The organism is Arthrobacter pasteuri (genome assembly GCF_054510955.1).
In genome coordinates, this window is the sequence record NZ_JBTNDO010000001.1 from 112,177 (window position 1) to 227,004 (window position 114,828).

Consider the following 114,828-nt stretch of genomic DNA (forward strand, 5'->3'; position numbering starts at 1 on the left):
CGCCCGGACCATAGTCACCACAGCCCGCGAGACCAGCCCAGAGGCGTGGGTGCTCGCCGAACACGGACACGACGCCGGCCCGGACCTCCAAGGCTGTGGCTGGCACGGCACCATGGACTACGCGGGATTCACCCGGCCCGTCTGGACCTGGCTGGGCGGTGCCGAAACCTCCACCCGCCCGTTCTTCGGCCAGCCAGCGGCGTCACCGGTCCTCAGTGGCATCGACGTCGTCACCGGGATGCGCGAAGTGCACGCCGTGATGCCATGGCGGGCCCAGGCTGCATCCACACTCCACCTCGACTCCCACGACCTGCCACGGTTCCGTACAGCGACCGGCGGTGACGGCTCCGGGAACATCTCCGAGCGGGGCCGCGAGAAACACCTGGTAGGGCTTGCGCTGCAACTCACGATGCCCGGCGTCCCGTCGATCTTCGCTGGTGACGAAATCGGCCTCACCGGAGTCGACGGCGAGCACTCACGCACGCCCTTCCCCTGGCACCGCCGCGAAGAGTGGGACGGGCAAACCCTGAACGCCTACCAGGCCCTGATCGCACTGCGACACCAGCACGTCGCGCTACGCCACGGGGGTCTGCGCTGGGTGCACATCGGCGACGACTCGATGACGTACTTGCGCGAGCACGCAGACGAACGCATCCTCGTGCACGCCGCCCGCGCGGACCACCCACCCGTGACCCTGCCCCTGAAGGCCCTCGGCGTCGAATCGGTAGACCACCTGATTCCCCTCCTCGGGGAACCCGCCACCTCGGTCGACGCCGGCACCGTGCAGCTGCCAGCCGACGGCCCGGCAGCCCACATCTACCGGCTTCCCACGGCGCCCTGACAACAGAAGGACGATCTTCATGTCAACGGAAAAGATAAGCGAAAAACCACGGACCTGCCCGCAATGCGGACGGCCCCTGCATGACGAACCCATCGTTATCGATCACGCGCTGCGCATAGGACTGGCATGCAACCAACACGGCGTCGCGTCCATCGCCGAGCCCCTCATCCCGTAATCGCTCATCTACCACCCGTGCTCCACCATCAAAGGACGTGTTCCCCAATTGACCACCAAAAAAGCGCTCCAGAAGCGAACACGAAAGCGGTGCTCCAGAAACCGCCCCGACCCCCGAGCACTCCTTGTATGTTCCGTAGGTAATTGTGCGACAGCTCGGTAACTCATCCCTGAGCGTTTCTACGCTTGGTTTCGGCGCAGGCCATATCGACACCACCGACCTGAATGAGAAGGACTCGCAGGACCTGCTCGATACAGCCCTTGGGCTGGGCATCAACTTCTTCGATACAGCCCGGGGCTATGGCGCCTCCGAAGAACGACTGGGACGATGGCTGCCCCCGCACCGCGACCGCGTCGTCCTCTCCACGAAGGTCGGCTACGACGTCCCAGGACACCAGGACTGGACCGCCGGAGCCGTCACAGGCGGCATCGATCGTGCCCTGAAAGTACTCAACACCGATGTGATCGATGTCGTCTTCCTACACTCCTGCCCCCTGCCTGTCCTTCAGCAGGGAGAGGTCATCGACGCTCTGCTCGCCTCCCGCGACGCCGGAAAAATCCGGGTCCCAGGCTACAGCGGCGAAAACGCTGAACTAGCATGGGCCGCGGACGCCGGAGTCTTCGGTGTCCTTCAAACCTCGGTGAATCTGGCAGATCAACACTCACTGAGGCACACGCTTCCCCGCGCCCGGGAACACCATCTCGGAGTGATCGCCAAACGCCCCCTGGTAAATGCCGCGTGGCGCCACACACATCGCCCTACAGGAATCTACGGGGAAACCTATTGGGATCGCCTCCAACACATGGGCCTTCACCCCACCGACGGTGACTGGGCCGGAACCGCCCTACGATTTTCGGCATTTGCCCCCGCAGTCAGTACCGCCATCGTCGGCACATCCAACACACGCAATCTCGCAGCCGCAGCCGCCGCAATCAACAAAGGTCCACTGCCTGCCTCCGAGCGTGAACGATGGGAACAAGCCTTCGCCCCCCACGACGGGGAATGGGCAGGAGAAATTTAGAACCCACACCCGCCCAGCCAGCCTCCCGGGGTCCGAGAACCACCGAACCAGCGCTTCGACGACCCTCCAAACGTCCCTCAACAATCCCCCCACCGCGAGATAGACCATGTGGGATAACCAGTCCCTAGGCCATACCAGGTTGAAGCTCCCGGCCCGGTTTTCCATGCCACTCCTAGCGTCGACTGCTCCCCACGTCTGTCTCCCAACCAACCTCACCATCACGAAACACCACGCCCTCTTATAAGTCGGGGTAGCAAGACACAGGAGGAGCAGTAACGACGGGGGAGCGGCAGTGTCTCGACCGAGTGTCTTGTATCCCAAGGGATGCAAGACGAATGACTTCATCTCACCAATTCTTAAACACGCCGTCGTGTGAGATGGTCCGCGACGAGCTGACTAAGTAGGACAGGGCCTCCTCGGTGGTACCGGGAAACTGGGGCAGTGGGCATAAGGTCCTGACTGCCCTAGAAAGTTGCGCTTTATGGGATATTTCCTCAGCCCGGCTCGTCGCGGTCTGCGTCAACAGGATCGGGGTTAGGGCTGCGTCTGTTCGTGCATGAGTTGGTGCCGGACCATGTGACGGGTGCGTCCTTGAGGAGTTCAGCGAACAAATCGATCTTCTCTTCGAACAGGATTTCGTAGTCGGCGAGGTCGTAGCCGAAGAGGGGGAAGGGGCGTGCAGTAGATGAAGGGGCTGGTGAAGCCTTGCGGCCAGGCGTGCGGCTGCCAGGACCGCGCGGTCGCTCTCGGGAGACCCGCCCACGGCGGCGAGGATGATCTCGTGGGTGGGCTGGTCGTTGCGGACGATCATGATGGCGCAGGAGGCGCTGGCCGCCAGGTGCAGGCTGACGGATTTTACGAGGAGGCCTGCGAAACCACCCAGCCCGCGGGTGCCGGTGACAAGCAGGGATGCGTTTGCCGAAAGTCTGGTCAGGGTCTCTGCTGGGAAGCCGGTGAGAAGGCGTTTGCTGGCTTCGATGTCGGGTGCTGTGGTGAAGGCGAGCTCAAGGCCTTCGGTGGCTATTGTTTCCGCGTGGTGTTGCAGTCCGCTGTCCTTGACGCCTGTTACCGGGCCAGGTTGTTCGTGAGCAGCGGCCACACCGAGCAGTGCACGATGATCAGGGGGTGTCCGGTCACGGAGGCGTGCCGGGCTGCCCAGCGCACTGCCAGCTGGGATCCCTCCGACCCGTCGAATCCGACGATGATGGGTTTTGCTGGGGTGCTGGTGGTGTTCATGCTGGTACTCCTATGCCGGGTGGCTGCAGCGCCCATGTGAGATTTCACGTGCCGCGTCCGATAAGAGCCAGGTACCCCACTGTGCACCCTGCCTGTTCGAATCACAGCAGGCCAGCCGTCCATGCCCCGGTCATCGGCGGGGTCCGGGGTCGAGTGGAACAGGGCCACATCGTTGGCGCCGGTCGGCCGGTGCTGAAATGGAAGGGGCACCCGCAGCAGCGGGTGCCCCTTCCATTTCAGAGGACTACGTGGACATGGGACCGAAGGTCGCGTCGATGTCGGCCATCTCCATGTCGGCCGTGGCCTGGATCAGCTGAAGCAGATCGGGATCCAGTCCGGGTGCGAACTCCTCCAGCCGCTCGGGTGCGATCTGGGACGGCACGCCCTCGGGGGCCTGTTCACTGGCGTCGAGGGTGGTCCCGTCGTTCGAGGGCGACAGGCCCTGGTAAATCTTGCCGGCCTCGGACTGTCCCTTGAGGTCGAAAGTGTACTGCTTGCTCTGCAGACCGAGGTCCAGGAGCTTCTTGACCTCCGGGAACTGCTCGGCGTTGGTCTTCGGAATCGGCAGCAGCGACTTCCAGTTCACGCCGAGCGTCTCGAGGGCCTTGGCGTAACCGTTCTCGTGCGCCTGGTCGCGGACGATCAGATAGGAGATCGTGGAGCGTGCTGTTTTGTTGTCCGTCATCTCGTACATGCGGCACTTCTGCAGTCGGCCTGTGGCCTCGAGCATCAGGTTGTACAGGAGGTCCAGGGGCAGGTTGCCGGAGTTGTAGACGTAACTGCCGCTCCATGGGTTGCCCGCGGAGTCAACGGGCAGGGCGCCCTGCGCCCCAACGAGGTAATGGTGGATATTTCCCTGCGACAGGGCGAGGTTCAGAGGGATCGCTCCGCCGGCACCGGGGGTGTCCAGTGGGTCGTCACGCTTGCCCTGGTAGCGCGGCGAGCCGTCGAGGAGGCGGGAGATGGTGGTGCCGATGAGTTCGACGTGGCTGATTTCCTCGGTGCCGATTCCCTGGATCAGGTCGCGGTAAGGTTTGGCGGCGGCGCCGCGGAAGTTCATGCTCTGGAACAGGTACTGCATCATGGTGCGCATCTCGCCGAACTGACCGCCGAGGCCTTCCTGCAGGGCGTTGGCAGCGGCGGGATCCGGCTCGTCGGGAATGATCTCGTTGATGAGCTGCTGGACGTGGAAGAACATGGAACCTCCTCATAACAGACGGCAAGAAGGTAAGCCGCCTTACTTTCACCCTTTCACTGCCTACCCGTGCACCACAAGGGCAGAGCAGCAAATCACTGCGAAACCCACCCTGACGGGAGAGGACGGTCTGAAGACGAGTGCATCGCTGGTAGGACCTCTTAGGAACGGTCGTTCGTTGAGCGACGTCCTTAGACGAGGGGCGCAATGATGAGTTCCAGATGATTGGTTTCGCCCGCCGCTGGCGTTGAGGAGATCCCCGCAGCTGGCCGGGTTGAGGTGAAGGGCGGACACCCACTTGAGGATCCAGTGAGTGAATCCCACAGGATGGCGCTCCAGCGACGCTAAACCGTCAGTCTGGGACTTTGCGCGCGGTGACTGTTGAGGAGGAGTTCGCCGAGTTTACGGACCCGCCCGGGCGAGGTGTAACCGGTGCCGAGGGCGGCGACGACGGAACCCTGCAGCAAGATCATCCAGCACTCAGCGAAGTCCTTCGCGTCGGTCAGATGCATGAGTCCAGCTACCTCTTGGACCTGATCGCGCATCTCCTGAAGGTATCCCGCGCTGGCGGTGCCGACGATATCACCAGGACCTGCCTCGACCAGCGCGCGTATGTAGGGACAGCCGGTGAAGTCCTCGTCCTGGAACCACTCGTCGAAGATGTCGAAGATTGCTAGCAGACGCTGCTCCGGGCCCGAACCTCGTCGTTCAGCCTCGGCTGTCAAGTGGCCGATGGTGAAGATGCTGCGGCGGCGCTCAAGAAAGGCGAGGATGAGGTCGTTCTTCGATGCGAAGTTGCTGTAGAAGGACGCTTTCGCCACTCCGGCGGCCAAGATAATCTCGTTGACGCCCACTGCGTTGACGCCCCTGCTCAAGAACAGGCGGTAGGACGCATCCAGTAAGCGCTCCCGTGCGCTGATACGTGGTGTCGCGTTCGAATCATCCATGCGTCCTCCTGAATCGGGTACCCAGATCTGCCAGCATATCCAAAGCAGACAGACCGGTATGCCTACTTTACGAAGGCGTGCACCGAGGATTCACAGGGCTCTCGAGTAGAGCTGCCGGTGGGTGGCCTGAGAGGAGGCCCGTCATCCTCTCCATGGGCGTAGTGGACGCCTGGCTGGCGGATTCGGGTGAACCGTAGTCTTCATCGATGGAGCAACCTTTGCGGCGGCACCCTTTGGTTCCGGTGACGGGATGGTGGGCGGGAACGTACGATCGCTTATGCACCCGGAACCTGCTGTTGAAATCGAGCGGAAGTTTGACGTCGCGGAGGACACCGCCCTTCCACCGTTGCACCAGGTTTTCGGGGTCGATCGCGTGGACCAACCGGTCGAGCACCAACTGAGAGCCGAATACTACGACACCGGCGACCTGCGTCTGGCGGCTCGACGCATCACGTTGCGCCGCCGCACCGGCGGTAAGGACGCCGGCTGGCACTTGAAACTTCCGGCCGGCCCGGAAGAACGACACGAATACCATGAGCCGTTGGGCAAGAAGGCAGACGGGATTCCGGAGGCGCTGCTGCGACTGGTGCGCGTCCATACCAGGGACACGGCACTGATGCCGGTTGCTCGCCTGAAGACCCGACGACTCGTCCACCGTCTCCGCGACACAGACGGCGAGGTGTTGGCTGACTTCACGGATGACCAGGTGCAGGCGGAGGCTTTCGTCCCGGAGAAGGCCGCTCGTCGCTGGCGGGAGTGGGAGGTCGAACTCGTCAACGGGTCCAGGGACCTGCTTGACGCCGTGCAGGGTGCCTTTGCCGCGACCGGTGTCCACCCCGCCGAGCACGCCTCCAAGCTCGCGCGCGCCCTCGGAACCGCTCTGCCGGCCGGTCCTGGAAAGGCTGTGGAACCAACGCCGGCAGGACCCGCCGGCGACGTCCTGTTGGTCTACCTCACCGAGCAACTTGCCGCACTGGTGCATGAGGATCCCCACGTAAGGCTCGACAAGCACGACGCGGTGCACCGGATGAGGGTCGCGACCCGACGTGCACGCTCAGTGCTGGCCACCTACCGGACACTTCTGACGGACACCACGGCAGCGAGCCTTCTGCGGGATGAGCTGAAGTGGCTTGCCGGTGTCCTCGGGCAGGCGCGGGATGCCGAAGTGATGCACCAACGCCTCAAGGACATGCTGGCGGACGAACCATCCGACCTCGTCATGGGGCCCGTCGCCCGCAGGATCGACCTCGAACTCGGCAGCACCTATCGGGACGCCCACACCCACGTACTGGAAGCGCTGGACGGGGAACGTTACTTCCGCTTGCTGGACACGCTCGAGTCCCTCCTGGCCGCTCCGAGACTGACACCCCTTGGTCATAAGCGCGCCAAAGATGTGATTCCTGAGCTCATCAACCGTGACATCACACGCCTCCAGGCAGCAGTGCGCGAAGCCCGAAGGCATCCCGCCGGCATCGGAGACCACCCGGCCCTGCACGAGGTACGCAAAGACGGCAAACGCCTACGGTATGCCGCCGAAGCAGCCCTACCCATCAAACCCAAGAAAGCCGCCGCCCTCAGGGACGCCGCCCACGGTATCCAAAAGATTCTCGGAGACCACCAGGACAGCATCGTCACCCGTACCCTGCTGCGCCGGCTCGGCGCCACAGCCTTCGAGCAAGGCGAAAACGGATTCAGCTACGGACGACTCCACGCCCTGGAGCAATCAGCAGCGCTGGACGCCGAGAACCAGTTCCACCACGAATGGAGGAACTTCCCCACCCCGCTCCTCACGCACTAACGACTGCGGCCGCCCACCGACTCGCCTGTTCAGGGTCGGTAGGCCGTCGTCTCCCGGTGCGAGGTACCGGGAAAAACCTCATGTACCAGCCAGCGGTAGCTTCGACACGGGCAGCGCTACACGCACCGTAGCGTCGGCCACTTCTCGTCGTGAGAGCCAGCCCGGGATCTGGCACCCTGGTGAAACCAAGAAATGCAGGAAATCGGATGAGCTGGAAATAGGGTCTTCGGGAGGAGTATTCATGCAGCCTTCATCCCCTACACGCCGAGCTCAGCCTGGTCGTTAGAGGACCGAGCCTACGATCGGCACCATGAACGCGATCGCCGCACTGGATCCAGTGCATTCCTTGTCCATTCTCTCTGCTCATAGCCCCCTGCGTGAGCGTCAGATCCTCATGTTGCAGCAGGCGTTCTACAACGCGCGCGTTATCACCCTGCATGAGCGACTGACAGTCATCGGATGGTGTACTGGTCGGCCGGTCACCTCATTGCATGAAGTACGCCAAAGCGAATTACGACCGATCATCGCCCATGTGCGGAGCATGGGCGAGCGGTCTCAGGAAGCGGCTGGGCACTGACCAGGTGAAGCATCACGCCTGCCGGCCGTCCTCGCGCCGGTGAGTTCCAGGTGTCGGGGAAACGATGAAAGCGGGGACGATGCGTTGGTTGGCTGAGGGAATGACACCACCTTCAGACACCACCCTTCAACGGGTGACTGATCGACATGCCACAACAACGCCAGGACATCAACGTCCTGGAGCCGGCAACCGGCGAAGACATCGATCCCGGGCAAGCAAGCTGGCAGGATCCCTTTGGCCGGCAAACCTGCTTCCCCCGGGGTTGATCATCTTGTGGAACTAGTGGAGGTGACCAGCTGAGGCAGGGGTTGCACGGAGTCCGATGCTTTGAGGAGCCGCCGGCTGGTTGTCGCATCCTGGTTGTATGCCTGATCAGAGACAGGTCTTCAGGGTTTCGTCGTCGAATTTCGGTAATCGCGGCAATGTTTCAGTGTCAGTAGGACATGCGGTAGCCGAGCCTGCGGACTGTCCGATAGGTGAGGGCAGGTGGGAGGCGGTGTGAGCCCGCCTTTAGGTGTGGCTCCTACAGCATCCCTCGCCGAGGCCCTGCGCGCGGTGGAGCCCGACCTCGAACCCGTCCCCGCCGAGCTCCTCGCCTTCCTCTCCGCCCCGGACGGACTGAACCGGGCCGAGCGGGTCTTTTACAAGGGCCTCGCCGGCGCCGGGGCGCTGATGGTCCCCCCGTCCGTGGCCCCCCTCGCCGGGGTACCCGGCCGCGGCGACCGCTCGCCCGCGGCCCGCCTCCGCTTGCAGCGCACCCGCGTGCAGCTACGGACCTTCCAGCTGGCCCTCGGACCGCACAGCCCCTCCGCGGACGCGGCACGCTACCGGCTCGGTCTCGCCGGCCCCCCGGACTGGCTCGGCTGAGCCTCGGTCACATCCGGACCCCCTCCAGCCGGGCTTCCTGCAGGTGTTCTCAGCGGCGGCGAAACCGATGCTGTCAGCAATCCTTCAACGGGCTTTTTCATGGTGTGTTCTTCGTATCTGCTGCCCCTTCTGTTGAGGGCTGAGAGGTGGGGTCGGGTCCTGACTTGGTGGCAGGATTTTTCTTCAGCCGGTATCCAAGCACTGCGCCCGCTGCTAGCAGCGCACTTCCTATACGGACCAGGGCATCCGCCCACCACGTCTCAACCTGAACGTCCGCTGCAATCCCTGCCGCGAACATCAACCCACCACTGACGGTAATGACTAGTAGCCGCCGTCTTACTTTTCGCCGCCCGGCGGCATCGAGTCGGACCGGGGCGTCCCGTTCTTTGTGATCTTCCCGGTCGAAGAGCATGAAGGGTAGCGAAGCGAAGAGGTTCGCGAACATCGTTTGCAGGATTAGTGGCCACCACGAATCGTCTTTCGTGGACAGTTGGCCAATGAGGAAGATCAGAAGTCCAACGACGAGTATCGCCAAGAATGAGGCGCTCATGACCCGTTTCCGGTCGAGCACCAGAACGATCGACTCTCCTTTGGAGCGGCCCCGGATCAGCCAAAGCCCACCCAACGCTAGCGCCAACCCCCAGGCGAAGAAGAACCATAGGGTCAGGGCATCCTTGCCGGTCATCGAGATCGCGTGGGTGAAGCTTGCAGATACGCACAACAGGCCCAGGCCGAGGGCGAAGCAGCCAGAAACAATACGGAACGGCGCTCCGTTGGGTTTCTCGTTCCTAGGCGATGAGCCCTCGACCATGTTGATGACCGCCTGTCGTCATAGTTCTTCCACCGTATGGGTCAGGGTTCAGGACCTGTGCAGATCTACCCATCCATGGCTTTTCTGGTCGCAGATACAGGCGTAATCACGTCGGCGTTGCTCCAACAAAGCCTTGCATCAGGGCGTATTATGCAATCTCCAACCGCATTACCGCACCTGATCCAGCTCACGGAGCATGGTGTCAGGGTCGGCGACGTCGAAAAAGCTGATGCCTTGTTCCTGGCCGACGTTGAAGAAGTCCATGCCGGTGTTTTGATAGGCGGCACGGCGGCTACCACCGAAGATGAAGCTGGCATGCCTGCCGTCACGGGAACGATCGGTTCGAACGGCAGCATCCTGGACCCTTGTGTCGGAGAATGACCGTTCGCTCGTCGAGACGATCGCCTGGGTATCGGTGAGTCCGTACACGGTGCGAGATTTCTGCCGTGCCTTGTAAATGAAGCGGCCGAAGATAAAGTACAGCCCGAAAAGCACGAAGGGAACGCCCCAAAGGGCGAAGAATGCGGGCTGGTCGCTGGTGAGTACCTGGACTTCCCAGAAGATGGCAAACCCTCCCCACATGAGGCTGAAGGGAACAAGGTACGCGTCGGCAGGTGTGAAACGCACCTTCGGGTCGGGTCTACCTGCCCAGCGTAGCTGTTCGCCCGGCCGCAGGGCCGGCTGGAGCCTGCTCCATTCATCATTCATGGGCTGAAGCCTTTCATTCGGATGACCCCTTCGTGCAACAACGGCGATCAGAGCACTGGTAGGAGGGTCACTCGCGTTTTTGCTGCAGGTTCCGCCCGCCGTCGCAGGGCTTCACTCATGCCGTGCACGGGCCGGGTAGGACATCCTTGCAGGTGCCCACCCGGCGCCATGACTTCCCGCTACTTTGCGCGATGCGGCGGTGCTGCTGCCCTGATGCGTTAGCCGAGGAACCTGAGGACGGTGAGGATCAAGCCTATGACGCCGAAAATAGTGCAGATGTAGCCGAGCACTTTTCCTGCTGTTGCGCGTTCTCCCAGACGTTCGGCTTTGTTGGCCTGCATGATGGCCAGCGGGCCCAGAATGATGCCCAGGAGGAACAGGCCGACAATGCCGAGCACCAGGCTGGTTGTCTTGGCCTTGCTGGCTTCAGGCGAGATGCCCCTGATGCCCTGCGTGTCGTGGTATGGCTGCTGAGTCAAAGTAGTCCCCTTAGGTAGCAAACATGAAGTAGAGCAGGTAATGGGGAAAAGATACGAGCTATCTGCACGGCTACGGAATATGTCCCCTTGCGCGAGTGTACCGACGCATTACCCGCAAACCGTTCAAGCGCGCGACGATCTACGTAAAGCATGTAAGGACCTAGGTACACAGCATGTAGCTCTAGGTACGCAATGCAGGTCTAGCGGCGGCCTCCTCAATGGAGCACCGTACTCATACCCGAGACCAATGTCATTGAAATAGGAACACCAAGAATCTTCATCGTGCATATCCCCGTGCCACCAATCCGCGCACGCTGGGCCATCGGTTTGCGGGCAGCTGACGCTGAGTGATTTCGAGCGGTCGTTCATCGGAGACTCGTGGTTAGCTGATCCCATGACCGAGCCGCAGGTACTACCTAGCGGGACAACCGCTCAATGACGACACATTCTCCCAATCCGATTGATGCTTTCGACCACAACCTGAGGTTCACCCAGACATGGGGCTAACGATGTCGAAGTAGAAGGAGACTGGCATTCGAATCATTGTGAACGTAGTCGGAGGGCTGCTCGCGGCCGCCGCAATCCTCAGTCTCGTCCTAGGTCGCTGGGACATACTGATCGGTGTCACACTCGGGTTGGTAACAGTCGTTGCCGCGGACCTTTTCGCCTGCCGCAGCAATCAGACCGACGAACCAAGGAAGTGGCCGGACCTGTCCCACATCGATGACACCGGTCGAACGACGTGCTACTACGACCATGAAGACACGTTATCGGCATCAGGCGCCGGGGATAATGAGCGGGGCCTTCAATCTGACCTAGTCGAGAACGATGGCGAGGGTAATCGTCCAAGATAGGAGCGGAGCCTCCTACTTGTGCACCAGAACCCACCGCACACTTTGTGCGCAGTCGATGCGATCCTGGAACCAGAACTGCTCAACGTCAGCCAGGTGTTGCACCAACCCGGACACCGTTGTCAGCGAGGGCACGAGCCGCTTAGCGCCGTCGGCATCGCTGAGGCCACTGGCCTTCATCACTACAGTGGCTCGGAAGTAATCCAGAAAGCCGGTCGAAGTTTCCCGCTCTCCGGCTGCCGTCGGCGGATCACTCCGGGTGTCGTTTCCCATCTGCTCAACCTAGTCGAGGGGGTCGAGTTGCTGCATAGGCGCGCCCGACCCCACTAACCGAGACCTGCAGACCGGCCCGAAGAAGAGGCCCACCTACGGATCCGCATACGGGCAGTAGGTGTGGGCACTCATCCACAGGCGAGGCATAGGGTGCAGTCATGGCTGAAATGGCACCTCAATCTCTCGACCCTGATCCCAGTGTGATCCTGAGCTTGATCAATAAGGTAGTCGGTGGACGGTGGCCTGAGGATCCGAACCAGTCCGATGCGTACTTCGAAGCCATTGATTGCGTGCCGGGGCCGTTGCTCGAGCACCAGGATGACTCGGCGGACTCATCTGGCGGTTCACTCCTCATGCCAGGGGTTCCGATGAAGGGTGGCTCCTGGGCGGCGCTGGCAGGCAAGCTGCACTTCCTTGGTTTCTTCTTCTATCCAGGCATACAGGGTTCCCAAGTACTCGCCGGTCCCGCGTTCGACATCGTGCGGGACCGCCTCACCGACGTCTTCGGAAAAGCTGCTGACGAAACAAACCAGAGCGAGGGAAACCGGTCGGCGTTGTGGGAAGTGAACGGGACGTCCATCGAGCTCTACGCTCATGTCACTCTCGCGCCGGTGCTGCAGCTCGGGCTAAGCCATCGAGAACTCACCCTCCTGCACGAGAAGCCGATCATCGAAAAGCGCGGCTACTGACCCGCAAGCCGATGGCCAAGTGGTCTCTACAAATCCCGACGATAGATGCCCAGGCTCAGTTGTTGTGCGTAGAGGCATTTCAGGCTTGGATCAGTTCATGTACCCCACACGGATCAACACGGACGCCATGCCGGTCAACCTTGCGCTTTTGATCACAGGGATAGGCGTAGTCGTGATCGTTCTGGTCATAGTTGGGGCATCAGTCGTTGATCGCGTCGATCAGGCCAAAGATCGGCGGTCAAGGAAGTAGCACGATCGACGATCCTCCGCCGGGCGCCATGGATTTCAGTGCCTCGATTGTTCGGACCATCCGGACCTCTCTTACATCGTCGGTCCAAGCATAAAAGTGCCAGTTAGAGCCGCTTTGCAAGCATTAGCAGCGCCCGTAAGCCGTATGGCAATCGCTAAAACCAAGGGCCGGCTGCGCGGTAAGCAGCCCAAGCTGCCGACCATTCAACGCGAACATTTGTTCTACCTGATTGATGCCGGCGAGCACACGCGGGGAGAAATCGCCGGACTCCTCGGTGTCTCCCGAACCACTGTGTACCGCGTGCTGCAACGACGAACCGGGACCATCCGCCGTGAGGGCCTTGTGACGGGTTCGCGGGTACCTGACAGGAGGATGCAACGCTCGTGATGTGTTCACCGCGCTAGTCGGGGCCCAGGGCGTCGCCCACAGCGAGGTGCTGCAGGCGCGTGGCATCGGCGAGCACATCGAGGCGCGTGATCTTTCCGTCCACGATCGTGAACGCCATGATGGACACGACCCGTCCATTCAGTACCGCGGCCACGCCGGGACACCGGTCGATCAGGACGGGCAGCGAGTGAGCAGCCAACCGTGCTGACAGGACGGCCGGCTCCGTGATGGCCTGCGCGCCCTCAATGACGTGACTGCTCGCGCCGTAGTCGGCGCGCAGCACGGCGTCCTCATCGAGCAGGCGGAGCAGCGCCGTGATGTCGCCGTGTTGGGCCGCTACCAGCCAGGCTCCGACGAGTTCGCGCGTGCCGCCCGATGGAGGCTGGACCGTGGCGTGGGCACCCCTGACGCGCCGCCGGCCACGGGAGGCAAGCTGGCGGACAGCGGCTTCCGACCGGTCGAGCACCTCGGCGATCTCCTCGAACGGACACCGGAAGACATCGTGCAGGACGAACGCCACCCGCTCGGCCGGACTGAGGGTGTCGAGGACGATGAGGAGTGCCGCGCTCACCTCGTCGCTGCGCTCGGCCTCCATAGCCGGGTCGCCGGCCGGTGCGACCGGCTCGTCCCGCCACGGCTCGACCTGCCAGGCGCGTTCGCATGTGCGGCGGGGTGCCCGCAGCAGGTCGAGGCTCACCCGGGAGACAACTGTCGTCAGCCAGGCATCGAGATTCTCGATCGTGTCCGCGTCGGCGCGCTCCAGGCGCAGCCACGTCTCCTGCACCACGTCCTCGGCATCGGCGCCCGATGAAAGCAGCCGGCTGGCGATCGCCACCAGTCGCGGCCGGGCGCTCCCGAAGCGCCGAGCGAGAATTTCCTGATCGGTCATGTCACATCCTCGCGGTGTGAATCGTCACCCTACCGACGAGACACGAAGCCTCGCCGGAACACAGACAAGGGAGTCGGACCATGAATACACCCATCCTCGTGACCGGAGGCACCGGCACCATCGGCAGTCGGGTCGTCCCGATCCTGAGAGCTGCGGGCATGGATGTCCGCGTCCTCAGCCGTCACCCGCGTCCCGACGAGTCCGGTATCGAACACGTCGAAGGCGACACGGTCGCCGGCGCCGGCCTCCAACCGGCGCTCGACGGGGTGCACACGGTGCTGCATCTCGCCGGCAGCGCCAAGGGGGAGGACATAGCGGCGCGCAACCTGGTGACGCGGCCAGGTCGGCCGGGACGGGTCACCTCATCCTGATCTCGGTGGTCGGCGCGGAAGGATGCCGATCGGGTACTTCCGCGCCAAGGCGTCATCCGAGCGGGCTTTCGCGGAGTCGGGCGTTCCGTGGACGATGGTGCGCGCCGCGCAACTGCACGGCTTCGTCCTCCCCGTGGTGAAGGGTCTCGCCCGCATGCCGCTGACCCCGGCACCGCGTGGCCTGCGCTTCGAGCCGGTGCACGTCGACGAGGTCGCCGCCCGCCTGGCCGAGCTCGCCCTCGCGGAACCAGCCGGCCGTGTGGCCGATATCGTCGGACCGGACGTACTCGACATCGTCCAACTGCTCGCCGGTTACTCGGACTTCTTCGGCCACCGTCACCCGAAGCTGCCCATCCGTATACCCGGAGCGATCGGCCGCGCCTACCGGGCCGGCGCGAATCTCGCCGGCCCCGGGGCGCAGCGCGGAGTGCGCAGCTGGGTGGAGTTCCTCGCCGAACAGGGCGGAGCAGCGCGAACAGCGTGATCAAGGAGCAGAGGAATCCGGAACAGCGCGCCTTCGAGGTGCCCATGCACCGGGCAGGACGACGACGGCGCCGCCGGAGCGCCCGCTCCAGCGGCGTATCATGAAGGGTCAGCTTTTTTCTACCTTTAGGGGCAAGTCGTGTCCACCGTTGAAGACAATTCGGCAACCACAGCGCAGACCGGCGGCAACCGGGTCAAGCGTGGGATGGCCGAGATGCTCAAGGGCGGCGTCATCATGGATGTCGTCACCGCTGAGCAGGCCCGCATCGCCGAGGACGCCGGTGCGGTAGCAGTCATGGCGCTCGAGCGGGTTCCCGCGGACATTCGCGCCCAGGGCGGCGTGTCCCGCATGAGCGATCCCGACATGATCGACAGCATCATCGAGGCCGTGTCCATCCCGGTGATGGCGAAGGCGCGCATCGGGCACTTCGTGGAGGCGCAGGTCTTGCAGTCCCTCGGCGTGGACTACATCGACGAGTCCGAGGTCCTCACGCCCGCGGACTTCACCAACCACATCGACAAGTGGAAGTTCACGGTTCCCTTCGTCTGCGGTGCGACCAACCTGGGGGAGGCGCTGCGCCGCATCAATGAGGGCGCCGCGATGATCCGTTCCAAGGGCGAGGCCGGCACCGGGGACGTCTCGAACGCCACGATGCACATGCGCAAGATCCGCTCGGAGCTCAACCGCCTGTCCTCCATGGCCGAGGACGAGCTATACGTGGCGGCGAAGGAACTGCAGGCACCCTACGAGCTCGTCAAGGAGGTTGCCTCCGCGGGCCGCCTTCCCGTGGTCCTGTTCACCGCCGGCGGCATCGCGACCCCCGCGGACGCAGCCATGATGATGCAGCTCGGCGCGGACGGCGTGTTCGTCGGCTCGGGCATCTTCAAGTCCGGCAACCCGGCCGAGCGCGCCCATGCAATCGTCCAGGCGACCACGTTCCACGACGATCCCGACATGATCGCCAAGGTTTCCCGCGGCCTGGGCGAGGCCATGGTCGGCATCAACGTGGACGAGATCCCGCAGCCGCACCGCCTCGCAGAGCGCGGCTGGTAACAGCCACGCGAGCGTCGGAAGGACCGCAGCTACCAGGCTGCGGTCCTTCCTTTTGTCCGGCCGCGGGTGCTATCTCCTGAAGGGAACGGCCACGTCGCACACCTCCGCCTCGGGGTGCGCCGCGTCGAACGGGGCGAAGTAGATCTCCCGCGGTGGAAGCGACGGCGTCAGCCCCTCACGCGCCAGCCACGCGTACACGGTGTCGTAGGCCTGCAGGATCTGCGGGTACCGTACCTGCGCCTGGGTGATGCGGGTGAAGGCTTCCTCGCCGGCGGGCTCGACGAGGAGCTCGGCGGCTCCGCCCACGTCGTCAGGAATGACGCCGTCCCTGACCGGGATCCCGTTCTCCACGACGCCGTCCGTATCGTCGTTGACGGGGCTCCGGTAGATGGTCGTCAGTGGTCCTGCCCACCCGCCGAGCCGCTCGGCCACTGGCATGAGTCGGGCGCACGACGACTGGATGAAGTCCGGGATCTCCTCCGGACTCACCCGTCGCTTCTCCGTCACATAGGTCCTGGCATCGCAGGCTCGCGTCTTCACATTCATGAGCTGATCCTTCCCCTGGGCGAGTTGCGACATCACGTAGGACGCGAGGTGCCGCTGTGCGAGCACGGTCGCTTCGACGCCGGCCCAGTACGCGGCGACGAGGTCCGCGCGTTCGCCGTCGTCCGCCGCCAGGACACGGGCAACCGTGTCGAGGGGCATGTCGAGTCCGCGGAGCAGGATGATCAGGCGCGCATCGGCGACCTGTTCGTCGGCGTAGTACCTGTAGCCGTTCCGCGCGTCGACGTGCGCGGGCGGGAGCAACCCGCTCTCGGCATACAGGCGCAGGGCCTTACTGCTCAGGCGCGTCCTGCGACTGAAGGTTCCACTGCTCATTCGCGGCACTGCTGCCTCCTGGATGCCTGCGTGGCGGTCGTGCCACATTCCGACCTTCCGCCCGGCCCCAGGGGCAGGGTCAAAAAATCCGATCCTTGTGCCCGGTTGCACCGTCCCCACGGCGGCCCGGTCAGAGCTGCAGGGAGTAGGTCCTGCCGCGCCCCAGCAGTGCGAACCCTCGGCGGGAGAAGAACGGGTACCCCTCGGGCGTGGCCTGGACGCAGAGGTCGACGGCCCCGGCGTCGCCCGCCGCACGCGCCGTCGCGCTCAGCAGTGCCGTCCCCAGCCCGCGCCGCTGGTGGTCGGGGAGGACTTCGAGGTGGTGGATCCCGCCGAGTTGCCGGAGTCCGGCCACCCCGTGGGGGTAGAAGGAGTACGCGGCACCCGTGACGGCACCTCCCCGCTCCTCCCTCGTCACGGCGTGCCACGCCTGCGGGGGCTGGGAGCGGGCGACGCGCAGTTCCTGCTCCAGTGGTCCCGAGTAGTCGGGCACCTCGGTGGTGAGGACGGCGGCGTCGTCGGAGGACCGCACCACGGCCGCGACGGGGGCCGCCATCCACCACGGCTGCCAGCTCGGGCTGAACCCGAGGGGGCCGAGCTCGGCGGCGTCCACGGCGCCGTTCAGCCAGACCCGGACGGTGGAGGCGCGCAGCCGCACGCCCTCGGCCAGCGCGGGCTTCACGGCCTCCGCCCTGACGGCGTCGGGGAACATCATCAGAAGTTCGCGTCGTGCGGGCAGCCACACCCACGTGGTGCCGTGCGTCGAGAAGGTCTTCCCTCCCGTCGCCGAGGCCAGCGCGGTGAACCAGGCCGTGTGCAGCCGCTGGCTCTGGGCAATGGTCACCATGCGGGTGCGCCGCCCGCGACGCCGCTCACGCCAGGCCGCGGCGGACGAGGAGGGGATGCAGGTCAGCGTCCCGTCCGCGGAACGCGCGGAAAGCCTCCAGCGGGTCGATGCTGTTGCCCCTCGACAGCAGTTCCCGACGGAAGTGCTCCCCGTTCCCGCGCGTCAGGCCCCCGGAGGACTTGAACCATTCGACGGTGTCCGCATCGAGCATCTCGCTCCAGATGTAGGCGTAGTAGGAAGCCGCGTACCCGCCGGCGAAGATGTGCTTGAAGTAGGACGTGCGGTACCTCGGAGGCACAGGGGCGAAGTCGACCCCGGCATCGGCGAGCGCCGCGGCCTCGAAGGCGAGGGGGTCCTCGACGACCGTGCCGGAGGGGATCGAGTGCCAGGCCAGGTCCAGCAGCGTTGCCCCGAGGTAGGCGGTGGTCTCGAAGCCCTCGCCCCAGGCTCCTGCCGCGTGGATGCGGTCGATCACTTCCCGGGGGAGCGCCTCGCCGGTCTCGTGGTGCCGAGCGTAGTTGGCGACGATTTCCGGCCAGAGGATCCACATCTCATTGACCTGCGACGGGTACTCGACGAAGTCCCGGGGGACGGACGTACCCGCGAACAGTGGATAGGTGACATCGGAGAAGAGCCCGTGCAGGGCGTGTCCGAACTCGTGGAACGCGGTCACCACCTCGTCGTACGAGAGCAGCGTCGGCTCGCCGGCGCCGGGCCTCGAGATGTTGAGGTTGTTGATGACGACGGCGCGCGTCCCGTCGAGGCGGGACTGGTCCACGAAGGAGTTCATCCAGGCTCCGCCGCTCTTGGTGTCGCGGGTGTAGTAGTCGCCGAGGAACAGGCCGAGTCCTGAGCCGTCCTCGTTGAAGACCTCCCACACGCGCACGTCGGGGTGGTAGCCCACCAGGTCCGGACGCTCGGTGAAGGTCAGCCCGTACAGCCGGTTGGCGGCGTAGAACACGCCGTCGTTGATCACGCGTTCGAGCTCGAAGTAGGGGCGCAGCGCATCCAGGTCGACGTCGAACCTCGCCTTCCGGACCTTCCCCGCGTAGTAGGCCCAGTCCCAGGGCTCGATCGGGTGGCCCGCCTCGGCCTCCAGCTCGGCGGCCTCGGCCCGCGCATTGCGGACGGCCGGAGCGGCGAGTTCCCGCATCCGGTCCAGGATCGCCTCCAGCGACGGCGCCGTCTGGTTGTCCGTTGCGGCTGCGGCGTGCGTGTCGAAGCCGAGGAGTGCGGCGCGCTCCGCACGGAGGGTGGCCATGCGTGTGGCGATAACGAGGGTGTCGGCGTCGTTGCCGCGTGCACCGCGCTCGACGGACGCCTCGTGCAGCCGGCGTCGGACATCCCTGTTGGTGAGCGACTCCAGGGCCGGCTGTGCGGTCGGCAGGATGAGCGTCAGGAGGTACTTGCCCTCGTGGCCCGCCTCGGCGGCCGCCGAGGCGGCAGCGGAGATGGCATCGGCGGACAGGCCGTCGAGGTCGTCGGCGGAGTCGAGCAGGAGCGCCGAATCGTTCGTGTCCTTCAGCAGTTTCTGTGAGAACTCGGTGCTGAGCGCCGACAGCTGGGAGTTGAGGCCGCGGAGGGTGGCCTGGGCGTCGTCGTCGAGCTCGGCTCCTGCCCGCACGAAGCTGCGGACGTACTCCTCGACCAGGCGCGCGGATTCCCCGTCGAGCCCGTCGACCGGTACCTTCCGGAGGCGCTCGAACAGCGCGCGGTTGAGCTTGATGTTGTCCTCGTGCTCGGCGATGCGGGGAGCGACCTGCTGCTCGAGTTCCTGGATCGCGTCTGTCGCATGGCTGGAGGAGTTGCTGAAGAACACACGCGAGACCCGGTCGAGTGTCCTGCCGGCACGTTCGAGCGCGACGAGCGTGTTCTCGAAGGTGGGGGCCTCGTCGGAGTCCGTGATCCGGTCGATCTCAGCCAGGTGCTCGGCGAAACCGGCGTCGAAGGCGGGCAGGTAGTGCTCGTCCCGGATGGAGGAGAAGGGTGGCAGCTGGTAGTCGAGGGTGCTGGGCTCGAGGAAAGGGTTGCTCATGGGAACTAACTTTTGCACGATGTCCTCCCTCGATGCACTACCCCGGAGTTGATTCGGCAGCGGCCCGTCAGGGGATGACGGCGGCCACCGCACTGATCTCGATGAGGGCGCCCGGGACGCCGAGCCCGGCCACCAGGGCCGCTGTGACGAGTGCGGGTTCGTCCGACGCGAGGTCCCGCGCGATCGCTCCGTACCCGGCCGCAAGGTCGGCTCCGTCCACGAACAGCACCGTCCACTGCACGACGTCGTCGAGGGTCGCACCGGCGGCGGCGAGGGCGGTCCTGACGTTGTCCAGCGCGTGCGCGGCCTGGACGGCGACGTCCCCTTCACCACGGAGCGAGCCGTCGGGGCCGACGGAGTTCTGGCCGCCCACGTAGATCGTGGTCGCGCCGGCCGGCACGATCGCGACGTGGCTGAAGGCCGGACTGCGGACGAGTCCCTCAGGGCGCAGGCGTCGAACGGACATGGTTCACGATGATACAGACCCTCGCCGCACACCATGGCACAGGCGACCTGCTGTGTCGGCGCCTGGCGGCGCAGGCGACGCGCCTACCGGGGCCTCGCGGCCGCGTGCTCCCGGGCCAGCTCCGCGAGGGAGTCGTCCACGCCGTCGTCCTCGAACGCACCGAACTTCCGTTCCGCCGCGGTGCGCAGCAGGAAATCGGCGATGGCGGGGTTCTTGGGCAGCAGGGAGCCGTGGAGGTAGCTCCCCACGATGTTCCTGTAGCGGGCGCCCTCGTGGTGCTCCTCGGCGTTGTTCCCCGCGCCCTTGAGGACGGTCGCCAGGGGCCTGAGCCCGTCGCCGAGGAAGGTCTGGCCGCTGTGGTTCTCGTAGCCGTGGATCTCACCGAACTCGTCGCTCCGGGCGACGACGTTCCCGATCAGCCTCTCGGCGCCACCCCGCGTCTCCAGGTCCAGGACCCCGATGCCCGGGATGACCGTGCCGTCCTGGGTTCGGAAGAAGTTGCCGAAGAGCTGGTACAGCCCGCAGATGAGGAGCATCGGGGTGCCGTCCTCGGCGAGCCTGCGCAGCGTGGGGGCGATGGCCTGGAGGTCGTCCTGGATCACCACCTGACCGCTGTCCTGACCACCGCCACCGACGATCAGGTCGACGTCGTCCGGGAACGCGTCCCCCGCGTTGTGCTCGAGGATCTCGGCACCGTAACCGCGCCACGCGAGGCGCTGCTTCAGGACCAGGACGTTCCCGTAGTCGCCGTAGATGTTCATCTCCCGCGGATACAGCTGCAGGATGCGGAGGGACCCCTTGGACGGGTCGGCGGGCGCCTTCGTCAGGGCGCCGGCGGATGGGGCGTCGCTCATCAGGAAACGACCTCGACCTTCGTGATCTTGGAGAGTTCGCGGCGCACCGCGAGCATGGCGGTATAGGTGCAGAAGATGCGCTTGGGCCGTCCGTCGGATCCGCGGATGAACTGCCGGAGCGCCTCGGTGATGTCGGGTTCGACGGCGCCCACGCGGACGTCGTCGTACTTCAGCCTCAGTGCCATGTCGTAGGCGCGGACACCGCTGACCACGGCCACCCCGCCGAGGCCGAGGGAATCGAAGTCGACGTCCCACAGCCAGGACATGTCCCGTCCGTCCGCGTAATTGTCATTGATGGCGATCATCGTCGCGCACCCTGCAGGGTCGAAGGACTTCAGGCCCAGCCGGAATCCGCTCGGGTTCTTCACGAGGACCAGTTCGAGGGCCTGGCCGTCGACGACGAGGCTCTCGCCACGGCCGAACGCGGGCTCCACAGCGGCCAGCGACGAGAACAGCCTGCCGTTGTCCGCCGTACCGCCGAGGACGGCGCGGGCCGCTGCCAGGGCCGCCGCCGCGTTGAAGATGTTGTAGACGCCGCGCAGGCGGAGATCAGTGCGCGTGGTCGTGCCCTCCACCTCGAACTCCGCCGAGTTGCCGTCGACCGATCGAAGGACGACGTCGGCCGGCAGGGCGGAGGCGGGAGCGGTGCCCGCGGCGCCGCGCAGTTCGTCGTCGTTCGGGAACGTGCTGCGGAGGGACGCGTCAAGGCCGAAGTAGACGACTCCGGCCGCTGTAACGGACGACGCCAGGCCTGCGACGCGGGGGTCCTCGCGGTTGAGGACCACCGTGCCCGTGGTGGCCAGCGCGATGCGCTCGAGCAGGCGGGTCGTGGCGTCGATCTCGCCGAACCGGTCGAGCTGGTCACGCAGGACGTTCAGGAGGAGCGCGTACCGCGGTGGCACGAGCTTCACGAAGTGCACCGCGTGTGCCTCGTCGAGTTCGAGGACGGCGACGTCGGCCTTCAAGCGCCCGCGCCAGTCGACCTCGCCGAGCAGCGCAGCGGCGACGCCGCGCGTGAAGTTGCTGCCGGTCCGGTTCGTGAAGACGCTCAGGCCCTGGCCCTCGAGCAGTTCCACGACCATCTTGGTGGTCGTCGTCTTGCCGTTCGTCCCACTCACGACGACGACGCCGTAGGGGAGTTTCGAGAGCGCGCGTCCCATGAAGCCGGGGTCGAGGCGCTCGACCACGAGACCGGGGAACGCGGAGCCGCCGCCGCGCAGGCGGGAGGCGATGCGCACGGCCTTGCCGACGAGGACTGGAAGGGGATTCATGCCTACAAATTATCGCAACCACGCCGACCTTTCCGGGACGCGGGGCGGGAGGCGCTGCTCACGCCTGCCCCGACGGCGCCGGGAACCGGGGGAGGGCGACCTAGAATTGAGGGATGACTTCCCCGTCCTTCTCGGCCCCCCTGCCCACGTCCGGGTCCACGTCCGGGTCGGCGTCCGGCGCCGCCTCCTTCCCGGCCCGCGAGGCCGGCGAGATTGCCACCGCCCCTGAGACCGCCGGTGCGACCACCTCCCGTAGCCGCGACGTCGTCGTCGGCGTGCTCGCGGTCCAGGGCGACGTGCGTGAACACATCGCGACGATCGAGTCCCTCGGCGGGCGCGCCGTGCCCGTCCGGCGGCCGTCGGAACTCGCTGCGATCGACGGCCTGATCATCCCGGGCGGCGAGTCGACCACGATCGACAAGCTGACCCGCACCTTCGGGCTGGCGGAGCCGCTGCGCGACCTCATCGCAGGCGGGCTGGCGGTGTACGGCTCCTGCGCCGGCATGATCCTGCTCTCCGACGTCATCGCGGATCCGTCGACGGACAGGCTCGGCAATCCGCAGCAGACGCTCGGCGGCCTCGACATGGTGGTGCGGCGCAACGCCTTCGGGCGCCAGCGCGAGTCCTTCGAGGCGGACCTGGCCTTTCGGGGACTTGCCGCCACCGGCAGCGTCGCGGGCGAGGACCCCGTGCGGGCCGTCTTCATCCGCGCACCCTGGGTGGAGAAGGTGGGCGACGGCGTTCAGGTGCTGGCACAGGTTCCTGCCGCCGAGACCCCCCAGGCGGGCCCTCCGGCGGCTAAAGAGCACGGAGCGGAAGCCGACTTGGCGCCGGTCGCTAGAATTGTGGCAGTGCGTTCAGGGAACCTGCTGGCCACGAGTTTCCACCCGGAAGTGACGGGTGAGCGGCGGGTCCACGAACTGTTTATTCGGATGATCAGAGGAGAAGCGTAAGCATGTCGGGGCACTCTAAGTGGGCAACAACCAAGCACAAGAAGGCCGCGATCGACGCCAAGCGCGCGAAGTCCTTCGCGAAGCTGATCAAGAACATCGAGGTCGCAGCGCGCGCCGGAGGCGCCGACATCGCCGGTAACCCCGGCCTGGAACTGGCCGTCTCGAAGGCGAAGAAGACCTCCGTCCCCATCGACAACATCAACCGCGCCGTGAAGCGCGGGGCGGGCCTGCTCGGCGAGGCCGTCGACTACCAGACGATCATGTACGAGGCCCGCGGTCCCCAGGGCTCCGCCCTGCTGATCGAGTGCCTGACGGACAACAAGAACCGTGCCGCCTCCGAGGTGCGCGTCGGCATCACGCGCAACGGCGGAAGCATCGCCGATCCCGGGTCGGTGGCATACCTGTTTGCACGCAAGGGCGTCGTCACCCTGCCGAAGAACGGCCTCACCGAGGACGAGCTGCTCATGGCCGTGCTCGACGCGGGCGCGGACGAGGTCAAGGAGTCCGACGACAGCTTCGAGATCATCTCGGAGCCGCAGGACGTCCGCGCCGTGGTCGCTGCGCTCGAGGAGGCCGGGATCGAGTACGAGACCGACGAGATCGAGTTCGTGCCGTCCATGCAGGTGGACCTGGATGCCGACGGCGGCCGGAAGTTCCTCAAGCTGGTGGACGCCCTGGAGGAGCTCGACGATGTCCAGAACGTCTACTCCAACGCCAACCTCTCGGACGACGTGCTGGCCGAGCTCGAGAACGACGACTGACATCGCACCGCTCGACAGTGCAGGGAGGGTAGCGCCGTGACCTACCGGGTCATGGGCGTGGACCCCGGCCTGACACGCTGCGGCCTCGCGGTCGTCGACATCGAGCCGAACCGGCGCTCCACGCTCGTCGCGGTCGGCGTGATCGGCACGGAGGCGGGCCGGAGCCTCGACGAGCGGCTCCTGGTCATCTCGGAGGCCGTCGACCTGTGGCTGGACCTGCATCAACCGCAGGCCCTCGCCGTCGAGCGCGTGTTCAGCGGAACCAACATCAGCACCGTCATGGGTACCGCGCAGGCGTCCGGGGTCGTCATCGTGGCCGCCGCGCGCCGGGGCATCCCGGTGGCCCTCCACACGCCCACCGAGGTGAAGGCCGCCGTCACCGGCAACGGGCAGGCGGACAAGGTGGCCGTCACGAAGATGGTCACGAAGATCCTCCGGCTCGAGACGGCGCCTCGGCCCGCCGACGCCGCCGACGCCCTGGCGCTCGCGATCACGCATGCCTGGCGCAGGGGAGTAGGGCTCCAGGGCGCTGCTGCGGCCGGGGGCAGCGTGACTCCCGCACAGCGCATCTGGGCCGAGGCGGAGGCACGGGCGCGTCGACGCTAGCGCCGTTCCCGGTGTGGCTCCTCGCGTCCGGGCCGGGACGCCGGTACGGTTAGCCATTAGAACGTATGTTCGACACGGGCCCCGGCCCGCCGTCCCCGTCCCGCAAGTGCCTTGGAGCTCTTCATGATCAGTTCCCTGCGCGGAACAGTGACCCACGTGGGCCTGCACTCCGCCGTCATCGACGTCAACGGCTTCGGCATGCAGGTGCAGGCCACGCCGCAGACCCTCGCCGCGCTCCGCGTGGGCGAGCAGGCCACCATCGCCACCGCGATGATCGTCCGCGAGGATTCCATGACGCTCTTCGGTTTCGAGGACGCGGACCAGCGCGAGGTCTTCGAGACCCTCCTCGCGGTCAGTGGCGTCGGACCCCGCCTCGCCCTCGCCGTGCTGGCGGTGCACGCGCCGGATGCCATCCGGGTGGCCGCCTCCTCCGGGGATGACAAGGCCTTCAGCAAGGTGCCCGGCATCGGACCCAAGGGTGCACGCCGCATCGTGCTCGAACTCGCCGGGAAGCTGGTCCCCCTGGAGTCGGCACCGGGCGTTCCGAAGCAGACCTGGCAGGGCCAGGTGCTCACCGCCATGATGGGCCTCGGCTGGTCCGAGAGGGACGCCGGGGCGGCCATCGACGCAGCCGTCGCCGACGCGCCCGAGGTCGCCGCGACGGGTGATGTGGGCCAGATCCTGAAGCTCACGCTGCGCCGCCTCGGGCAGGACGGCGCGCGAAGCTCGGCGCGGGCGAAGGTCGGGTCATGACGGATCCGCATCCCCAGGACGCACCGCTCGTCGCGCCGGCCGCCGATCCCGAGGACCGGGCGATCGAGGCGGCACTGCGGCCGAAGAACCTCGACGACTTCGTGGGGCAGAAGCGCGTCCGGCGCCAGCTGTCGCTCGTCCTCGAAGCCTCGCGACTGCGCGGACGCAGCGCCGACCACGTCCTCCTGTCAGGGCCCCCCGGTCTCGGCAAGACGACGCTCGCCATGATCATCGCGGCGGAGATGAACGCACCGCTGCGCATCTCGTCCGGTCCCGCGATCCAGCACGCCGGCGACCTCGCCGCGATCCTCTCGTCCCTGACCGACGGGGAGGTGCTCTTCCTCGACGAGATCCACCGCATGTCGCGGCCGGCCGAGGAGATGCTCTACATGGCGATGGAGGATCTCCGGGTGGACATCATCGTCGGCAAGGGGCCCGGTGCCACGGCCATCCCGCTGGAACTGCCGCCCTTCACTCTCGTGGGCGCCACCACGCGTGCGGGGCTGCTGCCCGGCCCGCTCCGGGACCGCTTCGGCTTCACCGGGCACCTCGAGTTCTACTCGACAGAGGAACTCGAGCTGGTGCTCCGGCGGTCGGCGATGCTCATGGACATGAAGGTGAACTCGGCGGCCTTCGCCGAGATCGCCGGCCGCTCGAGGGGCACGCCCCGTATCGCCAACCGGCTGCTGCGGCGGGTCCGGGACTGGGCGCTCGTGCACGGCATCGACCTGATCGACGCGCGGTCGGCAAGCGCGGCGCTCGACATGTACGAGGTGGATGCGCGGGGACTCGACCGGCTGGACCGCTCCGTCCTCACCGCCCTCATCACCAAGTTCAACGGAGGTCCCGTAGGCCTCTCGACGCTGGCGATCGCCGTGGGGGAGGAGCCCGAGACGGTCGAGACCGTCGCCGAGCCCTACCTGGTCCGGGAGGGCATGCTCGGACGGACGCCGCGGGGCAGGATCGCGACGGCGTCCGCCTGGAAGCACCTCGGCCTCGAGATGCCCGAGACCGTCGCGGCGGCGATGCCGGAGGACCTGTTCTCGGTGACGCCGGACGATCTGCTCGGCAGCGAATCGGGACTTGACAGCTGGGCACAGCCGGACTCCTGACGCGGGATCGCCCAGCTTTCCCCTTTACACTGGAATCTGCAAATGTGTGCCGGGGCACAGTCCTGCCGCCCACACCCAGTCCCAGGAACGGAAATCCAGTGCTCGCACATGTAGTTGCCCAGACCGCCTCCGGAGATGCTCCTCCCTTCGACATCTTCTCCCTCCTCCTGCCGCTGGCGCTGGCATTCCTGATCTTCACCATGTTCCGTCGGCAGCGGAAGACGCAGCAGCAGGTGAAGGAGATGCGCACGCACATGGAGCCGGGTACGGAGGTCATGACGCAGTTCGGGCTCTTCGGCACGATCGTCTCGATCGACCACGAGAACAACAAGGCAGTCCTCGAACTGTCTCCCGGCAACTTCGCCACCGTGCACACGCAGGCCCTCTCCAAGGTCGTCCAGCAGGAGCCTGCCGTCGCCGACGACGCCCGCGAGGATGCGCCGGCCACTACGCCGGCGGTCGAGGACACGTCCTCGTTCGACGCAGTAGACCGCACCCCGTCCACCGGTTCCACCGCCGCAGGGACCTCGGAAACCTCGGGTACCGCCTCGGGCGTCGAGACGCCGGAGGAGACCCTCGAGCGGCTCAACAGGCAGTCCGCCCAGGAAACCCGCGACGCGCGGGATCCACGCGACCCCAGAGCGACCCCAGACAACTAGCCTTTCCAAGGCGCCGGTCCTCGCACCGCGCCTGCCAGGATCACCGCGGCGCACGAGCCGCGCCATGAAATAAGGACACCCACCATGCCTCGTACCGGTCCCGGGACGGCAGCCAAGCGGACACTAGTCTGGCTGGGCGCATTGACAGCACTGCTCGCAATCCTGCTGGGAGCGGGTTCCTACTGGAGCACCGCGAGCTGGAGCCCCCGACTGGCCCTCGACCTCGAGGGCGGGACCCAGATGATCCTCGCCCCCCGCGTCCAGGGCGGCAGCGAGATCACTCCCGAACAGCTCGACCAGGCGGTGGAAATCATCCGGCAGCGCGTGGACGGCTCCGGCGTCGCCGAGGCCGAGATCAACACGCAGTCCGGCCAGAACGTCATCGTGTCCCTCCCGGGCACACCGGAGCCCGAGACCCGGGACCTGATTCAGGCCTCGGCCCAGATGGAGTTCCGGCCGGTCCTCGCGGGTGGCCCCGGCCAGGCGCCCGCGGCGGAGACGCCGACGCCCGACGACCAGCTTCCCAAGCCGGCGGCGGAGCCGCAGGACGCCAGCGACCCGAACTGGATCACGCCCGAGCTCTACAAGCAGTTCGAGGCCCTGGACTGCCTCGATCCGGCGGCCCTCGAGCCCGCCGAGGAAGCCGCTCCGGCCGATCAGCCCATGGTCGCGTGCGAACCCGACACGCAGGGCAAGTACATCCTCGGTCCCGTCGAGGTCCCGGGCACCGACATCTCCACCGCGAGCTACGGGCTGCAGCGCAGCGCGCAGGGCCAGGCGCTCAACACCTGGGCCGTGAACATCGACTTCAACGACGAGGGCACCGAGACCTTCCGCGAAGTGACCGAGCGCCTCTACGCGATAGGCACCGGTGACCCGCGCAACCAGTTCGCCATCGTGCTGGACGGCCGGATCGTCTCGGCGCCGACCACCAACGCGGTCATCGCGGACGGCAATCCCCAGATCAGCGGAAACTTCACGGAGGAATCCGCCGCGGCCCTGTCCGAGCAGCTCAAGTACGGTGCTCTGCCCATCAGCTTCGAGATCCAGAGCGAGCAGCAGATCTCCGCGACCCTGGGAGCGGACCAGCTCCGACTCGGGCTCATCGCGGGTCTCATCGGGCTGCTGCTGGTCGCCGTGTACTCCATGTTCCAGTACCGCCTACTGGGCCTCGTGACGATTGCCTCGCTGGTCGTCGCGGGTGTCCTGACCTACCTCGCGATCTGCATCCTCGGCTGGACGGAGAACTACCGGCTGTCGCTTGCCGGCGTCGCGGGCCTCATCGTCGCCATCGGCCAGACGGCGGACTCCTTCATCGTCTACTTCGAACGCATCCGTGACGAACTGCGCGAGGGCCGCGGCCTCATCTCGGCCGTCGAGAACGGCTGGCGCCGTGCCAAGCGCACCGTGCTCGCCTCGAAGGCAGTGAACCTGCTCGCGGCGCTGGTGCTCTACTTCGTCGCCGTCGGCAACGTCCGCGGCTTTGCCTTCACGCTCGGCCTCACGGCGATCGCCGACCTCGTCGTCGTCTTCCTCTTCACCCACCCGGTCCTCCGCTTGCTGGCCAGGACGAAGTTCTTCGGCGAAGGCCACCCGTGGTCCGGCCTCGACCCGAGCCGACTGGGCGGGATCCCGCTCTACCGCGGAGCGGGACGACTGCGGAATCCCGTTGAGAAGCCCGTCGAGAAGCCCGTCGTCATCACCCGGACCAAGAACAAGGGTGCCTCGGCGGAAGCCAAGCGGCGTATGACCATCGCCGAGCGCCGCCGCGCGGAGCAGCAGAAGGCCCTCGCGGGCCGCACCGGTTCTTCCCAGAAAGAGACCAACGAATGAGCCGCACGAGCTTCGCCACCTTCGGCAACGAGCTGTACTCGGGGAAGCGCTCCTACCCCTTCGTCGCCAAGCGGAACCTCTGGTTCCTCATCGCCGCACTCGCCATCCTCGTCTCGATCGTCATCCCGGTGGTGAAGGGCGGCTTCAACCTCGGCATCGACTTCCGCGGGGGGTCCGAGTTCACCGTCTCCGCGACCGGGAACACGGACACCGCCATCGGTGAAGCGGCCGTGACCGATGTCGTCCCCGACGCCGTCCCGCGCGTCACCAACATCGCCGCGGACACCATGCGGGTGCAGACCGAGCGGCTGACGGACGACGAGACGCTCAGCGTCCGTGACAACCTCATCAGTGGCTACGGAGTGGGCGAGGACCAGGTGACCTCGAGCTTCGTCGGTCCGACCTGGGGCGAGGACGTCAGCCGCCAGGCCCTGATCGGCTTCGGTGTGTTCGTCCTGCTCGCCGCGATCCTGATGGCCATCTACTTCCGCACCTGGAAGATGGCCCTCGCCGCGATGGCCGCGCTCGTGGTGGTCATGGTCGTGACCGCGGGGCTGTACTCGCTCAGCAACTTCGAGGTGACGCCCTCGGCGATCATCGGCTTCCTGACGATCCTCAGCTACGCCCTGTACGACACCGTCGTGGTGTTCGACAAGATCCGGGAGAACACGGCGGACGGGGCCACCTCCACCCGGCGTACCTTCGCCGAGCAGGTCAACCTCGCGGTCAACCAGACGCTCGTCCGGTCGATCAACACCTCGGTGGTGGCGATCCTGCCGGTCGCCTCGATCCTCTTCATCGGCTCGTTCCTGCTGGGCGCCGGCACGCTGCAGGACCTCTCCCTGGCCCTGTTCATCGGCATCATCCTCGGCACGCTGGGCACGATCTTCATTGCAGCACCGCTGTACGCGGCACTGCGGCTCAACGAGCCGGACCTGAAGACGCAGGAGAAGAAGGTCCTGGATCGTCGTGCACTCGAGGCAGTGTCTTCGGGGGCGCACCCCGCGCGCTAGCACTCCGCGCACCGGACCAGGGCGCTTGCAGACGCCGCAGCCGCAGGATACCCACGGGGATCCTGCGGCTGTTGCCGTTCGAAGCGCGGCTAGACTTGGAGAGGTCGCGTTACCTGTGGCATCTTGAATCCTTCCGGATCCGAGATCGAGATTGAGGGACTTGAATGGCTGAAGCGGTGAATCCCGCAGTGCGGCCCGACGACGGGGGTGCTGCGGCGCCAGGAGCTCCTGGTCCGATCGCCACGGATGGCCCGCGCCCGGGTCCGGCCCGTGGGCTCGTGCAGCCGGACCCCCCGGGATCGGCCCCGTCCGCGGCGAGCGCCGACCAGGTGGCGCCCGGACGGCGCGGCCGCACCCGGGCGCGCATCGCCCGGCTGACCGGTCGCGGATCCTCCGGTTATTCGCCGGTCCTCGAGCCGCTCCTGCGGACGGTGCGCGCGAACAACCCGAAGGAAGACCTCGACCTCATCCAGCGCGCCTACCTCGTCGCCGAGCGCAGCCACGAGGGCCAGACGCGCAAGAGCGGTGACCCCTACATCACCCACCCGGTGGCCGTGGCCACGATCCTCGCCGAACTGGGCATGACCGGCACCACGCTCGCCGCGGCACTCCTGCACGACACCGTCGAGGACACGTCCTACACGCTCGAGGAGCTCAAGCGGGACTTCGGCCCCGAGGTCGCCATGCTGGTCGACGGCGTCACCAAGCTGGACAAGGTGTCCTTCGGGGACGCGGCCCAGGCCGAGACCGTGCGCAAGATGGTCGTCGCCATGGCCAAGGACATCCGCGTCCTCGTCATCAAGCTCGCCGACCGCCTGCACAACGCCCGCACCTGGCGCTTCGTCTCGCCTGCCTCCTCGGCCAAGAAGGCGCGGGAGACCCTCGAGATCTTCGCCCCGCTCGCGCACCGCCTGGGCATGAACACCATCAAGTGGGAGCTCGAGGACCTGTCCTTCGCGGCGCTCCACCCGAAGGTGTACGAGGAGATCGTACGGATGGTGGGGGACCGGACGCCGGAGCGTGAGAAGCACCTCAGCCTCGTCCGCAACCAGATCGAGGAAGACCTGCGCGCCGTGAAGATCAAGGCGACGATCACGGGCCGGCCGAAGCACTACTACTCCATCTACCAGAAGATGATCGTGCGGGGTAAGGACTTCGACGACATCCATGACCTGATGGGCGTCCGTGTCCTGGTGGACAGTGTGCGTGACTGCTACGCCACCCTCGGCTCGCTGCATTCGCGGTGGAACCCCCTGCCCGGGCGGTTCAAGGACTACATCGCCATGCCGAAGTTCAACATGTACCAGTCGCTGCACACTACGGTGATCGGCCCGGGTGGCAAGCCCGTGGAAATCCAGATCCGGACGCACGACATGCACCGCCGCGCCGAGTACGGCGTTGCGGCCCACTGGAAGTACAAGAACGGCAGCAGGCAGCTCGAGGCCTCCGACAGCGGGGACATGGGCTGGCTGCGGAGCCTCGTGGACTGGCAGCAGGAGACCTCCGATCCCGACGAGTTCCTCGACTCGCTGCGGTTCGAGATCAATGCGCGCGAGGTCTTTGTCTTCACGCCCAAGGGCGAGGTGATGGCGCTGCCAGCCGGTTCGACGCCGGTCGACTTCGCCTACGCCGTGCACACCGAGGTCGGCCACAGGACCATCGGTGCGCGGGTGAACGGCAAGCTCGTGCCGCTCAACAGCGAGCTCAACCACGGCGACTGGGTGGAGATCTTCACCTCGAAGGCCGAAGGCGCGGGTCCCAGCCAGGACTGGCAGGGCTTCGTCAAGAGCCCGCGGGCCAGGAACAAGATCCGCCAGTGGTTCACGAAGGAGCGCCGCGAGGAGGCGATCGACAAGGGCAAGGAGCTGCTGACGCGCGCGATGCGCAAGCAGAACCTCCCGCTGCAGCGCATGATGACGCACAGTGCCCTGTTGACGGTCGCGCAGGAACTCCGGCACCAGGACATCTCTGCGCTCTATGCTGCCGTCGGTGACGGCCATACGTCGGCGCAGAACGTCATCGAGCACCTCGTTGCGCTGATGGGCGGCCACGAGGGCGCCGAGGAGAACATCGCCGAGACCGCGGTGGCCACGCAGCCGCGCCGCCCCAAGTTCTCGGACTCCGGTGTCACGGTCCGCGGCGTCGGCGACGTCTGGGTGAAGCTCGCCCGCTGCTGCACCCCGGTGCCGCCGGACCCGATCATCGGTTTCGTCACGAGGGGCTCCGGCGTCTCGGTTCACCGCAGCGACTGCCGCAACGTGCAGGAACTGCGCGACCAGCCTGACCGCATCGTGCCCGTCGACTGGGCACCGACCCAGTCGAGCGTGTTCCTCGTGGAGATCCAGGTCGAGGCCCTCGACCGCAAGAGCCTGCTCTCGGACGTCACGAGCGTGCTCGCCGAGAACCACGTGAACATCCTGGCCGCCAACGTGAACACGTCGTCGGACCGGGTCGCCATGTCACGGTTCGCGTTCGAGATGGGCGACCCGAAGTACCTCAACCACATCCTGAGCGCCGTCCGCCGCATCGACGGCGTGTTCGACGTCTACCGCACCACGGGCTCCCAGCGCCGACCCTGACGCGTCGGGTCATCTCCGTCCGGCCCCCGGACCCTGGGCAGCGCGCAGCCTCGTCAGGGCACGCGTCTTGCCCGGCACGCGTGCCGTGGCGAGAAGTGCTGCCTCCACGAGCCGTAACGGGCAGTCGAGCTCCCGGGCCCTGCCGATGGCGCTGAGGATCCGGACGGCATCACAGTCCTCCCCGTGGACGGCGATGTCCACGGCCGTGCGCAGCGGCGTGGTCACGGACACACCTCCCACCCTGTTGACGTCGAAGGGGCCGAGCGCCACCTGGTGCAGGACCGCGGGAGTGAAGGGCGGCAGCGCCGTGGTGCGACGGCGGTGGTCCGACACGAGGCTGATCAGAGCCGGCGGGGGCGCGCACCCGTAGATCCAGGCGGCGCACGTACGGCCCAGAGCCACCCGCGGGCGGAGGGAGTGCGGTACGCAGCGTGCTGCCGCCTGGGACCGCGTTGCCGGGTCCTCCCGGAAGTCGCTGCGGAGGTAGGAGTCCCCGATGACGAGGCGCACGAGTCCTTCGAGCCTCATGGCCTGCAACTCCGCCGAGGTGAAGATGTCACCGGCGTGGAGGAGGGCACCCCCGGTCGAGGTCACGGGAGCGCCGTCCGCGCCCCTGAGACGCTCGGGCGGTGCGGCGCTGTCCAGGGGAGGCATGGCTCCAGCATCGCACCGCGCTGCGCACGCAAAAGCCCTCCGGCACCGATGTGGACAACGGTGCTGGAGGGCTTTTGGAACCGGCGCGGGCCGGGCGCTAGGAGAAGTCCTGGGCCGACTTCTGCAGCATCTCGAGCCACTGCTCACGTGCCGCCAGAGCTTCCCGGGCGGACGCGATCTTCTTGGCGTTGCCTGCCCGTTCGGCGTCGGCGAGGTCCTCCTTGAGCTGGGCGATCGTCGCCTCGAGCTGGCTCAGCGCGCTGTTGGTGCGGGCCTTCGTCTCGGGGTTCGTCTTCTTCCAGTGGTCGTCGTCGGCGGCCTTCACAGCATCCTCGACCTGCCGCAGGCCGGCGTCGATGCGGCCCATGTCGGCGCGCGGCACCTTGCCCGCCTCGTCCCAGCGGTCACGGATGGACTGCAGGGCCTTCTTGGCGGCAGCGAGGTCGCGGATCGGCAGGATCTGCTGGGCCTCCTTGAGCAGGGCTTCCTTCACCGTGAGGTTGCCGGCGTATTCCTCGTCCACGGCTTCATTGGCGGACTTGCGGGCCTCGAAGAAGCGGTCCTGGGCGGCCCGGAAGCGGGCCCAGAGGGCGTCGTCGTCCTTGCGGCTTGCGCGCTTCGACGCCTTCCACTCGTCCATGAGGTGCCGGTACTCGGCCGCCGTCTGGCCCCAGTCGGTGGAGGTGGAGAGCTGTTCCGCGCGCTTGATGAGCGCTTCCTTGGCCTGCTTCGCCTCCGCGTTGTCGCTGTCCAGCTGCGAGAAGTAGGCGCGCCGGTGCCGGTCGAAGACGGTGCGTGCGGACCGGAACCGCTTCCACAGCGCGTCCTCGGTGCCGCGGCCGAGCCTCGGTCCGTTCTTCTGCGCCGCCTTCCACAGTTCGAACAGCTCGTTCATGCGGGTGCTGCTGGCCTTCCACTGCACGGTGGAGGGATCCCGGCCTGCGAGTTCCTCGGCCTCGGCGACGATCGCCTCACGGGCCGCGAGCTCCTTGGCCTTCAGCTCGTCCTGTACCGCGCGTTCCGCCTTCTCGAGGCCGCTGATGTCGCCGAGGAGGGCGTCGATCCGCGCCTCGAGGGCGACGACGTCGCCGACCATCTTCCGTTCGCCGACCTGGGCGCGCAGGTGCTTGGCCGTCTTCGCCATGTCCGACGACGGGGCCTTGGCCTGCACGCGCTGCTCGAGCAGTGCCACCTGGCTGACGACGTCGTCGTACTTGCGCACGAAGTAGGCGAGGGCCTCCTCGCGGGTCGCATCCGGGTACTGTCCCACCGGGTGCTCGGCGCCGTCGACCAGCAGGAAGACGTGCCCGTCGTCCTCGACGCGGGCGAACCTGCCGGCCTCCTCGAGGGAGGTGCTGTGCGCCAGGGGCGCGGCGACCGGCTGGGCGGCCTTCTTCAGCGGTCGGGGCGCCATCGCTGTGGGCAGGGGCGGGCGGGGAGCGGCAAGACCGGGCGACGGCGTGCTCAGCGGAACGGGCTCGGGGGCCAGGGGGACCGACGCCGCGGGTGCGTCCGCTGCTGCGGTTGCTCCCGCTGCTTCGGTCGCATCGCTTGCACTGGGTTCTTCGCCGGCGCCGGCCGGAGCGACAGCCGGTTCCGCCGGCTCGGCAGCGGCTTCCTGGGCGGGGGAGTGCGCACCGGTGCCGCGTTCTGAGGCGTCGACCTCGGTCGGTGCGGAGGCTTCAGCCTCGGCCGTGCCGGCTGCGTCTGCCGTGGCCGCGTCGGTTTCCTCGGAGTCGCTGGACATCGCCGCCTCGGGCCCGTCCTGCGGGGCGGCGGCTGCGGTCACGTCGTCCGTGTCGGCGCTCGTGCCGGTGTCGGTGTCGGTACCGGTGCCCGTCGACGCGTCCGCTGACGTGGAGTTGCCGGCGCCATCGCCTGCCACTGTGTCCTGCTGTGCGTCCTGGCCGATGGTCGTTTCGTCGGATTGCTGACTGTGTGTCACCGCTAGAAGTCTTTCGCTCGTCGGATGGCCGTGAGCAACGCCGGGGCCATTTCATGCAGGGTCTGGAGATTGCCCTGAGGTTACTTTACCCACTGGGTCGGAATCCGGGTTCCGGTGCGGGGGCGCCCTTCCCGCTGGACGTGCAGGTTACAGCCGCTCGTCCGCTGCTCCCTGCACTTCCCGCTCTCCCCGTTTTCCCGGGAACCAGCCGCGACACCTAGGATTGAGGCCGCAGAACGGACCGCTTCGCTGCAGGGAAGCGGGAACCGGCAACCCCGCGCAGGAGGAGAACCACCCCATGGCCCGCAAGGCATCACTGTCCGGCTTTCCCGAATGGCTTCCGGAGGAGCGCCTGATCGAGCTCCACGTTCTCGAGGTGCTGCAGCGGACGTTCGAGTTGCACGGCTTCTCCAGCATCGAGACGCGGGCGGTCGAGACGGTGGACCACCTGCTCCGGAAGGGTGAGATCGACAAGGAGGTGTACGCGGTGTCCCGCCTCCAGGCCGACGAGGCATCCGCTTCCGAGAGCGGCCTCGCCCTCCACTACGACCTGACGGTGCCCTTCGCCCGCTACGTCGTCGAGAACGCCGGTCACCTCGCCTTCCCCTTCCGCAGGTTCCAGATCCAGAAGTGCTGGCGCGGGGAGCGCCCCCAGGAGGGCCGAGCCCGCGAATTCACCCAGGCGGACATCGACGTCGTGGGGGACGGTGTGCTGCCGTTCCGGTACGACGTCGAACTCGCCCTCGCCGTGGTCGAGGCCCTCGGTGCCCTCCCCATCCCGGACTTCACACTGCGCGTCAACAACCGGAAGCTCGCGGAGGGGTTCTACCGCGGCATCGGGCTCGAGGACACGGCCGCCGTCCTGCGGAGCATTGACAAGCTCGAGAAGATCGGCGCGGAAAAGGTGGGCACGCTGCTGCGGGACGAGGTCGGCGCGGACGATGACCAGGTGCGCCTCGCACTCGAGCTCGCCGGCATCCGCACGTCCGACACCTCGTTCGTCGAGCGCGTCCGCGCCCTCGGCGTGACGAACGACCTCCTCGACGAAGGCCTCGAGGAACTCCGTCAGGTCGTGGGCGAGGCGTCACGACGGGCGCCGGGCCGGGTGGTGGCGGACCTCAGCATCGCCCGCGGGCTCGACTACTACACGGGAACCGTCTACGAGACGGTGCTCAACGGGCACGAGGGACTCGGGTCGATCTGCTCCGGCGGCCGCTACGACTCCCTGGCCCGCAAGGGCAACCGCACGTTCCCCGGCGTCGGGCTGTCCATCGGCGTCACGCGGATCGTCTCCCGGATCCTGAGCCAGGGGTTCGCCACGGTCTCGCGGTCCGTCCCCACCGCGGTCCTCGTGACACTCGCCGACGACGATTCCTGGTCGCAGGCGCAGGACGTCGCGGCGGCGCTGCGGAGCCGCGGGATCTCCGCCGAGGTGGCAGCGGGCGCCGAGAAGTTCGGGAAGCAGATCAAGTTCGCGGACCGCCGCGGCATCCCCTTCGTGTGGTTCACATCGCCCGACGGCTCGCACGAGGTGAAGGACATCCGGTCCGGGGACCAGGTCGCGGCGGACCCTGCAGCCTGGACGCCTCCCGCCGAGGACCTCCGGCCCGTGGTCGCGACCGCCTGACGTTTCGCCTGCCCGACGTCGTCCTGATGGCCCGACGTCGTCTCGTCCGCATGACGTCGGGCGGGAACCCGGCCGGCGCAGCGCAGCCGGCTGAACCCGGCCGCGGGCAGCAAGGCCCGCTGCTCAGGCCGCCCTGCGCCGCGCCAGGACGACGGCCCGGACGATGAGGCCGACCGCGAGCACCCCCACCATGGTGAGCACCGACGTGGCCGGCAGGGTGAAGGCCAGGACGAGGCAACCGGCTGCGCCGACGGCGTTCAGCCAGCGCGGGGAGTACCACTGCCTCTCGGTGAGGGTGAAGGCCGCGATGTTCGCGATCGCGTAGTACAGCAGCACGCCGAAGCTCGAGAAGCCGACCACGGTCAGCACGTCGGTGGCCAGCAGGAGGACCACGACGACGACGGCCGTCACGACATCCGCGACCCACGGCACGGAGTACCGTGAGGAGATCCGCGACAGCACCCGTGGCAGGTCTCCGCCGCGGGCCATCGCAAGGCTCGTCCTGCCGACTCCGGCGATGAGCGCGAGCAGGGCGCCCAGGCTCGCGAGGGCAGCCGCGAGGGTGATGACCGCACTGCCGACACCGGCGGCTCCGCTGGACGTGGCTGCGTCGAAGACCTCCCGCAGTGGGGCAGTGGTTCCGGCAAGCCGGGCCGGTCCGAAGGCGTGCAGGAGGGACAGCGCCAGCAGCAGGTACAGCAGCAGCGTGAAGCCGAGGGCTCCGAAGATCGCCGCCGGGATGTTCCTGCGCGGTTCGCGGACCTCCTCGCCCATCGTCGCGATGCGCGCATACCCGGCGAAGGCGAAGAACAGCAGGCCCGCCGCCTGCAGGACCCCTACCGCCCCTGCCGAACCGGCGGCGGCCGGGCCGGAGACCGCGGGGGAGGCGAACGCCACGACGATCACGAATGCGAGGACCGGCACCACGAGCGAGACGATGACGCGTGTGGCGAGCGCGGTGCGGGTGACCCCGAGGAGATTCACGAGCGTCAGTCCGACGACGGCGGCGACCCCCGCGGCCTTCTCGGCACCCGGCGCCGCATACAGCCCGAACGTGAGGGCCATGGCCGCGCACGAGGCCAGCTTGCCGGTGACGAACCCCCACCCCGCGAGGAACCCGGGCCAGTGACCGAGCTGCTCGCGCCCGTAGACGTAGGTGCCACCGCTCGTCGGATAGCGCACGGCCAGGGAGGCGGTCGCCGAGGCGTTGCAGTAGGCGACGAAGCCCGCGATCACGACGGCCAGGGGCAGGAGCGCCCCGGCGGACGCACTGGCCGGGGCGAACACCACGAACGCGCCGGCGCCGATCATCGCGCCGATCCCGACGGTCGTGGCATCGAAGCCCCCCATGGCGCGGCGCAGTCCCGGTTCCTGGGACATGGATCTCCTCTCGGTCGGGAGCAGTCCCGCCGGGCAGGCGAGCGGGTGAGCGGGACGACAACGGGGACGGGGACGGGCGGATGCGGCCGACGGGCTGCCGTCTGTCCGGGCGGCCAGACCGGGACCGGTAAAGTTGGACGGGTCTGAACCAACTCTAGGCAGGTGCAGTTCCGCCTGCGACTCATCGAACTCTTCTGTGGGAAGGAATGCTGTGCTCCGCACGCATGAACTCGGCTCCCTTCGGCCCGAGCACGTAGGACAAACGGTCACCCTGGCAGGCTGGGTGGCCCGCCGCCGGGACCACGGCGGGGTGGCGTTCCTCGACCTCCGCGACGCTTCCGGCGTCGCCCAGGTCGTCGTGCGCGAGGAGGATGTCTTCTCGAGCCTGCGCAACGAGTACGTCCTCCAGATCGTCGGCAGCGTGCAGCAGCGGCCGGAAGGTAACGAGAACCCGGCACTGCCCACGGGTGCGATCGAGGTCATCGCGGACACCGTGACCATCCTCAACACGTCCGACCCCCTGCCGTTCCAGATCGACGAGCATGTCGAGGTGGGCGAGGAGGCGCGCCTGCGTCACCGCTACCTCGACCTCCGCCGGCCCGGCCCCCAGGCCAACCTCCGCCTGCGCTCCGAGGCGAGCCGGGTGGCACGCGAGCTCCTGCACCGGGACGGCTTCGTGGAGATCGAGACGCCGACCCTGACGCGGTCCACGCCCGAGGGCGCCCGTGACTTCCTGGTGCCTGCGCGTCTCGCGCCGGGTTCCTGGTATGCCCTGCCGCAGTCGCCCCAGCTGTTCAAGCAGCTCCTGCAGGTCGGAGGGTTCGAGAAGTACTACCAGCTCGCGCGCTGCTACCGCGACGAGGATTTCCGTGCCGACCGCCAGCCCGAGTTCACGCAGCTCGACATCGAGGCGAGCTTCGTGGAGGAGGACGACATCATCGCCCTCGGCGAGCAGCTGGTCTCCGCGCTGTGGAAGCTCATCGACGTCGAGGTACCGCTGCCGATCCGCCGCATGACCTACGCCGACGCCATGGCCAAGTACGGTTCGGACAAGCCGGACCTCCGCTTCGGCCTCGAGCTGACCGAGCTGACCGAGTTCTTCAAGGACACGGAATTCGGCGTCTTCAAGGCTCCCTACGTCGGGGCCGTCGTCATGCCCGGAGGAGCCTCCCAGCCCCGCCGGCAGCTCGATGCCTGGCAGGAATGGGCCAAGCAGCGCGGTGCCAAGGGTCTCGCCTACGTGCTGATCGACGACGACGGAAGCCTCCGCGGTCCCGTCGCCAAGAACCTGACCGAGAAGGAACGGGACGGCCTCGCGGCCGCTGTCGGCGCCAACCCCGGTGACTGCATCTTCTTCGCGGCGGGAGACACGCCTTCCTCGCGGGCCATCCTCGGTGCGGCGCGCGTGGAGATCGGACGCCGCACGGGACTTCTCAAGGAAGGCGACTGGGCCTTCGTGTGGGTGGTCGACGCCCCCATGTTCGAGCCCGCCTCCGCCGCCGTCGCGGCCGGCGACGTCGCTGTCGGTGCCGGCGCGTGGACGGCCGTGCACCACGCCTTCACGTCCCCGAAGCCCGAATTCCTCGACACGTTCGACACGGATCCCGAGAACGCCCTGGCCTTCGCGTACGACATCGTCTGCAACGGCAACGAGCTCGGCGGCGGGTCCATCCGTATCCACCGGCGCGACGTGCAGGAGCGCGTGTTCGCGGTCATGGGCCTGAGCGCCGAGGAAGCCCAGGAGAAGTTCGGTTTCCTGCTCGAGGGCTTCAAGTACGGCGCGCCGCCCCACGGCGGAATCGCGCTCGGCTGGGACCGCGTCGTGTCGCTGCTCGCCGGTGCGGATTCGATCCGCGACGTCATCGCCTTCCCGAAGTCGGGCGGCGGGTACGACCCGCTGACGGCCGCTCCCGCGCCGATCACGGCGCAGCAGCGCAAGGAAGCCGGCGTCGACGCCAAGCCGAAGACCGAGGGCTGACCTCCCCGCTCCAGGCATGGGGAGCACGGAATCGGGCCCGCGGAGTCTCGACGTGGGATCTCACCGTGCAATCGAAGAACAGGGCACTCCGCGAGGAGTGCCCTGTTCCGTATCCGGCCCGCGTGCCGATCCGGCCGGGAGGATCGCTCTCGGACGAAATGTGACGGAACGGCCGGTGCCGCAGGTCTCCTGTGAAATAATCAGGAGCAGTACGTGCTCCGGGGTCGGTGTAAGTCCGAACCGGCGGTGATAGTCCGCGACCCGTCCTTCCTTCCGCACCCGCGGGAGGGAGACGGTTGAGCCGGTGGAATTCCGGGACCGACAGTTAAAGTCTGGATGGGAGAAGCACGAACAGCAGGAGCTGCCCGATCACCGGGCGCCCATCCCGCCGCGGCACTGCCGTGGCGTGGTGTCCTCCTGCTGCCATCGCCCGGAGCCGTCGTAACGGCGAAGGATCGGCATGGATTTTCTGCAGTGGCTCTTCGAAGCCCGCATCCCCGTAGGCAGCGGCTCCCTCCTGCTGCGCGAAGTGGTCGGCAACGTCTTCGGCCTCCTCAGCGCCCTCGGGGGCATGCGCCGCCGCGTCTGGGCCTGGCCCGTCGGCATCGCCGGCAACCTCCTGCTCCTGACGGTGTTCCTCGGATCCCTCTTCGGCGCCGCGAGCGCGGCCAACCTCCTCGGCCAGGCCGGCCGCCAGGTCATGTTCATCGCCGTCTCCGTCTACGGCTGGCGGCAGTGGCAGGCCAGCCGGCACAGCGGCGGACAGGCCGTCACCCCGCAGTGGGCCGGCACCGGAGCACGGTTCGGCATGGTCGCCTTCCTGATCGTCGGGACCTTCCTGCTGACCCCCCTCTTCCGCATGCTCGGGTCCTACGAGCCCGTGTGGGCGGATGCGTGGACCTTCGTGGGGTCCCTGCTCGCCACCTACGGCATGGCCAAGGGCTGGGTCGAGTTCTGGCTCGTCTGGGTTGCCGTGGACATCGTCGGGGTGCCCCTGCTCTTCAGCGCCGGCTACTACGCCAGCGCCTTCATGTACCTGTTCTACGGCGCCTTCACCCTGGTGGGCTTCTTCGTGTGGGCACGCGCCCAGCGCACCGCGAAGCCCAGCATCGAGACCCTCCTGCCGGACCCGACGCTGCGATGAGCACGCCGTCAGTGACCCCAGCGGAGTCGGAGGCGATGCTGCGCGCCCTGCGACTCGCGGGCCAGGGCGTACGCGGCGCCAATCCCCTCGTGGGCGCCGTCGTGCTCGCCTCCGACGGCGCCGTCCTCGGGGAGGGCTACCACCGGGGCGCAGGCACACCCCACGCCGAACCGGCAGCCCTCGCCGACGCCCGCAGCCGCGGCAACGACCCGCGCGGGGCGACCGCGGTCGTCACCCTCGAGCCGTGCAACCACACCGGACGGACCGGCCCCTGCAGCGAAGCCCTCATCGAGGCGGGCGTCGCCCGCGTGGTCTACGCCGCCGACGACGTCAACGGCGCCGCAGCGGGGGGAGCCCTCCGGCTGCGCGGTGCGGGCATCGACTGCGTCGGAGGCCTCGAGGCCGCCCGATCACGCGACCTCAACGAGCGCTGGACCGCAGCCCTCGCCGGCATGCGCCCCTTCGTGACCCTGAAGTCGGCGCAGTCCCTCGATGGTCGTGTCGCCGCCCGGGACGGATCCAGCCAGTGGATCACCGGCCCGGAGGCGCGCGCCGACGGGCACAGGATCCGGGCCCTGACCGACGCCGTCCTCGTGGGTACCGGGACCGTCCTCGCCGACAACCCCCGCCTCACCGCGCGGACGGACGGAGCGCAGGACAACCAGGATGCCCAGGGCAGTCCGCGCCTGCGCGTGGTGCTGGGGCAGGGGACGGTGCCGGATGACGCCGCCATCAGGGGGCCGGGGTTCCTCCACCTGGCCACCCGCGACGTCCGCCTCGCCCTCGGCGAGCTGTACGGCAGGGGTGTCCGCCACCTCATGGTCGAGGGAGGCCCGCGCGTCGCCTCCGCCTTCCTCCGGGCCGGCGTGGTGGACGAGCTGTTCAGCTACGTCGCCCCGCTGATCCTCGGGAACGGAGCGTCCGCCTTCCCCGAGCTCGGCGTCACCACGCTCGGGCAGGCGGAGCGCTGGCGCCTTGACGACGCCGGGGGCCCCGCCGTGCAGCAGCTCGGTGCCGACGTCCGCATTCACCTGCGCCCCCCGCCCCGACCCCCGGCCCCAACCCTGGCCTGACCCTGTCCGGCCTGTACGACCCGGCCCGACCCCACCCGCCATCCATCCCCTCCCGAAGGAAGTACCAGTGTTCACAGGAATCGTGTCCGAGCAGGGCAGCGTCGTCTCACTCGAGCTCGCAGCCGACGGTGAAAGCGGCCTCCTCGTCTTCGAAGCGCCCGAGACCGGCCGGGACCTCACGCCCGGGGCCTCCATCGCCGTCAACGGCGTATGCCTCACGGCCGTCACCCTCGACGGCGGGCGCGTCGGCGTCGACGTCATGGGGGAGACCCTCCGCCGGACCACCACGGGCGAGTTGCAGCCGGGCGCGCCGGTCAACCTCGAGCGGTGCGTTCCCGCCGGGGGACGCCTCGACGGGCATGTGGTCCAGGGGCACGTGGACGGCATCGGAGTGCTGCTCGAGCGCGAGGACCTCGGCGCGTGGCACCGGCTCCGCTTCGGGCTGCCGTCGAAGCTGGGGCGCTACGCGGCGGAGAAGGGTTCGGTGGCGATCGACGGCGTCTCGCTGACGGTCACCGCCGTCAGCGCGCCGGACGAGACCGGGCAGTGGTTCGAGGTCGGACTGATCCCGACCACGCTCAAGGAGACCGGCCTGGGTGCGAAGTCCATCGGTGACCCGGTCAACCTTGAGATGGACGTGCTCGCCAAGTATGCCGAACGCCTGCTCGGCTTCGCCGCCGTGGACGCCCGGCAGCACCGCGGCGCCGGGACGGAGCAGTGACGGAGGGCGGTGCAGCGGCCCGGGACAGCGCAGTAGCCCAGGACAGTGCAGTGACGGAGGAAAGCGCAGTGGCGGAAGACGAAGCAGTGACGGAGGACGAAGCAGTGACGAGAGGCAGCGCGGTGCCCGAGGACAGTGCAGTGACCGACGACCAGGCAGCAATCCGCCTGGATCCCGTCCGGGACGCCGTCGCGGCCATCGCCGCGGGGCGGGCCGTCGTCGTCGTCGACGACGAGGACCGCGAGAACGAGGGCGACATCGTCTTCGCCGCGGAGGACGCCACGCCCGAGCTGGTGGGCTGGACCGTCCGCTGGACCTCCGGCGTCCTGTGCGTGCCGCTGCCGGGTGCCGACGCGGACCGCCTCCTCCTACCGCCGATGACCGCCGTGAACGAGGACTCGAAGGGCACGGCCTACACGGTCTCGTGCGATGCCGCGATCGGGGTCAGCACGGGCATCAGCGCCGCGGACCGCGCGCGCACCGTGAAGGTGTTGGCCGATCCGGCCAGCGTCCCCTCCCACCTCACCCGGCCGGGCCACGTCTTTCCGCTGCGCGCAGCCGACGGCGGGGTACGGCAGCGGCCCGGACACACCGAGGCCTCCGTCGAGCTCAGCAGGCTCGCCGGCAAGCGCCCCGTGGCGGTCATCGCCGAACTGGTGCACGACGAGGGCCACATGATGCGCCTTCCTGCCCTGCGGCGCTTCGCCGACGACCACGGGATCCCGCTCGTCTCGATCGAGGATCTCGTCGAGTACCTTCGGGAGCGCGACACCTCCGACGCCGTCGATGGGCAGGCGGACGCCGTCGGCGCCTGAACCAGTAGGGCGGAACGGGCGGCCGGCACCGCGGCACCGATCGCGTTCCCGGCAGACGCAGGTCCGACCCGATCCAACCCGACCAGCACAACGCCCCAGCATCAGCACCATGCAGCAGCACCACCACCGAACACCACCCACCGAACACCACCCGAAGGAGAGCCATGAGCGGCCACGGAGCACCCAGCATCGACATCAGCGGACTGACCACGGAGGGCGCACCCCTTCGCCTCGCCATCATCGCGGCGAGCTGGCACACGCAGATCATGGACGGACTGCTCGACGGCGCACGCCGCGCCGCAGCGGAGGCCGGAGCCGAGGTCACCGAGGTGCGCGTCCCCGGAAGCTTCGAGCTGCCCGTCGCCGCAGCCCGCCTCGCGCCGCACTTCGACGCCGTCGCAGCCCTCGGCGTCGTCATCCGCGGCGGTACGCCCCACTTCGAGTACGTCTGCCAGGCCGCGACGTCGGGCCTCACCGACGTGAGCGTCAGCACGGGCGTGCCGGTCGGCTTCGGCGTCCTCACCTGCGACACGGAGCAGCAGGGACTCGACCGCGCCGGACTGCCCGGCTCCTCCGAGGACAAGGGGCACGAGGCGGTCTCGGCGGCGCTGGCGACGGCCGCCGTCCTGAGGTCGTGGACGCGGTGAGCCCGGAGGCGTCCGTCACACCAGGGACCCGGAGGAACGGGTCGGCTCCGCGAGCCGATAGCCTAGGAGACGTGAAAACCTTTGATTCCCTGTTCGAGGAACTCAGTGCGAAGGCCGCGGAACGGCCGGCCGGTTCGCGGACCGTCGCGGAGCTCGATTCCGGCGTGCACGGCATCGGCAAGAAGGTCGTCGAAGAGGCCGCCGAAGTGTGGATGGCCGCCGAGTACGAGTCCGTCGAGGACGCCGCCGAGGAGATCTCCCAGCTGCTCTACCACCTGCAGGTGCTCATGATCGCTAAGGGACTCACCCTGGAGGACGTCTACAAGCATCTGTAGCCGCGCCGGCGCATCCCGCCCGCGGCCCCCGCTTGCACCTCCTCCCTCCAGCGAAAGATCCCCATGCTCCGTGTAGCAGTTCCCAACAAGGGCGCCCTCTCCGAGGCCGCCTCGTCCATGCTCGCCGAGGCCGGTTACCGCCAGCGCCGCGACTCCCGCGAACTCGTCCTCGTCGATCCCGAGAACGAAATCGAGTTCTTCTTCCTCCGTCCGCGCGACATCGCCGTGTACGTGGGCTCGGGAACCCTCGACGTCGGCATCACCGGCCGCGACCTCTTCCTCGACGCGCAGGTGAAGGCCGAGGAGCTCCTGCAGCTCGGTTTCGGAGCCTCGACCTTCCGGTTCGCCGGCCCCGTGGCCGACTTCTCGTCGGTGGCGCAGCTCGAGGGCAAGCGCGTCGCGACGAGCTACGAGGGACTCCTGAAGGACTACCTCGCCGAACGCGGCATCACCGCCGCCGTCGTCAGGCTCGACGGCGCCGTCGAATCCTCGGTGCGCCTCGGCGTGGCCGATGCCATCGCCGACGTGGTGGAGACGGGCAACACGCTCCGTGCCGCCGGCATGGAGATCTTCGGCGAGCCGATCCTCAAGAGCGAGGCCGTGCTGATCGGCCGGGCCGGCGTGGAGCCCCCCGCCGGACTGGACGTGCTGCTGCGACGCCTGCAGGGCGTCCTCGTCGCACGCCAGTACGTGATGATGGACTACGACATCCGCAAGGACCTCGTAGACGAGGCCGCCGCCCTGACACCCGGTCTCGAATCCCCGACCGTGTCACCGCTGCGCGACTCCGAGTGGGTGGCCGTGCGCTCGATGGTCCGGCGGAACCAGACCAACCGCATCATGGACGAGCTGTACGAGCTCGGCGCCCGCGCCATCCTCGTCAGCACCATCCACGCCTGCCGGATCTAGGAGAGGGGCAGCCATGACCGTCGCAGTCCGTGTCATCCCCTGCCTCGACGTCGACGCCGGCCGCGTGGTCAAGGGCGTCAACTTCGAGGACCTGCGCGACGCCGGGGACCCCGTGGAACTCGCCCACCGCTACGATCGCGCGGGGGCCGACGAACTGACGTTCCTCGACGTCACCGCCTCCTCCGGCAACCGGGAGACGACGTTCGACGTCGTCGCCCGGACCGCCGAGGAGGTCTTCATCCCCCTGACCGTGGGTGGGGGAGTGCGCGAGATCTCCGACGTCGACCGCCTGCTGCGCTACGGCGCGGACAAGGCCTCGATCAACACGGCCGCGGTGGCACGCCCCGCCGTCATCAACGAGATCACCGGGCACTTCGGGGCACAGGTCCTGGTGCTGTCCCTCGATGCGCGCCGCACGCGCGATGCCAGCACGCCCTCCGGTTTCGAGGTCACGACGTACGGCGGGCGCAAGGGCACCGGGATCGACGCCGTGGCCTGGGCCCGCGAGGCAGCGGATCGGGGCGTGGGGGAGATCCTGCTCAACTCGATCGACGCCGATGGCACGAAGGAGGGCTTCGACCTGGAGCTCATCCGCGCCGTCCGGGCCGCCGTCGGCGTTCCGCTGATCGCCTCCGGCGGAGCGGGCAAGCCGGAGCACTTCCCGCCGGCAGTTAAGGCCGGCGCCGACGCGGTGCTCGCTGCGTCCGTTTTCCACTTCGGACCCGTGGACGCCATCGCGCAGGTCAAGGCCGCCATCCGCGAGGCCGGTTTCCCCGTCCGCTGACGGACCGGCACGTCGCGGGTCCCGAAAGGGACGCTGCCGTGTCCCGAGAGGCTTCGGGACCCCCGACCGGTCCCGGAAGGTCCCCCCGAGGTGTCAGGGCCCGACGTCTGCGGTCTCGAGCAGTGCGACGGCGTCGGGCTGGCCCTCGAAGGTGACCAGCGCCTGCTGCCGCCGTCCGTGGGCGTGCAGCAGCAGTTCCCCCGGGTCACCGATGATCGCCACGGAGACCGGTGCGCGCTTCGCGACGTGCCGCGGACCGCCCGGACGCACCAGGACGATGCCGAGGTCCGCGCCCCGGTACAGAATCGCCGCGCGCTTGAGCAGTTCCTCCCAGAGAGCGTCCGCGTAGCCCTCGTCCAGTGCCCGCGGAGCCCACCGGGTGGTGGCACGGCGGACGTCCTCGGTGTGCACGAAGTACTCGATGAGGTTGGCGCTCTTGTCGACGGTGCCGACGCGCATCGGCGAGAACGCGGGCGGACCGGCCCGGAAGCGGTCCACGAGCGCTTCGTAGCCCGCGGGCGAGGCCGCGCGCTCCGCCGTCTCCCGGACGAGCCGTTCCGTGAAGCCGGCCAGCCTCGGGATGAGCCCGAGTCCCATGGCCGGATTGTTCTCGCGCAGGTAGAGGTGCGATGCGAGGTCGCGCGTCAGCCAGCCCTCACACAGGGTGGGCGCGTCGTGGCCGGCGGCCAGGAGCGTCTCGGCCAGGACCTCGCGGGACGGGGCTACGTAGTGCATAGCTGCTGAAACTAGCATGTCGCGCCGGGGACGGGGCGGGCGCGCCGCGCGGCGACGGGGACCGCACTAGAATCACAGGTGATGCCTTCCTCCACCTCCTCCCCGAACCGCTCCTCCACCTCCCCGACCCGGGGCCCTGCGGGGGAGCCTCCGCTCCTCGATCCGGCCGTCGCCGGAGCCCTCAAGAAGGACGACGCCGGACTGGTCGCCGCCGTGGTGCAGCAGTACGACACGCTCGAGGTGCTGATGCTCGGCTGGATGGACGAGGAGGCACTCCGGCGGACGCTGACCAGCGGCCGGGTGACGTTCTACTCGCGGTCCCGCTCCGAATACTGGCGGAAAGGCGACACGTCCGGCCACCGGCAGTGGGTCAAGGCCGTGGCCCTCGACTGCGACGGCGACGCCCTGCTCGTCACGGTCGACCAGGAGGGCGCGGCCTGCCACACCGGCACACGCACATGCTTCGACGGCCGGGCCCTGCCTGCCGTGACCGCGAGCCGAACCGACGCAGAAGGACTTTGACTCCATGCAGCAGCTGGGCACCATCCGCCCCACCCTCGAGGAATTCCGCGACCTGGCCCGGGCCCGGCGCGTGGTGCCCGTGCACCTCAAGGTCCTCGCCGACGCGCACACACCGATCGGCATCTACCGCAAGCTCGCCGCCGGGCAGCCCGGGACGTTCCTCATGGAATCCGCCGCCGTCGGAGGCGTGTGGTCGCGCTACTCCTTCATCGGCTCCCGTTCGCGCGCCACGCTGACCACCCGGAACGGGGAGGCGCACTGGCTGGGCGAGCCGCCGGCGGGTGTCCCCGTCGGCGGGAATCCCGTCGAGGCGCTCCGGCGGACCGTCGAGGCCCTGCGGACCGAGCGCTTCGAGGAGCTTCCCCCGTTCACCTCCGGCATGGTCGGCTTCGTCGGCTGGGAAGCGGTCCGGCGGTGGGAACGGCTCACCAGCCCGCCCGAGGACGACCTCCTCCTGCCCGAACTCGCGATGAACCTCGTCTCGGACCTGGCCATCCACGACAACTCCGAGGGCTCGCTCACACTCGTCGCGAACGCCATCAACTTCGACGGCACCGACGATCGCCTGGACGAGGCATGGTACGACGCCGTCGCACGGGTCCGCGCGATGCTCGCCAGGCTCGCCGAACCCGCCGAACCCGCCATCTCGGTGATGGCCGCCGACGCGCCGAGCGCCGAGGCGTCCATGGACCGCGTCCGCGAGTCCTGGTTCGAGCCCGACTACCTGCGCGCGATCGAGCGCGGCAAGCGCGCCATCGTCGACGGCGAGGTCTTCCAGGTGGTCATCAGCCGCCGTTTCGAGATCGAGTGCGACGCCTCCGCCCTCGATGTCTACCGCATCCTGCGCACCACGAACCCGAGCCCCTACATGTACCTGTTCAGCCTCGAGGACGCGGACGGACGGGCCTACTCCATCGTGGGGAGCTCGCCGGAGGCCCTCGTCACCGTGACGGGCGACGAAGTCATCACGCACCCGATCGCGGGATCGCGGCCGCGTGGCAGGACCACCGAGGAGGACCGCGACCTCGCCGTGGAGCTCCGGGCCGACACGAAGGAGAAGGCGGAGCACCTCATGCTCGTCGACCTGGCCCGCAACGACCTGTCCAAGGTCTGCGAGCCCGGCAGCGTCGACGTCACCCAGTTCATGGAGGTGGAGAAGTTCAGCCACATCATGCACCTCGTGTCCACCGTGGTCGGACGGCTCTCGCCCTCGAAGAGCGCCTACGACGTCCTGGCAGCGACCTTCCCCGCAGGAACGCTCTCCGGTGCGCCGAAACCCCGGGCGCTGCGCCTCATCGACGAGGTCGAGCCGCACCGCAGGGGCATCTACGGGGGAGTGGTGGGGTACCTGGATTTCGCCGGGGACATGGACATGGCGATCGCCATCCGGTCGGCCCTCCTGCGCGAGGGCAAGGCCTATGTGCAGTCCGGCGGCGGCATCGTCGCGGACTCGGTCCTCGAGACCGAGGCCCTCGAGACGGTCAACAAGGCCGCCGCGCCCCTCCGGGCGGCGCTGACGGCTGCGGGCCTGCGACCGGCGACCGCGGAGGCCCCGTGAACACCTCAGAGCCTGCAGCGCCGCACCGCTTCACGCGCCGCGGCGTCGTGGTGATGGGGATCGTCCTCCTCGCGCTGCTCGCCTTCGGCTCCACCACCCAGACCTGGCTCACGGTGCGCCTACCGCAGGACGCCGTCCAGACGCCCGACCTCGCCATCCCGGGCAGCGACGCGTCGACCCCCGTCACGGCCTTCGCGCTCGTCGCGCTCGCCGCTGCCCTCGCCGTCTCGATCGCGGGCCGCCTCGCCCGCTGGATCATCGCCGTCATCCTCGTGCTCTCCGGCCTCGGGATCGTGCTGTCCAGCGCCTCCGTTGCCCTCGATCCCGCCGCCGCCGCCGAACCCGCCATCGGCACCGCCATCGGCGTCAGCGGACTCGCGGGCGCCGAGGCCACCGCGAGCGCCATGCCCTGGCTCGCCGTGGGCGCCGGCGTCCTGCTGGTCCTCGCAGCCGCGTGGGTGGTGCTCGCCGGCCGGACCTGGGCTGTGAACAGGCGCTACGACGCGGGTGCGTCCCGGTCCCAGCAGGTGCCGGCAGGAGACTTCCAGCCCGGCGCGCCGGACCCGTCGACCGGTGACGTGCCTCCCGGCGTCGTGCCCGACGATGCGCCGGACCCCGACGGTGTCCCGGACTCCGACGGTGTCCCGGACCCCGGCCGTTCCGACACTCCGAGGAGCGATCAGGCCGGGACGAGCGATCGGGCCGATGTGCCGACGAGCGACCGTTCCGGCGCGACGGCGGCGCACCCCGACCCGGAGGGCGACGCGCCGGAATCTACACCTCCCGGCACCGGGCGTCCGTCCACCCGCCGCGCGAGCGCCCACGCCGACGAGATCGACAGCTGGGACGAACTCTCGCGCGGCAACGACCCCACGGGGTAGGTCCGCCCGTCCGGCGGCAGGCCACGCGGTCTCCGCCACTGTTCCAGGGCACGTCCTCGTTCCGCCGGGCCGCCGCATCGATGGCAGAATGGGACGAGACCCGTTCGAAGGAGATTTCCCATGGCATCCGACACCCGTAACGCCGCTACCCGCAACACCCCCGCGAGCCACGCCCAGATGGGCGACGAGACGATCGGTCACGGCAACAGCCCCGCCGCGTGGACGTGCGTGCTGATCATGCTCGCCGGTGCCGCGCTCTCCTCCTTCGCCTACGTCCTCGCCAGCACCGAGGGGAACCACGACTTCGGGACGCTGCTCTTCTGGGTGGGCATCGGCATCATGTTCATCGGCCTCATCGTCGGCTTCGTCCTGCGCAAGATCGGCTACGGCGTGGGCGGCTCGAAGCTCAAGAACAACGGCCACTAGATGACGGTCCTCGACGACATCATCGACGGCGTCCGGGAGGACCTCGCGGAGCGCCGTCGGGTCCTGCCCCTCGAGGACGTGAGGGCCACGGCCCTCGCGGCTCCGGCTCCGATCGACGCCTTCCGGAGCCTCGGGGCGGGTGAGGGCGGCTCGCTCGCCGTCATCGCCGAAGTCAAGCGCAGCAGCCCGTCCAAGGGCGCGCTGGCCGACATCGCCGACCCTGCCGCCCTCGCCGCCTCCTACGAACAGGGCGGCGCAGCCGTCATCTCGGTGCTGACCGAGGAGCGGCGCTTCGGCGGGTCCCTCGCCGACCTCGACGCCGTCCGCGCCGCCGTCGGGCTCCCCGTGCTCCGCAAGGACTTCACGGTCGAGGAGTACCAGATCTGGGAGGCCCGCGCCCACGGCGCCGACGTCGTCCTCCTGATCGTCGCGGCACTGTCCGACGACGACCTCAGGTCCTTCCTCGCCCTCACCCACCAGCTCGGCATGAACGCGATCGTGGAGACCCACACGGCGGACGAGGTCCGGCGCGCGGTCGCGGCGGAAGCACGCATCATCGGCGTGAATGTCCGCAACCTGAAGACCCTCGACATCGACCGCGGCGTCTTCGCCGAACTCGCGCCGCTCATTCCGTCCGGCACGTTGGTCATCGCCGAATCGGGCGTACGGGACGCCGCCGACGTCGCCGACTACGCGGCCGGCGGCGCCCACGCCGTCCTGGTCGGGGAAGCACTCGTCCGCCACCAGGACCCCTCGGCCACCATCGACGAGTTCCGCCGGGCGGGCCGCACCGCCTGGAGCAGCAGAGGCGCGGCAGCGCGCGGCTGACACCGCTCGAACCTGCTGCGGTGCGGGCGCGGCCCAGGACAGCAGGAAACGAACCGGCCATCACCGGTTCACCACCCGGAGGAACCACCGCCCGGGTCAGCACCAACAGGACAGGAACGCTGAAGTCATGACCGATACGCACCAGGGCACGGACCACGACGGCGCCGAGGCCGGAGCAGCGGACGCCATCGACGCCGGAACGGCCGAGGCTTTCCTCAGCCACGACCAGAGCCTGCGCCATGCCCCCGGTCCCTACTTCGGCTCCTACGGCGGACGATGGATGCCGGAGTCGCTGATCGCCGCGCTCGACGAACTGCAGGACACGTTTGACAAGGCCAAGGCGGACCCCGACTTCACGGCGCAGGTCGCCGACCTGAACAAGAACTACGCCGGCCGGCCGTCCCTCCTGACGGAGGCCCAGCGTTTCGCCGAGCACTGCGGCGGCGTGCGGGTCTTCCTCAAGCGCGAGGACCTCAACCACACGGGATCCCACAAGATCAACAACGTGCTCGGCCAAGCCCTCCTGGCCAAGCGCATGGGCAAGACGCGTGTCATCGCCGAGACGGGTGCCGGACAGCACGGCGTCGCGAGCGCCACCGCGGCCGCGCTGCTCGGCCTCGAGTGCGTCGTGTACATGGGAGCCGAGGACACGCGCCGGCAGGCCCTCAACGTCGCGCGCATGCAGCTGCTCGGTGCGACGGTCATCCCCGTCACCAACGGTTCGCAGACCCTCAAGGACGCCATCAACGACGCCCTGCGCGACTGGGTGGCCAACGTCGAGACCACGCACTACCTCCTCGGAACGGCTGCCGGCGCGCACCCCTTCCCGGCCATGGTGCGGTACTTCCACGAGGTCATCGGCGAGGAGGCGCGCGCACAGATCCTCGAGCAGACCGGAAAGCTCCCCGACGCCATCTGCGCCTGCGTCGGCGGCGGCTCCAACGCCATCGGGATCTTCCACGGCTTCCTCGACGACCGCGAGGTCGCCCTGTACGGCTTCGAGGCCGGGGGCGACGGCGTCGAGACCGGCCGGCACGCGGCAACCATCACGCTCGGCCGCCCCGGCGTGCTGCATGGAGCCCGCTCCTACCTCATGCAGGACGAGGACGGGCAGACGATGGAATCGCACTCGATCTCCGCCGGCCTGGACTACCCGGGCGTCGGGCCCGAGCACGCCTACCTCGCCGACATCGGACGGGCGAACTACGAACCCATCACCGATGCGGAGGCCATGGAGGCGTTCAAGCTCCTCAGCCGGACCGAGGGCATCATCCCCGCCATCGAGACGGCGCATGCCCTCGCCGGGGCCATGAAGGTCGGCCGGCGCCTCGCCGCCGATCTCGGGCCGGGCGAGCAGGCCTCGGACAGGGTCCTCATCGTGAACCTGTCCGGCCGCGGCGACAAGGACGTGGCAACCGCCGCGGGCTACTTCGATCTGCTTCCGGACGACAGTGCCGAGCAGGAAATCGCCCAGGAGGGTGAACAGCTGTGACCAGGCATTCCACGGACCGCCCGACCGACCACATGATCGACTCCACGGCCCACCACGCAACCGACGGTCCCGTCGGCCGGCACGCCGGCACCATAGCGGAAGCTTCGAAGGCGGCCGCCGCGATCGAGAAGGCACGGAGCGAGGGGCGCGCCGCGCTGATCGGCTACCTGCCGGCGGGCTTCCCCGACGTCCAGGCCACCATCGACGCCGGCATCGCCATGGCGGAGAACGGGATGGATCTCATCGAGATCGGCATCCCGTACTCCGACCCCGTCATGGACGGCCAGGTGATCCAGGAGGCGACGGTCGAGGCGCTGGCGAACGGTTTCACCGTCCCGCAGATCTTCGACGTCGTCGAGGGCATCACCCGCAGCACCGATGCGGCCGTCCTCGTCATGACCTACTGGAACCCGGTCATGCGGATGGGCGTGCGGAACTTTGCCGAGCGCCTGAAGACGGCGGGCGGAGCCGGGCTGATCACGCCCGACCTGATCCCCGACGAGGCCGCCGAGTGGCTCGAGGCCTCCGAGGAGCTGGGCCTGGACCGCGTCTTCCTCGTAGCGCCCTCCACATCCCCCCAGCGCATGCAGAACACCGTCGACGCGAGCAGGGGATTCGTCTATGCCGTCTCCGTCATGGGTGTGACCGGCGCGCGGTCCTCCGTCGGGGCCGCGGCCAGCGCCGTAGTCGATGCCGCCCGCGGTGCCGGTGCCGAACGCGTGTGCGTCGGCCTCGGCGTGTCCTCGTCGGCCCAGGTCCGGGAGATCGGCGCGTATGCGGACGGTGTCATCGTCGGCACGGCCCTCGTGGCCGCGCTGCGCGACGGCGGAGTGGCGGCAGTCGCCGAACTCACGCGCGAGCTGAGCACCGGGACGCCCAAGGCATCCTCGTGATCGGCCTCGCTGCGTCGATCCCGAGCCCGCCCTCCGAGTGGGCGAGTTTCAGCCTCGGCCCGGTCGCCATCCACGCCTACGCGTTGTGCATCCTGGCCGGCATCATCCTCGCGCTCATCCTCACGCAGAAGCGTTTCGTCTCCTTCGGGGGCTCCGCCGACGCTGTGTGGGACATCGCGATCTGGGCCATCCCGTTCGGCATCATCGGGGGCCGGCTCTACCACGTCATCTCCTCGCCCGACGCCTACTTCGGGCCCGAGGGTGACCTCGCCCGGATCCCGCAGATCTGGCAGGGCGGCCTCGGCATCTGGGGCGCCATCGCACTCGGCGCCGTCGGAGCGTGGATCGGTGCACGACGGGCCGGGGTGAAACTCTCGGCCTTCGCCGATGCGGCGGCTCCGGGCGTCCTGCTCGCACAGGCCGTCGGTCGGCTGGGCAACTGGTTCAACCAGGAACTCTTCGGCGCGCCGACCACCCTGCCCTGGGGCCTCGAGATCGATGCCGACAACGCCAACTTCCCGATCGACCAGGAACCGGGAACGCTGTTCCACCCGACCTTCCTCTACGAACTCCTCTGGAACCTCGCAGGAGTAGCCCTCCTGCTGCTGCTGGCGCGGAAGTTCCGCCTCCGCGGTGGCCGCATGTTCTGGCTGTATGCCGCGTACTACACGCTCGGACGCGTCTGGATCGAGACGCTCCGGATCGACGATGCGGAGATGGTCGCGCTCTTCGGCGTGACGCAGCGACTCAATGTGTGGACGAGCATCGCGGTCTTCCTGGTCTCCCTGGCCATCCTCGTGTTCCTCGCCGTCAAGCGCCGTCCCGTCGATGCGCCGTCCGTCTACCTCCCGGGCCGGGAGCCGCAGGCCGACCCCTCGGTAGACGCCTCGGTAGACGCCTCGGCAGATGCCTCAGCGGACGCCTCATCGGTCGAATCGGCAGGCTCATCGACCGGCGGTTCCACTGCCGCAGGCGAGGCTGGGACCGGCTCCGCGGAGACCCGCCCGACGGCGGGCTCCGACGCCGGGGACCCGCACGTCTCCGCCCCGACCGATACCCCGCCGACCGGCGGCGCCGGCGCGGCAGAGGCTCCGGAAGCAGGTTCCCCGCGCGGGTCCCGTAACGCTTGAGCCACAGCTGCCCATCCAGCGGACAAGGGGCCGAGTACGCGGATTGATCGTGGTAATCTTTCGGAGACAAACGGCTCCTGAGAGACGATCCGCGTTCCGGGACCCCGCGCAAGCGGAGCCGCGGGACTCGGCCCCCGACAGCAGTCCCCGGGCCACCGCCCCTCAAGGACGCGACACCACACTGTTGTGGACCCCTGGTGCGACGGCCGGATAACCTTCCTGCCCGCACCGACACCGCCCCCGACCGGCGCAGGACTACTACACCCATTGCCCGCCAACAGCGCCGGGCAGCGCCGGCCAGGCGATGTGCACACGAAACAAGAACGGCAACCGCTCCCAGACAGCGGTGCCTGCGGGGCCAAGGCTGTCCCCTCCCGACGCTCCATCATGGGGGAAGGATCCTTTCGATGACTGCTTTGACGCCAGGAAAGTCGACCGGGACGCAACCGGACACGACGCCCTCCGCGGCCCCCGCCGTGGAATCGCCCTTCACGCGGTTCGCCGCCATCCCGGAGGCCACCGGGCTGTACGACCCGGAGAACGAGAAGGACGCGTGCGGCCTCGCCGTCATCGCGACCCTTCGCGGCGAGCCGGGCCACGACATCGTGGACGCCGCACTGACGGCCCTGCGCAACCTCGAGCACCGCGGAGCCGTGGGCGCCGACGAGGGCACGGGCGACGGCGCGGGCCTGCTGACCCAGATCCCCGACGAGTTCTTCCGGGCCGTCGTCGACTTCCCGCTCCCTCCCGCGGGTTCCTACATCGTCGGAACGGCGTTCCTCCCCGCCGAGGCGAAGGAGGAGGAGACGGTGCGCGCCGGCCTCGAGTTCCTCGCCGAGTCCGAGGGCCTGACGGTGCTCGGCTGGCGGGTCGTCCCCGTGGTCGCCGACCTCGTGGGTGCGATGGCCCGCGCCTGCATGCCGCACTTCGTCCAGCTCTTCCTGGCGCCCGCGGACGGCGACCCGGCCGACCTCGACGCGAAGGCCTTCCGGGTCCGGAAGCGCGCGCAGAACAAGTACGGCGTCTACTTCCCCTCCCTGTCCTCGAAGACCATCGTCTACAAGGGCATGCTGACCACGGCGCAGCTCGAGCCGTTCTATCCCGACCTGTCGGACGAGCGCTTCAAGACGCGCCTCGGCATCGTCCACTCACGGTTCTCCACCAACACCTTCCCGTCGTGGCCGCTCGCCCAGCCGTTCCGGACCATCGCGCACAACGGTGAGATCAACACCGTCAAGGGCAACCGCAACTGGATGCGCGCGCGGCAGTCGCAGCTGGCGAACCCCCTGCTCGGGGACTCGCCGGAGGACCTGTACCCCATCTGCACGCCGGGTGCGTCGGACTCCGCGTCCTTCGACGAGGTCGCCGAACTGCTCACCCTGTCCGGGCGACCCATCACGCACTCGATCATGATGATGATCCCGGAGGCGTGGGAGAACCACGCCACCATGGATCCCGCCCGGCGCGCCTTCTACCAGTACCACTCCATGCTCATGGAGCCCTGGGACGGCCCTGCCGCGGTCTCCTTCACGGACGGGCGCCTCGTCGGCGCCGTCCTCGACCGCAACGGCCTGCGCCCGGCGCGGTACTGGGTGACCGAGGACGGCCTCGTCATCCTCGCCTCCGAGGTCGGCGTGCTGGACGTCGAGCCGTCCCGCGTCGTCCGTAAAGGCCGTGTCTCGCCCGGCAAGATGTTCCTCGTCGACACCGAGGAAGGCCGCCTCATCGAGGACCAGGAGATCAAGGCCGAGGTCGCTGCCGCCAACCCGTGGGGGGAGTGGGTCAAGGAGAACCTGATCCAGCTCGAGGACCTCCCGGAGCGCGAGCACGTCATCCACACCAAGGCGTCGATCAACCGCCGCCAGCGCACCTTCGGCTACACGCAGGAGGAACTGCGCATCCTGCTCGGCCCCATGGCGAAGAGCGGTGCCGAGCCGCTCGGTGCGATGGGCTCCGACACGCCGATCGCCGTGCTGTCGAAGCGCCCGCGACTGCTGTTCGACTACTTCGTGCAGTCCTTCGCCCAGGTGACCAACCCGCCGCTGGACTCCATCCGCGAGGAGCTCGTCACCTCGATGGGCGTCACCATCGGGCCGGACGGCAACCTGCTGTCCACCGGGCAGGTGCGCTCCAAGCAGATCGCCCTCAAATTCCCCGTCATCAACAACGACGAACTCGCGAAGATCGCCAACCTGGAGACGGACGACGGCGACCGGCTGACCGTCCGCGTGCGCGGCCTGTACCGGCACGACGGCGGTGAGGCCGCCCTGCGGGCGCGCCTCGCGGAGATCTGCGAGCAGGTGTCCAGCGCTCTGAACCGCGGTGTCGAGTACGTGGTGCTGTCCGACCGCGACTCGAACGCGCAGTGGGCCCCCATCCCGTCCCTGCTCCTGACCAGCGCCGTGCACCACCACCTGCTCAAGAGCGCCAACCGCACCAAGACCTCCCTCGTCGTCGAAGCCGGCGACGTGCGCGAGGTCCACCACGTCGCGGTCCTGATCGGCTACGGCGCGTCCGCCGTGAACCCGTACCTCGCGATGGAGAGCTGCGAGGAACTCGTCCGCAACGGTGACATCACCGGCGTCACGGCCGAAGCCGCCGTCGCGCACCTCCTCAAGGGCCTCGGCAAGGGCGTCCTGAAGATCATGTCCAAGATGGGCATCTCCACGGTCAGCTCCTACTGCGGCGCCCAGACCTTCGAGGCCCTCGGCCTGTCGCAGGAGCTCGTGGACGAGTACTTCCACGGCACGCAGACGCAGCTCGGCGGCGTCGGGCTCGACGTCGTCGCGGCCGAGACCGCGGCCCGCCACGAGAGCGCCTACCCGCAGGACGGCATCGAGGATCCGCACCGCGGCCTCGACAACGGAGGCGAGTACCAGTGGCGCCGCGAGGGTCCGCCGCACCTCTTCAACCCGGAGACCGTCTTCCGTCTGCAGCACGCGACGCGGGAACGCCGCTACGACATCTTCAAGGCGTACACGCAGGGCGTGGACGACCAGTCGAGGGACCTCATGACGCTCCGCGGGCTGCTCAAGCTCCGCGGCGACGCCCGTGAGGCCATCAGCATCGACGAGGTCGAGCCCGTCTCGTCCATCGTCAAGCGCTTCTCCACGGGTGCGATGAGCTACGGCTCCATCTCCCAGGAAGCGCACGAGACGCTCGCCATCGCGATGAACCGTCTCGGCGCGAAGTCGAACACGGGCGAGGGCGGCGAGGACGTCGAGCGCCTGCTGGACCCGGAGCGCCGCTCCGCCATCAAGCAGGTCGCCTCGGGCCGGTTCGGTGTCACGAGCCTGTACCTGACCAACGCGGACGACATCCAGATCAAGATGGCCCAGGGAGCCAAGCCCGGCGAGGGCGGACAGCTCATGAGCCAGAAGGTGTACCCATGGATCGCCCGGACGCGGCACTCCACGCCCGGCGTCGCCCTGATCTCGCCGCCACCGCACCATGACATCTACTCCATCGAGGACCTCGCCCAGCTCATCTACGACCTCAAGCGGTCGAACCCGAGCGCGCGCGTCCACGTCAAGCTCGTCTCCGAGGTGGGCATCGGCACGGTCGCCGCGGGCGTCACGAAGGCCAAGGCCGACGTCGTCCTGGTGTCCGGGCATGACGGCGGCACCGGCGCGAGTCCGCTGAACTCGCTGAAGCACGCGGGCATCCCCTGGGAGCTCGGACTCGCCGAGACCCAGCAGACGCTCATGCTCAACGGGCTGCGGGACCGCGTCGTCGTACAGGTGGACGGCCAGCTCAAGACCGGGCGCGACGTCGTCATCGCCGCCCTGCTGGGCGGCGAGGAGTTCGGCTTCGCCACGGCGCCGCTCGTGGTCTCCGGCTGCATCATGATGCGCGTCTGCCACCTGGACACGTGCCCGGTGGGCGTCGCGACGCAGAACCCCGAACTGCGCAGCCGGTTCAACGGTAAGCCCGAGTTCGTCGTCAACTTCTTCGAGTTCATCGCCGAGGAGGTGCGCGAGATCCTCGCCGAGCTCGGTTTCCGGACGCTCGAGGAGGCTATCGGCCACAGCGAGCTGCTCGACGCTCGCGAGGCGATCGAGCACTGGAAGGCCGACGGCCTGGACCTCGACCCGATCCTGCGCGGCAACGAGTCCGACTCCGGCGAGCCGATGCGGAACATGCTCCCGCAGAACCACGAGCTGGACCAGCACTTCGACAACAAGCTCATAGAGATGAGCGCGGACGCGCTGCAGCACCGCTCGCCGGTGCGCATCTCGGTCGACGTGGTCAATACGGACCGCTCGGTGGGCACCATGCTCGGCCACCAGGTGACGAAGACCTTCGGGCTCGACACGCTGGCGACCAACACCATCGACGTCACCCTCGCGGGCCAGGCCGGGCAGTCGCTCGGCGCGTTCCTGCCGGCCGGCATCACGCTGCGCCTGCTCGGGGACTCGAACGACTACGTGGGCAAGGGACTGTCCGGCGGACGCATCATCGTGCGCCCGGACCGCTCCAACGTGTTCCGCGCGGACCACAACGTCATCGCCGGCAATGTCATCGGCTACGGTGCCACGAGCGGCGAGATGTTCCTGCGCGGCCAGGTGGGGGAGCGGTTCCTCGTCCGCAACTCGGGTGCGACGGCGGTGGCCGAGGGTATCGGCGACCACGGCTGCGAGTACATGACGGGCGGCCAGGCACTGATCCTCGGACGCACGGGTCGCAACTTCGGCGCGGGCATGTCCGGGGGCACGGCCTTCGTGCTCGACCTCGACCGAGCCCGCGTCAACAAGCAGAGCCTCGAGAACGGTGAGCTCCTGCTCGTCGCCCTCGACGCCGAGGACATCGAGATCGTCCGGCGGCTGCTGATCCAGCACGTCGAGGAGACGGAATCGAACCTGGCCGAGAGCCTGCTGGAGTCCTTCGAGGACACCGTTTCCCGATTCACGAAGGTCCTGCCGCGCGACTACGCCGCGGTACTGGACGCCCGCGCCACCGCCGTCGAGCAGGGCCTCGACCCCGACGGTGAAGAGGCGTGGACCAAGATCCTGGAGGTAACCGGTGGCTGACCCACGCGGATTCATGAAGGTGCGCGAGCGCCAGACCCAGCCCCGACGCCCCGTCCCGGTGCGCATCATGGACTGGAAAGAGGTCTACGAGGCGCAGGAGAAGGGCGTGCTGAAGGCCCAGGCGGGCCGCTGCATGGACTGCGGCATCCCGTTCTGCCATCAGGGCTGCCCGCTGGGCAACCTCATCCCGGAGTGGAACGACCTCATGTTCCGCGACAAGGGACACGAGGCGATCGAGCGCCTGCACGCCACGAACAACTTCCCCGAGTTCACCGGCCGGCTCTGCCCCGCACCGTGCGAGTCCTCCTGCGTGCTCGGCATCAACCAGCCGCCCGTGACGATCAAGCAGGTCGAGGTGTCCATCGCGGACCTGGCGTTCGCCGAGGGCTGGGTGGAACCGCACCCGCCGGAGCGACTGACCGACCGCACCATCGCCGTCGTCGGGTCCGGACCGGCCGGGCTCGCAGCCGCACAGCAGCTGACCCGTGCCGGCCACACCGTCGCCGTCTACGAGCGTGACGACCGCATCGGTGGCCTGCTGCGCTACGGTATCCCAGACTTCAAGATGGAGAAGATCCACCTCGAGCGCCGCCTCGCCCAGATGGAAGCCGAAGGCACGCGTTTCCGCACCGGCGTCGACGTGGGCAAGGACATCAGCTGGGGCCAGCTCAGGCGCCGGTACGATGCCGTCGTCATCGCGACGGGTGCCACCGTGCCGCGCGACCTCCCCATTCCCGGGCGCGACCTCGAGGGCGTGCACTTCGCGATGGACTACCTCGTGCAGGCCAACCGGATCGTGGCGGGCGAGTTCGTCGAGGACCAGATCCACGCCGAGGGAAAGCACGTGGTCATCCTCGGCGGCGGCGACACCGGGGCGGACTGCCTCGGTACCGCCCACCGGCACAACGCCGCGTCCGTCACGACGCTCGCCATCGGGCAGCAGCCGCCCACCGAGCGGCGTCCGGACCAGCCCTGGCCGACGTTCCCCACGCTGTTCGACATCGCCAGCGCCCACGAGGAAGGCGGTGAGCGCCGCTACCTGGCCTCCACCGTCGAGTTCGTCGGGGACAACGGTGTGCTGCGCGGCATCAAGGTCGCGGAGACCGAATTCGTCAACGGACGGCGCGTCCCCAAGGCAGGCACGGAGCGCGAGATCCCGGCCGACCTGGTCTTCCTCTCGCTCGGTTTCACGGGCGCCGAGCCGGCCGGTATCACCGAGCAGGTCCAGGCCGAGTTCGACGGCCGCGGGAACGTGGCGCGTGACGGCTACTACATGACCAACACGCCCGGTGTCTTCTCCGCAGGGGATGCCGGACGCGGTCAGTCGCTGATCGTCTGGGCCATCGCCGAGGGGCGTGCATGCGCCGCCGCCGTCGACCAGTGGCTCATGGGCTCCACCAAGCTCCCTGCACCCGTGGCTCCGACAGATCGCTCCATCGCCGTGCTCTGACCGGCCCTTCCACATTCCCCCGACCCCAACACGACTAGGCTAGGTTCATGAGACGCGCAAAAATTGTTGCAACATTCGGCCCCGCAATCGCCAGCTACGAGAATACCCTCGCAGTGCTCGAGGCGGGGGTCGACGTAGCCCGGATGAACATGAGCCATGGTGACTACGCCGTGCACAGCACCACCTACGAGAACGTCCGCCGTGCGTCCGCGGAGCTCGGCAAGCCCGTCGGCATCTTCGCCGACCTGCAGGGTCCCAAGATCCGCCTCGGCCGCTTCGCCGACGGCCCCCACGCCCTGTCACCGGGTGACGTCTTCACCATCACCGTCGAGGACATCCAGGGCACCCAGGAGATCTCGTCCACCACCTTCAAGGGACTGCCGCAGGACGTCAACGTCGGCGACATGCTCCTCATCGACGACGGCAAGGTCGCGCTCCGCGCAACCGCTGTCGACGACGTGTCGGTCACCACCGAGGTCGTCGTCGGCGGCATGGTGTCGAACAACAAGGGCATCAACCTGCCCGGCGTCGCCGTGAACGTCCCCGCACTCAGCGACAAGGACGAGGAGGACCTCCGCTGGGCCCTCCAGATCGGCGTCGACATGGTCGCGCTGTCCTTCGTGCGTGACGCCGGGGACGTGAAGCGCGTCCACGAGATCATGGACGAGGAGGGCCGCCGGGTCCCGGTCATCGCGAAGATCGAGAAGCCGCAGGCTGTGGACGCCCTCGAGGAGATCATCGACGCTTTCGACGCGATCATGGTGGCCCGAGGCGATCTCGGCGTCGAGCTGCCGCTGCAGGACGTGCCCATCGTCCAGAAGCGGGCCGTCGAACTGGCGCGCCGCTGGGCGAAGCCGGTCATCGTCGCCACCCAGGTGCTCGAGTCCATGATCGACAACCCACGCCCCACGCGTGCCGAGGCCTCCGACTGCGCCAACGCCGTGCTCGACGGCGCGGACGCGGTCATGCTGTCCGGCGAGACCAGCGTCGGCAAGTACCCGATCGAGACCGTCCGCACCATGGCGGACATCATCGAGTCCACCGAGCGCCACGGCCTCGAGCGCGTCCCGCCGCTCGGCAGCAAGCCGAGGACCCGAGGCGGCGCCATCACGCGTGCCGCCGTCGAGATCTCCGACCAGCTCGACGCCAAGTACATCTGCACGTTCACGCAGTCCGGGGATTCCGCCCGCCGCCTCTCGCGCCTCCGCCCGAAGAAGCCGGTGTTCGCCTTTACCCCCGTGCAGTCGACGCTGAACACCATGTCGCTCATCTGGGGCATCCAGCCGAAGCTCGTCGAGTTCGTGGAGCACACGGACCAGATGACGGCCCAGGTGGACCGGGTCCTCTTCGAGCAGGGCCTCGTCGAGGTCGACGACCTCGTGGTCATCGCCGCCGGTTCCCCTCCCGGGCAGGCCGGCTCCACCAACTCCATCAAGGTCCACCGTGTCGGAGACATCACGGATGCGGGACAGCTGCCCGACGGCCACACCTCCTACATCAAGGAGGGCGTGGGTCCCTGGCCCGCCAAGAAGAAGTAGCCTGAGCGCTTCCGGACAACAGAAGACCCCCACCCGATCGGGTGGGGGTCTTCTGTTGTCCGGCTGGTCGGCCGCCTGGCTACGGCGCGGCGTCAGTTGACCTGGTTGATGATCGTCTCGGCGACCTCGCGCATGCTGAGGCGACGGTCCATGGACGTCTTCTGGATCCAGCGGAAGGCCTCCGGTTCGGTGAGGCCCATCTTCGTGGTCAGCAGGCTCTTCGCACGCTCCACCAGCTTGCGGGTGGCGAACTGCTCCTGCAGGTCGGACACCTCGGCTTCGAGCGCCTTGATCTCCTCGTAGCGCGACATGGCGATCTCGATGGCGGGGATGAGGTCGGCCGGGGTGAAGGGCTTGACCACGTAGGCCATGGCCCCGGCGTCGCGCGCACGGTCGATGAGTTCCTTCTGGCTGAAGGCGGTGAGCAGGACGACCGGCGCGATACGGGCCTTGACGATCTGTTCCGCCGCCGTGATGCCGTCCATGACGGGCATCTTCACGTCCATGAGCACGAGGTCGGGCTTGTGCTCCTGGGCGAGGGCGACGGCCTTCTCGCCGTTGTCGGCTTCCGCCACGACCTCGTAGCCTTCCCCACGCAGGATCTCGATGATGTCGAGCCGGATGAGCGTCTCGTCCTCGGCCACGATGACCCGGCGTGCGGGTCCGGCGGGCGTGGATTCGGTGGGTTCAGACACTGTTGCTCCTTGATGACGATGGCGTTCCGATGGGCCCGCGGAGGCATGCTCCCGTTCCCGGAAACAGCCTATCGGCATGTAGAGTGGATTCGCGCACCGGGCCCCGAGGAAGTCAGCCCAGGGCCGGTGCGGCTACGGCCCGAATGGCGGAATTGGCAGACGCGCTGCACTCAAAATGCAGTATCGAGAGGTGTGTGGGTTCGAGTCCCACTTCGGGCACCTATTGGATGGGGATGAAGTCGTCAGCAGGGTCCGGCCGAGGGTCCTCACTACTCCGCTGCGGGCCGCTGGCGCTGACGTTTCGTGGCTGATCGTTGTTCCTTGGCAGTCAGTCGCCGGCGGACGGACCCCCTGGTGGGTCGGGTCGCCCGGCGGGCGGCCGGCTCGGGCGCGAGGGCCTCTTCCACCTGGTCGGCGAGCTTGGCCAGGGCGATCTCGCGATTGCGCAGCTGAGAGCGTCGCTCCGAGGCCGTCACGGTGATCACCCCGGCCACGAGACGGGGACTGAGACGCGTGAGCAGCATGGTGCGCTGGCTGTCCGTGAGCGCCGCCGAGCGCGCGACATCCCACGAGACTTCCGCACGGCTGTCCGAGGTGTTGACGTGCTGCCCGCCCGGCCCGGACGATCGCGAGAATCGCCAGCCCAGTTCCGATGCGGGAATCGTGAGTGCGGGTGTCACCTCGAGATCCATGGTCCCAGCGTCGCACGATCAGCAGCAGGGAGGGTGCTCTCGGAGGTGCCGGGGGTAGATTGGGCCCGTGGCCAGCGAAGCGATGATCCTCGATGTCGACGGTCCGGACGGCGTCCGTCCGGTCCGCCTGTCCAGTCCGTCCCGGGTGCTCTGGCCGCAGGCGGGGCTGACGAAGCTCGACCTCGCGCGGTACCTCGTCGAGGTCGCGCCGGCGTTCCTGCGGGCGAACGGCGGGCGTCCGGTCTCCCTGCAGCGGTTCGGCGGCGACGTGGACGGCGAGTACTTCTTCAGCAAGAACCCGCCGAAGGGCGCGCCCGACTACGTGCGGAGCGTCACCGTTGTCTATCCCAGCGGCCGCTCGCATCCCCAGCTGGTCCTGGACGAACCCGCGTCGGCTGTCTGGGCGGCCCAGATGAACACGGTCGTCTTCCACCCGTGGGCATCCCGCGCGGACGCCCCCGACCTGCCGGACGAGCTGCGGATCGACCTCGACCCGCAGCCGGGGACCACCTTCCCCGACGTCGTGGCGGCGGCCCACGAACTCCATGCCGTCCTCCATGAGGCGGGCCTGACCTGCTTCGTGAAGACGTCCGGCAACCGCGGCCTCCACGTCTTCGCGCCGATCGAACCGGTGCACGAGTTCCTCGAGGTCCGCCAGGCCGTGATCGCGGCCGCACGTGAACTGGAACGGCGGATGCCGGACCGCGTGACGACGGCCTGGTGGAAGGAGGAGCGCGGCGCCCGCATCTTCGTGGACTACAACCAGGCGAACCGGGATCGCACGATGGCCGGGGCCTACAGCCCGCGGGCACTCCCGCACGCCTCCGTGTCCTGCCCCCTGACCTGGGACGAGCTGACCGGCGTCGACCCTGCCTCCTTCACCATCACGACCGTGCCGGAGCGCCTCCGGACGATCGGGGACCCGTGGGAGGACCTCCACGCCGAGCCGGGAAGCATCGACGTCCTCCGCGGCTGGTGGGACCGCGACGTCGAGGCCGGGCTGGGCGAGCTCCCGTTCCCGCCCGACTTCCCGAAGATGCCGGGCGAGCCTCTGCGTGTGCAGCCGAGCCGCGCCCGTAACCGCGACTGATCCGCCCTGTCAACGGGCGTTCCGCACTCTCCCGTCCGGGCGCGGCCTGCACTGCGCTGGTAGAACAGGAATGAAACGTTGCCGTGCCCCGGCGTCGAGCCGGGCCTGAGCCGAGCCGGCCCCAGCGCCCGGCCACTGGGAGACCCATGAAGAAGACCGTGCTGTCGGCGACCCTCCTGCTGATCCTCCTGACCGGGTGCGGTGGCAACCCTGCCACCGATGAGGAGCCTGCCGGTCCCACACCCAATCCTGCCGAGACGAGCGCGCCGGCGTCGGCCCCCTCGGATGCCCCGTCGGTCGAGGGCCTCGCCGATGCCGCCAGCGGCACGTTCTCCTTCCGGATCGACCAGGCCCAGGGCGACGTCGTCCTTCCCGCCGAGGCGCCGGAGGACGTCGAGGGGCTGCGCGGACAACTGGGCCAGGAGCCGGTGAGCTATGTGCTGGTGACCGTCCAGAATCCCGACGGGGGAGCAACGATCGACCTCGACGCCGTCACGGTGTCCACGCCGGAAGGCCAGGACCTGCAGTTCCGCCCCGCGTCGACCGTGATCGAGGAATGGGGAGCAGCAGCGAACAGCGGGGAATCGTCGCCGGACGTCGCCGACCTCGTGGGGCAGTACAGCGGGGGAGCGATCCCCGGTGAGACGACCGACCTGCTGATGATCGGAGCGTTCCCCGAGGTGCCCGACACGGTGCAGAAGGTGATGGTCCAGCCGGCCGGGGGTGGTGAGTCCGTGGAGGCGACCGCCAACCCGGAGTCGTAGGCTACTACCTCGTGGACTCCGACCTCACACTCCGTTGCCGCCGCAGCCCGCAGAGTAAACTTTGAGCTATGCAGATCAAGGAGCCTTCCCGCACAGCGGTGGTCATCGAGGACGACGATGACGTCCGCGATCTGCTGCACACCGTGCTGACCGGATCGGGCTTCCTCGTCCATACCGCCCCTGCGGGACTCGCGGGCGTGGAGATGGTGCGCCGGCTGATGCCGGACGTCGTCACGCTCGACGTCGGGCTACCGGATATCGACGGCTTCGAGGTCGCGGAGCGGATCCGCAGGTTCTCGACCACCTTCATCGTCATGCTGACGGCACGGGCGGCGCCGGCCGACGAGAAGCGCGGGTTCGAAGCCGGCGCGAACCGCTACCTGCGCAAGCCCTTCCGGCCCGCTGAGCTGCGTCGGCTCGTCCAGGAAGGGATGGCGGCGGCGGGCGTCTGACGTCCCCGTCCAGGCCTCCGCTTCCCTCCACAGCGGCTTCTTCCGCCCGGCTTCCGCCCGGCTTCCGCCCGGCTTCCGCCCGGCTTGGGGGCTCCTGCTGTTCAGTGGCTCCTTGCCCCGGCCCTGCTGACCAGCACGGGCTGGTTCACGGCATCGGAGGCCAGACCCGTCACCACGGCGAAGACGCCCTTGTGCAGGTAGTCGATGACCTTCTCACCCGTCGGCCACAGGGACGGCGCCGCCCCGGCGCCGGTCGCGTTCTCGAGCGTCTGGTCGAAGGCGAGGCGGACGACGGTGTGGGCGGCCGTGGCGGAGGGACCCCGGATGCCCGTCACGGACCAGATCCCCCGGAGGGCACCGAGGGTGGCGCCGGTGAGCCAGTGCATCGTGTGGTTCCACGCCGGGTAGTGGACGGCGTTGCTGGTCGGCCGGCCGCAGAGGATCCGCAGCGTCCGCGCGGGGATGTGCGAATCGGGACGGTGGGTGATGCGCTGCTCCAGGAGTTCTCCGACGGTCATGGCGGCCGTACCCAGCAGGCCGGCCGCCATCCCGCGGAGGGCCGCCTGCGCGAGGACGGAGCGGCGTTCCGCCACTAGTTGTCCTTCCCGCGGGCGTCGTCATCGAGGTCGGTGTCGATACCGTTGTTGTCGTCGTAATTACCGGTGTCGGTGCCGGTATTGTCACTGTCCTTGTTGCCGAGGTCGCAGCCGCCGACGAAGAGGGCGCTGGCGGCGAGAACGGCGGCGAGAGTCTTCATTTTCTTGTCGGCCATGAGGGTTCCGTTCAGTGGTGCCGTAGGTCCGGCGGCGTTATCGCCGCCGACACTTCACGGTAGGCAGGCCGACGAAAGCGCGGCAACAGGTGGTAGCGACCGGAACGGGCTTGCAATCGGTGCCGGGGATCCTTACCCGGACGGGACGGGCCGTCAGTCGCGCGCGTCCCGGATCATGTTCGTGATGCGGGCGGTGGAGAGCCGCCGCCCCTGCTCGTCCGTCATGACCACTTCGTGGGTGGTCAGCGTCCGCCCCAGGTGGATCGCCGTCGCGGTGCCGGTGACGAGGCCCGAGGAGGTGCTGCGGTGATGCGTCGCGCCCACCTCGATCCCGACCGCCTGCCGTCCCGGGCCCGCGTGGAGTCCTGCCGCGAAGGAGCCGAGCGTCTCCGCCAGGACGACGTGCGCTCCGCCGTGCAGGATGCCGGCGACCTGCTGGTTGCCCTCGACGGGCATGGTCGCGACCGTGCGCTCGGCGCTCATCTCGGAGAAGACGATGCCCATCTTGACGGTCAGGGCCCCCACCCCGTAGCGGCTCAGCCAGCCGTGCATCTCAGCGGGGACTCCGGCGGCAAGAAGCTCGGCCAGCCGCTCGTCGGACGGTGCCTGGACGGCGTCGGGCTGGGTGCGGTTGTCTGTCATGGCAACTAGGCTGGCACCTGTGAGTGAATCAACCAAACCTGCTGCCACCCTGACCATGACCCCGCCCGCCGAGAGTTCCGTGGAAGGGTCCGAGGCCCCGGCCGGCAGGCAGGAGCCAGCCCGGCGCAGCGACGGCTCACGCAACAGGCTCCTGGTCGTCGATGGGCACTCGATGGCGTTCCGCGCCTTCTACGCGCTTCCGCCCGAGAACTTCTCCACAGACACCGGCCAGCACACCAACGCGGTCTACGGGTTCACCGCGATGCTCATCAACCTGATCAAGGACCAGAAGCCGAGCCACGTGGCGGTCGCCTTCGACCTCGACACCCCCACCTTCCGCTCCGAGGAATACACGGAGTACAAGGGCGGGCGCTCCAAGACGCCCGAGGAGTTCCATGGGCAGGTCGACCTGATCATCAAGGTCATGGAGGCGATGCGCATCCCGACCATCTCTCTGGACGGCTACGAGGCCGACGACATCCTCGCCACGCTCGCCTTCCAGGCGGCCGCGGCCGACTGGGACGTGCAGGTGGTGAGCGGAGACCGCGACGCCTTCCAGCTCGTCAACGACCGCGTGACGGTGCTCTACCCGAAGCAGGGCGTGACCAACATCCCGCAGATGGACGCGCAGGCGATCGAGGAGAAGTACTTCGTCCCGCCGCACCAGTACTCCGACCTCGCCGCACTGGTGGGGGAGAGCGCCGACAACCTGCCGGGCGTGCCCGGCGTCGGCCCGAAGACCGCGGCGAAGTGGATCAAGCAGTACGGGGGCCTCGAGGGGATCCTCGAGAACCTCGACAAGATCGGTGGCAAGGTCGGGGATTCTCTGCGCGCCAACATCGAGGACGTCAAGCGGAACCGGCGCCTGAACCGGCTGCTCACCGATCTGGACCTCCCCGTGGACCTCGACGCGATGGTGTCCCAGCACCCGGACCGATCTGCCGTCGAGGACCTGTTCGACTCCCTGCAGTTCAATACGCTGCGCAAGCGGCTGTTCGACCTCTTCGGAGAGGAGGAGACCGAGGACGAGAATGATGAGCAGAATGCCCCCGCGCACGTGCTGCTCGACGACGCCGCCGCGCTGAGGACGTGGTTCAACACCACGAACCAGGCGCAGGCCTCCGTAGCACTGGCGACCGAGACGACGGCGGGCACCACCGACGTCGTCGGCATCGCCGTCGTCACGAGCCTGCACGCGGCCTTCATACTGCTCGAGCAGCTCGACGCCGAGGCCGAGAAGGTCCTGGGGGACTGGCTGTCCGACACGAACGCGCCGAAGATCGTCCACGACTTCAAGGCCGTGTTCAAGCTCCTGTCCGCCCGGGGCCTGATGCTGGCGGGGGAGATCGACGATACGGCCCTCTCCGGCTACCTCATCCAGCCCGACCGGCGCAGCTACGACCTCGCCGACCTCGCCCAGTACCACCTGCGCCTGTCCATCACGGCGTCGGCCAACGACTCGTCGGGCCAGCAGGCTCTCGACCTCGGCGGCAACGACGTCGCTTCGCCGGCCGTGGTCGCGGCCTATGCCGCACTGCGTCTCAGTGAGCACTTCGCCGGCCAGCTCGTCGAGCGCGGAGCCAACCAGCTGCTCGGTGGGCTGGAGCTCCCGCTGGCGGAGGTACTCGCCCGCATGGAACTCACCGGCGTGGCCGTCTCCGTCGACGGGCTCGACCGGCTCTTCGACGACTTCTCGAAGACGATCAGCGCCGCCGGTGCGGAGGCGTACCGGATCATCGGCAAGGAGATCAATCTCGGCTCGCCCAAGCAGCTGCAGACCGTCCTGTTCGATGAGCTCGAGCTGCCGAAGACCAAGAAGATCAAGACCGGCTATTCCACCGACGCCGACGCCCTGACCGACCTGATCGCCAAGACGGGACACCCCTTCCTCGAGCAGCTTCTCGCCTACCGCGATGCCCTGAAGCTTCGCCAGACGGTCGAGGGACTCCGCAAGGCAGTGGACGACGACGGCCGGATCCACACCACGTACCTGCAGACCATCGCGGCGACCGGTCGGCTCTCGTCGACGAATCCGAACCTGCAGAACATCCCCGTCCGTTCCGACGAGGGCCGCCGAATCCGTGAGGTGTTCGTCGTCGGGCAGGGACGCAATGGCGAGAGGTTCGAGAGCCTGATGACGGCTGACTACTCGCAGATCGAGATGCGCATCATGGCGCACCTGTCCGGCGACGAGGGACTCATCTCGGCGTTCCAGGAGGGCGAGGACCTCCACCGTTTCGTCGGCTCGCACATCTTCGGCGTCGCACCCGAGGAGGTCACGAGCGCCATGCGCTCCAAGGTCAAGGCCATGTCCTACGGCCTGGTCTACGGGCTGAGCTCGTTCGGGCTCTCGAAGCAGCTCAACATCTCGGTGGACGAGGCGCGGACACTGATGCGCGACTACTTCGAGCGCTTCGGCGCCGTGCGAGACTACCTCCGCGGCATCGTGGAGCAGGCCCGCAAGGACGGCTTCACCTCCACCATCGAGGGGCGGCGCCGCTACCTGCCGGACCTGTCCAGCGACAACAGGCAGCTCCGCGAGATGGCCGAGCGTGCAGCACTCAACGCACCGATCCAGGGTTCGGCGGCGGACATCATCAAGAAGGCGATGCTCGGCGTCGACGACGCCCTGACGCGGCGCGGACTGGCTTCGCGGATGCTCCTCCAGGTGCACGACGAACTCGTCCTCGAGATCGCGGAGGGGGAGTCCGAGGAGGTCGAGGCACTTGTCCGCGAACAGATGGGCGCTGCAGCCGAGCTCTCGGTGCCGCTCGATGTCTCGGTGGGTACGGGAGCCAGCTGGCACGACGCCGCGCACTAGGCACCGGGCCGGCCCCGCGCCCGCGGACCCGATGCTGGTCCGCGGGGAAGGCTCCGGGCTAGGGTGGTGAGGTGTGAGCGACGACATGAAACCCGACCTGCACACCGAGATCTTCACCCCCGGCGCCGAGGAGGATGCCACCGCGGACGGCCGCTTCGCGAAGTGGCTCAACGCCGAGGGAATCGGGTTCCACGAGGGGACCTTCGACCCCGAGGACATCCCGCGGTTCCTGGCTGCATACCGGGAGGACCAGCGGGTGCTGTGGGGCGTCCATGACCCGGCGCAGCCCGCCGAAGCACTCGGTGCCGACCACCCGGTGGCCACCTACGGCACCATGGTGCACCCGCTGAACGTCGGTGGGGGCCAGATCGACGCCCACCAGATCACGGCCGTCACCGTGCGGTCGAGCCATCGGCGCAACGGCATCCTGCGCTCCATGATGACCAGGGACCTGCGTGAGGCGAAGGAGCGGGGCCGTCCGCTTGCCATCCTGACCGCGTCGGAAGCCACGATCTACGGCCGGTTCGGCTTCGGCTGCGCCACCTTCACGCAGAGCGTCGAAGTGGACGTCCGGGAGCGCTTCGAGGTGGTGGCCCCGAGGACGGGCACGACGACGCTCGTCGCACGAGAGCACGCGGTGCGCCTCGCAGAGCAGATCTTCGCGGGTTTCCAGGAGGCGACCTTCGGGTCCGTCGCACGGCAGTACGCCTACCCACGCCGTGCCTCGGGCGCGTGGGGCAGGGAGCGGCCGGTCGAGGACCGGACCGTGCGGATGGCTGTGCACTACGACGCTGCGGGAACACCCACGGGGTACGTGTCGTACCGCTTCGCGGGCTGGGAGACGACGCCCTACACGATGAAGATCGTGGACCTTGTCGCGGCGACTCCCTCCGCCTATCTCGAACTGTGGCGCTACCTGGGATCGCTCGATCTCGTGCAGGTCATCACCTGGGACGGAGCACGGCGGGACGACCCGCTGCCCTGGGCGCTGCGCGACCGGCGCTGCTACGAGGTCAAGGGGACCGAGGACGTCCTCTGGGTCCGCCTGCTCGACGTGCCGGCCGCGCTCGGCAGCCGCTCGTTCCGTGGGAGCGGCACGATCGTCCTGGAGGTTTTGGACGCGCTCGGGCTCGCCGGCGGCTCCTACGTCCTGACCGTCGTGGACGGCGTCGCCCAGGTGGAGCACGTCGAGGCCGCGGCGGCACCCGACGCCACCCTCACCATCAATGCGCTCGGTTCGCTGTACCTCGGGGGAGTGTCGGCTTCAGCACTCGCAGCGGCCGGCGCTCTCGACGCTGCAGCCGAGGACGCCGTCGATCTCCTCGACACGCTGTTCGGACGCTCCGAGGAGCCGTACTGCATCACGCATTTCTAGATCCGCCTCCAGGTGGAGCGTCCGATCGGACCGAGGGTGTCCGCGAAGCGCACCGCCGGCGTCCGATCCGAGGGTGCAGGTGGAAGGGGTGGGCCGGTGTCCGGCGGAGGTCATTCCGCTGGGGACGGCAGGGGAAGGAAACGGGGGAGGAAGGCAGCGGCAGCCCCGCTGAGGAGGACCAGGAGCAACCAACCGGAGGTGCTGCCCATGGTGTCCCGGAGGGCACCTATCAGGCTGTTGCCGCACACGACGGCCAGGCCCCCGCAGCTGGCGAGGAGCCCGTAATAGGCGCCCAGCGGTCGTGCCCCGGCGAAACCATGGACCTGCTGCAGTCCGGCGGGCCCGACGAGCATGCGTCCGAGGCTGAGCAGGACGACGAGACATACCGGTCCGGTGGCCGCCGGGAGTCCGGGCACGAGGTGCATGCCGGTGGTACCGAGCAGCGCGATCATCAGAAAGGCCACGGCGATGCACGAGAACCCGACCCGTAGCGCCGCGACCGTCCCCATCCTCGCCGCCACGGACGACGCCGGTAGTTGGAGTGCGATCGTCAGGATCGAGGCGATGGCGAACAGCACCCCCAGGAGTCCGGCGCCCGCCCCGCTCTGCTGGAGCTCGAGAGGGAGCGTGAAGTACAGCTGGTTGTACGCGAGCAGGTTGACGCCGAAGAACGCGCAGAACGCGAGGAAGCGGCGCTCCCGCAAGCAGGCCCAGGTGTCGTAGCCCCCGGATACTGGCCGGGGCGAGGTGGCCGTCGCCGGAAGCCCCCGAGGCATGATCAGCCACAGGACCACGCCCACGGTGAGGAAGAGGCAGGCGGCGGACCTGGCGACGCCTGGGAAACCGAGTGGCAGGAGGCCGGTCCCGATCAGGGGCCCGGTGACCGCGCCCACCTCGCCGAACAGGACGAGCCACGCGAACAGACTCCGGCGCCGGCTGCCGTCCGCTGCGCCGGCTCGATCGAGTGCGCCGACGAGACCCTCGACGGCGGGCGAGAAGAAGGCGCCACCGATGCCGGTCAGTACGGCGCTCAGGAGGAACGGCCAGAAGCTGTCGGCCGCGGCCAGTCCGTAGTAGCCCGCTGCCCGGAGCACGCAGCCGGACAGGATGCTGCGGCGAGGGCCCCACCGGTCGGTGAGCACCCCTCCGAGCAGGAACAGGCCCTGCTGGCTGAAGGTCCTCACACCGAGCACGAGGCCGATGGCGGCGGCACCCAGCCCGAGGTCCTCGGACATGACGAGCGCCAGGAACGGGACGACGGCGTAGAAGCCGATGTTGAAGACCAGTTGGGTGGACAGGAGCACCGACGCGCCGGCCCGGGTCGTCGAGGGAGCAGCGATCATCGGGAGAAATCACTGGAGGCGGAGCGCGTCACCTCGGGGTGATCCGGAGCGCGGGTCGGGCGGGCAGCCGGGCGCGGCAGCGGCGCGTCAGGCCTCGTCACGGGATGCCTTCCCCTCCGGCGCCCGGACCCTCGCTGGAGCATGCACAGCCGTCCAGAGTCCTTCGGCGCGACAGGGGATCGACGCGGCGACCAGTGTCCGGCTGTGCGGGTGCAGGGGCGTGGCGAAGAAGTCCCGGGTCTGGGCCACCTCGACCACCCGCCCCTGCAGGATGACGGCAACCCTGTCGCACATGTACCTCACCACGTCCATGTCATGGGAGATGACGATCAGGGACAGGTGGTGCTCGCGTTGCAGGCGGAGCAGTAGATTCAGGATGGTGCGCTGCGAGAGCGCGTCCAGTGCGGAGGTGGCCTCGTCGCAGATCAGGATCTGTGGCTCCAGGAGGAGTGCCCGGGCGATGGTGGCCCGCTGGAGCTGGCCACCCGAGCACTGGCCGGGGTACCGGTCCAGCAGGCTCTCGTCCAGGTCCACCTCCTCCATCGCAGCGCTGATCCGGTCGTCCCGTTCCGTCGGCGTCAGTTCCCGGCGTGCGTGGAGCGGTGCGCGGAGGCTGGTCCGCAGGGTCATGCGGGGGTCGAAGGCGCTGTGCGGCTCCTGGAACACGAGCTGCACGGCGGTGATCCGGTGTCCGTCGGCGCCGTCGGGAGAACGCGTGATGGACCCGGTACTGACGGCTTCCAGCCCCACGACGGCTTTCGCGAGTGTGCTCTTGCCCGACCCCGACTGGCCCAGAATGCCGAGGATCTCCCCGCGCCTGAGGGACAGGGAGACGTCCTCGAGGGCGGTGTGGCGTTTCCTCCGGGCTGCCGGAAAGCTCTTGCCCACCCCGTCCAGGACCAGGATCTCGCGTTCTGTGGAGGGCGGACGGCGTCGGGACTCGGGCGCGAGGCGGGCGGCGGTCAGGAGCTCCCGGGTGTAGGGGTTCCGGGGACGGGCGAGCAGCTCGCTCGTGGCGCCCTCCTCGACGATGGATCCGGCACTCATGACCAGGACGCGGTCGGCGTATGCGGCGACGGACGCGATGTTGTGGGTGATGTACAGGATGCCCAGTCCGCGTTCCTGGCGTTCCCGGTCGAGCAACTGGAGGATCTGCCGTTCCAGGACCTTGTCCAGCGCGGAGGTGGGTTCGTCGGCCAGGAGCATCTCCGGTTGCCCCGCCAGCGCCACGGCCGTCATGGCGCGCTGGGCCATCCCGCCCGAGAGCTGGTGCGGATAGGCCCGGAGGCCCCGGGCCGGATCCGGGAACCCGACCTCGGCGAGCAGTTCGAGGGCCCTGCTGCGAGCTCCCACACCCCTGAGGCCCGCATGCAGGCGCAAGGGTTCCCGAAGGTGGTGGCCGACGGTCCGGTTCGGATTGAACATGCGCCCGGGTTGCTGGAACAGCATCCCCAGCCTGCCGCCACGGGCACTGTTCAGTTCCTGCTCGGCGGCCCGGGTCAGATCGAGGTCGCCGAGCCGGATGGAGCCGCCGGTGATGGCGAGCCGAGGCGGCAGCAGGCGCAGGCAGGACATCGCGGTCAGCGTCTTCCCCGAGCCGGACCCACCGACCAGCGCTACGAACTCACCGGGACCGACCGAGAGGGAGACGCCGTCGAGCAGGGGCGCACCCCGGCTCTCGGAGGAGTCGGTGCGGACGTCGAGACCGTCCAGGACCAGACCCGCCGTCACGAGTCGGTCCCGGCGGGAAGGAGCAGGGGAGGTGCCGTTCTGCGCGCCACACGCTGGCCCAGCAGGGTCACGCAGAGCGCCACGGTGAAGATGACCAGGCCGGGGGCGAGGATCCCCATCGGAGCGCGGTCGGCGAAGGGCTGGGCGGACGCGATCATGGACCCCCAGTCGGCCTGTGGGGGCTGCACCCCCAGACCGAGGTAGGAGAGGGCTCCCACACTGATCAGCAGGTGCCCGAACCGCAGCGCCGCCTGTCCGAGGACGGGAGCTGCCAGGTGCGGCAGGACATGCCGGAGGACGATGAACGACGACCGGCAGCCCACCACGCGCGCTGCCTCGACGAAGCCACGGGCGGACACGTCGTAGGCGAGGGCCCGTGCCAGACGTGCGAAGGGTGTCCATCCCGTGACGGTCAGCGCGAGCAGCAGCGGCCCGAACCCCGTACCGAGCGCCGCCACGACGAACAGCGCCACCACCATCTCCGGCAGTGCGAGCAGGACGTCGTTCGTCCGGGTCAGGAACTCGTCCACCCAGCCCCGGCGCCGTGCGCTCAGGACGCCGATGGCCACCCCCAGCAGGCAGGTCGACACGGTGGCGAGCGCCGCCACCGACATGGAGAAGCGGCCGCCGTCCAGGATGCGGCTCAGGGTGTCCCGGCCCAGGTTGTCGGTGCCCAGCCAGTGCCCGGCGGACGGAGGAGCGAGGCGCTCGGTCAGATTCTGCTCCGCGGGCGGGTAGGGCGCGAGCCAGGGCGCCAGGAGGACGATGAGGACGATGAGGACGAGGACGGACGCGGCGACGGTCGTTCCGGTGATCCGGCTACGCAAGGGATGCTCCCAGCGCCGGGCTCAGGAACCGGTGGACGAGGTCGGCCGCCGTGGTGACAACGACCGCGAGTACCACGACCACCACCACCCCGCCCTGCGCGAGCGGGATGTCGCCGTTGACGACGGCATCGAAGAGGAGCCGACCCATTCCCGGGACGGCGAAGATGACCTCCACGATGACGGAACCACCCAGCAGCCCCGCGAACCACACGGCGAAGAGCGTGGACAGGGGGACCAGCCCGTTCGGGATGACATGGCGCACCACCGACTGGGCCCGGCTCAGGCCGCGGGCACGCGAGGCCAGGACATGGTCCGCCGCTGCGCTGTCGATGATGCCTGCCCGGACCGCCGAGGTGAAGAAGCTGATGGGCCGCAGGGCCAGTGTCACTGCGGGAAGCACGGCGGACGACGGGTCGTTCCAGCCGGCGGTGGGCAGCACGGACAGTTCGAGGGCGAAGACCAGGACCAGCACGGGCGCCACCCAGTACTCGGGCATGGCGATGAGGGCCTGGGTGACAGCGGTGATGGCCTTGTCCGCCGCACTTCCCGGCCGGAGCCCGGAGACGATGCCCAGCGGGAGGGCGAGCGAGACCGCCAGTCCGAGCGACAGGACCACCAAGCTGAGGGTGACGGCCAACGCCGGCAGCACCTGCTCCGCCACCGGAGTCCTGCTGACATAGGACAGCCCCATGTCGCCGCCGGCGACGTCGCCCACCCACCGCAGGTACTGGGCGAGAAGGGGGTCATCCAGGCCCAGGCTCTCGGTCAGGCCTTGGACGGTGGCCTCGTCCACCGCGTCCCCGGCCACCCGTGATCGGATGATCTTCCGCACCGGGTCCCCCGGGGTGAGGTAGGGGATGAGGAACACCGCGAAGGAGGACACCGCGACGGCGGCCACCAGGGTGGCCATGCGTTTGGTGATGAAGTGCAGCATGGAGGGGCTGTCTGCTGGAGGGCTACGGTGCGGTCTTCGCGGTCTCCGCCGTCAGGACATAGCGGGAGAGCGGGTCCTGGACGTAGGAGAGGACGTTGGTGCGGACAGCGTCGGTGGCCTGTTCGTTCACGAGCCAGGTGTTGACGGCCTCGTCCTGGAGAATGCGGCCTGCCTCGGCGTACAGCGCGTAGCGCTCGGTCTGGTCCACGGTCGCCGCCGCCTCGGCGATGACGCCGTCGTACTCCGCACTGCAGAAATGGCTCAGGTTGTACGTGCCCTCGCAGGTGTAGTCCGCCGTGAGGAAGCCGATGGGATCGGCGATGTCGATCAGTCGGTTGCGCTGGCTCAGCAGCATGTCGTAGTCGCCGGCCAGGACGTCCGGTTCCGCCGCTGCATACTCCTTGGCCTCGATGGTCACCGGGATGCCGATGTTCTTCAGGTTCTCCTGGATCACGGCTGCGACATCGCTGAACTCCGCACGTTCCACGATGGCGATGATCTCCAGGGGTCGGTCAGCGGTGTAGCCGGCGGCGGCGAGCAGATCGCGGGCCCCGTCCAGGTCCTGCTCCTGGTCCTCGCCCACGCCGTCCGCCCACGGCTCGGAGGAGGCGAAGGGACCCGTGGCCGGAAGGGCGGCACCCTCGTACACGCTGGCCGCGAGGGCGTCGAGGTCCAGGCCCTTCCGGATCGCCCTGCGGACGTCCACATCATCGAGCGGCGCGCGCCCGTTGTTCAGATAGAGCGTCGCCGTGCGCGGCGAGTCCGCCTCGAGGACGGTGACTCCGGACGCGCCCTTCAGGGTCGCCAGACTGGACACGGGGATCGACAGGGAGATGTCCGCCTCCCCGGTCTGGATCTGGGCCGCCCGGGTGGCGCCGTTCGTGATGAAGCGGATCTCCGCTCCGGCGAGCTGCACGTCCCCGCCCCAGTAATTCTCGTTGCGGTCCAGGGTCAGGGACTGCTTGGGCTGCTCGGACACCGGCGTGAAGGGGCCGGTGCAGTGCCCGAACGGATCCACCTGGCCGTCCCCGTAGGCGGCGGGAGCCAGGATGCCGGTATTCACGCTCGCCAGGCGGTACGGCACCAGGGGATTGTCCTCCGGGGTGCTCACCCGGACGGTATCGGAGTCCACGGCGCTGACGGAGCTGATCATCGTCCGGTTGAAGGCCCGCGCCGGGACCTCGGCGTCCAGGACGTGGTTCAGCGCGGATACCACGGACTCCGCGGTCATTTCCGTGCCGTCCTGGAAGGAGACGCCCTGGCGCAGGGTGAAGTCCCATTCCAGGGGGGAGGCCTGCTTCCACTCGGTGGCCAGAGAGGGCTGGACCTTCCCTTCCTTCTGGTCGTACCGGGTGAGCGTCTCCAGGCAGCCGGACAGCGACAGGATGTAGGCGGCATCGGATTCAATTGCCCAGTCGGCCACCGGAGCCCGGAAGTTGTCGACCACGATGCGCTGGCTCGTGTCGGCTGCCGCGGTGCTGTCATCGGAGGGAGCCGAACCACCACTGAATCCGCAGCCGGTGAGGACGAGGGCGGCCACCGCGGCAACGAGGACACGGGATTGGAAGGACGAACGCACGGGGAACCACCTTGAAGGGCTGCCGAGGGGGCAGAAAGTGAAGCGGGGACTCTTTAGGCTAGCCTTACCTGAGGCCGATAGGAACTCGAGGTATCCCACCTCGCAAGGAAGGGGTCGCGGACGATCGGTGGAGACCCCCGACCCGACCGCGCTGCTTTGACGGTGTTGGACCCCGAGGCTAGACTAGACAGGCGCGTAGTGCGTTCTGGTGGATTCCGGTGCAAGCCGGCGGCCCTGGGGCGCGGTACCACTCCTGAATCTTCCGAGGTTCTTTCCATTTCGTCCACATCCGGACATCGGAACCCGCTCCCGGCCCAGCTGGAATCGCGGTATCCGTCATGACCGGAGCAAGTAATCTTCCACAACGGAGCCCCAACTACATGACCATCACCACCACCGAGAAGCAAGGTGCCCCCGTAGTCGCGATCAACGACATCGGCACCGCTGAGGACTTCCTCGCAGCGATCGACGCCACCATCAAGTACTTCAACGACGGAGATCTCGTCGAGGGTACGGTCGTCAAGGTCGACCGCGACGAGGTCCTGCTCGACATCGGTTACAAGACCGAGGGTGTCATTCCTTCCCGCGAGCTTTCCATCAAGCACGACGTCGATCCCGGAGACGTCGTCTCCGTGGGCGATCAGGTCGAGGCTCTGGTTCTCACCAAGGAAGACAAAGAAGGCCGTCTGATCCTCTCCAAGAAGCGTGCTCAGTACGAGCGCGCCTGGGGCGACATCGAGAAGGTCAAGGAAGAAGACGGCGTCGTCACCGGTACCGTCATCGAGGTCGTCAAGGGTGGCCTCATCCTGGACATCGGTCTGCGCGGCTTCCTGCCCGCGTCCCTCGTCGAGATGCGTCGCGTCCGCGACCTGGCTCCGTACATCGGCCAGCAGATCGAAGCGAAGATCATCGAGCTCGACAAGAACCGCAACAACGTCGTTCTGTCGCGTCGTGCATGGCTCGAGCAGACCCAGTCCGAGGTCCGTTCCACGTTCCTCAACAAGCTCGAGAAGGGCCAGGTCCGTCCGGGCGTCGTCTCCTCGATCGTCAACTTCGGTGCGTTCGTGGACCTCGGCGGCGTCGACGGTCTCGTCCACGTCTCCGAGCTGTCCTGGAAGCACATCGACCACCCCTCCGAGGTCGTCGAGGTCGGTCAGGAGGTCACCGTCGAGGTCCTCGAGGTCGATCTGGACCGCGAGCGTGTCTCCCTGTCGCTGAAGGCTACGCAGGAAGATCCCTGGCAGACCTTCGCCCGTACGCACGCACTCGGCCAGGTTGTTCCCGGCAAGGTCACGAAGCTCGTTCCCTTCGGTGCGTTCGTCCGCGTCGAGGACGGCATCGAAGGCCTCGTGCACATCTCGGAGCTCGCTGTCCGCCACGTCGAACTGGCCGAGCAGGTTGTCTCCGTGGGTGACGAGCTCTTCGTCAAGGTCATCGACATCGACCTCGAGCGCCGCCGCATCTCCCTCAGCCTCAAGCAGGCCAACGAGGGCGTCGACGCCGACAGCACCGAATTCGATCCCGCGCTCTACGGCATGGCCGCCGAGTACGACGAAGAGGGCAACTACAAGTACCCCGAGGGCTTCGACCCCGAGTCGAACGAATGGCTCGAGGGCTACGAGACGCAGCGCGCCGCCTGGGAGGCTCAGTACGCTGAGGCCCAGTCCCGCTGGGAGTCCCACAAGAAGCAGGTTGTTCAGCACGCGTCCGACGACGCCGCTGCAGCGAACGAGCCTGTCGAGTCGAACGCGACGAGCTACTCCTCGGAGCCCGTCGCCGCTGACACCGGATCCGGCACGCTTGCGTCGGACGAGGCACTCGCAGCACTGCGTGAGAAGCTGACCGGAGCGTAAGCTTCCTGTCCGGCTGATCGACGCTCAGAAGGCCCCCGCCCACCAGGACGGGGGCCTTCTGCCGTTAACAGTGCTTTCGATCGGCGTCTTCGACCGTGCCAGACCATGCTTCTGCTATCCGATCGTTGCCAGCTGTGGCCGAGCCCGTCACTGCAGACCGCCGCGCAACAGCGTGCCTCGCGGGCACGGGCACTGGGGGCCGGGAGTTCGTGCGCAGGGCGCCTACCGGCGGGTCGAACGTGTGACCGTGAACCGGGGCGAGCGGGCGAGCTGGGCGGTGGGCCCGATCGTCCGCTCGAGAACGGGCCGGTAGCGCAGATGGCTGTTCCAGACCGTCCACAGCTCACCGCCCGGCGCGAGGACCCGCGCGCAGGCGTCGAAGAGCCGATGGGCGATGCCGGCATGCACCGTGCTGCCGATGTGGAACGGCGGGTTGAGGACGATTGCGCCCGCCGATGCGTCGGGGAGCGCGGACAGCGCATCGTCCCGGCTCACCCTGATCCGGTCGGCCACCCCGTTGGCTGCTGCCGTGGCCGCAGTGGAGGCGGTCGCGGACGCCGACTGGTCGGTGGCATGGATGCTGAGGTGCGGATGAGCCAGTGCGAGGTAGGTGGAGATGGCGCCGTTCCCGCATCCGAGATCGATGACCTCGCCGCTGCCTGGTGACACCAGTCCGCGGAGGTGGGGGAGCAGCAACTGCGTGCCGGGGTCGAGCGCCGCACCGCCGAACGTCGCGCCGTAGGCCCGGAGTTCGAGCGGCCGACCGAGGCCGACGTCGTACCGTGCGCTCCGCGGGAAGGTGGATCCGCCGACGGGGCGCACGCCCGACGCGACGAGGACGCGTGACTTCTGCCGCGCCAGGCCGGCGGTCACGTCGTCGAAGTACCGGCCGAGCACGGCATTCATCGAGACGGACATGTGCTTGAGCCTGCCCCCTGCCAGGACCTGCACATCGGGCTGCCCGTAAGCCGCGATCGTCCAGGCGATCTCGTCGAGTTCGTCCAGTGACCGCGGCAGCCGCAGCAGTACGGTGGAGACGCCGTCGAGCAGGGTCGCGTCGAGGGGACAGGATCGGTAGGAGCTGCCCATGCCCTGGTCGGCGGCATTCAGGGCGAGGGCCCGCTCATTGACGATGCCGTCCTGGAACACCGGGATCGCGGCTCCGCCGGTCAGGCTCGCAGCCCCCAGCGTCAGGGCTCCGTAGGAGTCGTTGATGGTTGCGATGCCGCCGGCGGGACCACGACGGTCCGCTGCCGTGTCGAGGATCAGACGATCGGCTGCGTCCACGGCGACCAGTTCCGGCGCCTCCACGTCGGGCCGGCGGCGCAGGTGGTCGAGGTTGAACGGGCTCACTTCCACCATCCTAGGTGCACGGGTCGCCCGTTCCGTCAGGGGACGGAGGGACCGCGTCGTTGGCGTCCGGCTCCGATCCACCCTGCGAGTTGTCGAAGAGCCAGTCGAGAGCCCGACCGTCCGAACCGCTCCCTCCCGGCGCCAGGGGGACGCCACTGCCGGACCGTCCCGCATCGCTCGCGGGATCCGTGCTGTACGGAGCACGGTGTGGCGGCGGCAACCTGTCGATCAGTTCGTTGGCAACGTGGGCGAGGAGGTCCCGCTGCAGGGGAGGGAGGGTGAACGAGCCTTGGAGGTACGCCTCCATTTCGTACTCGCCGGCATCACCGCCCAGGCCGAAGTAGTGCAGCCACAGTTCGCTGGCGTCGATCTGGGCATAACGGATCGCCCGAAGGAGGTGTATTCGCTGATGTTCGTGATCCGGATGGTTCTCCATGGGCCACGCCTTAGTGGGAGCTACCGGCGGTGCCGTAGACCACGGACAGGGCCACCGTCCGCAGGTCCGCCCCGCTGCTCGCAGCCTCCGACAACATCCGCCGCATCGCGTTGTCGGCGTCCAGCCGCTGACGCTCCATCAGGATTCCGCGCGCCGTGTGGACGGGGTCACGCGTACCGAGCGCATCCTGCAGGGCCTTGCTCGCCGCCGCGGGCGCGCTGTCCGGCTGCGCGCTGCCGAGGAGCGGCTGCCGGCGAGGAGCGCGGGCTGCTTGCGGTCCTGCGCCGTCGGCCCTGGTCGTCCATGAGGGAGACCCCGGCTCCGGGGGGCCCGGGGATCGACTTCTTCACGGCTTCGGCGAGGTCCTCGACCACCCGCCCGGCCTTCCCCTCCGCGAGCAGGACGACCTTGAGTCTGGCGAAGACGAAAGTCAGTTCTTCCATCGGAGAAGTCACGGTTCCAGCCTCGGCAACAAGTTCGAATTGAGTACAAAATATCAGGGATGGACACCGACCCCCGGGCCGAATCCCTTGTTCCACCGAGCCGCCGGAGGGTGTAGGAACAGCGATCCCTTCGCTTCCGCTACTGTCCGGACGAGTCCCTTGCCCGCCGGCATCTCCCGTGCCTAGGCTGGAATTACTAAGCACGCTTCCCAAGGAGCCTAGGAGTTGACGTGACCGGATCATCAGACCAGAACGCACTGCCGCTGCCGGACTACGACCACATCCCGCTCGGGACCCTGCCGACCCGCATCACGGGACTCGACGAGGGCGGCCTGCGGGCGCTGATCGACTACGAGGAGGCGCACGGGAATCGACTCCCCATCAAGCTCGTCCTCCAGCAACGCCTGGAGGCGGTGCAGGGCGGCGCCGAGCTCTCCGAGGGTGCCGGCACGTCCACGCCCGAGGTGACCAGTAGCGCGGGTGGTTCCCCGGTCAGCCCCGCAACCTCCGGACCGCCCATCAACCCGCCGTCGCAGGGCGACCCCACCAACCCGGCCCAGCCCCGCTAGTCCTCCCCTGCCAGTCCTTCGCTGCCGTGCCGCCTCACCGTCCGGGCGGCACGGCAGCCAGCAGGTCCTTTTCCAGCACGAGCTCGACCGACAGGGTCTTGTACCCGGTCGAGTCGAACAGGACGGTGATGATTCCCTCCTCGTAACCCATGACGGTCCCGCGACCCCACTCGGGGTGCTCGACCGTCGCGTCGACCTCGAACGGCACAACGTGCTCCCCGGCGGGGGTCGCCTCTGCCGACTCCGGACCCGCAGCTGCTTTCTCCCGCGTGCAGTTGTCGCAGTTCCCGCAGGGCCCGGGCAGTTCCTCCCCGAAGTAGGACAGCAGGAACTGTCGGCGGCACCCTCTCGTCTCGGCGTAGCGGCGGGCCATCTCGACGCGCGACTGGTCGATCCGCTCCCGGTTCTCCGCCTGCTCCACCGCCCTGACCGCCGCCTCGTCCGCGGACAGCTTCCGGGCGCGGTAGCCCTTCACCCCGTCACCGATGCTCTCGGAGGCCGCGAGCAGGTTGAGGAGCCCGGTCAGTGTCCGCGGGGACAGGCCCGACAGCTCCTTCAGTTTCTTCATCTTCACCGGCTTGTCCTGGGCGGCGATGAGCATGAACAGGTTCCGGACCTGCGTCCGGTTGACGGACTTCGCAGCGAAGAACCGTCTCAGGGACAGGTCCTCCGGGCGGTAGTGCAGGACGGCCTGTGCGTCGAGCCCGTCACGGCCGCCGCGCCCGAACTCCTGGTAGTAGCTGTCCAGGGAGTCCGAGATGTCGGCATGGACGACGAAACGCACGTCGGGCTTGTCGATGCCCATACCGAAGGCCGTCGTCGCGACGACGACGTCGATCGTGCCGTCGAGGAAGCCCTCGTGGACCGCCTCGCGCTCCTTTTTCCGGCGGCCGGCGTGATAGGCGTCGGCGCTCCTTCCGTGCTCCTGCAGCTCCGCCGCCAGCGCGTTGGCCGCCTTCTTCGTCGCGACATATACGAGCCCCGGCCCGGCGACGGCGAGAACCTGGTCACGGACGGCCCGATGCTTCTCGTCCTCCTCGACATGCTGCACGACGTCGAGGGAGATGTTGGGGCGGTCGAAGCCCTCGGCCATGATCACCGGGTCCTTCAGGTGGAGCTTCTCGACGATCTCCTTCTGCACGGGGCGGGAGGCTGTCGCCGTGAGGGCGATCACGGGCACGCGGAGCTCGCGCACGAGGTGGCCGAGCTGTAGGTAGTCCGGCCGGAAGTCGTGTCCCCACGAGGACACACAGTGCGCCTCGTCGACGACGACCAGTGAGACGTCGAGGGAGCGCAGGCGTGCGGCGACGTCGTCCCGGGCGATCTGCTCCGGGGCGAGGAAGAGGAATTTCGCCCGTGTCGATTCGTTGCCGTCCGACGCGGCCTCCCAGGCGGCGTCGAGCTCGCTCTTCCTGATGCCCGAATTGATGACGTGGGCCCGGACAACACCGGCACTCTCGTTTATCGAGTCCGCCTGGTCGTGCTGCAGGGCGATCAGGGGGGAGATCACGACGGCGACGCCGGGAAGCGCCATCGACGGCACCTGGTAGATCGCCGACTTGCCGGATCCGGTCGGCATCACGCAGAGGACGCTGTGCCCCTCGAGCACCGCCTCCATGGCCCGTTCCTGACCCGGGCGCAGGTCGTCCCAGCCGAAGGTGGACGCGGCGGTGTCCTGAAGGTCCTGCAAGGTGATGGTCACAGTGCTCCTCGAAAGATAAGTCCCCTTAGCGTATTGAAGGGCACCGACATACCCGTCCGCCCTCCGCGCAGGGGGCGGCGCTTGACAGCGGGCGGGGGAGATCCGGCTAGTCTGGCCTCATGCTGCGCATAGGACTGACAGGGGGCATTGCCGCGGGCAAGTCGGAGGTAGCGCGCTCCTTCGCGGGCCTCGGCGCCGTCGTCGTGGATGCCGACCTCCTGGCACGCCAGGCGGTGGAGCCTGGGTCGGAGGGCCTCGGCGATGTCGTGGCCGCCTTCGGGCCGCAGGTCCTGGCTCCAGGAGGCGGGCTGGACCGGCCCGCCCTGGGCCGTCTGGTCTTCGGCGACGAGGGGGCCCGCGCGCGGCTCAATGGCATCATCCATCCGCGGGTACGCGCCCGGGCGGCGGAACTGATCGACGCGGCGCCCGCCGACGCCGTCGTGCTGGAGGACATCCCGCTCCTGGTCGAGACCGGCCAGGCCGCGCGCTTCCACCTCGTCGTCGTCGTGGACGCGCCGGACGACCTCCGGGTCCAGCGGATGATCGGGCAGCGCGGCATGGAGCGCAGGGACGCCGAACAGCGCATCGCGGCTCAGGCATCCCGGACCGAGCGGCTCCGTGAGGCGGACGCCGTCCTCGTGAACGAGGGCTCGCTGGAGGATCTGCTGGCGGCGACGGAAGGGCTGTGGCGCGAACGCATCCTCCCGTTCCGCGACAACCTGGCGGGGGGCAGGGCCGCCGCAGGGGCCCCATCGACGGCGGTTGGGCTCGCAGGGACGAGTGGGCTGGCGCGCCGCGTCCGGGCGAAGATCGCTGCTGCGCTTCCGGCGGGTTCGGGGGCCTCCGTCGAGGACGGCAGCGCACCTGCCAGTTCTGCAGGGCTTACCCGTCCTCTCGGTCCTCCCGGGCACGACGACGTCGCGTCCGCCTCGGTGCGCGTGACGGTCGAGCGGGCGGAGCTGCTGAGCGCCGCATCCGACGCCGTCACAGCAGCCGGGTTCCCGCTCACCGGAGCGGCGGTCGCAGGGCATCCGGCGGGGCATCCGGCAGTGCATCGCGGCGCCGATCCGGCGACCGACGTCACGGTGACCGTGAGCGTCCCCGCCTCCGCGGCCTGAACGGAACAGCCGGGCCGACGAGGCCTTTCAGCCGCCAGCAAATCCGCGGAGAAGTGTCATAGGCAGGGACTACCGTTAACGCATGAGTCTTGCGCAGGATATCAAGCGTGTTGTGGCACCTTTCGAAGTCATCAGCGAGTACCAGCCGGCAGGTGACCAGCCCACCGCCATCAAGGAACTGGCCGAGCGCATCAACGCGGGGGAGAAGGACGTCGTCCTCCTCGGGGCCACGGGTACCGGCAAGAGCGCGACGACGGCCTGGCTCATCGAGCAGGTGCAGCGCCCCACCTTGGTCATGGTGCAGAACAAGACCCTCGCGGCGCAGCTCGCCAACGAGTTCCGCGAGCTCCTGCCCAACAACGCCGTCGAGTACTTCGTCTCCTACTACGACTACTACCAGCCCGAGGCCTACGTCCCGCAGACGGACACCTTCATCGAGAAGGACTCGTCGATCAACGAGGAGGTCGAGCGCCTCCGGCACTCGGCCACGAACGCGCTGCTGACCCGCCGGGACGTCATCGTGGTCGCGACCGTCTCCTGCATCTACGGCCTCGGGACGCCCGAGGAATACATCAACAAGATGGTCACGCTGCGCCGGGGTGACCAGATGAACAGGGACGAGCTGCTGCGGCAGTTCGTCGGTATGCAGTACACACGCAACGACATGGACTTCCACCGCGGCACCTTCCGCGTGCGCGGCGACACGGTCGAGATCATCCCGATGTACGAGGAGCACGCGCTGCGGATCGAGTTCTTCGGCGACGAGGTGGAGAACATCTACACGCTCGATCCCCTGACCGGCAACGTGATCCGCGAGGAGGAGGAGATGTACGTCTTCCCCGCCTCGCACTACGTCGCCGGCCCTGACCGCATGACGCGGGCCATCAAGGACATCGAGGACGAGCTGCAGCAGCGGCTCACGGAACTCGAGTCCCAGAACAAGCTCGTCGAGGCGCAGCGGCTCCGCATGCGCGTCACCTACGACCTCGAGATGATGCAGCAGATGGGCTTCTGCAACGGCATCGAGAACTATTCGCGCCACATCGACGGCCGGGACCCGGCGTCTGCGCCCCACTGCCTGCTCGACTACTTCCCGGACGACTTCCTCCTGGTCGTCGATGAGTCGCACGTGACCATCCCGCAGATCGGTGCCATGTACGAGGGCGACTCCTCCCGTAAGCGGACCCTCGTCGATCACGGGTTCCGGTTGCCCTCGGCCATGGACAACCGCCCGCTGAAGTGGGACGAGTTCCTGGAGCGCATCGGCCAGACGGTGTACCTGTCCGCCACACCGGGCAAGTACGAGCTCGGCAAGGCCGACGGCTACGTCCAGCAGATCATCCGTCCCACGGGACTCGTCGATCCCGAGGTGGTCGTCAAGCCGACCAAGGGCCAGATCGACGACCTGCTCGGCGAGATCCGCAAGCGCGTGGAGGTCAACGAGCGCGTGCTCGTCACCACCCTCACCAAGCGCATGGCCGAGGACCTCACCGGCTACCTCCTCGAGCACGGCGTCAAGGTCGAGTACCTCCACTCCGACGTCGATACCCTGCGGCGCGTGGAACTCCTGCGCGAACTGCGCATGGGGACGTTCGACGTCCTGGTCGGCATCAACCTCCTCCGGGAAGGCCTGGACCTTCCGGAGGTGTCGCTCGTGAGTATCCTCGACGCGGACAAGGAGGGCTTCCTGAGGAGCACCACCTCCCTGATCCAGACCATCGGACGTGCCGCGCGTAACGTGTCGGGCGAGGTGCACATGTACGCGGACCGCATCACGGACTCCATGGAACGCGCCATCGACGAGACGAACCGGCGCAGGGCCATCCAGGTCGCGCACAACCTCGAGCACGGGATCGATCCCACGCCGCTGCGGAAGCGGATCGCGGACATCACCGACACGATCAACCGCGAGGACGCCGACACGCGGGCCCTCCTCGAGGAGGCGGGCAAGAACCGGAAGCCGAAGAAGGGCGCGGGCCGCCACGAGGGGCTGGCCTCTGTTCCCGCGGAGGACCTCACGGACCTGATCCAGCAGCTCACCGACCAGATGCATGCTGCTGCAGCCGAGCTGCAGTTCGAACTGGCCGGCCGCCTGCGCGACGAGGTCGGCGACCTGAAGAAGGAACTGCGGCAGATGCAGTCGGCCGGGCACGCCTGAGCGGAGGGCGGCAAGGCCGCGGGGAAAGCGGCGGGAGAGCGGGAGAAGCCGCGGGAGAAGCAGCGGGACCACGTCAAGGAGGCCGGCGAATCTACACGGTGAAGTGCGTATTCGCCGCCTTCGCCGCTGCCCGGGTACCATTGGCGGTACGTAGGGGAGTATCCCAAGCGCTATGGACGTCAACACGTAAGGCACCGTCGCCCTGCCGGACGTAGCGGTCGGTCGGCAGCACGCCGCGGCGGAGAGACTTACGGCAATCCACTGCACCCTCCGGAAGGTACTCCATGCCCGCATTGCCCCTGGCATTCGAGATCGGCACGTTCGTCGTGCTCGGGATCATCCTGCTGTTCGACCTGCTGCTCGTGGTCAAGCGCCCGCACGAGCCCTCCATGAAGGAAGCCGGCCTGTGGGTCGCCTTCTACGTGGGCCTCGCCCTCGTGTTCGCCGCACTGATGTTCGCCTTCACGGGACCCGAGTACGGGGGGCAGTTCGTGGCCGGCTGGATCACCGAGTACAGCCTGAGCATCGACAACCTGTTCGTCTTCATCATCATCATGGCGCGCTTCTCGGTACCCAGGAAGTACCAGCAGGAAGTGCTCATGGTGGGCATCATCATCGCCCTGGTCCTGCGCGGCATCTTCATCGCCCTGGGCGCTGCCGTGATCGAGAACTTCAGCTGGATCTTCTACATCTTCGGCGCGTTCCTCCTCTACACCGCCTACAAGCAGGCCACGGACTCCGGCGAGGACGAGGAACACGCAGGAGACAACAAGCTCATCACGAAGCTCAAGTCCGTGCTCCCGATGTCCGAGTCCTACGACGGCAACAAGGTCCGCACGGTCGTCGACGGCAAGAAGGTCTTCACCCCCATGCTCATCGTCTTCGTGACGATCGGCCTGACCGACCTCCTGTTCGCCGTGGACTCCATCCCCGCCATCTTCGGCCTCACCCAGAGCGCGTTCATCGTCTTCACGGCGAACATCTTCGCGCTCATGGGCCTCCGCCAGCTCTACTTCCTGCTCGGTGGGCTGATGACGCGCCTCATCTACCTGAAGCACGCGCTCTCCGTGATCCTCGCCTTCATCGGCGTCAAGCTCATCCTCCACGCGATGCACGTCAACGAGCTGCCGTTCATCAACGGCGGCGAGCACATCGAGTGGGCTCCCGAGATCCCGACCTTCCTGTCCCTGGCCGTGATCGTCGCGACGATCGTCATCGCCGTGATCGCCAGCCTGATCCGCTCACGGGCTATCGAGGCAGCTGCAGCGCGCTCGGGCGGACCGGTGGACGGTACGTCATCCTCTCCGGCCGTCGACGAGGGACTCGACCACGCCGCGGACGAGGCCGGCGCCAAGGACCGCCGCCACTGAGCAGGCGACGCACCCCGCGCACCGGAGATCCCGCGCAGAGAACACGGAAGGACCCCGCCTTGGCGGGGTCCTTCCGTGTTCGGGCAGCAATGCTGTCGAGCGGCTCCTACCGGCGCGTCATCGACAGGAGCCGCTCGAAGATCGCCTCGCCGTCATCCGCGATCCCGTCGTGGTGGAACTCGTCCGTCTCCCACACCTGGAGGTTGCGCACGGCCGCTGCCGTCGCCAGGGAGAGGTTCCGGTCGACGTAGATGTCGTGGCGGTAGACGGCAGCCGCGGCGGGAATGGTGTTGGTCGCCAGGACATCCGCGTCGTACAGTGCACCCCAGTCGTCCTTCTCGGCGAGGATATCGGCGACCTCCCGCAATGGACGGAGCGCCGGGTCCTCCTCGAAGTACCAGGGGTAGATCATCTCCCCGGTGAGCAGGGGCTCCACTGCATCATCGCGGAACCGGGGGTACTCCTCGAGCACCCGCTGCGCCGCCCATGCCGAGGCGGAGCCCTGGCAGTAGATCGACTCGTGCAGGAGTGCATAGAGCGGCTGTGATGCCCGGCTGACGATGCCGTGGACCTGCTCCAGGAACGTCGCCGACAGGCGGGGTCCGCCGGGGGTCCGCGTGAAGGCGTCCTCGAGCAGGTAGTGCAGGCCGTGGACCCTCGTGTTCCCGCCGAGGAACGAGCCCACCATCTGGAAGCGCCGAGCCGTGAGACGCTCACCGCTGGGCAGGTACTCCTCGACGTCGTCGAGGTGACGGGCGATCCGGGTGACGAGCTCCCGGTCCTCCGGGTACCAGGCGAAGTACTCGCGGTTGCGTTCCTCGACCCGGGCGAACGTCGCCCGGTACACCTCGTCCGGGCTGCCCGACAGGGGTGCCAGTCCTCCGGTGATCAGGGCGCACTCGATCCCTGCGGGGGCCACCGACAGGTAGGTGAGGGTGCAGAAGCCCCCGTAGCTCTGCCCGAACACGGTCCAGGGTGGGCTCCCGAGACGGCGGCGGATCAGTTCGGCGTCCGCCACGATCGAGTCCGCCCGGAAATGCGCCAGATAGTCCGCCTGGGACTGCGCCGTGGGCAGCGAGGCCAGCGTGACGGCGTCGGCCGGCGTGGACAGTCCCGTGCCCCGCTGGTCCAGCATGAGGATCCGGAAATTCCTGGCCGCGGCCTTCATCCAGCCGGAGAGCTGCGTGGTGCGCACGCCCCGTCCGCCGGGGCCGCCCTGCAGGAACAGCAGCCAGGGGAGCCGGGCGGCCTCGTCGTCGGCGTGCTCCAGCGAGGAGTACTCGCGGGCGAAGACCTCGATGTCTCCGGAGGCGGGGTCCGCATGGTCCAGCGGGACGCGGAAGACGTGGCCGGTCGCGCGCAGGCCGCGCAGGACGAGCGTCCGGCCGATGGTGTGGTCCGCGGCCGGCTGCACCGCCCCCTGGTTCACAGGGCAGCGACTTTCGCGAGGGCATCACCCGTCAGCCGGAAGGTGCTCCACTCCGACTGGGGACGGGCGCCGAGGCTCTCGTAGAAGCGGATGGACGGCTCGTTCCAGTTCAGCACCGACCACTCCACGCGGGCGTAGCCGCGGTCGGCAGCGATCTTCGCCAGGTTGGCGAGGAGGGCCTTGCCGAAGCCGGCGCCCCGGGCTTCGGGACGCACGTACAGGTCCTCGAGGTAGATGCCGTTCACTCCCTCCCAGGTCGAGTAGTTGAGGAACCACAGGGCGAAGCCCTGGATCGATCCCTGCGCCTCGACGACATGGGCGTAGATGGTGGGCCGTTCCCCGAACAGGGCCTCCTGGAGGGACTCGGCGGTGTTCCTCACCGCGTCCGGCTCGCGCTCGTAGATGGCGAGGTCGTGGATGAGCTGGAGGATGACCGGGACGTCCGCCGGCCGGGCTTCGCGAATGGCATTCATCCCCCCAGCCTAGCCAGCCCGGGCCCCGTCCCGTCCCCGCCGACCCGGCGCGGGCACCGCGCCGGCACGAGGGCGGACCGCTGCTGTCAGGCCGCGACCGGTGCTCCGACGCCGAGGATCCGGACGACGGGACTTCCCGCCTCGTCGGACGCGGCGAGGTCGATCTCGGCGTTGATGCCCCAGTCCCCGTTGCCCTCCGGGTCCTTGAGGATCTGCCGCACCTTCCAGGCGCCGGGGACCTTCGTGATCAGGAGCAGGTTGGGACCACGTGCGTCGGGGCCGTCGTCGATGTCCTCGTAGTCCCCGAAGTACCCGTCCATCGCGTCGGCCCAGCGCTCGGCGGTCCAGCCCGAGTCGGCGTCGAGAGCACCGAGTGCCGCGTCCTGCTCGTCGGCGAACAGCTTCACCCGCTGGAACATCTCGTTGCGCACCATGACGCGGAAGGCCCGCTCGTTGGACGTCACCGACGGCGGCTCCTCGGGCAGGTCGACGGCGTCGACCGCGACGCCCGGGGCGATCCCGGCGGCGAGCTGGGTCCATTCATCGAGGAGGCTGCTGTCGACCTGGCGGACGAGTTCGCCGAGCCATTCCAGGATGTCGCTGAGGTCCTCGCGGAGGGCCTCGACCGGCACTGTGTGGCGCAGGGCCTTGTAGCAGTCGGCGAGGTACCGCAGGAGGATGCCCTCCGACCGGGTGAGGGCGTAGAAGGCCACGTACTCGCCGAAACTCATCGCCCGCTCGTACATGTCGCGGACCACGGACTTCGGTGCGAGTTCGAAGTCTCCGAGCCACGGGGCCGACGAGCGGTACACGTCGAAGGCCTGCTGCAGCAGTTCCTCCAGCGGCTTCGGGTAGCTGACTTCCTCCAGGCGCGCCATGCGGGCGTCGTAGTCGATGCCCTCGGCCTTCATGGCCGCAACGGCTTCCCCGCGCGCCTTCTTCTCCTGGGCGTTCAGGACCTGGCGCGGCTTCTCGAGTGTCGCCTCGATGACGGACACCACATCCAGCGCGTAGCCCGGCGCCTCGGGGTCGAGGAGTTCCAGGCTGGCGAGGGCGAACGGCGACAGGGGCTGGTTGAGGGCGAAGTTGGCCTGCAGGTGCACCTTGAGCCGCACCAGGCGGCCGTCCGGCTCCGGTTCGGACAGCTTCTCGACGATGCCGGCAGTGACGAGCTCGCGGTAGATGCCGATCGCGCGGCGCATCAGCCGCAGCTGCGAGGCGCGCGTCTCGTGGTTCTCGGTCAGCAGCCGCTTGGTGGCCTTGAAGGGATCGCCGGGGCGCTCGAGCAGGTTGAGCAGCATCGAATGGCTGACCGAGAACGAGGACGTCAGGGGATCGGGGATGCTCTCCACCAGTCGGTCGTAGGTGGGCCTGCCCCACGAGACGAAGCCCTGCGGGGGCTTCTTCCGCACCACCTGCCGCAGCTTCTTCTGGTCGTCCCCGAACTTGGACACGGCCTTCGCCATCGCCTTCGTGTTCTCGACGACGTGCTCGGGCGCCTGGACGACGACGGTGCCCGCGGTGTCGTAGCCCGCCCGGCCGGCCCGGCCGGAGATCTGATGGAACTCGCGCGCATTGAGCAGCCGCGTCCGCACGCCGTCGTACTTGCTGAGCGCCGTGAGCAGGACGGTCCGGATCGGCACGTTGATGCCGACGCCCAGGGTGTCCGTGCCGCAGATGACCTTCAGGAGGCCGGCCTGCGCGAGCTGCTCGACGAGGCGCCGGTACTTCGGCAGCATCCCGGCGTGGTGCACGCCGATGCCGTGGCGGACCAGCCGGTTGAGGGTCTTCCCGAAGCCGGACGAGAACCGGAACGCCGCGATGAGTTCGGCGATGCGGTCCTTCTCCTCGCGCGTGCAGATGTTGACGCTCATCAGGTTCTGCGCCCGCTCGATGGCCTCGGCCTGGCTGAAGTGCACCACGTACACGGGTGCCTGCCGGGTGGAGAGCAACTCCTCGAGGGATTCCTGCACGGGCGTCTCGACGTAGTAGTAGTGCAGCGGGATCGGACGCTCGACGGACGTGACGGTCGCGGTGGGACGGCCGGTGCGTTCGGTGAGGTCCTTCTCGAAGCGCGTGACGTCACCCAGCGTCGCGGACATCAGCAGGAACTGCGCCTGCGGCAGCTCGAGCAGCGGTACCTGCCACGCCCAGCCGCGCTGCGGGTCGGAGTAGAAGTGGAACTCGTCCATCACCACGGTGTCGACGTCGGCCCCGGCTCCCTCCCGCAGGGCCAGGTTCGCGAGGATCTCCGCCGTGCAGCAGATGATCGGCGCGTCCTGGTTCACCCCCGAGTCACCGGTGATCATGCCCACGTTCTCGGGTCCGAAGATGTCGCAGAGCGCGAAGAACTTCTCGGACACGAGCGCCTTGATCGGGGCGGTGTAGTAGCTGGTGCGGCCCTCGGCGAACGACTTCAGGTGCGCCGCGATGGCCACGAGCGACTTGCCCGACCCCGTCGGCGTCGCGAGGATGACGTTGTTGCCCGAGACGAGCTCCATCGCCGCCTCGTCCTGCGCGGGATAGAGCGTCAGGCCCCGCGCCGTCGCCCAGCCGGTGAACGCCTCGTAGACCGCATCCGCTGGAAGGTGGCCGTCGTCGTGCCGGGGCAGGTGCTCTTGGATCCTCATGGTCCGTTCAGCCTACCCGTGGCGTCGGTGCCGCCTCCGCTACCAGCCGCGCTGCTTCCATTCCGCGAGGGAGCCGCGCTCCGCGCCGAGGGTCGTGCCCTTCCCGTGCCCCGGGTGGACGACCGTGTCATCCGGAAGGTGGTCGAAGATGCGGGTGGAGACGTCCTCGTAGAGCGAGGCGAAGCGCTCCGGGTCGCCCTGCGTGTTGCCGACGCCGCCGGGGAACAGCGAATCGCCCGTGAAGAGGTGCGCCGGGCCGGAGGGGTCACGGTAGAGCAGCGCGACGGATCCCGGAGTGTGGCCCCGCAGGTGGATCGCCTCGAGGTCGAACCCCTCGAAGGAGCCGACGTCGCCGTGCCGCAGCGGGACGTCCGTGGGTACGGCGATGTCCGCGACGTCGTCCGCACCGGCGGCGGTACGGGCACCCGTCGCCTCCTTCACCTCGGCCAGCGCCCTCAGGTGGTCCCAGTGCGCGTGCGTCGTGACGATGAGGGCCACCCGGGCCTCGGCGTCCGTGTCCTCCTGCGCATCCGCGAGCAGTTCGAGGATGGCGTGCGCGTCGTCGGCGGCGTCGATGAGCACCTGCGCGCCGCTCGACTTCGAGGTCAGCAGGTACACGTTGTTGTCCATCTCGGACACCGAGATGCTGCGGATGGTCACGTCGGCGAGGTTCTGCATGTGCCCAGTGTAGGCAGGGCGCCCTCGAGCGAAAGCGGCCGGGCGGCGGGCCCGACGGCGGGTCCGACGGCGGTAGGGTGCAGGGAGAGACGGCCGCCGGGCCCGTCGCCGAGCATGGAAGGACGGGCGTGGAGCAGGACATCCCCCGCTGGCTGAAGGTGGACCCCACGAGTTCGGTGCCGCCCTTCGAGCAGATCAAGCAGGCCATCCTGGCTGCCGCCAACTCGGGCAAGGCGTCCGTCGGGACACGGCTGCCGCCGGTACGCGCGCTCGCAGCACACCTCGGCATCGCCGCCAACACCGTGGCGCGCGCCTACCGGGAACTGGAGCAGGCCGGCGTCGTGGAGACCCGGGGACGGGCAGGGACCGTGATCACGGCAGGAGGCGACGACGCCCGGCGCAAGGTGGCCGACGCCGCGGAGGTGTTCGCCGTCGTCGTGGCCTCCGCGGGTGTGTCGGAGGCCGACGCAGTGGCCATCGTGAGGGCGGCATTGCGCCGAGCGTGAACGGCGGCGCCGGAGGCGCCAGAACGGCGCGGGGCAAGGGCTGTTCGAACATGTCTTCGAACTCTTTTTCCCCTACAGTTGTCTGGTGTCTATAGCAAATTCTCTTGAGCAGCACGCCCGCAACCCGGAGCCCGCTCCCCAGGACCTGTCCCGGCTGATCGTCAAGGGCGCCCGCGAACACAACCTGCGGAACGTCGACCTCGACCTCCCGCGCGACGCCATGATCGTCTTCACTGGCCTGTCCGGCTCGGGCAAGTCGTCCCTCGCCTTCGACACCATCTTCGCGGAGGGGCAGCGCCGCTATGTGGAGTCGCTCTCCGCCTACGCTCGACAGTTCCTCGGTCAGGTGGACAAGCCGGACGTCGACTTCATCGAGGGTCTCTCGCCCGCGGTCTCGATCGACCAGAAGTCCACGAGCAAGAACCCGCGCTCCACCGTCGGGACCATCACCGAGATCTACGACTACATGCGGCTCCTGTGGGCCCGCGTCGGACGCCCCCACTGCCCCGTCTGCGGCGAGCTCGTGGCCAAGCAGACGCCGCAGCAGATCGTCGACCAGCTGCTCGAGCTCGACGAGGGCACCCGCTTCCAGGTCCTCGCCCCCGTCGTGCGGGCGCGCAAGGGTGAGTTCGTCGACCTCTTCCAGGAGCTGACCGCGAAGGGCTATTCCCGCGCGCGGGTGGACGGCAAGCTCGTCCAGCTCAGCGATCCGCCGAAGCTGGGCAAGCAGTACAAGCACACCATCGAGGTCATCATCGACCGCCTCGTCGTCAAGAGCGGCATCCAGCAGCGCCTCACGGACTCCGTGGAGACGGCGCTCAAGCTCGCCGACGGCCGCGTCCTGGCCGAGTTCGTCGACCTGCCCGAGGACGACGAGAAGCGCCTCCACGCCTTCTCCGAGCACCTGGCGTGCCCGAACGAGCACCCGCTCGCGATCGACGAGATCGAGCCGCGCTCGTTCTCCTTCAACAACCCCTTCGGCGCGTGCCCCGCCTGCACGGGTATCGGCAGCAAGCTCGAGGTCGACGAGGAGCTGGTGGTCCCCAACCCGGACCTGAGCCTCGCCGAGGGTGCCATCGCGCCGTGGTCGCTCGGTACGGCGACCCTCGAATACTGGACCCGCCTGCTCGAGGGACTCGCCTCCGAGCTCAACTTCGACCTCGCCACGCCCTGGCGCAAGCTGCCCGACCGCGCCCGCGAGGCCGCCCTGTACGGCAAGGACCACAAGGTCGTGGTGCAGTACAAGAACCGGTTCGGCCGCGAGCGCAAGTACAGCACCGGCTTCGAGGGTGCCATCCAGTACATCCAGCGCAAGCACGCGGAGACCGAGTCCGACAACGCACGGGACCGGTATGAGGAGTACATGCGGGAGATCCCGTGCCCCACGTGCGGTGGTGCGCGGCTCAACCCGGCGTCGCTGTCGGTGCTCATCAACGGCCGCTCCATCGCCGAGGTGTCCGCCATGCCCATGCGGGACTGCGCGGAGTTCCTCGACAACCTCGTGCTCACGGGCCGCGAGGCGCAGATCGCCAACCAGGTCCTCAAGGAGATCCAGGCGCGCCTGACCTTCCTCCTCGACGTCGGGCTCGAGTACCTCAACCTGGAACGGGCGTCGGGCACGCTGTCCGGCGGAGAGGCCCAGCGCATCCGGCTCGCCACGCAGATCGGATCGGGACTCGTGGGCGTGCTGTACGTCCTGGACGAACCGTCGATCGGCCTGCACCAGCGCGACAACCGCCGGCTGATCGAGACCCTCACGCGGCTGCGGAACCTCGGCAACACCCTCATCGTCGTCGAGCACGACGAGGACACCATCGCCGAGGCCGACTGGATCGTCGACATCGGACCGGGGGCGGGGGAGCACGGCGGTGAAGTGGTCCACTCGGGCCTGCTCGAGGACCTCCTCACCAACGAGAGGTCCCTGACCGGTGACTACCTCTCGGGACGCCGCAAGATCGAGATCCCGGCGAAGCGCCGCAAGATCGACCGTTCCCGCCAGCTGAAGGTCGTCGGCGCACGCGAGCACAACCTCACGAACGTGGACGCGACCATCCCGCTCGGCGTGCTGACCGCCGTGACCGGCGTGAGCGGGTCCGGCAAGTCGACCCTGGTGAACGACATCCTCTACAAGGTCCTCGCGAACAAGCTGAACGGTGCCAAGCAGGTCGCCGGGCGGCACAAGCGGATCGACGGCCTGGAGCACCTCGACAAGGTCATCCATGTGGACCAGAGCCCCATCGGCCGCACGCCCCGGTCCAACCCCGCGACCTACACCGGCGTCTTCGACAACATCCGCAAGCTCTTCGCGGAGACCACCGAGGCGAAGGTGCGCGGGTACCTCCCGGGCAGGTTCTCCTTCAACGTGAAGGGCGGCCGCTGCGAGGCGTGCTCCGGCGACGGCACGCTGAAGATCGAGATGAACTTCCTGCCCGACGTCTACGTCCCGTGCGAGGTCTGCCACGGCGCGCGCTACAACCGCGAGACGCTGGAGGTGCACTACAAGGGCAAGACCATCGCCGACGTGCTCGACATGCCGATCGAGGAAGGCGCCGAGTTCTTCGCGGCGTTCAGCCCCATCGCCCGGCACCTGAACACCCTCGTGGAGGTGGGCCTCGGCTACGTACGGCTCGGCCAGCCCGCCACGACCCTCTCGGGCGGCGAGGCGCAGCGCGTCAAGCTCGCGAGCGAGCTGCAGAAGCGCTCCAACGGGCGGAGCATCTACGTCCTCGACGAGCCGACCACCGGCCTGCACTTCGAGGACATCCGGAAGCTCCTGCTGGTCCTGCAGGGACTCGTGGACAAGGGCAACACCGTGATCACGATCGAGCACAACCTCGACGTCATCAAGAGCGCCGACTGGGTCATCGACCTCGGTCCGGACGGCGGCTCGGGCGGTGGCCAGATCATCGCGACGGGCACGCCGGAGCAGGTCGCCCAGAACGAGCGCAGCTACACGGGCACCTTCCTCAAGGAGATCTTCGACAAGGTCGGGTAGCTCCTGCGGCGGCATGGAGAGGCGTTGTGGATATACCGGGGAGGGCATGCGGAATGCATGCCCTCCCCGGTGCTATGGCAAGCTTGCCCGGTGGCGAATATGCATGCACTGATACTCTTCGACCTCGACGGGACGCTCGTCGACCCCGCGGGAGCCATCACCGGAGGCATCAGTTCGGCGCTGCGGAGCCACGGCCTGCCCGTGCCCGACGACGACGCCCTGCAGGCCATGGTCGGACCCCCTCTCGTGCACTCCCTCACCGCGCTGGGCGGTGTGCCGGCAGCCCGCGTGCAGGAGGTGATGGCCACCTATCGGGCGGGGTACGTCTCGACCGGCATGGCGCAGAGCCGCCCCTATCCGGGCGTCGCCCGCTGCGTGGAGGTCCTCGCCGCGGAGGGCGCGGTGGTCGCCGTCGCCACCCAGAAGCCGGAATGGCTCGCCGAGGAGCTCCTCGAGGCGCAGGGCCTGCGGCACCTCTTCGCCTCGGTACACGGCTCCCCGCGCGACGAAACCGCGGCGGTCGGCGGCAAGGAAACCATCGTCCGGGCGGCGCTGGAACACCACGGGCGGCACGCCGACGGGGTCGCCGGTCGGGCGGTGATGGTCGGTGACCGCCGGCACGACGTGGAGGGCGCTCTCGCCAACGGCCTGGCCTGCATCGGCGTCACGTGGGGGTTCGCCGCTCCCGGCGAGCTGGAGGACGCGGGGGCGGTCGCCGTCGCGCGATCCGCCGAGGAGTTGCTGGAGGTGCTCCGTGGGGGTCTATGACCTGACGCGCAGCACGACGCGCGGACTCATCGCCGGTCTCTGCCGGCCCACCGTCGAAGGACTGGGGAACGTGCCGAAGGACGGCCCCTTCATCGTCGCGGCGAACCACCTCTCCTTCCTCGACAGCGTGCTGGTGCAGGCACTCATGCCGCGGCCGGTCGCGTTCTTCGCGAAGGCCGAGTATTTCACGGGGAAGGGAGTGAGAGGCGCGCTCATGAAGTCGTTCTTCGAGGGCGTCGGGTCCATCCCGGTGGAGCGCGGACAGCAGGCGGCCAGCGTCCAGGCGCTCAGGACGCTCCTCGACCTGCTGGAACAGGGTAACGGCGTCGGGATCTACCCCGAGGGGACCCGCTCGCGCGACGGCCGGCTCTACCGGGGGAGGACCGGCGTCGGCTGGCTCGCGCTCACCACCGGGGCGCCCGTGGTGCCCGTCGGCCTTCTCGGCACCGAGGCCCTCCAGCCCGCGGGGAAGAAGGGGGTCCGTCCGCAGCACTTCACCCTGCGCATCGGGGCGCCGCTCGTCTTCGCGAAGACCGGCCCCGGCCACCCGCTGCCGGCCCGGCGCAGCGCGACGGACTCCATCATGGACAGTATCGCCGCGCTCACCGGCCAGGAACGGGTGCCGCACTACAACCAGAGTCCTGCGACGGAGTAGTGCCCGAAGGGTTCGGCGGCCCGGCCTGATCCGCGTCAGCGGTCAGCGGAAAGCAGTGCCCCCGGTCAGCGTCCGTTCCCCCGCCGTCCTAGGATGAAAGGCGTGGCGAACCCAGTAACCTACCGGCCGAAGACAGGCGAGATCCCGCTCGATCCGGGCGTCTACCGCTTCCGGGACGAGCACGGCAGGGTCATCTACGTCGGCAAGGCCAAGAACCTTCGCTCACGCCTGAACTCCTACTTCGCGAACCCCCAGGGACTGCTCGCCAAGACGCGGAGCATGGTGTTCACCGCCGCGAGCGTCGAGTGGACCGTCGTCGGGAGCGAACTCGAGGCGCTCCAGCTCGAGTACACGTGGATCAAGGAGTTCAATCCACGGTTCAACGTCATGTTCCGTGACGACAAGTCCTACCCCTACCTCGCCGTCACCATGGGGGAGAAGTACCCGCGCGTGCAGGTGATGCGCGGCGACAAGAAGAAGGACACGCGCTACTTCGGTCCGTTCTACCCCGCCAAGGCCATCCGCGAGACCGTCGACACCATGCTCCGCGTCTTCCCGGTCCGGACCTGCAGCAGCGGGGTGTTCAAGCGCGCGGAGCGGACCGGCCGGCCCTGCCTCCTCGGTTACATCGACAAGTGCTCCGCACCCTGCGTCGGACGCATCAGCCCCGAGGACCACAAGGCGCTCGCCGGGGAGTTCTGCGACTTCATGTCGGGGGAGGCGAAGAAGTTCATCTCCGGGCTCGAGAAGAAGATGGCCGCTGCCGTCGCCGAGCTCGACTACGAGACGGCCGCCCGCCTGCGCGACGACATCGCAGCACTCCGCCGCGTGTTCGAACGCAACACGGTGGTGCTCAGCGAGGACACCGACGCGGACATCTTCGCCCTCAAGGAGGACGAGCTCGAGGCGGCGGCGCAGGTCTTCCACGTCCGGGGAGGCAGGATCCGGGGACAGCGCGGCTGGGTGGTCGAGAAGGTCGAGGACATGGACACGCCGGATCTCGTGGAGCACCTGCTCCAGCAGGTCTACGGCGAGGGCAGCAGCAGCAACGAGCAGATCCCGCGCGAGGTCCTCGTCCCGGTGCTGCCCAGCAACTCGGACCAGATGCTCGAATGGCTCCGGGGCCTCCGGGGAGCGCGCGTCGACGTGCGGGTGCCGCAGCGCGGCGACAAGGCGACGCTCCTGGGCACCGTGGAGCAGAACGCCGCGGACGCCCTGCGCCTGCACAAGAGCCGCAGGGCCGGGGACATCACCACGCGGTCGGCCGCCCTGCAGGAGCTGCAGGAGGCCCTCGACCTGCCGCAGCCGCTGATGCGCATCGAGTGCTTCGACATCTCCCACGTGCAGGGCACCAACGTGGTGGCCTCGATGGTCGTCGTCGAGGACGGCCTGCCCCGGAAGTCCGAGTACCGGAAGTTCTCCATCACCGGGGACGCCGCACGGGACGACACCGCCTCCATGTACGACGTGATCCACCGCCGGTTCCGCAACTACCTCGCCGGGAAGGGCGGGGAGCAGCGCGCTGCCGGTCCGGATCCCGAGGTCGACCCGGTGGACGACGACGCCTCGGTCCTCGAGCACCCCGACGCCGACCCGCAGGGCGAGCCCGTCCGGGACACGACGACGGCGATCTCCCGCAACCGTTTCGCGTATCCGCCCAGCCTCGTCGTCGTCGACGGCGGACCGCCGCAGGTGGCCGCTGCCTCGCGCGCGCTGGCGGACCTCGGGATCGACGACGTCTTCGTGATCGGCCTCGCCAAGCGCCTCGAGGAGGTGTGGATCCAGGACAGCGAGTTCCCGGTCATCCTTCCCCGGGCGTCCGAGGGCCTGTTCCTGCTGCAGCGGATCCGCGACGAGGCCCACCGCTTCGCCATCACGTTCCACCGGCAGAAGCGCGGGAAGTCCATGACGGCGTCGGCCCTCGACGAGGTCGCCGGACTGGGTCCGGCCAAGCGCAAGGCCCTGCTGAAGCACTTCGGCTCGGTCAAGAAGATCCGGGCGGCCACCGTGGAGGAGCTCGTGGAGGTACCCGGCGTCGGCCCCGCACTCGCCGAGACCATCCGCACGTCCCTCGCCGTCGATGACGCCCCCGCCCCGGCCGTGAACATGACCACGGGCGAGATCATCGAAGATTAGCTAGGCTGAAGGCGCGGCCGCAGGAGCGCCGCTGAGACCGCACACCAGGGCAGGCCGGGATACCGGGTGTCCCGTCGAGCCGGAACGGACGCACCACGATATGACTGAGGCCACGAGCCTGACTCCGGTCAAACCCACCGAGTCCGAGCTGCTGGTGGTGACCGGCATGTCGGGCGCCGGGCGCAGTACGGCCGCGAACGCGCTGGAGGACCACGGCTGGTACGTGGTGGAGAACCTCCCGCCGCAGATGCTCACGACGCTGACCGAGCTCGTGGCGCGGACGCCGCAGTCCATCCCGAAGCTGGCCGTCGTCATCGACGTGCGCGGCAAGGAACTCTTTCTCGACATCAAGGCGGCCCTGGACGGCCTGCGGTCCGCAGGGGTCGACTACCGGGTGCTCTTCCTCGACGCGGAGGACACCGTGCTGGTGCGGCGCTTCGAACAGGGCCGCCGCCCGCACCCGCTGCAGGGCGACGGCCGCATCCTGGACGGCATCGCCGCGGAACGCGACGTGCTGAAGGACATCCGGTACTCCGCGGACATCGTGATCGACACGAGCGAGCTGAACGTGCACGCGCTCGCCACGAGCGTCACCGAGCTGTTCTCGGAGTCCGGTCCCATCGTCCTGCGGCTCAACGTGATGAGCTTCGGCTTCAAGTACGGCCTCCCGGTCGACGCCAACTACGTAGCGGATGTCCGCTTCATCCCCAACCCCCACTGGGTGCCCGTCCTGCGCCCCCAGACCGGGCTGGACGAGCCCGTCCGCGACTATGTCCTCGGCGCGCAGGGCGCGGGCGACTTCATCGACCGGTACGTGAACGCGCTGGTGCCCGTCCTGGACGGCTACCGCCGCGAGAACAAGCACTACGCGACCATCGCCGTCGGGTGCACCGGCGGGAAGCACCGGTCGGTCGCGGTGACGGAGGAGATCGCCCAGCGGCTGGCCCAGCTGCCGGGCGTGCAGGTCACCGCGCACCACCGCGACCTCGGGCGTGAATAGTGGCGCTGTTCTCGGGTGCTCTTCCCCTCGTCCCGCCCGCGGCGCGCAGGAAGGGTGAGGGCGGCGCGGGCCCGACCGTCGTCGCCCTCGGCGGCGGGCACGGACTGTCCGCGTCGCTGTCCGCCCTGCGGCTCCTGACGCAGGAGCTGACCGCCGTGGTGACGGTCGCCGACGACGGCGGGTCGTCCGGGAAGCTCCGGAGGGAACTCGGGGTGCTGCCTCCCGGCGACCTCCGCATGGCACTGGCCGCCCTGTGCGACGACACCGACTGGGGCCGCACCTGGCGGGACGTCATGCAGCACCGCTTCGCATCGCGGGACGGGGTCGAGGGATCGCTCGACGGCCACGCCATGGGCAACCTCCTCATCGTCACCCTCTGGGAGCTGCTGGGTGACCCGGTGGCGGGCCTGCAGTGGGCCGGCGCCCTCCTCGGGGCGCGCGGCAGGGTCCTCCCGATGGCGAGCGTGCCGCTCACGATCGAGGGCGACGTGCTGAGCGAGGTGCAGGGCTCCCTGCGGGTGCGCACCGTCAGCGGACAGGCGCAGCTGGCGGTCGCCGCGGGATCCGGGAACGTGAGCAATGTCCGGCTCCTCCCGCCGGAGGCTCCTGCCTGCAAGGACGCGCTGGAGGCCATCGAACTGGCCGACTGGGTGATCCTCGGGCCCGGGTCCTGGTACACCTCGGTGCTGCCCCACCTGCTGCTTCCCGAGCTCCGCGGGGCGCTGTGCCGCACCTCCGCGCGGCGGTGCCTCACGATGAACCTGAGCAACGACACCAAGGAGACGCAGGGCATGAGTGCCATCGACCACCTGAACGTCATCCGCCGGTACGCCCCGGATTTCACGGTGGACGTGGTACTCGCGGATCCCACGGTGATAGGGGACAGATCCGCGTTCGAGCGAGCCGTGGCAGGGATGGGAGGACGCGCCGTCTTCGGTACAGTGGGGGTCTCGACCGGTAAGCCCGTGCACGACCCGCTGCGGCTGGCGACGTCCTACAACGACATGTTTGGGGAGAACTAGGAGTGTATCTGTGGCCCTGACCGCCGACGTCAAAGAGGAGCTGTCCCACCTCGACGTCAAGAAGTCCTCGGTCCGCAAGGCCGAAGTGTCCGCGCTGCTGAGATTCGCAGGGGGCCTCCATATCATCTCCGGCAGGATCGTCATCGAGGCCGAGGTGGACCTCGCCTCGACGGCACGCAGGCTCCGGGCCGCCATCGCCGAGGTCTACGGACACACCAGCGAGATCATCGTCGTCACGGGCGGCGCTCTGAAGCGGGGGAACCGCTACGTGGTCCGGGTGGTGCGCGACGGCGAGTCCCTCGCCCGCCAGACGGGGCTGCTGGACAGCCGCGGCCGTCCGGTACGCGGACTGCCGTCGGCCGTCGTGAACGGCTCGACGGCGGACGCCGAGGCCGTCTGGCGCGGGGCGTTCCTGGCGCACGGCTCCCTGACCGAACCCGGCCGCTCCTCGTCGCTCGAGGTGACCTGTCCGGGTCCCGAGTCGGCCCTCGCCCTCGTGGGTGCGGCCCGGCGGCTGGACATCGCCGCTAAGGCGCGGGAGGTGCGCGGCGTGGACCGTGTCGTCATCCGCGACGGCGACACGATCGCAGCCCTCCTGACGCGCATGGGTGCCCACGACGCGCTGATGGTGTGGGAGGAACGCCGCATGCGCAAGGAGGTCCGCGCCACCGCGAACCGTCTCGCCAACTTCGACGACGCCAATCTGCGCCGCTCCGCACAGGCTGCGGTCGCCGCCGGCGCCCGCGTCGAGCGTGCCCTCGAGATCCTCGGCGAGACCGTGCCGGAGCACCTGCGCTACGCCGGGGAGCTGAGGGTGGCCCACAAGCAGGCGAGCCTCGACGAACTCGGCCGCCTCGCCGACCCGCCGATGACCAAGGATGCCATTGCCGGCCGTATCCGGCGCCTCCTGGCGATGGCGGACAAGAGAGCCTCCGACATCGGGATCCCGGGGACCGACGCCAATGTGACTCCGGACATGCTCGACGAGTGAATGAGTGCATAGGATGGAACGACAAGCCCGCTTCTGATCAAGCGGACCGCGTGCCGTCCGGATGCCCGGCGGCGCTGCGGACCGCGCGGGCGCCCCGGATCACTACATGGAGGACTACGTGAGCGCATACGTACTGCCGGATCTCGACTACGACTACGCGGCCCTCGAGCCGCACATCTCGGGCCGGATCATGGAGCTGCACCACTCCAAGCACCAGGCCACCTACGTCAAGGGCGCCAATGATGCCCTCGCACAGCTAGCCGAGGCCCGCGAGAAGGGCGAGTTCGGCACCATCCCGAAGCTCTCCAAGGACCTCGCGTTCCACGTCGGCGGTGTCATCAACCACAGCATCTTCTGGAAGAACATGTCCCCCGAGGGCGGCGACAAGCCCGTGGGTGAACTGGCAGTGGCCCTCGACGACGCCTTCGGGTCCTTCGACGCGTTCCGCGCCCACTTCAGCGCCGCGGCGACCTCCCTGCAGGGCTCGGGATGGGCCGTGCTGGCGTACGAGCCGCTGGGCAAGAACATCGTGATCGAGCAGCTCTACGACCAGCAGGGCAACGTTCCGGTGGGCACCGTCCCCCTTCTGATGCTGGACATGTGGGAGCACGCGTTCTACCTGGACTACGTCAACGTCAAGCCCGACTACGTGAAGGCCTGGTGGAACCTCGTGAACTGGGCCGACGTCCAGACCCGCTTCGAAGCGGCCCGGATCGGGGCGTCCGTCCTCATCACCCCCGGCCTCTAGGCAGGGCAAGCCCCAGGGCGGCTCCGGAGGGGGGTGTGCACCATACCCGTCGGTCCGGGGCCCTCTGCGCGTCATCAGTGCGCGCGCAACGCCGCGCTGAGTAAGGTGGGAGCCGTGCAGGGACATTTCCCGCACGGCTCCGAGGGCGCCACCCATGCTCCACAGGGAGCCAGCAGGACCCGATTCACTTCGGCACGAAGGTGTGCCCGGTACCAGATTTATTCGTCGCCGGCGTCGCCCGAGAAGGGTCGTCCGGCGGCACCACCTATGAAGGAGATGGAAACCAGTGACTACTCGTGTTGGAATCAATGGCTTCGGCCGCATCGGCCGCAACTACTTCCGCGCGGCCCTCGAGCAGGGCGCAGACCTCGAAATCGTCGCCGTCAACGACCTGACGAGCCCCGAGGCCCTCGCGCACCTGCTGAAGTACGACTCCGTCACCGGGCGCCTGAAGGCCTCCGTGGAGGTCGACGGCGGTGACCTCGTGGTCGGCGGCAAGCGCGTCAAGGTGCTCGCCGAGCGCGACCCCGCGAACCTCCCCTGGGCAGACCTCGGCGTCGACATCGTCGTCGAGTCCACCGGCTTCTTCACGAAGGCATCCGACGCGCAGAAGCACATCGACGCCGGCGCCAAGAAGGTCCTGATCTCCGCTCCTGCGTCCGACGAGGACATCACCGTGGTGCTCGGCGTCAACGACGGCGAGTACGACCCCGAGAACCACCACATCATCTCGAACGCGTCCTGCACCACGAACTGCCTCGGCCCCCTGGCCAAGGTGCTGAACGACTCGTTCGGTATCGAGCGCGGGCTCATGACGACGATCCACGCCTACACCGCCGACCAGAACCTGCAGGACGGCCCCCACAAGGACCTCCGCCGCGCACGCGCAGCAGCGATCAACATGGTCCCCACCTCCACCGGTGCGGCCAAGGCGATCGGCCTCGTCCTGCCGGAACTCAAGGGCAAGCTCGACGGCTACGCCATCCGCGTTCCCGTCCCCACCGGATCCGCCACCGACCTCACCGTCACCCTGGGCCGCGAGGTCACGGTCGAGGAGGTCAACGCCGCCTACAAGGCTGCCGCCGCCGACGGTCCCCTGAAGGGCTACCTCTCCTACACCGAGGACCCGATCGTGTCCTCCGACATCGTCACGGACCCGCACTCGTCGATCTTCGACTCCGGCCTCACCAAGGTCATCGGCAACCAGGTCAAGGTCGTCTCCTGGTACGACAACGAGTGGGGCTACTCGAACCGCCTGGTCGACCTGACCGAAATCGTCGCTGCCAAGCTCTCCTAGGCGGTCCCGTCCGTGGCTTACGCATCACTCGACGATCTCCTCGCTGAAGGAGTCCGGGGACGTCGCGTCCTCGTCCGCTCCGACCTCAATGTGCCCCTCGAGGGCGAGGTGCCTTCGCTGAAGGTCACCGACGACGGCCGCGTCCGCGCGTCCCTGCCCGTTCTGCGCAAGCTGAGCGAGGCGGGGGCCGCCGTCATCGTCCTGGCCCACCTCGGGCGGCCCAAGGGCGCCCCGGAGGAGAAGTACTCGCTGCGGCCGGCCGTCGACGTTCTTCGGGACCTCGCGGGCTTCCCGGTCACCCTTGCACCGGACACCACGGGGGAGGGCGCCCGCGGCGCAGCCGCCGCGCTGTCCGACGGCGAGGTGCTCGTGCTCGAGAACGTGCGGTTCGACGCCCGCGAGACGAGCAAGGACGAGGCGGAGCGTTCCGCCTTCGCCCGCGAACTCGCGGACCTGGTCGGCCCTGACGGCGCCTATGTCGACGATGCCTTCGGGGCGGTCCACCGCAGGCACGCGAGCGTGTACGACATCGCTGCGCTGCTGCCCGCCTACCAGGGTGACCTGGTCCGGGCGGAGCTCGTCGTGCTCGAGAAGCTGACCACGGATCCGCAGCGGCCCTTCATCGTCGTCCTCGGCGGGTCGAAGGTCTCCGACAAGCTCGCCGTGATCGAGAACCTGATCGGCACGGCGGACCGCGTCCTCGTGGGTGGCGGGATGGTGTTCACGTTCCTCGCCGCCCAGGGCTTCAGCGTGGGCGCCAGCCTGCTGGAGAAGGACCAGATCGACACCGTCCGCGGCTACCTCGAGCGGGGGGCGCGCGACGGCACGCAGTTCGTCCTGCCGACGGACATCGTGGTGGCGGAGAAGTTCGCGGCGGACGCGGGCTCCAGCGTGGTCGCAGCCGACGCGATCGAGGCGGGCACGTACGGGGCCTCGGGGATCGGCCTCGACATCGGCCCCGTCACGGGCCGGGACTTCGCCGCGAACATCGCGGAGGCGAAGACCGTCTTCTGGAACGGGCCCATGGGCGTCTTCGAGTTCGAAGCCTTCGCCGGCGGCACCCGGGCGGTCGCCCAGGCCCTCGTGGATGCTCAGGCGAACGGCGCCCTCACGGTGGTCGGCGGCGGTGATTCCGCTGCCGCTGTCCGTGGCCTCGGTTTCGCCGACGACCAGTTCGGGCACATCTCCACCGGTGGTGGAGCGAGCCTCGAGTACCTCGAGGGCAAGGAACTGCCCGGCCTGACCGCACTCGCCCGCGACTAGCGGGACGACGGCCACGCGCAGGACCGGCACGATCAGCCGCCCGACGACCGGGCGCACAGGAATGGCGGGATCCGCCGGGCGCACGCCCTGCGGATCCCGCCGTCAACGAACAGGGAGAGTACGACGATGACCACCTCGACCAACGGCGCCTTCGACCGCCGGCCGCTCATCGCGGGCAACTGGAAGATGAACCTGGACCACATGCAGGGCATCACCTTCCTGCAGAAGCTGGCCTGGACCCTCGACGACGCGGGCCATGACTTCTCGCGCGTCGAGGTGTCCGTCTTCCCGCCCTTCACCGACCTCCGTGGTGTCCAGACCCTCGTGAAGGGGGACAACCTCGACATCGTCTTCGGCGGGCAGGACCTCTCGCCGGAGGACTCCGGTGCCTACACCGGCGACATCTCCGGGCAGTTCCTCGGCAAGCTCGACTGCACCTACGTCCTCGTGGGCCACTCCGAGCGCCGCACGCTCCACTCGGAGTCGGATGAGCTGCTCAACCGCAAGGTGCACGCCGCCTACCGCCACGGACTGGTCCCCGTCCTCTGCGTCGGCGAGGGGCTCGACATCCGGCAGTCCGGTACCCACGTCCCGCACACGCTCGAACAGCTCCGCCGGGGCGTCGCAGGGCTCACGCCCGAGCAGGCGTCATCGCTCGTGGTCGCGTACGAACCCGTCTGGGCCATCGGTACGGGCGAGGTCGCAGGACCGGAGGACGCACAGGAGATGTGTGCCGCCATCCGCGCCGAACTGGCTTCCCTCTTCGACACGGAGACGGCCTCGAAGACCCGACTGCTGTACGGCGGCTCGGTGAAGGCCGCCAACGCCGCGAGCATCCTCAAGGAGCGCGACGTCGACGGCGTGCTCGTCGGCGGTGCGAGCCTCGACGTAGCCGAGTTTGCTAGTATTGTCAGGTTCGAACAGCATCTGGTGACAGACTAGTTCCGTGCGCCGGCCGCTCCGCAGAGCGGCTACCGAGCCTTGAAAGGGCCCCGTGGAAATCCTTCGTATCATCCTGCTTGTCCTGCTCGGGATCACCAGCCTCCTGCTGACCCTGCTGATCCTGCTCCACAAGGGACGTGGCGGCGGTATGTCGGACATGTTCGGTGGCGGCATGACCTCGAGCATGGGATCCTCCGGCGTGGCCGAGCGGAACCTGAACCGCTTCACCGTGGCCCTCGGGCTCGCCTGGGGCGTCGTCATCGTCGCGCTGGGCCTCATCCAGCGCTTCGCCGGTGATGCATAGGGCACACACCCCCGATTCATGGAAAAGCCCCCGCTTCCGGATGGAAGCGGGGGCTTTTTCGCGGTCCGGATCAGCCGGTCTCCTCGTCGTCGTGGTCGATCAGACGGCCGGGCAGTTTCTGCGCGGCGTCCTGGTCGATCAGCCACAGGGTCTTCCGCACCCCACGGGCACCGGCGGCCGGGACCTGCACATGACCGGCTCCGGCGAGGGCGAGGCCCACGGCGCCTGCCTTATCACTGCCACTGACCGACAGCCAGACCTCCTGTGCCGTGTTGATGGCCTCGAGGGTCAGGGAGACGCGCTGCGGGGGAGGCTTCGGTGCATCGGCGACCCCTACGGTCGTCTCGCCCTTCGTGCGGATTCCCGCCAACTCCGGGAAGAGGGAAGCGACGTGTGCGTCCGGTCCGACGCCGAGCAGGAGGACATCGAAGCGCGGCAGGCGCGGATCCAGCTGGCTCCCGCCGTCCGCGTCGGCTTCGGCACGTGCCGCCTCCGCCAATTGCCGGGCGTAGTCCGCGGCTGCCGCATCCTCGTCGGGGAACTCGTCCTTCGAGCCGAACTCGTGAATCTTCACCGGGTCGACGGCGATACGATCGAGGAATGCGGAGCGCGCCTGGACGGCATTGCGGTCCGGGTCCTCGGCACGCAGGAAGCGTTCGTCGCCCCACCAGAAATGCACGTTGGCCCAGTCGACCGCCGTGTGCGCCGGCGACTCCACCACGGCCTGCAGGGCCGCCGTCCCGATCGATCCGCCCGTGAGGACGACGGTCGCCGTGCCACGGTCGCTCTGCACGTCGACCAGGCGGGTGATCAGTCGTGCCGCAACGGCCGCCGCGAGGGTGGTCGGGGAAGGATGGATGCTGACTTTCGGTTCAGCGCTCACTCGTTCGCACACTCCTAAGGTTGGTTCGGGCAAGTCCCTCGGTGATGACTTCTCCGAAGACCTCGTCCGGGTCCAGCCGCCTCAGCTCCTCCGCGAGGCAGTCCCGCAGGCTCCGGCGGGGGAGGGAGATGCGCTGGACCGGCTGGTGTGGTTGGTGCAGTTCCGCGACGTCGTGGCCCGGACGGTGCAGCTCGACATCGCCGCCGCTCCTGGCCAGGCGCACGCGCTTGAGGCCAGTCCCGGCAGGTCCCGACACGATCGTGACCGGGGCCTCCAGCGCCTTGGTCAGCCAGGCGGCGAGCAGCACCGTGCTGGGGGAGTCGGAGGCACCCTCGACGGTGACCGCCGTGACGGGCTCGTCGCCCTCCAGCTGGTCCACCACGGCCGCAAGCTGGATGCGCCAGTTGGTCAGGCGTGTCCAGGCGAGGTCCGTGTCGCCGGCGGCGTAGGTGCTGCTGATGTTGAACAGCGCGTCCGTGGGGTCCGCCTCGTTCGCGGAATCGGTGATCCTGCGGTGCGCGATGCTGCCGATCGACGTCCGGCATGCTGCTTCCGGGACCCCGTGCGGCCACCAGGCCACGATCGGCGCGTCCGGCAGCAGGAGCGCGGACACGAGGGACTCGTTCTCGTGCGCGAGCTCGCCGTAGCCCCGGAGTACGACAACCTCCGATGCTCCGGCGTCGCCGCCGACACGGATCTGTCCGTCGAGACGGGTGGGCTCATCCGGTGATTCCTCGGCGAGGACGATGATGCGGCACGGGTGCTCGCGGCTCGCCTCGTTCGCCGCGTCGATCGCCTGCTCCTCGTAGCCGGACTTCGTGATGACCACGAGCGTCAGCACGCGGCCAAGCGCGACGACGCCGCCGCGTTCACGCATCGCCATCAGTTCCTTCGACACCTTCGAGGTGGTGGTGTCGGGCAGGTCTACGATCATGGCCTTCTCCAGGTACGTCCGTCGGCTGCCAGCAGCTCGTCGGCGGATGCGGGACCCCAGCTGCCGGGCACGTACGGCTCGGGCTGGCCGTCGAGGGACTCCCAGTACTGCTCGAACGGGTCGAGGATCTTCCAGGACAGTTCCACTTCCTCCTGGCGGGGGAAGAGCGGTGGCTCGCCGAGCAGGACGTCGAGGATGAGGCGCTCGTAGGCTTCGGGACTGGACTCCGTGAAGGAGTGGCCGTAGCCGAAGTCCATGGTCACGTCGCGGACCTCGGTCTGCGTCCCAGGCACCTTCGAACCGAACCGGATCGTCACGCCCTCGTCCGGCTGCACGCGGATGACGACGGCGTTCTGTCCGAAGTCCTCCTCGTTGTGGTCGCGGAACAGGAGGTTGGGAGCCCGCTTGAAGACGACGGCGATCTCCGTGACCCTGCGCCCGAGGCGCTTGCCCGCGCGCAGGTAGAACGGGACCCCGGCCCAGCGGCGCGTGTTGATGTCGAGCCGCAGGGCGGCGAAGCTCTCCGTCGTGGAGTGCGCGGGAATGCCCTCCTCCTCGAGGAAGCCGTTCACGCGTTCCCCGCCCTGCCACCCGGCCTCGTACTGGCCTCGCGCGGACCGTCCGGACAGGTCCTTCGGCAGGGAGACGGCAGCGAGGACCTTCTCCTTCTCCGCGCGGAGGTGGTCGGCGTCGAACGAGATCGGTTCCTCCATCGCCGTCAGGGCGAGCAGCTGGAGCAGGTGGTTCTGGATGACGTCGCGGGCCGCGCCCACGCCGTCGTAGTAGCCTGCCCGGCTGCCGATCCCGATGTCCTCGGCCATGGTGATCTGCACGTGGTCGACGTAGTTCGCGTTCCAGAGCGGCTCGAAGAGCTGGTTCGCGAAGCGCAGCGCCAGGATGTTCTGGACGGTCTCCTTGCCCAGGTAGTGGTCGATCCGGAACACCGCGTCCGGAGGGAAGACCTCCTCGACGATGCTGTTCAGCTCCCGGGCGGACTCGAGGTCGTGCCCGAAAGGCTTCTCGATGACCACGCGGCGCCACTGGCCCTCGTCGGGGCGCGCCAGGCCATGCTCGGAGAGCTTCTGGCACACCGCCTCGAACGCGTTCGGCGGGATCGAGAGGTAGAACGCGTGGTTACCCCGGGTCCCCCTGCTCTGGTCCAGCTCGTCGATGCACTCCTTGAGGTTCTTGAACGCCTCGTCGTCGTCGAACTCACCCCGGACGAAGCGGATGCCGGCGGAGAGCTGCTCCCACACCGTCTCCTTGAAGGGCGTCCGCGCGTACTGGGTCACGGACTCCTTGACCTTCTCCACGAACTCCTCGTTGCTCCAGTCGCGGCGGCCGAAGCCGACGAGGCCGAAGCTCGGGGGCAGGAGCCCCCGGTTCGCGAGGTCGTAGATGGCCGGCATGAGCTTCTTCCGGGCGAGGTCGCCCGTCACACCGAACAGAACGAGCGAGGACGGGCCGGCGATCCGGCTCAGCCGCCTGTCGCGCGAATCCCGCAGGGGATTGGCGGCTTTCGCCGTCGTGCTGAAAGGCATGCTCACCCGTTCCCTTGGGGTGCCTGGCCGGCGGCAAGGGAGGAGATGACGTTGCGCAGCTGCTCGACACCCGCTGCGCGTTCCGTGAGGTGCAGGCGGAGGACAGGGCGTCCGTGGTCGGCCAGGACCTGGGCGTCCCCTGCGGCCTGCGCGGAGATGAGTTCCCCGAACGTGAAGGGCCGGTCCGGGATGGCCAGGTCGGCGCTGGTCGCCCCGGTCAGCTGCAGGTACGAACCGATGGGCGAGCCGCCCTTGTGGTACTGGCCGGTGGAGTGCAGGAAGCGCGGACCCCAGCCGAACGTGACCGGACGGCCCGTCGCCGCGGCCAGCGGCGAACGGATCTCCTCGAGGGCTGCCTGGCGGTGGCGGTCGAGGTAGGCCTGCACGGACAGGTAGCCGTTCGCGGGCAGGGTGGCGAGGAGGGCTTCGAGCGCCTCGCCGACCGTGCTCGAGGATCCAAGGAGCTGCGCGTCTCCGCGCACTTCCACGGCACCGTCGACGAAGGCCGCGGGAACCGGTTCCGGCTGAGCGTCCAGCAGGCCGCGGGCCGCCTTCTTGGCGGCCTCGACGTCGGGCTGGTCGAACGGGTTGATGCCGAGCAGGCGTCCCGCGACAGCGACCGCGTATTCCCAGACGAACAGCTGGCTGCCCAGGCTCCCGCTGACGGTCACGCGCGTGCCGTCGGTCAGCTCGTCGCTCGGTGCTTCGTCGAACGGGGCGAGGATGACGGGCAGGACGTCGTCGGCCACGTCCGCGAGCTCAGGAGCACCCGTCGAGGCGACGACCGGCAGCAGGCCGGTACCAAGCTTGCCGGTGGACTCCGCAATGAGCTGTTCCGCCCAGTCGGCGAAGCCGGGAAGACCGGAACCGGCGTCGGCGAAGACGATCTTGTCACGGAGCGGGGTGGTCCCGCCGAGGACGGCGCCGAGCTGGAGACCGACGTTGTCGGAGTCGTCGTCGCCGAGGAATTCGGCGCTGTCCTCAGCATCATCGAGGAGTGTACCGATGTCCGCGCCGGCGAGGCCCGACGGGACGAGCCCGAACGCCGTCAGCGCCGAGTACCGGCCACCGACCTCGGGGTTGGCGTTGAAGACCTTGCGGTAGCCGGCCTTCCTCGACGCCTCGTCGAGCGGGGAGCCCGGATCGGTCACGATGATGATGCGCGAGGCCGCATCGATGCCGGCGTCCGTGAACGCCTGCTCGAACAGGCGGCGCTGCGAGTCCGTCTCCACGGTGGAGCCGGACTTCGACGACACGACGATGGCCGTGCGCTGCAGGTCCTCCTCGAGGGCGGCGCGCACCTGCTCGGGATCGGTGGCATCCAGGACGACGAGCGGCACGCCCGCTTCCTTCGTGATCACTTCCGGCGCGAGCGACGAACCGCCCATGCCGCAGAGCACGATCCGGTCGACGCCTTCGGCGTGGAGGTCCGCCCGAAGCCCGGCGATCTCCGGCAGGAGAGCGCGCGAGCCTTCGAACAGGTCGATCCAGCCGAGGCGGATCGAGGCCTCCGCCTCGGCGTCGGCACCCCAAAGGGTGGCGTCCTTCGCCAGCAGGCGGGAGGCGAAACGGTCCTTCACGAGTGCGGGCACCGCCGACTCGACGGCGGCAAGGGCCGCGCCGGATGCGGTGAGAGCGAATGCGCCCATGGATGTCAGCCCTTCGCTGCGTCGAGTGCGGTCTGGACGGTCTCGAGCAGTTCGGACCAGCTTGTGACGAACTTGTCCAGGCCCTCGGTCTCGAGCTTGTCGACGACCTCGTCGTAGGAGACGCCGATCGCATCGAGCCGGTTCAGGATCTCGTTGGACTCGTCGTAGGTGCCGGTGACCGTGTCGCCCTCGATGACGCCGTGGTCGGCCGTGGCCTCGAGGGTCTTCTCGGGCATGGTGTTGACGA

At 68.4% G+C, this 114,828-nt stretch carries 105 protein-coding genes, 1 tRNA gene, 2 pseudogenes and 1 riboswitch (2 of these 109 cut by a window edge); of the genes and pseudogenes, 64 read left to right on the forward strand and 44 right to left on the reverse strand.

The window, feature by feature from the left end; genetic code table 11:
* Window positions 1-841, forward strand: partial view of a glycoside hydrolase family 13 protein gene (locus ACX80H_RS00565; RefSeq protein ID WP_459310495.1) — the 3' portion only. It extends 1,100 nt beyond the left edge of the window; the window shows 841 of its 1,941 coding nt (coding positions 1,101-1,941); its start codon lies off the left edge, out of view; its stop codon occupies window positions 839-841.
* A 320-nt stretch (window positions 842-1,161) separates the two neighbouring features.
* Entirely contained in the window at window positions 1,162-2,037 is an 876-nt protein-coding gene (locus ACX80H_RS00570; RefSeq protein WP_459310496.1) for an aldo/keto reductase, read from the forward strand.
* A gap of 563 nt (window positions 2,038-2,600) precedes the next feature.
* Here the strand turns inward: ACX80H_RS00570 and ACX80H_RS00575 are convergent.
* The 5 genes and pseudogenes from ACX80H_RS00575 to ACX80H_RS00595 form a co-directional block, all read right to left on the reverse strand.
* Window positions 2,601-2,708 (reverse strand): annotated as a pseudogene (locus ACX80H_RS00575) (LLM class flavin-dependent oxidoreductase); the annotation flags it as partial.
* A gap of 23 nt (window positions 2,709-2,731) precedes the next feature.
* Window positions 2,732-3,136, reverse strand: a pseudogene (locus tag ACX80H_RS00580) (universal stress protein); the annotation flags it as partial.
* Entirely contained in the window at window positions 3,103-3,273 is a 171-nt protein-coding gene (locus tag ACX80H_RS00585; RefSeq protein ID WP_459310497.1) for a universal stress protein, read from the reverse strand. The gene ACX80H_RS00585 and the pseudogene ACX80H_RS00580, both read right to left, overlap by 34 nt.
* 244 nt (window positions 3,274-3,517) lie before the next feature.
* Window positions 3,518-4,471 carry a manganese catalase family protein gene (locus ACX80H_RS00590; protein ID WP_459310498.1) on the reverse strand — a complete coding sequence of 318 codons (954 nt, stop codon included), beginning with the start codon at window positions 4,469-4,471 and terminating at the stop codon, window positions 3,518-3,520.
* 341 nt (window positions 4,472-4,812) lie between these two features.
* A complete protein-coding gene (locus tag ACX80H_RS00595; protein ID WP_459310499.1) occupies window positions 4,813-5,415 on the reverse strand; it encodes a TetR/AcrR family transcriptional regulator in 603 nt (200 codons plus the stop codon).
* A 250-nt stretch (window positions 5,416-5,665) separates the two neighbouring features.
* On the opposite strand from ACX80H_RS00595, the gene ACX80H_RS00600 reads away from it, so the two are divergent.
* From ACX80H_RS00600 to ACX80H_RS00610, 3 genes are all read left to right on the forward strand, one after another.
* Window positions 5,666-7,213: a CYTH and CHAD domain-containing protein gene (locus tag ACX80H_RS00600; protein WP_459310500.1), complete on the forward strand. Its 1,548-nt coding sequence runs from the start codon at window positions 5,666-5,668 to the stop codon at window positions 7,211-7,213.
* A 310-nt stretch (window positions 7,214-7,523) separates the two neighbouring features.
* Window positions 7,524-7,790 (forward strand): hypothetical protein, encoded by a 267-nt coding sequence (locus ACX80H_RS00605; RefSeq protein WP_459310501.1) that lies wholly within the window; start codon window positions 7,524-7,526, stop codon window positions 7,788-7,790.
* Between the two features lie 516 nt (window positions 7,791-8,306).
* Complete coding sequence (locus ACX80H_RS00610) at window positions 8,307-8,657, forward strand: hypothetical protein (protein ID WP_459310502.1); 351 nt, start codon at window positions 8,307-8,309, stop codon at window positions 8,655-8,657.
* A gap of 97 nt (window positions 8,658-8,754) precedes the next feature.
* Here the strand turns inward: ACX80H_RS00610 and ACX80H_RS00615 are convergent, their stop codons facing one another.
* The 4 genes from ACX80H_RS00615 to ACX80H_RS00630 form a co-directional block, all read right to left on the reverse strand.
* Window positions 8,755-9,468: a hypothetical protein gene (locus ACX80H_RS00615; RefSeq protein ID WP_459310503.1), complete on the reverse strand. Its 714-nt coding sequence runs from the start codon at window positions 9,466-9,468 to the stop codon at window positions 8,755-8,757.
* A gap of 168 nt (window positions 9,469-9,636) precedes the next feature.
* Window positions 9,637-10,176, reverse strand: coding sequence for a hypothetical protein (locus ACX80H_RS00620; protein WP_459310504.1), 540 nt, complete (start codon window positions 10,174-10,176; stop codon window positions 9,637-9,639).
* Window positions 10,177-10,394: 218 nt separating this feature from the next.
* The gene (locus tag ACX80H_RS00625) at window positions 10,395-10,655 is read right to left on the reverse strand and encodes a hypothetical protein (protein WP_459310505.1); all 261 of its coding nucleotides are present in this window, start codon (window positions 10,653-10,655) and stop codon (window positions 10,395-10,397) included.
* Window positions 10,656-11,521: 866 nt separating this feature from the next.
* Complete coding sequence (locus ACX80H_RS00630; protein WP_459310506.1) at window positions 11,522-11,779, reverse strand: mycothiol transferase; 258 nt, start codon at window positions 11,777-11,779, stop codon at window positions 11,522-11,524.
* Between the two features lie 158 nt (window positions 11,780-11,937).
* Here ACX80H_RS00630 and ACX80H_RS00635 point away from each other — a divergent pair, with 158 nt between their 5' ends.
* Both ACX80H_RS00635 and ACX80H_RS00640 read left to right on the forward strand, forming a co-directional pair.
* A complete protein-coding gene (locus ACX80H_RS00635) occupies window positions 11,938-12,468 on the forward strand; it encodes a hypothetical protein (protein ID WP_459310507.1) in 531 nt (176 codons plus the stop codon).
* Window positions 12,469-12,862: 394 nt separating this feature from the next.
* The gene (locus tag ACX80H_RS00640) at window positions 12,863-13,105 is read left to right on the forward strand and encodes a helix-turn-helix domain-containing protein (protein ID WP_459310508.1); all 243 of its coding nucleotides are present in this window, start codon (window positions 12,863-12,865) and stop codon (window positions 13,103-13,105) included.
* Between the two features lie 13 nt (window positions 13,106-13,118).
* Here the strand turns inward: ACX80H_RS00640 and ACX80H_RS00645 are convergent, their stop codons facing one another.
* Entirely contained in the window at window positions 13,119-13,994 is an 876-nt protein-coding gene (locus ACX80H_RS00645) for a sigma-70 family RNA polymerase sigma factor (protein WP_459310509.1), read from the reverse strand.
* An 80-nt stretch (window positions 13,995-14,074) separates the two neighbouring features.
* Here ACX80H_RS00645 and ACX80H_RS00650 point away from each other — a divergent pair, with 80 nt between their 5' ends.
* From ACX80H_RS00650 to pdxS, 3 genes are all read left to right on the forward strand, one after another.
* Window positions 14,075-14,365 carry an SDR family oxidoreductase gene (locus ACX80H_RS00650; protein ID WP_459310510.1) on the forward strand — a complete coding sequence of 97 codons (291 nt, stop codon included), beginning with the start codon at window positions 14,075-14,077 and terminating at the stop codon, window positions 14,363-14,365.
* A gap of 22 nt (window positions 14,366-14,387) precedes the next feature.
* Window positions 14,388-14,849: an SDR family oxidoreductase gene (locus ACX80H_RS00655; protein ID WP_459310511.1), complete on the forward strand. Its 462-nt coding sequence runs from the start codon at window positions 14,388-14,390 to the stop codon at window positions 14,847-14,849.
* Window positions 14,850-14,987: 138 nt separating this feature from the next.
* Window positions 14,988-15,902 carry a pyridoxal 5'-phosphate synthase lyase subunit PdxS gene (gene pdxS, locus ACX80H_RS00660; RefSeq protein ID WP_087073377.1) on the forward strand — a complete coding sequence of 305 codons (915 nt, stop codon included), beginning with the start codon at window positions 14,988-14,990 and terminating at the stop codon, window positions 15,900-15,902.
* Between the two features lie 69 nt (window positions 15,903-15,971).
* Here the strand turns inward: pdxS and ACX80H_RS00665 are convergent, their stop codons facing one another.
* From ACX80H_RS00665 to ACX80H_RS00690, 6 genes are all read right to left on the reverse strand, one after another.
* Complete coding sequence (locus tag ACX80H_RS00665) at window positions 15,972-16,781, reverse strand: MerR family transcriptional regulator (protein ID WP_459310512.1); 810 nt, start codon at window positions 16,779-16,781, stop codon at window positions 15,972-15,974.
* A 130-nt stretch (window positions 16,782-16,911) separates the two neighbouring features.
* Window positions 16,912-17,628, reverse strand: a complete 717-nt coding sequence (locus ACX80H_RS00670; RefSeq protein ID WP_459310513.1) for a GNAT family N-acetyltransferase — start codon at window positions 17,626-17,628, stop codon at window positions 16,912-16,914.
* A 25-nt stretch (window positions 17,629-17,653) separates the two neighbouring features.
* On the reverse strand, window positions 17,654-19,663 hold the full coding sequence (locus tag ACX80H_RS00675; RefSeq protein WP_459310514.1) for a M3 family metallopeptidase: 2,010 nt from the start codon (window positions 19,661-19,663) through the stop codon (window positions 17,654-17,656).
* A gap of 67 nt (window positions 19,664-19,730) precedes the next feature.
* A complete protein-coding gene (locus tag ACX80H_RS00680) occupies window positions 19,731-20,129 on the reverse strand; it encodes a RidA family protein (protein WP_459310515.1) in 399 nt (132 codons plus the stop codon).
* An 83-nt stretch (window positions 20,130-20,212) separates the two neighbouring features.
* The gene (locus tag ACX80H_RS00685) at window positions 20,213-20,983 is read right to left on the reverse strand and encodes a type 1 glutamine amidotransferase (protein ID WP_459310516.1); all 771 of its coding nucleotides are present in this window, start codon (window positions 20,981-20,983) and stop codon (window positions 20,213-20,215) included.
* Complete coding sequence (locus tag ACX80H_RS00690; protein WP_459310517.1) at window positions 20,983-22,254, reverse strand: Mur ligase family protein; 1,272 nt, start codon at window positions 22,252-22,254, stop codon at window positions 20,983-20,985. Before ACX80H_RS00690 ends, ACX80H_RS00685 begins: the two co-directional genes overlap by 1 nt.
* Before the next feature lie 113 nt (window positions 22,255-22,367).
* Here ACX80H_RS00690 and pdxT point away from each other — a divergent pair, with 113 nt between their 5' ends.
* The 9 genes from pdxT (at window position 22,368) to ACX80H_RS00735 (ending at window position 32,523) form a co-directional block, all read left to right on the forward strand.
* A complete protein-coding gene (gene pdxT / locus ACX80H_RS00695) occupies window positions 22,368-23,207 on the forward strand; it encodes a pyridoxal 5'-phosphate synthase glutaminase subunit PdxT (RefSeq protein WP_459310518.1) in 840 nt (279 codons plus the stop codon).
* A gap of 2 nt (window positions 23,208-23,209) precedes the next feature.
* A complete protein-coding gene (locus tag ACX80H_RS00700) occupies window positions 23,210-23,968 on the forward strand; it encodes a YebC/PmpR family DNA-binding transcriptional regulator (RefSeq protein ID WP_459310519.1) in 759 nt (252 codons plus the stop codon).
* Between the two features lie 36 nt (window positions 23,969-24,004).
* Complete coding sequence (ruvC, locus tag ACX80H_RS00705; protein WP_459310520.1) at window positions 24,005-24,574, forward strand: crossover junction endodeoxyribonuclease RuvC; 570 nt, start codon at window positions 24,005-24,007, stop codon at window positions 24,572-24,574.
* A gap of 123 nt (window positions 24,575-24,697) precedes the next feature.
* Complete coding sequence (gene ruvA, locus ACX80H_RS00710; protein WP_459310521.1) at window positions 24,698-25,327, forward strand: Holliday junction branch migration protein RuvA; 630 nt, start codon at window positions 24,698-24,700, stop codon at window positions 25,325-25,327.
* Entirely contained in the window at window positions 25,324-26,439 is a 1,116-nt protein-coding gene (gene ruvB / locus ACX80H_RS00715) for a Holliday junction branch migration DNA helicase RuvB (RefSeq protein WP_459310522.1), read from the forward strand. The genes ruvA and ruvB overlap by 4 nt, the downstream gene beginning before the upstream one ends.
* Before the next feature lie 98 nt (window positions 26,440-26,537).
* Entirely contained in the window at window positions 26,538-27,098 is a 561-nt protein-coding gene (gene yajC / locus ACX80H_RS00720; RefSeq protein ID WP_459310523.1) for a preprotein translocase subunit YajC, read from the forward strand.
* An 84-nt stretch (window positions 27,099-27,182) separates the two neighbouring features.
* Window positions 27,183-28,931, forward strand: coding sequence for a protein translocase subunit SecD (gene secD, locus ACX80H_RS00725; protein WP_459310524.1), 1,749 nt, complete (start codon window positions 27,183-27,185; stop codon window positions 28,929-28,931).
* Entirely contained in the window at window positions 28,928-29,944 is a 1,017-nt protein-coding gene (secF, locus tag ACX80H_RS00730) for a protein translocase subunit SecF (RefSeq protein WP_459310525.1), read from the forward strand. Before secD ends, secF begins: the two co-directional genes overlap by 4 nt.
* A gap of 164 nt (window positions 29,945-30,108) precedes the next feature.
* The gene (locus ACX80H_RS00735; RefSeq protein ID WP_459310526.1) at window positions 30,109-32,523 is read left to right on the forward strand and encodes a RelA/SpoT family protein; all 2,415 of its coding nucleotides are present in this window, start codon (window positions 30,109-30,111) and stop codon (window positions 32,521-32,523) included.
* A 9-nt stretch (window positions 32,524-32,532) separates the two neighbouring features.
* Here the strand turns inward: ACX80H_RS00735 and ACX80H_RS00740 are convergent, their stop codons facing one another.
* Together ACX80H_RS00740 and ACX80H_RS00745 are read right to left on the reverse strand one after the other, a co-directional pair.
* A complete protein-coding gene (locus tag ACX80H_RS00740; protein WP_459310527.1) occupies window positions 32,533-33,177 on the reverse strand; it encodes a hypothetical protein in 645 nt (214 codons plus the stop codon).
* Window positions 33,178-33,274: 97 nt separating this feature from the next.
* Window positions 33,275-34,924, reverse strand: a complete 1,650-nt coding sequence (locus tag ACX80H_RS00745; protein WP_459313330.1) for a DUF349 domain-containing protein — start codon at window positions 34,922-34,924, stop codon at window positions 33,275-33,277.
* A gap of 496 nt (window positions 34,925-35,420) precedes the next feature.
* On the opposite strand from ACX80H_RS00745, the gene hisS reads away from it, so the two are divergent.
* A complete protein-coding gene (gene hisS, locus ACX80H_RS00750; RefSeq protein WP_459310528.1) occupies window positions 35,421-36,749 on the forward strand; it encodes a histidine--tRNA ligase in 1,329 nt (442 codons plus the stop codon).
* A gap of 123 nt (window positions 36,750-36,872) precedes the next feature.
* Here the strand turns inward: hisS and ACX80H_RS00755 are convergent, their stop codons facing one another.
* Window positions 36,873-38,129, reverse strand: a complete 1,257-nt coding sequence (locus tag ACX80H_RS00755; protein ID WP_459310529.1) for an APC family permease — start codon at window positions 38,127-38,129, stop codon at window positions 36,873-36,875.
* A gap of 211 nt (window positions 38,130-38,340) precedes the next feature.
* Here ACX80H_RS00755 and aspS point away from each other — a divergent pair, with 211 nt between their 5' ends.
* The 9 genes from aspS to hisF all read left to right on the forward strand — a co-directional run bounded on the left by aspS (window position 38,341) and on the right by hisF (window position 46,535).
* Window positions 38,341-40,107 carry an aspartate--tRNA ligase gene (gene aspS, locus ACX80H_RS00760; RefSeq protein WP_459310530.1) on the forward strand — a complete coding sequence of 589 codons (1,767 nt, stop codon included), beginning with the start codon at window positions 38,341-38,343 and terminating at the stop codon, window positions 40,105-40,107.
* A 210-nt stretch (window positions 40,108-40,317) separates the two neighbouring features.
* Window positions 40,318-40,459: riboswitch (FMN riboswitch) on the forward strand.
* A 108-nt stretch (window positions 40,460-40,567) separates the two neighbouring features.
* On the forward strand, window positions 40,568-41,251 hold the full coding sequence (pnuC, locus tag ACX80H_RS00765) for a nicotinamide riboside transporter PnuC (RefSeq protein WP_459310531.1): 684 nt from the start codon (window positions 40,568-40,570) through the stop codon (window positions 41,249-41,251).
* Window positions 41,252-41,262: 11 nt separating this feature from the next.
* The gene (gene ribD, locus ACX80H_RS00770) at window positions 41,263-42,324 is read left to right on the forward strand and encodes a bifunctional diaminohydroxyphosphoribosylaminopyrimidine deaminase/5-amino-6-(5-phosphoribosylamino)uracil reductase RibD (protein WP_459310532.1); all 1,062 of its coding nucleotides are present in this window, start codon (window positions 41,263-41,265) and stop codon (window positions 42,322-42,324) included.
* Window positions 42,325-42,391: 67 nt separating this feature from the next.
* Window positions 42,392-43,045: a riboflavin synthase gene (locus tag ACX80H_RS00775; RefSeq protein WP_459310533.1), complete on the forward strand. Its 654-nt coding sequence runs from the start codon at window positions 42,392-42,394 to the stop codon at window positions 43,043-43,045.
* A 122-nt stretch (window positions 43,046-43,167) separates the two neighbouring features.
* Complete coding sequence (ribB, locus tag ACX80H_RS00780) at window positions 43,168-43,860, forward strand: 3,4-dihydroxy-2-butanone-4-phosphate synthase (protein WP_459313331.1); 693 nt, start codon at window positions 43,168-43,170, stop codon at window positions 43,858-43,860.
* A gap of 164 nt (window positions 43,861-44,024) precedes the next feature.
* On the forward strand, window positions 44,025-44,507 hold the full coding sequence (ribH, locus tag ACX80H_RS00785; RefSeq protein ID WP_459310534.1) for a 6,7-dimethyl-8-ribityllumazine synthase: 483 nt from the start codon (window positions 44,025-44,027) through the stop codon (window positions 44,505-44,507).
* Between the two features lie 71 nt (window positions 44,508-44,578).
* The gene (locus ACX80H_RS00790; RefSeq protein ID WP_459310535.1) at window positions 44,579-44,842 is read left to right on the forward strand and encodes a phosphoribosyl-ATP diphosphatase; all 264 of its coding nucleotides are present in this window, start codon (window positions 44,579-44,581) and stop codon (window positions 44,840-44,842) included.
* Window positions 44,843-44,905: 63 nt separating this feature from the next.
* The gene (hisG, locus tag ACX80H_RS00795; RefSeq protein WP_459310536.1) at window positions 44,906-45,751 is read left to right on the forward strand and encodes an ATP phosphoribosyltransferase; all 846 of its coding nucleotides are present in this window, start codon (window positions 44,906-44,908) and stop codon (window positions 45,749-45,751) included.
* 13 nt (window positions 45,752-45,764) lie between these two features.
* Window positions 45,765-46,535, forward strand: a complete 771-nt coding sequence (gene hisF / locus ACX80H_RS00800; RefSeq protein WP_459310537.1) for an imidazole glycerol phosphate synthase subunit HisF — start codon at window positions 45,765-45,767, stop codon at window positions 46,533-46,535.
* Window positions 46,536-46,628: 93 nt separating this feature from the next.
* Here hisF and ACX80H_RS00805 read toward each other — a convergent pair whose 3' ends face one another.
* Window positions 46,629-47,270 carry a TIGR03085 family metal-binding protein gene (locus ACX80H_RS00805; RefSeq protein WP_459310538.1) on the reverse strand — a complete coding sequence of 214 codons (642 nt, stop codon included), beginning with the start codon at window positions 47,268-47,270 and terminating at the stop codon, window positions 46,629-46,631.
* 81 nt (window positions 47,271-47,351) lie between these two features.
* Between ACX80H_RS00805 and hisI the strand changes: the two genes are divergently transcribed.
* The 11 genes from hisI to pyk all read left to right on the forward strand — a co-directional run bounded on the left by hisI (window position 47,352) and on the right by pyk (window position 63,018).
* Entirely contained in the window at window positions 47,352-47,792 is a 441-nt protein-coding gene (hisI, locus tag ACX80H_RS00810; RefSeq protein ID WP_459310539.1) for a phosphoribosyl-AMP cyclohydrolase, read from the forward strand.
* A gap of 4 nt (window positions 47,793-47,796) precedes the next feature.
* On the forward strand, window positions 47,797-49,350 hold the full coding sequence (locus tag ACX80H_RS00815) for an anthranilate synthase component I (RefSeq protein ID WP_459310540.1): 1,554 nt from the start codon (window positions 47,797-47,799) through the stop codon (window positions 49,348-49,350).
* Complete coding sequence (locus ACX80H_RS00820; protein ID WP_459310541.1) at window positions 49,347-50,231, forward strand: Trp biosynthesis-associated membrane protein; 885 nt, start codon at window positions 49,347-49,349, stop codon at window positions 50,229-50,231. The genes ACX80H_RS00815 and ACX80H_RS00820 overlap by 4 nt, the downstream gene beginning before the upstream one ends.
* A gap of 177 nt (window positions 50,232-50,408) precedes the next feature.
* Complete coding sequence (locus ACX80H_RS00825) at window positions 50,409-50,657, forward strand: HGxxPAAW family protein (protein WP_459313332.1); 249 nt, start codon at window positions 50,409-50,411, stop codon at window positions 50,655-50,657.
* Complete coding sequence (gene trpC, locus ACX80H_RS00830) at window positions 50,658-51,485, forward strand: indole-3-glycerol phosphate synthase TrpC (protein WP_459310542.1); 828 nt, start codon at window positions 50,658-50,660, stop codon at window positions 51,483-51,485. It abuts the gene before it with no gap.
* A gap of 127 nt (window positions 51,486-51,612) precedes the next feature.
* Window positions 51,613-52,977 (forward strand): tryptophan synthase subunit beta, encoded by a 1,365-nt coding sequence (gene trpB, locus ACX80H_RS00835; protein ID WP_459310543.1) that lies wholly within the window; start codon window positions 51,613-51,615, stop codon window positions 52,975-52,977.
* A gap of 32 nt (window positions 52,978-53,009) precedes the next feature.
* Window positions 53,010-53,870 (forward strand): tryptophan synthase subunit alpha, encoded by an 861-nt coding sequence (trpA, locus tag ACX80H_RS00840; protein WP_459313333.1) that lies wholly within the window; start codon window positions 53,010-53,012, stop codon window positions 53,868-53,870.
* The gene (lgt, locus tag ACX80H_RS00845; RefSeq protein WP_459310544.1) at window positions 53,867-55,000 is read left to right on the forward strand and encodes a prolipoprotein diacylglyceryl transferase; all 1,134 of its coding nucleotides are present in this window, start codon (window positions 53,867-53,869) and stop codon (window positions 54,998-55,000) included. Before trpA ends, lgt begins: the two co-directional genes overlap by 4 nt.
* A gap of 407 nt (window positions 55,001-55,407) precedes the next feature.
* Complete coding sequence (gltB, locus tag ACX80H_RS00850; RefSeq protein WP_459310545.1) at window positions 55,408-60,030, forward strand: glutamate synthase large subunit; 4,623 nt, start codon at window positions 55,408-55,410, stop codon at window positions 60,028-60,030.
* Window positions 60,023-61,480, forward strand: a complete 1,458-nt coding sequence (gene gltD / locus ACX80H_RS00855) for a glutamate synthase subunit beta (RefSeq protein ID WP_459310546.1) — start codon at window positions 60,023-60,025, stop codon at window positions 61,478-61,480. Before gltB ends, gltD begins: the two co-directional genes overlap by 8 nt.
* Window positions 61,481-61,527: 47 nt before the next feature.
* A complete protein-coding gene (gene pyk / locus ACX80H_RS00860; RefSeq protein WP_459310547.1) occupies window positions 61,528-63,018 on the forward strand; it encodes a pyruvate kinase in 1,491 nt (496 codons plus the stop codon).
* A gap of 92 nt (window positions 63,019-63,110) precedes the next feature.
* Here the strand turns inward: pyk and ACX80H_RS00865 are convergent, their stop codons facing one another.
* On the reverse strand, window positions 63,111-63,713 hold the full coding sequence (locus ACX80H_RS00865) for an ANTAR domain-containing response regulator (protein ID WP_087073309.1): 603 nt from the start codon (window positions 63,711-63,713) through the stop codon (window positions 63,111-63,113).
* A gap of 137 nt (window positions 63,714-63,850) precedes the next feature.
* Between ACX80H_RS00865 and ACX80H_RS00870 the strand changes: the two genes are divergently transcribed.
* A tRNA-Leu gene (locus ACX80H_RS00870) sits at window positions 63,851-63,932 on the forward strand.
* A gap of 50 nt (window positions 63,933-63,982) precedes the next feature.
* Here the strand turns inward: ACX80H_RS00870 and arfB are convergent.
* Window positions 63,983-64,405: an alternative ribosome rescue aminoacyl-tRNA hydrolase ArfB gene (gene arfB, locus ACX80H_RS00875; RefSeq protein WP_459310548.1), complete on the reverse strand. Its 423-nt coding sequence runs from the start codon at window positions 64,403-64,405 to the stop codon at window positions 63,983-63,985.
* A 67-nt stretch (window positions 64,406-64,472) separates the two neighbouring features.
* Between arfB and ligD the strand changes: the two genes are divergently transcribed.
* The 3 genes from ligD to ACX80H_RS00890 all read left to right on the forward strand — a co-directional run bounded on the left by ligD (window position 64,473) and on the right by ACX80H_RS00890 (window position 66,711).
* Window positions 64,473-65,495 (forward strand): non-homologous end-joining DNA ligase, encoded by a 1,023-nt coding sequence (gene ligD, locus ACX80H_RS00880; protein WP_459310549.1) that lies wholly within the window; start codon window positions 64,473-64,475, stop codon window positions 65,493-65,495.
* A 146-nt stretch (window positions 65,496-65,641) separates the two neighbouring features.
* Window positions 65,642-66,259: a hypothetical protein gene (locus ACX80H_RS00885; RefSeq protein ID WP_459310550.1), complete on the forward strand. Its 618-nt coding sequence runs from the start codon at window positions 65,642-65,644 to the stop codon at window positions 66,257-66,259.
* Between the two features lie 68 nt (window positions 66,260-66,327).
* A complete protein-coding gene (locus ACX80H_RS00890) occupies window positions 66,328-66,711 on the forward strand; it encodes a response regulator transcription factor (protein ID WP_459310551.1) in 384 nt (127 codons plus the stop codon).
* A gap of 101 nt (window positions 66,712-66,812) precedes the next feature.
* Here the strand turns inward: ACX80H_RS00890 and ACX80H_RS00895 are convergent, their stop codons facing one another.
* The 3 genes from ACX80H_RS00895 to ACX80H_RS00905 form a co-directional block, all read right to left on the reverse strand.
* Window positions 66,813-67,304: a hypothetical protein gene (locus tag ACX80H_RS00895; protein WP_459310552.1), complete on the reverse strand. Its 492-nt coding sequence runs from the start codon at window positions 67,302-67,304 to the stop codon at window positions 66,813-66,815.
* Window positions 67,304-67,483, reverse strand: a complete 180-nt coding sequence (locus ACX80H_RS00900) for a hypothetical protein (RefSeq protein WP_459310553.1) — start codon at window positions 67,481-67,483, stop codon at window positions 67,304-67,306. The genes ACX80H_RS00895 and ACX80H_RS00900 overlap by 1 nt, the downstream gene beginning before the upstream one ends.
* 153 nt (window positions 67,484-67,636) lie before the next feature.
* Entirely contained in the window at window positions 67,637-68,125 is a 489-nt protein-coding gene (locus ACX80H_RS00905) for a hotdog fold thioesterase (protein WP_459310554.1), read from the reverse strand.
* On the opposite strand from ACX80H_RS00905, the gene polA reads away from it, so the two are divergent.
* Together polA and ACX80H_RS00915 are read left to right on the forward strand one after the other, a co-directional pair.
* Window positions 68,124-70,946: a DNA polymerase I gene (gene polA, locus ACX80H_RS00910; RefSeq protein WP_459310555.1), complete on the forward strand. Its 2,823-nt coding sequence runs from the start codon at window positions 68,124-68,126 to the stop codon at window positions 70,944-70,946. The genes ACX80H_RS00905 and polA overlap by 2 nt on opposite strands.
* Window positions 70,947-71,019: 73 nt before the next feature.
* On the forward strand, window positions 71,020-72,321 hold the full coding sequence (locus tag ACX80H_RS00915) for a GNAT family N-acetyltransferase (protein ID WP_459310556.1): 1,302 nt from the start codon (window positions 71,020-71,022) through the stop codon (window positions 72,319-72,321).
* A gap of 110 nt (window positions 72,322-72,431) precedes the next feature.
* Here the strand turns inward: ACX80H_RS00915 and ACX80H_RS00920 are convergent, their stop codons facing one another.
* The 5 genes from ACX80H_RS00920 to ACX80H_RS00940 form a co-directional block, all read right to left on the reverse strand.
* Window positions 72,432-73,664, reverse strand: a complete 1,233-nt coding sequence (locus ACX80H_RS00920; protein WP_459310557.1) for an MFS transporter — start codon at window positions 73,662-73,664, stop codon at window positions 72,432-72,434.
* Between the two features lie 87 nt (window positions 73,665-73,751).
* Window positions 73,752-75,395 (reverse strand): ATP-binding cassette domain-containing protein, encoded by a 1,644-nt coding sequence (locus ACX80H_RS00925; RefSeq protein ID WP_459310558.1) that lies wholly within the window; start codon window positions 75,393-75,395, stop codon window positions 73,752-73,754.
* On the reverse strand, window positions 75,392-76,222 hold the full coding sequence (locus ACX80H_RS00930) for an ABC transporter permease (protein ID WP_459310559.1): 831 nt from the start codon (window positions 76,220-76,222) through the stop codon (window positions 75,392-75,394). Before ACX80H_RS00930 ends, ACX80H_RS00925 begins: the two co-directional genes overlap by 4 nt.
* Window positions 76,215-77,156, reverse strand: a complete 942-nt coding sequence (locus ACX80H_RS00935; protein ID WP_459310560.1) for an ABC transporter permease — start codon at window positions 77,154-77,156, stop codon at window positions 76,215-76,217. Before ACX80H_RS00935 ends, ACX80H_RS00930 begins: the two co-directional genes overlap by 8 nt.
* 22 nt (window positions 77,157-77,178) lie before the next feature.
* Window positions 77,179-78,735 carry an ABC transporter substrate-binding protein gene (locus tag ACX80H_RS00940; RefSeq protein WP_459310561.1) on the reverse strand — a complete coding sequence of 519 codons (1,557 nt, stop codon included), beginning with the start codon at window positions 78,733-78,735 and terminating at the stop codon, window positions 77,179-77,181.
* Between the two features lie 380 nt (window positions 78,736-79,115).
* On the opposite strand from ACX80H_RS00940, the gene rpsA reads away from it, so the two are divergent.
* The gene (gene rpsA, locus ACX80H_RS00945) at window positions 79,116-80,588 is read left to right on the forward strand and encodes a 30S ribosomal protein S1 (RefSeq protein ID WP_104117334.1); all 1,473 of its coding nucleotides are present in this window, start codon (window positions 79,116-79,118) and stop codon (window positions 80,586-80,588) included.
* Between the two features lie 222 nt (window positions 80,589-80,810).
* On the opposite strand, the gene ACX80H_RS00950 is transcribed toward rpsA, so the two are convergent.
* Genes ACX80H_RS00950 through ACX80H_RS00965 form a run of 4 tightly spaced genes read right to left on the reverse strand, consistent with a single transcriptional unit; the run spans window position 80,811 to window position 82,832 of the window.
* Entirely contained in the window at window positions 80,811-81,950 is a 1,140-nt protein-coding gene (locus ACX80H_RS00950) for a class I SAM-dependent methyltransferase (protein ID WP_459310562.1), read from the reverse strand.
* 1 nt (window position 81,951) lies between these two features.
* Window positions 81,952-82,377: a hypothetical protein gene (locus ACX80H_RS00955; RefSeq protein WP_459310563.1), complete on the reverse strand. Its 426-nt coding sequence runs from the start codon at window positions 82,375-82,377 to the stop codon at window positions 81,952-81,954.
* A 10-nt stretch (window positions 82,378-82,387) separates the two neighbouring features.
* On the reverse strand, window positions 82,388-82,516 hold the full coding sequence (locus ACX80H_RS00960) for a hypothetical protein (protein WP_459310564.1): 129 nt from the start codon (window positions 82,514-82,516) through the stop codon (window positions 82,388-82,390).
* Window positions 82,517-82,544: 28 nt separating this feature from the next.
* Window positions 82,545-82,832 (reverse strand): hypothetical protein, encoded by a 288-nt coding sequence (locus ACX80H_RS00965; protein ID WP_459310565.1) that lies wholly within the window; start codon window positions 82,830-82,832, stop codon window positions 82,545-82,547.
* A 218-nt stretch (window positions 82,833-83,050) separates the two neighbouring features.
* Between ACX80H_RS00965 and ACX80H_RS00970 the strand changes: the two genes are divergently transcribed.
* Window positions 83,051-83,389 carry a DUF8129 domain-containing protein gene (locus ACX80H_RS00970; RefSeq protein WP_459310566.1) on the forward strand — a complete coding sequence of 113 codons (339 nt, stop codon included), beginning with the start codon at window positions 83,051-83,053 and terminating at the stop codon, window positions 83,387-83,389.
* Window positions 83,390-83,423: 34 nt separating this feature from the next.
* Here the strand turns inward: ACX80H_RS00970 and ACX80H_RS00975 are convergent, their stop codons facing one another.
* Window positions 83,424-85,091 (reverse strand): RecQ family ATP-dependent DNA helicase, encoded by a 1,668-nt coding sequence (locus ACX80H_RS00975; RefSeq protein ID WP_459310567.1) that lies wholly within the window; start codon window positions 85,089-85,091, stop codon window positions 83,424-83,426.
* A 119-nt stretch (window positions 85,092-85,210) separates the two neighbouring features.
* Here ACX80H_RS00975 and coaE point away from each other — a divergent pair, with 119 nt between their 5' ends.
* The 3 genes from coaE (at window position 85,211) to ACX80H_RS00990 (ending at window position 89,737) form a co-directional block, all read left to right on the forward strand.
* On the forward strand, window positions 85,211-86,209 hold the full coding sequence (gene coaE / locus ACX80H_RS00980; protein ID WP_459310568.1) for a dephospho-CoA kinase: 999 nt from the start codon (window positions 85,211-85,213) through the stop codon (window positions 86,207-86,209).
* Window positions 86,210-86,291: 82 nt separating this feature from the next.
* Window positions 86,292-88,367: an excinuclease ABC subunit UvrB gene (gene uvrB, locus ACX80H_RS00985; protein WP_459310569.1), complete on the forward strand. Its 2,076-nt coding sequence runs from the start codon at window positions 86,292-86,294 to the stop codon at window positions 88,365-88,367.
* Window positions 88,368-88,651: 284 nt separating this feature from the next.
* A complete protein-coding gene (locus ACX80H_RS00990) occupies window positions 88,652-89,737 on the forward strand; it encodes a TerC family protein (protein ID WP_459310570.1) in 1,086 nt (361 codons plus the stop codon).
* A gap of 106 nt (window positions 89,738-89,843) precedes the next feature.
* On the opposite strand, the gene ACX80H_RS00995 is transcribed toward ACX80H_RS00990, so the two are convergent.
* The 4 genes from ACX80H_RS00995 to ACX80H_RS01010 all read right to left on the reverse strand — a co-directional run bounded on the left by ACX80H_RS00995 (window position 89,844) and on the right by ACX80H_RS01010 (window position 94,947).
* Window positions 89,844-91,166 (reverse strand): alpha/beta fold hydrolase, encoded by a 1,323-nt coding sequence (locus ACX80H_RS00995; protein WP_459310571.1) that lies wholly within the window; start codon window positions 91,164-91,166, stop codon window positions 89,844-89,846.
* The gene (locus ACX80H_RS01000; RefSeq protein ID WP_459310572.1) at window positions 91,163-91,639 is read right to left on the reverse strand and encodes a GNAT family N-acetyltransferase; all 477 of its coding nucleotides are present in this window, start codon (window positions 91,637-91,639) and stop codon (window positions 91,163-91,165) included. The genes ACX80H_RS00995 and ACX80H_RS01000 overlap by 4 nt, the downstream gene beginning before the upstream one ends.
* An 86-nt stretch (window positions 91,640-91,725) precedes the next feature.
* On the reverse strand, window positions 91,726-94,269 hold the full coding sequence (locus ACX80H_RS01005; RefSeq protein WP_459310573.1) for a DEAD/DEAH box helicase: 2,544 nt from the start codon (window positions 94,267-94,269) through the stop codon (window positions 91,726-91,728).
* A 39-nt stretch (window positions 94,270-94,308) separates the two neighbouring features.
* Window positions 94,309-94,947 carry an MBL fold metallo-hydrolase gene (locus ACX80H_RS01010; protein WP_459310574.1) on the reverse strand — a complete coding sequence of 213 codons (639 nt, stop codon included), beginning with the start codon at window positions 94,945-94,947 and terminating at the stop codon, window positions 94,309-94,311.
* 128 nt (window positions 94,948-95,075) lie between these two features.
* Between ACX80H_RS01010 and ACX80H_RS01015 the strand changes: the two genes are divergently transcribed.
* From ACX80H_RS01015 to secG, 13 genes are all read left to right on the forward strand, one after another.
* Complete coding sequence (locus ACX80H_RS01015) at window positions 95,076-95,453, forward strand: GntR family transcriptional regulator (RefSeq protein ID WP_459310575.1); 378 nt, start codon at window positions 95,076-95,078, stop codon at window positions 95,451-95,453.
* 85 nt (window positions 95,454-95,538) lie between these two features.
* Entirely contained in the window at window positions 95,539-98,448 is a 2,910-nt protein-coding gene (gene uvrA / locus ACX80H_RS01020) for an excinuclease ABC subunit UvrA (protein WP_459310576.1), read from the forward strand.
* Window positions 98,449-98,547: 99 nt separating this feature from the next.
* Window positions 98,548-99,216, forward strand: coding sequence for an HAD hydrolase-like protein (locus ACX80H_RS01025; protein ID WP_459310577.1), 669 nt, complete (start codon window positions 98,548-98,550; stop codon window positions 99,214-99,216).
* Window positions 99,203-99,871, forward strand: a complete 669-nt coding sequence (locus ACX80H_RS01030) for a lysophospholipid acyltransferase family protein (RefSeq protein WP_459310578.1) — start codon at window positions 99,203-99,205, stop codon at window positions 99,869-99,871. The genes ACX80H_RS01025 and ACX80H_RS01030 overlap by 14 nt, the downstream gene beginning before the upstream one ends.
* Window positions 99,872-99,973: 102 nt before the next feature.
* Window positions 99,974-102,007, forward strand: a complete 2,034-nt coding sequence (gene uvrC, locus ACX80H_RS01035; RefSeq protein WP_459310579.1) for an excinuclease ABC subunit UvrC — start codon at window positions 99,974-99,976, stop codon at window positions 102,005-102,007.
* Between the two features lie 100 nt (window positions 102,008-102,107).
* Window positions 102,108-103,007 carry an RNase adapter RapZ gene (gene rapZ / locus ACX80H_RS01040; protein ID WP_459310580.1) on the forward strand — a complete coding sequence of 300 codons (900 nt, stop codon included), beginning with the start codon at window positions 102,108-102,110 and terminating at the stop codon, window positions 103,005-103,007.
* Window positions 103,007-104,029, forward strand: coding sequence for a gluconeogenesis factor YvcK family protein (locus tag ACX80H_RS01045; protein WP_459310581.1), 1,023 nt, complete (start codon window positions 103,007-103,009; stop codon window positions 104,027-104,029). Before rapZ ends, ACX80H_RS01045 begins: the two co-directional genes overlap by 1 nt.
* Window positions 104,030-104,039: 10 nt before the next feature.
* Window positions 104,040-105,020 (forward strand): DNA-binding protein WhiA, encoded by a 981-nt coding sequence (gene whiA, locus ACX80H_RS01050; protein ID WP_459310582.1) that lies wholly within the window; start codon window positions 104,040-104,042, stop codon window positions 105,018-105,020.
* A gap of 118 nt (window positions 105,021-105,138) precedes the next feature.
* Window positions 105,139-105,768, forward strand: coding sequence for a superoxide dismutase (locus ACX80H_RS01055; protein ID WP_459310583.1), 630 nt, complete (start codon window positions 105,139-105,141; stop codon window positions 105,766-105,768).
* 286 nt (window positions 105,769-106,054) lie between these two features.
* The gene (gap, locus tag ACX80H_RS01060) at window positions 106,055-107,065 is read left to right on the forward strand and encodes a type I glyceraldehyde-3-phosphate dehydrogenase (protein WP_459310584.1); all 1,011 of its coding nucleotides are present in this window, start codon (window positions 106,055-106,057) and stop codon (window positions 107,063-107,065) included.
* 12 nt (window positions 107,066-107,077) lie between these two features.
* Window positions 107,078-108,328, forward strand: a complete 1,251-nt coding sequence (locus ACX80H_RS01065) for a phosphoglycerate kinase (protein WP_459310585.1) — start codon at window positions 107,078-107,080, stop codon at window positions 108,326-108,328.
* A gap of 126 nt (window positions 108,329-108,454) precedes the next feature.
* Window positions 108,455-109,270 carry a triose-phosphate isomerase gene (gene tpiA / locus ACX80H_RS01070; RefSeq protein ID WP_459310586.1) on the forward strand — a complete coding sequence of 272 codons (816 nt, stop codon included), beginning with the start codon at window positions 108,455-108,457 and terminating at the stop codon, window positions 109,268-109,270.
* 52 nt (window positions 109,271-109,322) lie between these two features.
* Entirely contained in the window at window positions 109,323-109,574 is a 252-nt protein-coding gene (gene secG, locus ACX80H_RS01075) for a preprotein translocase subunit SecG (RefSeq protein ID WP_459310587.1), read from the forward strand.
* A 70-nt stretch (window positions 109,575-109,644) separates the two neighbouring features.
* Here secG and pgl read toward each other — a convergent pair whose 3' ends face one another.
* The 5 genes in view from pgl to tal are tightly spaced (at most 5 nt apart) and all read right to left on the reverse strand, a layout consistent with a single transcriptional unit that may run on beyond the window.
* Window positions 109,645-110,457 (reverse strand): 6-phosphogluconolactonase, encoded by an 813-nt coding sequence (gene pgl, locus ACX80H_RS01080; protein WP_459310588.1) that lies wholly within the window; start codon window positions 110,455-110,457, stop codon window positions 109,645-109,647.
* Entirely contained in the window at window positions 110,447-111,391 is a 945-nt protein-coding gene (locus ACX80H_RS01085) for a glucose-6-phosphate dehydrogenase assembly protein OpcA (protein WP_459310589.1), read from the reverse strand. Before ACX80H_RS01085 ends, pgl begins: the two co-directional genes overlap by 11 nt.
* Window positions 111,388-112,932: a glucose-6-phosphate dehydrogenase gene (gene zwf, locus ACX80H_RS01090; protein WP_459310590.1), complete on the reverse strand. Its 1,545-nt coding sequence runs from the start codon at window positions 112,930-112,932 to the stop codon at window positions 111,388-111,390. Before zwf ends, ACX80H_RS01085 begins: the two co-directional genes overlap by 4 nt.
* 2 nt (window positions 112,933-112,934) lie before the next feature.
* On the reverse strand, window positions 112,935-114,581 hold the full coding sequence (locus ACX80H_RS01095; protein ID WP_459310591.1) for a phosphoglucose isomerase-related protein: 1,647 nt from the start codon (window positions 114,579-114,581) through the stop codon (window positions 112,935-112,937).
* Window positions 114,582-114,586: 5 nt separating this feature from the next.
* Window positions 114,587-114,828 carry the final stretch of a transaldolase gene (gene tal, locus ACX80H_RS01100; protein ID WP_459310592.1) on the reverse strand. 868 nt of this gene lie beyond the right edge of the window, so only the last 242 of its 1,110 coding nucleotides appear in the window; its start codon lies beyond the right edge, outside the window — the gene reads right to left on this strand; it ends in the stop codon at window positions 114,587-114,589.

Excerpts from the sequence above, each read along its gene's own strand:
- ACX80H_RS00920 (WP_459310557.1), bottom strand. The coding sequence starts at position 73,664 with ATGATCGCTGCTCCCTCGACGACCCGGGCCGGCGCGTCGGTGCTCCTG.
- trpB (WP_459310543.1), top strand. The coding sequence starts at position 51,613 with ATGACCGATACGCACCAGGGCACGGACCACGACGGCGCCGAGGCCGGA.
- arfB (WP_459310548.1), bottom strand. The coding sequence starts at position 64,405 with ATGGATCTCGAGGTGACACCCGCACTCACGATTCCCGCATCGGAACTG.
- hisF (WP_459310537.1), top strand. The coding sequence starts at position 45,765 with ATGACCGTCGCAGTCCGTGTCATCCCCTGCCTCGACGTCGACGCCGGC.
- ACX80H_RS00630 (WP_459310506.1), bottom strand. The coding sequence starts at position 11,779 with ATGGGAAACGACACCCGGAGTGATCCGCCGACGGCAGCCGGAGAGCGG.
- ACX80H_RS00990 (WP_459310570.1), top strand. The coding sequence starts at position 88,652 with ATGCCCGCATTGCCCCTGGCATTCGAGATCGGCACGTTCGTCGTGCTC.
- ACX80H_RS00585 (WP_459310497.1), bottom strand. The coding sequence starts at position 3,273 with ATGAACACCACCAGCACCCCAGCAAAACCCATCATCGTCGGATTCGAC.
- ACX80H_RS00655 (WP_459310511.1), top strand. The coding sequence starts at position 14,388 with ATGCCGATCGGGTACTTCCGCGCCAAGGCGTCATCCGAGCGGGCTTTC.
- ACX80H_RS00690 (WP_459310517.1), bottom strand. The coding sequence starts at position 22,254 with ATGAATCCCCTTCCAGTCCTCGTCGGCAAGGCCGTGCGCATCGCCTCC.
- ruvA (WP_459310521.1), top strand. The coding sequence starts at position 24,698 with ATGATCAGTTCCCTGCGCGGAACAGTGACCCACGTGGGCCTGCACTCC.
- ACX80H_RS00640 (WP_459310508.1), top strand. The coding sequence starts at position 12,863 with ATGGCAATCGCTAAAACCAAGGGCCGGCTGCGCGGTAAGCAGCCCAAG.
- ACX80H_RS00685 (WP_459310516.1), bottom strand. The coding sequence starts at position 20,983 with ATGAGCGACGCCCCATCCGCCGGCGCCCTGACGAAGGCGCCCGCCGAC.
- ACX80H_RS00620 (WP_459310504.1), bottom strand. The coding sequence starts at position 10,176 with ATGAATGATGAATGGAGCAGGCTCCAGCCGGCCCTGCGGCCGGGCGAA.
- ACX80H_RS00605 (WP_459310501.1), top strand. The coding sequence starts at position 7,524 with ATGAACGCGATCGCCGCACTGGATCCAGTGCATTCCTTGTCCATTCTC.
- ACX80H_RS00950 (WP_459310562.1), bottom strand. The coding sequence starts at position 81,950 with ATGGTGGAAGTGAGCCCGTTCAACCTCGACCACCTGCGCCGCCGGCCC.
- ACX80H_RS01085 (WP_459310589.1), bottom strand. The coding sequence starts at position 111,391 with ATGATCGTAGACCTGCCCGACACCACCACCTCGAAGGTGTCGAAGGAA.
- ACX80H_RS00815 (WP_459310540.1), top strand. The coding sequence starts at position 47,797 with ATGCAGCAGCTGGGCACCATCCGCCCCACCCTCGAGGAATTCCGCGAC.
- ACX80H_RS00890 (WP_459310551.1), top strand. The coding sequence starts at position 66,328 with ATGCAGATCAAGGAGCCTTCCCGCACAGCGGTGGTCATCGAGGACGAC.
- hisI (WP_459310539.1), top strand. The coding sequence starts at position 47,352 with ATGCCTTCCTCCACCTCCTCCCCGAACCGCTCCTCCACCTCCCCGACC.
- tpiA (WP_459310586.1), top strand. The coding sequence starts at position 108,455 with ATGACCACCTCGACCAACGGCGCCTTCGACCGCCGGCCGCTCATCGCG.
- ACX80H_RS01010 (WP_459310574.1), bottom strand. The coding sequence starts at position 94,947 with ATGCAGAACCTCGCCGACGTGACCATCCGCAGCATCTCGGTGTCCGAG.
- ACX80H_RS00665 (WP_459310512.1), bottom strand. The coding sequence starts at position 16,781 with ATGAGCAGTGGAACCTTCAGTCGCAGGACGCGCCTGAGCAGTAAGGCC.
- ribH (WP_459310534.1), top strand. The coding sequence starts at position 44,025 with ATGAGCGGCCACGGAGCACCCAGCATCGACATCAGCGGACTGACCACG.
- ACX80H_RS00670 (WP_459310513.1), bottom strand. The coding sequence starts at position 17,628 with ATGGTGACCATTGCCCAGAGCCAGCGGCTGCACACGGCCTGGTTCACC.
- polA (WP_459310555.1), top strand. The coding sequence starts at position 68,124 with ATGGCAACTAGGCTGGCACCTGTGAGTGAATCAACCAAACCTGCTGCC.
- ACX80H_RS00905 (WP_459310554.1), bottom strand. The coding sequence starts at position 68,125 with ATGACAGACAACCGCACCCAGCCCGACGCCGTCCAGGCACCGTCCGAC.
- ACX80H_RS00740 (WP_459310527.1), bottom strand. The coding sequence starts at position 33,177 with ATGCCTCCCCTGGACAGCGCCGCACCGCCCGAGCGTCTCAGGGGCGCG.
- trpA (WP_459313333.1), top strand. The coding sequence starts at position 53,010 with ATGATCGACTCCACGGCCCACCACGCAACCGACGGTCCCGTCGGCCGG.
- ACX80H_RS00735 (WP_459310526.1), top strand. The coding sequence starts at position 30,109 with ATGGCTGAAGCGGTGAATCCCGCAGTGCGGCCCGACGACGGGGGTGCT.
- ACX80H_RS00755 (WP_459310529.1), bottom strand. The coding sequence starts at position 38,129 with ATGTCCCAGGAACCGGGACTGCGCCGCGCCATGGGGGGCTTCGATGCC.
- hisG (WP_459310536.1), top strand. The coding sequence starts at position 44,906 with ATGCTCCGTGTAGCAGTTCCCAACAAGGGCGCCCTCTCCGAGGCCGCC.
- ACX80H_RS00645 (WP_459310509.1), bottom strand. The coding sequence starts at position 13,994 with ATGACCGATCAGGAAATTCTCGCTCGGCGCTTCGGGAGCGCCCGGCCG.
- coaE (WP_459310568.1), top strand. The coding sequence starts at position 85,211 with ATGCTGCGCATAGGACTGACAGGGGGCATTGCCGCGGGCAAGTCGGAG.
- ruvB (WP_459310522.1), top strand. The coding sequence starts at position 25,324 with ATGACGGATCCGCATCCCCAGGACGCACCGCTCGTCGCGCCGGCCGCC.
- ACX80H_RS00600 (WP_459310500.1), top strand. The coding sequence starts at position 5,666 with ATGGTGGGCGGGAACGTACGATCGCTTATGCACCCGGAACCTGCTGTT.
- zwf (WP_459310590.1), bottom strand. The coding sequence starts at position 112,932 with ATGCCTTTCAGCACGACGGCGAAAGCCGCCAATCCCCTGCGGGATTCG.
- rapZ (WP_459310580.1), top strand. The coding sequence starts at position 102,108 with ATGACTGAGGCCACGAGCCTGACTCCGGTCAAACCCACCGAGTCCGAG.
- pyk (WP_459310547.1), top strand. The coding sequence starts at position 61,528 with ATGAGACGCGCAAAAATTGTTGCAACATTCGGCCCCGCAATCGCCAGC.
- ACX80H_RS00935 (WP_459310560.1), bottom strand. The coding sequence starts at position 77,156 with ATGCTGCACTTCATCACCAAACGCATGGCCACCCTGGTGGCCGCCGTC.
- pdxT (WP_459310518.1), top strand. The coding sequence starts at position 22,368 with ATGACTTCCCCGTCCTTCTCGGCCCCCCTGCCCACGTCCGGGTCCACG.
- ACX80H_RS01095 (WP_459310591.1), bottom strand. The coding sequence starts at position 114,581 with ATGGGCGCATTCGCTCTCACCGCATCCGGCGCGGCCCTTGCCGCCGTC.
- pnuC (WP_459310531.1), top strand. The coding sequence starts at position 40,568 with ATGGATTTTCTGCAGTGGCTCTTCGAAGCCCGCATCCCCGTAGGCAGC.
- ACX80H_RS00960 (WP_459310564.1), bottom strand. The coding sequence starts at position 82,516 with ATGGAGCGTCAGCGGCTGGACGCCGACAACGCGATGCGGCGGATGTTG.
- ACX80H_RS00885 (WP_459310550.1), top strand. The coding sequence starts at position 65,642 with ATGAAGAAGACCGTGCTGTCGGCGACCCTCCTGCTGATCCTCCTGACC.
- hisS (WP_459310528.1), top strand. The coding sequence starts at position 35,421 with ATGGCCCGCAAGGCATCACTGTCCGGCTTTCCCGAATGGCTTCCGGAG.
- ACX80H_RS00590 (WP_459310498.1), bottom strand. The coding sequence starts at position 4,471 with ATGTTCTTCCACGTCCAGCAGCTCATCAACGAGATCATTCCCGACGAG.
- ACX80H_RS00825 (WP_459313332.1), top strand. The coding sequence starts at position 50,409 with ATGGGCGACGAGACGATCGGTCACGGCAACAGCCCCGCCGCGTGGACG.
- ACX80H_RS01025 (WP_459310577.1), top strand. The coding sequence starts at position 98,548 with ATGCATGCACTGATACTCTTCGACCTCGACGGGACGCTCGTCGACCCC.
- ACX80H_RS00900 (WP_459310553.1), bottom strand. The coding sequence starts at position 67,483 with ATGGCCGACAAGAAAATGAAGACTCTCGCCGCCGTTCTCGCCGCCAGC.
- ACX80H_RS00805 (WP_459310538.1), bottom strand. The coding sequence starts at position 47,270 with ATGCACTACGTAGCCCCGTCCCGCGAGGTCCTGGCCGAGACGCTCCTG.
- ACX80H_RS00700 (WP_459310519.1), top strand. The coding sequence starts at position 23,210 with ATGTCGGGGCACTCTAAGTGGGCAACAACCAAGCACAAGAAGGCCGCG.
- rpsA (WP_104117334.1), top strand. The coding sequence starts at position 79,116 with ATGACCATCACCACCACCGAGAAGCAAGGTGCCCCCGTAGTCGCGATC.
- ACX80H_RS01005 (WP_459310573.1), bottom strand. The coding sequence starts at position 94,269 with ATGAGGATCCAAGAGCACCTGCCCCGGCACGACGACGGCCACCTTCCA.
- ACX80H_RS00635 (WP_459310507.1), top strand. The coding sequence starts at position 11,938 with ATGGCTGAAATGGCACCTCAATCTCTCGACCCTGATCCCAGTGTGATC.
- trpC (WP_459310542.1), top strand. The coding sequence starts at position 50,658 with ATGACGGTCCTCGACGACATCATCGACGGCGTCCGGGAGGACCTCGCG.
- ACX80H_RS00680 (WP_459310515.1), bottom strand. The coding sequence starts at position 20,129 with ATGTCCGTTCGACGCCTGCGCCCTGAGGGACTCGTCCGCAGTCCGGCC.
- gltB (WP_459310545.1), top strand. The coding sequence starts at position 55,408 with ATGACTGCTTTGACGCCAGGAAAGTCGACCGGGACGCAACCGGACACG.
- ACX80H_RS00650 (WP_459310510.1), top strand. The coding sequence starts at position 14,075 with ATGAATACACCCATCCTCGTGACCGGAGGCACCGGCACCATCGGCAGT.
- ACX80H_RS00955 (WP_459310563.1), bottom strand. The coding sequence starts at position 82,377 with ATGGAGAACCATCCGGATCACGAACATCAGCGAATACACCTCCTTCGG.
- ACX80H_RS00745 (WP_459313330.1), bottom strand. The coding sequence starts at position 34,924 with ATGTCCAGCGACTCCGAGGAAACCGACGCGGCCACGGCAGACGCAGCC.
- ACX80H_RS00595 (WP_459310499.1), bottom strand. The coding sequence starts at position 5,415 with ATGGATGATTCGAACGCGACACCACGTATCAGCGCACGGGAGCGCTTA.
- ACX80H_RS00675 (WP_459310514.1), bottom strand. The coding sequence starts at position 19,663 with ATGAGCAACCCTTTCCTCGAGCCCAGCACCCTCGACTACCAGCTGCCA.
- ACX80H_RS00615 (WP_459310503.1), bottom strand. The coding sequence starts at position 9,468 with ATGGTCGAGGGCTCATCGCCTAGGAACGAGAAACCCAACGGAGCGCCG.
- ACX80H_RS01000 (WP_459310572.1), bottom strand. The coding sequence starts at position 91,639 with ATGAATGCCATTCGCGAAGCCCGGCCGGCGGACGTCCCGGTCATCCTC.
- uvrB (WP_459310569.1), top strand. The coding sequence starts at position 86,292 with ATGAGTCTTGCGCAGGATATCAAGCGTGTTGTGGCACCTTTCGAAGTC.
- secF (WP_459310525.1), top strand. The coding sequence starts at position 28,928 with ATGAGCCGCACGAGCTTCGCCACCTTCGGCAACGAGCTGTACTCGGGG.
- secD (WP_459310524.1), top strand. The coding sequence starts at position 27,183 with ATGCCTCGTACCGGTCCCGGGACGGCAGCCAAGCGGACACTAGTCTGG.